This is a genomic window from Micromonospora fluostatini, assembly GCF_050410825.1.
GTDB lineage: Bacteria > Actinomycetota > Actinomycetes > Mycobacteriales > Micromonosporaceae > Micromonospora > Micromonospora rosaria.
The window spans coordinates 6,346,395-6,459,605 of sequence record NZ_CP191251.1; the positions used below are offsets into that span (position 1 = coordinate 6,346,395).

101 protein-coding genes, 1 tRNA gene and 3 pseudogenes (2 of these 105 running past the window's edge) are annotated in these 113,211 nt (G+C 74.5%); 60 read left to right on the forward strand and 45 right to left on the reverse strand.

What is annotated here, in order from left to right; translation table 11 throughout:
• Positions 1 to 2,919 carry the 5' portion of an FtsK/SpoIIIE domain-containing protein gene (locus ACQUFX_RS28260; protein ID WP_428963242.1) on the reverse strand. 27 nt of this gene lie to the left of the window's left edge, so 2,919 of the gene's 2,946 nt are visible here — the first part of the coding sequence; it begins with the start codon at positions 2,917 to 2,919; the stop codon falls past the left edge of the window.
• A 351-nt stretch (positions 2,920 to 3,270) separates the two neighbouring features.
• On the opposite strand from ACQUFX_RS28260, the gene ACQUFX_RS28265 reads away from it, so the two are divergent.
• Positions 3,271 to 3,693, forward strand: a complete 423-nt coding sequence (locus ACQUFX_RS28265) for a hypothetical protein (protein ID WP_428963243.1) — start codon at positions 3,271 to 3,273, stop codon at positions 3,691 to 3,693.
• Positions 3,694 to 3,700: 7 nt separating this feature from the next.
• Here the strand turns inward: ACQUFX_RS28265 and ACQUFX_RS28270 are convergent, their stop codons facing one another.
• The 9 genes from ACQUFX_RS28270 to ACQUFX_RS28310 form a co-directional block, all read right to left on the reverse strand.
• Positions 3,701 to 4,624: an IS630 family transposase gene (locus ACQUFX_RS28270; protein WP_428963244.1), complete on the reverse strand. Its 924-nt coding sequence runs from the start codon at positions 4,622 to 4,624 to the stop codon at positions 3,701 to 3,703.
• A gap of 30 nt (positions 4,625 to 4,654) precedes the next feature.
• The gene (locus ACQUFX_RS28275; RefSeq protein ID WP_428962625.1) at positions 4,655 to 4,792 is read right to left on the reverse strand and encodes a hypothetical protein; all 138 of its coding nucleotides are present in this window, start codon (positions 4,790 to 4,792) and stop codon (positions 4,655 to 4,657) included.
• Between the two features lie 106 nt (positions 4,793 to 4,898).
• Complete coding sequence (locus tag ACQUFX_RS28280; RefSeq protein WP_428963245.1) at positions 4,899 to 5,501, reverse strand: hypothetical protein; 603 nt, start codon at positions 5,499 to 5,501, stop codon at positions 4,899 to 4,901.
• A 13-nt stretch (positions 5,502 to 5,514) separates the two neighbouring features.
• Positions 5,515 to 6,696: a M23 family metallopeptidase gene (locus ACQUFX_RS28285; protein WP_428963246.1), complete on the reverse strand. Its 1,182-nt coding sequence runs from the start codon at positions 6,694 to 6,696 to the stop codon at positions 5,515 to 5,517.
• On the reverse strand, positions 6,693 to 7,241 hold the full coding sequence (locus ACQUFX_RS28290) for a hypothetical protein (protein WP_428963247.1): 549 nt from the start codon (positions 7,239 to 7,241) through the stop codon (positions 6,693 to 6,695). Before ACQUFX_RS28290 ends, ACQUFX_RS28285 begins: the two co-directional genes overlap by 4 nt.
• Positions 7,242 to 7,246: 5 nt before the next feature.
• Complete coding sequence (locus ACQUFX_RS28295) at positions 7,247 to 9,193, reverse strand: MFS transporter (RefSeq protein ID WP_428963248.1); 1,947 nt, start codon at positions 9,191 to 9,193, stop codon at positions 7,247 to 7,249.
• 1 nt (position 9,194) lies between these two features.
• Complete coding sequence (locus tag ACQUFX_RS28300) at positions 9,195 to 12,749, reverse strand: ATP-binding protein (protein WP_428963249.1); 3,555 nt, start codon at positions 12,747 to 12,749, stop codon at positions 9,195 to 9,197.
• A 49-nt stretch (positions 12,750 to 12,798) separates the two neighbouring features.
• Positions 12,799 to 13,161, reverse strand: coding sequence for a hypothetical protein (locus ACQUFX_RS28305; RefSeq protein ID WP_067369692.1), 363 nt, complete (start codon positions 13,159 to 13,161; stop codon positions 12,799 to 12,801).
• Between the two features lie 13 nt (positions 13,162 to 13,174).
• The gene (locus ACQUFX_RS28310; protein WP_428963250.1) at positions 13,175 to 13,495 is read right to left on the reverse strand and encodes a hypothetical protein; all 321 of its coding nucleotides are present in this window, start codon (positions 13,493 to 13,495) and stop codon (positions 13,175 to 13,177) included.
• A gap of 356 nt (positions 13,496 to 13,851) precedes the next feature.
• On the opposite strand from ACQUFX_RS28310, the gene folP reads away from it, so the two are divergent.
• The 7 genes and pseudogenes from folP to ACQUFX_RS28345 all read left to right on the forward strand — a co-directional run bounded on the left by folP (position 13,852) and on the right by ACQUFX_RS28345 (position 18,743).
• On the forward strand, positions 13,852 to 14,763 hold the full coding sequence (gene folP / locus ACQUFX_RS28315; protein WP_428963251.1) for a dihydropteroate synthase: 912 nt from the start codon (positions 13,852 to 13,854) through the stop codon (positions 14,761 to 14,763).
• Positions 14,760 to 15,155: a dihydroneopterin aldolase gene (gene folB, locus ACQUFX_RS28320; protein ID WP_428963252.1), complete on the forward strand. Its 396-nt coding sequence runs from the start codon at positions 14,760 to 14,762 to the stop codon at positions 15,153 to 15,155. The genes folP and folB overlap by 4 nt, the downstream gene beginning before the upstream one ends.
• Positions 15,152 to 15,679 (forward strand): 2-amino-4-hydroxy-6-hydroxymethyldihydropteridine diphosphokinase, encoded by a 528-nt coding sequence (gene folK / locus ACQUFX_RS28325; RefSeq protein WP_428963253.1) that lies wholly within the window; start codon positions 15,152 to 15,154, stop codon positions 15,677 to 15,679. Before folB ends, folK begins: the two co-directional genes overlap by 4 nt.
• Before the next feature lie 64 nt (positions 15,680 to 15,743).
• Positions 15,744 to 16,229: a DUF3180 domain-containing protein gene (locus ACQUFX_RS28330; RefSeq protein WP_428963254.1), complete on the forward strand. Its 486-nt coding sequence runs from the start codon at positions 15,744 to 15,746 to the stop codon at positions 16,227 to 16,229.
• A gap of 125 nt (positions 16,230 to 16,354) precedes the next feature.
• Positions 16,355 to 17,524, forward strand: a pseudogene (locus ACQUFX_RS28335) (ABC transporter permease); the annotation flags it as partial.
• 345 nt (positions 17,525 to 17,869) lie between these two features.
• On the forward strand, positions 17,870 to 18,178 hold the full coding sequence (locus ACQUFX_RS28340) for a hypothetical protein (protein ID WP_428963255.1): 309 nt from the start codon (positions 17,870 to 17,872) through the stop codon (positions 18,176 to 18,178).
• Positions 18,179 to 18,248: 70 nt separating this feature from the next.
• Complete coding sequence (locus ACQUFX_RS28345) at positions 18,249 to 18,743, forward strand: hypothetical protein (protein WP_428963256.1); 495 nt, start codon at positions 18,249 to 18,251, stop codon at positions 18,741 to 18,743.
• 46 nt (positions 18,744 to 18,789) lie between these two features.
• Here the strand turns inward: ACQUFX_RS28345 and ACQUFX_RS28350 are convergent, their stop codons facing one another.
• On the reverse strand, positions 18,790 to 19,794 hold the full coding sequence (locus tag ACQUFX_RS28350; RefSeq protein ID WP_428967108.1) for an ABC transporter ATP-binding protein: 1,005 nt from the start codon (positions 19,792 to 19,794) through the stop codon (positions 18,790 to 18,792).
• Positions 19,795 to 19,808: 14 nt separating this feature from the next.
• Here ACQUFX_RS28350 and ACQUFX_RS28355 point away from each other — a divergent pair, with 14 nt between their 5' ends.
• The 4 genes from ACQUFX_RS28355 to ACQUFX_RS28370 all read left to right on the forward strand — a co-directional run bounded on the left by ACQUFX_RS28355 (position 19,809) and on the right by ACQUFX_RS28370 (position 25,101).
• Positions 19,809 to 20,495 carry an ABC transporter permease gene (locus ACQUFX_RS28355; protein ID WP_428963257.1) on the forward strand — a complete coding sequence of 229 codons (687 nt, stop codon included), beginning with the start codon at positions 19,809 to 19,811 and terminating at the stop codon, positions 20,493 to 20,495.
• Positions 20,496 to 20,592: 97 nt separating this feature from the next.
• Positions 20,593 to 21,315 (forward strand): ABC transporter permease, encoded by a 723-nt coding sequence (locus ACQUFX_RS28360; RefSeq protein ID WP_428963258.1) that lies wholly within the window; start codon positions 20,593 to 20,595, stop codon positions 21,313 to 21,315.
• A 253-nt stretch (positions 21,316 to 21,568) separates the two neighbouring features.
• Positions 21,569 to 22,573, forward strand: coding sequence for a glycine betaine ABC transporter substrate-binding protein (locus tag ACQUFX_RS28365; RefSeq protein WP_428963259.1), 1,005 nt, complete (start codon positions 21,569 to 21,571; stop codon positions 22,571 to 22,573).
• Between the two features lie 206 nt (positions 22,574 to 22,779).
• A complete protein-coding gene (locus ACQUFX_RS28370; RefSeq protein ID WP_428963260.1) occupies positions 22,780 to 25,101 on the forward strand; it encodes a hypothetical protein in 2,322 nt (773 codons plus the stop codon).
• A 45-nt stretch (positions 25,102 to 25,146) separates the two neighbouring features.
• On the opposite strand, the gene ACQUFX_RS28375 is transcribed toward ACQUFX_RS28370, so the two are convergent.
• Entirely contained in the window at positions 25,147 to 26,316 is a 1,170-nt protein-coding gene (locus ACQUFX_RS28375) for an NADH-quinone oxidoreductase subunit D (protein WP_428963261.1), read from the reverse strand.
• A complete protein-coding gene (locus ACQUFX_RS28380) occupies positions 26,313 to 27,500 on the reverse strand; it encodes an SAM-dependent methyltransferase (protein ID WP_428967109.1) in 1,188 nt (395 codons plus the stop codon). Before ACQUFX_RS28380 ends, ACQUFX_RS28375 begins: the two co-directional genes overlap by 4 nt.
• A 266-nt stretch (positions 27,501 to 27,766) precedes the next feature.
• Here ACQUFX_RS28380 and ACQUFX_RS28385 point away from each other — a divergent pair, with 266 nt between their 5' ends.
• The 11 genes and pseudogenes from ACQUFX_RS28385 to ACQUFX_RS28435 all read left to right on the forward strand — a co-directional run bounded on the left by ACQUFX_RS28385 (position 27,767) and on the right by ACQUFX_RS28435 (position 39,925).
• Positions 27,767 to 28,732: a Rossmann-like and DUF2520 domain-containing protein gene (locus tag ACQUFX_RS28385; protein WP_428963262.1), complete on the forward strand. Its 966-nt coding sequence runs from the start codon at positions 27,767 to 27,769 to the stop codon at positions 28,730 to 28,732.
• 56 nt (positions 28,733 to 28,788) lie between these two features.
• Positions 28,789 to 29,637, forward strand: a complete 849-nt coding sequence (panC, locus tag ACQUFX_RS28390; RefSeq protein WP_428967110.1) for a pantoate--beta-alanine ligase — start codon at positions 28,789 to 28,791, stop codon at positions 29,635 to 29,637.
• 28 nt (positions 29,638 to 29,665) lie between these two features.
• The gene (gene panD, locus ACQUFX_RS28395) at positions 29,666 to 30,091 is read left to right on the forward strand and encodes an aspartate 1-decarboxylase (protein WP_067370800.1); all 426 of its coding nucleotides are present in this window, start codon (positions 29,666 to 29,668) and stop codon (positions 30,089 to 30,091) included.
• Between the two features lie 103 nt (positions 30,092 to 30,194).
• Positions 30,195 to 31,091, forward strand: coding sequence for a septum formation family protein (locus ACQUFX_RS28400; RefSeq protein ID WP_428963263.1), 897 nt, complete (start codon positions 30,195 to 30,197; stop codon positions 31,089 to 31,091).
• 129 nt (positions 31,092 to 31,220) lie between these two features.
• On the forward strand, positions 31,221 to 32,915 hold the full coding sequence (locus ACQUFX_RS28405; protein ID WP_428963264.1) for an L-aspartate oxidase: 1,695 nt from the start codon (positions 31,221 to 31,223) through the stop codon (positions 32,913 to 32,915).
• A 43-nt stretch (positions 32,916 to 32,958) separates the two neighbouring features.
• Positions 32,959 to 33,193 (forward strand): annotated as a pseudogene (locus tag ACQUFX_RS28410) (nicotinate-nucleotide diphosphorylase (carboxylating)); the annotation flags it as partial.
• 119 nt (positions 33,194 to 33,312) lie between these two features.
• A pseudogene (gene nadC / locus ACQUFX_RS28415) lies at positions 33,313 to 33,957 on the forward strand (carboxylating nicotinate-nucleotide diphosphorylase); the annotation flags it as partial.
• A gap of 49 nt (positions 33,958 to 34,006) precedes the next feature.
• On the forward strand, positions 34,007 to 34,765 hold the full coding sequence (locus ACQUFX_RS28420) for a type III pantothenate kinase (protein WP_428963265.1): 759 nt from the start codon (positions 34,007 to 34,009) through the stop codon (positions 34,763 to 34,765).
• 217 nt (positions 34,766 to 34,982) lie between these two features.
• The gene (lysS, locus tag ACQUFX_RS28425; RefSeq protein ID WP_067370789.1) at positions 34,983 to 36,491 is read left to right on the forward strand and encodes a lysine--tRNA ligase; all 1,509 of its coding nucleotides are present in this window, start codon (positions 34,983 to 34,985) and stop codon (positions 36,489 to 36,491) included.
• Positions 36,492 to 36,598: 107 nt separating this feature from the next.
• Positions 36,599 to 36,949 (forward strand): histone-like nucleoid-structuring protein Lsr2, encoded by a 351-nt coding sequence (locus ACQUFX_RS28430; protein WP_067370786.1) that lies wholly within the window; start codon positions 36,599 to 36,601, stop codon positions 36,947 to 36,949.
• Between the two features lie 444 nt (positions 36,950 to 37,393).
• Positions 37,394 to 39,925 carry an ATP-dependent Clp protease ATP-binding subunit gene (locus tag ACQUFX_RS28435; RefSeq protein ID WP_428963267.1) on the forward strand — a complete coding sequence of 844 codons (2,532 nt, stop codon included), beginning with the start codon at positions 37,394 to 37,396 and terminating at the stop codon, positions 39,923 to 39,925.
• Between the two features lie 94 nt (positions 39,926 to 40,019).
• Here the strand turns inward: ACQUFX_RS28435 and ACQUFX_RS28440 are convergent, their stop codons facing one another.
• Positions 40,020 to 40,925, reverse strand: a complete 906-nt coding sequence (locus ACQUFX_RS28440) for an HhH-GPD family protein (protein ID WP_428963268.1) — start codon at positions 40,923 to 40,925, stop codon at positions 40,020 to 40,022.
• 96 nt (positions 40,926 to 41,021) lie between these two features.
• Here ACQUFX_RS28440 and ACQUFX_RS28445 point away from each other — a divergent pair, with 96 nt between their 5' ends.
• The 3 genes from ACQUFX_RS28445 to ACQUFX_RS28455 all read left to right on the forward strand — a co-directional run bounded on the left by ACQUFX_RS28445 (position 41,022) and on the right by ACQUFX_RS28455 (position 43,003).
• A complete protein-coding gene (locus tag ACQUFX_RS28445; RefSeq protein ID WP_067370780.1) occupies positions 41,022 to 41,534 on the forward strand; it encodes a glycine cleavage system transcriptional repressor in 513 nt (170 codons plus the stop codon).
• Positions 41,531 to 42,109 carry a peptide deformylase gene (locus ACQUFX_RS28450; RefSeq protein ID WP_428963269.1) on the forward strand — a complete coding sequence of 193 codons (579 nt, stop codon included), beginning with the start codon at positions 41,531 to 41,533 and terminating at the stop codon, positions 42,107 to 42,109. Before ACQUFX_RS28445 ends, ACQUFX_RS28450 begins: the two co-directional genes overlap by 4 nt.
• A gap of 84 nt (positions 42,110 to 42,193) precedes the next feature.
• Positions 42,194 to 43,003 (forward strand): hypothetical protein, encoded by an 810-nt coding sequence (locus tag ACQUFX_RS28455; RefSeq protein ID WP_428963270.1) that lies wholly within the window; start codon positions 42,194 to 42,196, stop codon positions 43,001 to 43,003.
• An 82-nt stretch (positions 43,004 to 43,085) separates the two neighbouring features.
• On the opposite strand, the gene disA is transcribed toward ACQUFX_RS28455, so the two are convergent.
• The 4 genes from disA to ACQUFX_RS28475 form a co-directional block, all read right to left on the reverse strand.
• Entirely contained in the window at positions 43,086 to 44,270 is a 1,185-nt protein-coding gene (disA, locus tag ACQUFX_RS28460) for a DNA integrity scanning diadenylate cyclase DisA (RefSeq protein ID WP_428963271.1), read from the reverse strand.
• A 96-nt stretch (positions 44,271 to 44,366) separates the two neighbouring features.
• Positions 44,367 to 45,836 (reverse strand): DNA repair protein RadA, encoded by a 1,470-nt coding sequence (gene radA / locus ACQUFX_RS28465; RefSeq protein WP_428963272.1) that lies wholly within the window; start codon positions 45,834 to 45,836, stop codon positions 44,367 to 44,369.
• 95 nt (positions 45,837 to 45,931) lie between these two features.
• A complete protein-coding gene (locus ACQUFX_RS28470; protein WP_428963273.1) occupies positions 45,932 to 46,705 on the reverse strand; it encodes a hypothetical protein in 774 nt (257 codons plus the stop codon).
• Between the two features lie 280 nt (positions 46,706 to 46,985).
• A complete protein-coding gene (locus tag ACQUFX_RS28475; RefSeq protein WP_428963274.1) occupies positions 46,986 to 47,825 on the reverse strand; it encodes a UbiA family prenyltransferase in 840 nt (279 codons plus the stop codon).
• 46 nt (positions 47,826 to 47,871) lie between these two features.
• Here ACQUFX_RS28475 and ACQUFX_RS28480 point away from each other — a divergent pair, with 46 nt between their 5' ends.
• From ACQUFX_RS28480 to ACQUFX_RS28495, 4 genes are all read left to right on the forward strand, one after another.
• The gene (locus tag ACQUFX_RS28480; protein ID WP_428963275.1) at positions 47,872 to 48,738 is read left to right on the forward strand and encodes a methyltransferase domain-containing protein; all 867 of its coding nucleotides are present in this window, start codon (positions 47,872 to 47,874) and stop codon (positions 48,736 to 48,738) included.
• 55 nt (positions 48,739 to 48,793) lie between these two features.
• Positions 48,794 to 49,963: an acyl-CoA dehydrogenase family protein gene (locus ACQUFX_RS28485; protein ID WP_428963276.1), complete on the forward strand. Its 1,170-nt coding sequence runs from the start codon at positions 48,794 to 48,796 to the stop codon at positions 49,961 to 49,963.
• 35 nt (positions 49,964 to 49,998) lie between these two features.
• Positions 49,999 to 51,048, forward strand: a complete 1,050-nt coding sequence (locus tag ACQUFX_RS28490) for a type III polyketide synthase (RefSeq protein WP_428963277.1) — start codon at positions 49,999 to 50,001, stop codon at positions 51,046 to 51,048.
• Between the two features lie 77 nt (positions 51,049 to 51,125).
• Entirely contained in the window at positions 51,126 to 51,728 is a 603-nt protein-coding gene (locus tag ACQUFX_RS28495) for a hypothetical protein (protein WP_428963278.1), read from the forward strand.
• Here the strand turns inward: ACQUFX_RS28495 and ACQUFX_RS28500 are convergent.
• Entirely contained in the window at positions 51,695 to 52,432 is a 738-nt protein-coding gene (locus ACQUFX_RS28500) for a hypothetical protein (protein WP_428963279.1), read from the reverse strand. The genes ACQUFX_RS28495 and ACQUFX_RS28500 overlap by 34 nt on opposite strands.
• Positions 52,433 to 52,751: 319 nt before the next feature.
• Between ACQUFX_RS28500 and ACQUFX_RS28505 the strand changes: the two genes are divergently transcribed.
• Genes ACQUFX_RS28505 through ACQUFX_RS28520 form a run of 4 tightly spaced genes read left to right on the forward strand, consistent with a single transcriptional unit; the run spans position 52,752 to position 55,522 of the window.
• Positions 52,752 to 53,237: a CarD family transcriptional regulator gene (locus tag ACQUFX_RS28505; protein ID WP_007073334.1), complete on the forward strand. Its 486-nt coding sequence runs from the start codon at positions 52,752 to 52,754 to the stop codon at positions 53,235 to 53,237.
• 54 nt (positions 53,238 to 53,291) lie between these two features.
• Positions 53,292 to 53,987, forward strand: coding sequence for a 2-C-methyl-D-erythritol 4-phosphate cytidylyltransferase (ispD, locus tag ACQUFX_RS28510; RefSeq protein ID WP_428963280.1), 696 nt, complete (start codon positions 53,292 to 53,294; stop codon positions 53,985 to 53,987).
• Positions 53,988 to 54,003: 16 nt separating this feature from the next.
• Entirely contained in the window at positions 54,004 to 54,486 is a 483-nt protein-coding gene (gene ispF, locus ACQUFX_RS28515; protein WP_428963281.1) for a 2-C-methyl-D-erythritol 2,4-cyclodiphosphate synthase, read from the forward strand.
• A gap of 10 nt (positions 54,487 to 54,496) precedes the next feature.
• Entirely contained in the window at positions 54,497 to 55,522 is a 1,026-nt protein-coding gene (locus ACQUFX_RS28520; RefSeq protein ID WP_428963282.1) for a tetratricopeptide repeat protein, read from the forward strand.
• A gap of 72 nt (positions 55,523 to 55,594) precedes the next feature.
• On the opposite strand, the gene ACQUFX_RS28525 is transcribed toward ACQUFX_RS28520, so the two are convergent.
• Positions 55,595 to 56,758, reverse strand: coding sequence for a homogentisate 1,2-dioxygenase (locus ACQUFX_RS28525; protein WP_428963283.1), 1,164 nt, complete (start codon positions 56,756 to 56,758; stop codon positions 55,595 to 55,597).
• A 90-nt stretch (positions 56,759 to 56,848) separates the two neighbouring features.
• On the opposite strand from ACQUFX_RS28525, the gene ACQUFX_RS28530 reads away from it, so the two are divergent.
• From ACQUFX_RS28530 to ACQUFX_RS28565, 8 genes are all read left to right on the forward strand, one after another.
• Positions 56,849 to 57,706 carry a hypothetical protein gene (locus ACQUFX_RS28530; RefSeq protein ID WP_428963284.1) on the forward strand — a complete coding sequence of 286 codons (858 nt, stop codon included), beginning with the start codon at positions 56,849 to 56,851 and terminating at the stop codon, positions 57,704 to 57,706.
• Positions 57,703 to 58,899 (forward strand): fumarylacetoacetase, encoded by a 1,197-nt coding sequence (gene fahA, locus ACQUFX_RS28535; protein ID WP_428963285.1) that lies wholly within the window; start codon positions 57,703 to 57,705, stop codon positions 58,897 to 58,899. Before ACQUFX_RS28530 ends, fahA begins: the two co-directional genes overlap by 4 nt.
• A gap of 231 nt (positions 58,900 to 59,130) precedes the next feature.
• Positions 59,131 to 59,340: a DUF397 domain-containing protein gene (locus tag ACQUFX_RS28540; RefSeq protein WP_428963286.1), complete on the forward strand. Its 210-nt coding sequence runs from the start codon at positions 59,131 to 59,133 to the stop codon at positions 59,338 to 59,340.
• A gap of 76 nt (positions 59,341 to 59,416) precedes the next feature.
• Complete coding sequence (locus ACQUFX_RS28545) at positions 59,417 to 59,899, forward strand: SRPBCC family protein (RefSeq protein ID WP_428963287.1); 483 nt, start codon at positions 59,417 to 59,419, stop codon at positions 59,897 to 59,899.
• A 97-nt stretch (positions 59,900 to 59,996) separates the two neighbouring features.
• Positions 59,997 to 61,250 (forward strand): outer membrane protein assembly factor BamB family protein, encoded by a 1,254-nt coding sequence (locus ACQUFX_RS28550; RefSeq protein ID WP_428963288.1) that lies wholly within the window; start codon positions 59,997 to 59,999, stop codon positions 61,248 to 61,250.
• A 50-nt stretch (positions 61,251 to 61,300) separates the two neighbouring features.
• Positions 61,301 to 61,834, forward strand: a complete 534-nt coding sequence (locus tag ACQUFX_RS28555) for a hypothetical protein (RefSeq protein WP_428963289.1) — start codon at positions 61,301 to 61,303, stop codon at positions 61,832 to 61,834.
• A 59-nt stretch (positions 61,835 to 61,893) separates the two neighbouring features.
• On the forward strand, positions 61,894 to 62,433 hold the full coding sequence (locus ACQUFX_RS28560; RefSeq protein ID WP_428963291.1) for a hypothetical protein: 540 nt from the start codon (positions 61,894 to 61,896) through the stop codon (positions 62,431 to 62,433).
• A 31-nt stretch (positions 62,434 to 62,464) separates the two neighbouring features.
• Positions 62,465 to 63,577 carry a COG1361 family protein gene (locus tag ACQUFX_RS28565; protein ID WP_428963292.1) on the forward strand — a complete coding sequence of 371 codons (1,113 nt, stop codon included), beginning with the start codon at positions 62,465 to 62,467 and terminating at the stop codon, positions 63,575 to 63,577.
• Between the two features lie 85 nt (positions 63,578 to 63,662).
• Here the strand turns inward: ACQUFX_RS28565 and hisC are convergent, their stop codons facing one another.
• The 3 genes from hisC to hppD all read right to left on the reverse strand — a co-directional run bounded on the left by hisC (position 63,663) and on the right by hppD (position 67,208).
• Positions 63,663 to 64,766 carry a histidinol-phosphate transaminase gene (gene hisC / locus ACQUFX_RS28570; protein WP_428963293.1) on the reverse strand — a complete coding sequence of 368 codons (1,104 nt, stop codon included), beginning with the start codon at positions 64,764 to 64,766 and terminating at the stop codon, positions 63,663 to 63,665.
• Positions 64,763 to 65,851: an RDD family protein gene (locus ACQUFX_RS28575; protein WP_428963294.1), complete on the reverse strand. Its 1,089-nt coding sequence runs from the start codon at positions 65,849 to 65,851 to the stop codon at positions 64,763 to 64,765. Before ACQUFX_RS28575 ends, hisC begins: the two co-directional genes overlap by 4 nt.
• A 151-nt stretch (positions 65,852 to 66,002) precedes the next feature.
• Complete coding sequence (gene hppD / locus ACQUFX_RS28580; protein WP_428963295.1) at positions 66,003 to 67,208, reverse strand: 4-hydroxyphenylpyruvate dioxygenase; 1,206 nt, start codon at positions 67,206 to 67,208, stop codon at positions 66,003 to 66,005.
• A gap of 139 nt (positions 67,209 to 67,347) precedes the next feature.
• On the opposite strand from hppD, the gene ACQUFX_RS28585 reads away from it, so the two are divergent.
• The 3 genes from ACQUFX_RS28585 (at position 67,348) to ACQUFX_RS28595 (ending at position 71,220) form a co-directional block, all read left to right on the forward strand.
• A complete protein-coding gene (locus tag ACQUFX_RS28585; RefSeq protein ID WP_067372234.1) occupies positions 67,348 to 67,848 on the forward strand; it encodes an Lrp/AsnC family transcriptional regulator in 501 nt (166 codons plus the stop codon).
• Between the two features lie 97 nt (positions 67,849 to 67,945).
• Positions 67,946 to 69,406, forward strand: a complete 1,461-nt coding sequence (locus tag ACQUFX_RS28590) for an outer membrane protein assembly factor BamB family protein (RefSeq protein WP_428963296.1) — start codon at positions 67,946 to 67,948, stop codon at positions 69,404 to 69,406.
• 146 nt (positions 69,407 to 69,552) lie between these two features.
• A complete protein-coding gene (locus ACQUFX_RS28595; protein ID WP_428963297.1) occupies positions 69,553 to 71,220 on the forward strand; it encodes a fumarate hydratase in 1,668 nt (555 codons plus the stop codon).
• A 391-nt stretch (positions 71,221 to 71,611) separates the two neighbouring features.
• Here the strand turns inward: ACQUFX_RS28595 and ACQUFX_RS28600 are convergent, their stop codons facing one another.
• A complete protein-coding gene (locus ACQUFX_RS28600) occupies positions 71,612 to 72,628 on the reverse strand; it encodes a hypothetical protein (protein WP_428963298.1) in 1,017 nt (338 codons plus the stop codon).
• 358 nt (positions 72,629 to 72,986) lie between these two features.
• Here ACQUFX_RS28600 and ACQUFX_RS28605 point away from each other — a divergent pair, with 358 nt between their 5' ends.
• From ACQUFX_RS28605 to ACQUFX_RS28615, 3 genes are all read left to right on the forward strand, one after another.
• Positions 72,987 to 75,965, forward strand: coding sequence for an AfsR/SARP family transcriptional regulator (locus tag ACQUFX_RS28605; protein WP_428963299.1), 2,979 nt, complete (start codon positions 72,987 to 72,989; stop codon positions 75,963 to 75,965).
• Between the two features lie 44 nt (positions 75,966 to 76,009).
• Positions 76,010 to 77,410, forward strand: a complete 1,401-nt coding sequence (locus ACQUFX_RS28610; RefSeq protein WP_428963300.1) for a class II fumarate hydratase — start codon at positions 76,010 to 76,012, stop codon at positions 77,408 to 77,410.
• A gap of 61 nt (positions 77,411 to 77,471) precedes the next feature.
• Positions 77,472 to 77,876 carry a pyridoxamine 5'-phosphate oxidase family protein gene (locus ACQUFX_RS28615; RefSeq protein WP_428963301.1) on the forward strand — a complete coding sequence of 135 codons (405 nt, stop codon included), beginning with the start codon at positions 77,472 to 77,474 and terminating at the stop codon, positions 77,874 to 77,876.
• Positions 77,877 to 77,895: 19 nt separating this feature from the next.
• Here the strand turns inward: ACQUFX_RS28615 and ACQUFX_RS28620 are convergent, their stop codons facing one another.
• Complete coding sequence (locus ACQUFX_RS28620; RefSeq protein WP_428963302.1) at positions 77,896 to 78,438, reverse strand: CGNR zinc finger domain-containing protein; 543 nt, start codon at positions 78,436 to 78,438, stop codon at positions 77,896 to 77,898.
• A gap of 83 nt (positions 78,439 to 78,521) precedes the next feature.
• Between ACQUFX_RS28620 and ACQUFX_RS28625 the strand changes: the two genes are divergently transcribed.
• Entirely contained in the window at positions 78,522 to 79,499 is a 978-nt protein-coding gene (locus tag ACQUFX_RS28625; RefSeq protein ID WP_428963303.1) for an EamA family transporter, read from the forward strand.
• Positions 79,500 to 79,539: 40 nt separating this feature from the next.
• Here ACQUFX_RS28625 and ACQUFX_RS28630 read toward each other — a convergent pair whose 3' ends face one another.
• Positions 79,540 to 80,619: an endonuclease domain-containing protein gene (locus ACQUFX_RS28630; protein WP_428963304.1), complete on the reverse strand. Its 1,080-nt coding sequence runs from the start codon at positions 80,617 to 80,619 to the stop codon at positions 79,540 to 79,542.
• 122 nt (positions 80,620 to 80,741) lie between these two features.
• A complete protein-coding gene (locus ACQUFX_RS28635; RefSeq protein WP_428963305.1) occupies positions 80,742 to 81,455 on the reverse strand; it encodes a helix-turn-helix domain-containing protein in 714 nt (237 codons plus the stop codon).
• A 62-nt stretch (positions 81,456 to 81,517) separates the two neighbouring features.
• Between ACQUFX_RS28635 and cysS the strand changes: the two genes are divergently transcribed.
• The gene (gene cysS, locus ACQUFX_RS28640; RefSeq protein WP_428963306.1) at positions 81,518 to 82,933 is read left to right on the forward strand and encodes a cysteine--tRNA ligase; all 1,416 of its coding nucleotides are present in this window, start codon (positions 81,518 to 81,520) and stop codon (positions 82,931 to 82,933) included.
• Entirely contained in the window at positions 82,933 to 84,045 is a 1,113-nt protein-coding gene (rlmB, locus tag ACQUFX_RS28645; RefSeq protein WP_428963307.1) for a 23S rRNA (guanosine(2251)-2'-O)-methyltransferase RlmB, read from the forward strand. Before cysS ends, rlmB begins: the two co-directional genes overlap by 1 nt.
• A 102-nt stretch (positions 84,046 to 84,147) precedes the next feature.
• On the opposite strand, the gene ACQUFX_RS28650 is transcribed toward rlmB, so the two are convergent.
• Positions 84,148 to 85,239, reverse strand: a complete 1,092-nt coding sequence (locus tag ACQUFX_RS28650) for an ABC transporter ATP-binding protein (protein WP_428963308.1) — start codon at positions 85,237 to 85,239, stop codon at positions 84,148 to 84,150.
• A 378-nt stretch (positions 85,240 to 85,617) separates the two neighbouring features.
• Here ACQUFX_RS28650 and ACQUFX_RS28655 point away from each other — a divergent pair.
• A tRNA-Thr gene (locus tag ACQUFX_RS28655) sits at positions 85,618 to 85,694 on the forward strand.
• A gap of 68 nt (positions 85,695 to 85,762) precedes the next feature.
• Here the strand turns inward: ACQUFX_RS28655 and ACQUFX_RS28660 are convergent.
• From ACQUFX_RS28660 to ACQUFX_RS28675, 4 genes are all read right to left on the reverse strand, one after another.
• Positions 85,763 to 86,968, reverse strand: coding sequence for a hypothetical protein (locus ACQUFX_RS28660; RefSeq protein WP_428963309.1), 1,206 nt, complete (start codon positions 86,966 to 86,968; stop codon positions 85,763 to 85,765).
• A 131-nt stretch (positions 86,969 to 87,099) separates the two neighbouring features.
• Positions 87,100 to 88,629 carry an FAD-dependent oxidoreductase gene (locus ACQUFX_RS28665; RefSeq protein ID WP_428963310.1) on the reverse strand — a complete coding sequence of 510 codons (1,530 nt, stop codon included), beginning with the start codon at positions 88,627 to 88,629 and terminating at the stop codon, positions 87,100 to 87,102.
• A 146-nt stretch (positions 88,630 to 88,775) separates the two neighbouring features.
• Positions 88,776 to 91,100 (reverse strand): ATP-binding protein, encoded by a 2,325-nt coding sequence (locus ACQUFX_RS28670; protein ID WP_428963311.1) that lies wholly within the window; start codon positions 91,098 to 91,100, stop codon positions 88,776 to 88,778.
• A 175-nt stretch (positions 91,101 to 91,275) separates the two neighbouring features.
• A complete protein-coding gene (locus ACQUFX_RS28675) occupies positions 91,276 to 91,743 on the reverse strand; it encodes an MSMEG_6728 family protein (protein WP_428963312.1) in 468 nt (155 codons plus the stop codon).
• 108 nt (positions 91,744 to 91,851) lie between these two features.
• Here ACQUFX_RS28675 and ACQUFX_RS28680 point away from each other — a divergent pair, with 108 nt between their 5' ends.
• Entirely contained in the window at positions 91,852 to 93,663 is a 1,812-nt protein-coding gene (locus ACQUFX_RS28680; protein ID WP_428963313.1) for a potassium channel family protein, read from the forward strand.
• Positions 93,664 to 93,708: 45 nt separating this feature from the next.
• Here the strand turns inward: ACQUFX_RS28680 and ACQUFX_RS28685 are convergent, their stop codons facing one another.
• Together ACQUFX_RS28685 and ACQUFX_RS28690 are read right to left on the reverse strand one after the other, a co-directional pair.
• On the reverse strand, positions 93,709 to 94,953 hold the full coding sequence (locus ACQUFX_RS28685; protein WP_428963314.1) for an APC family permease: 1,245 nt from the start codon (positions 94,951 to 94,953) through the stop codon (positions 93,709 to 93,711).
• Positions 94,954 to 94,962: 9 nt separating this feature from the next.
• A complete protein-coding gene (locus ACQUFX_RS28690) occupies positions 94,963 to 95,730 on the reverse strand; it encodes a phosphatase PAP2 family protein (protein WP_428963315.1) in 768 nt (255 codons plus the stop codon).
• Positions 95,731 to 95,830: 100 nt separating this feature from the next.
• Between ACQUFX_RS28690 and ACQUFX_RS28695 the strand changes: the two genes are divergently transcribed.
• Positions 95,831 to 97,042, forward strand: coding sequence for a DUF4032 domain-containing protein (locus tag ACQUFX_RS28695; protein WP_428963316.1), 1,212 nt, complete (start codon positions 95,831 to 95,833; stop codon positions 97,040 to 97,042).
• A gap of 327 nt (positions 97,043 to 97,369) precedes the next feature.
• On the opposite strand, the gene nagA is transcribed toward ACQUFX_RS28695, so the two are convergent.
• The 3 genes from nagA to ACQUFX_RS28710 are packed head-to-tail and all read right to left on the reverse strand — an operon-like array spanning position 97,370 to position 100,460.
• Complete coding sequence (gene nagA, locus ACQUFX_RS28700; RefSeq protein ID WP_428963317.1) at positions 97,370 to 98,479, reverse strand: N-acetylglucosamine-6-phosphate deacetylase; 1,110 nt, start codon at positions 98,477 to 98,479, stop codon at positions 97,370 to 97,372.
• Positions 98,479 to 99,534 carry an ROK family protein gene (locus ACQUFX_RS28705; RefSeq protein WP_428963318.1) on the reverse strand — a complete coding sequence of 352 codons (1,056 nt, stop codon included), beginning with the start codon at positions 99,532 to 99,534 and terminating at the stop codon, positions 98,479 to 98,481. The genes nagA and ACQUFX_RS28705 overlap by 1 nt, the downstream gene beginning before the upstream one ends.
• Complete coding sequence (locus ACQUFX_RS28710; protein ID WP_428963319.1) at positions 99,531 to 100,460, reverse strand: SIS domain-containing protein; 930 nt, start codon at positions 100,458 to 100,460, stop codon at positions 99,531 to 99,533. Before ACQUFX_RS28710 ends, ACQUFX_RS28705 begins: the two co-directional genes overlap by 4 nt.
• 277 nt (positions 100,461 to 100,737) lie before the next feature.
• Between ACQUFX_RS28710 and ACQUFX_RS28715 the strand changes: the two genes are divergently transcribed.
• The 5 genes from ACQUFX_RS28715 (at position 100,738) to ACQUFX_RS28735 (ending at position 105,329) form a co-directional block, all read left to right on the forward strand.
• On the forward strand, positions 100,738 to 101,523 hold the full coding sequence (locus tag ACQUFX_RS28715) for a DeoR/GlpR family DNA-binding transcription regulator (RefSeq protein ID WP_428963320.1): 786 nt from the start codon (positions 100,738 to 100,740) through the stop codon (positions 101,521 to 101,523).
• Positions 101,524 to 101,703: 180 nt separating this feature from the next.
• The gene (locus ACQUFX_RS28720; protein ID WP_428963321.1) at positions 101,704 to 102,714 is read left to right on the forward strand and encodes an ATP-binding cassette domain-containing protein; all 1,011 of its coding nucleotides are present in this window, start codon (positions 101,704 to 101,706) and stop codon (positions 102,712 to 102,714) included.
• Positions 102,711 to 103,727 carry an ABC transporter permease subunit gene (locus tag ACQUFX_RS28725; RefSeq protein WP_428963322.1) on the forward strand — a complete coding sequence of 339 codons (1,017 nt, stop codon included), beginning with the start codon at positions 102,711 to 102,713 and terminating at the stop codon, positions 103,725 to 103,727. Before ACQUFX_RS28720 ends, ACQUFX_RS28725 begins: the two co-directional genes overlap by 4 nt.
• A gap of 169 nt (positions 103,728 to 103,896) precedes the next feature.
• Positions 103,897 to 104,295 (forward strand): DUF3263 domain-containing protein, encoded by a 399-nt coding sequence (locus ACQUFX_RS28730; RefSeq protein ID WP_428963323.1) that lies wholly within the window; start codon positions 103,897 to 103,899, stop codon positions 104,293 to 104,295.
• Positions 104,296 to 104,480: 185 nt separating this feature from the next.
• Positions 104,481 to 105,329 carry a hypothetical protein gene (locus tag ACQUFX_RS28735; protein WP_428963324.1) on the forward strand — a complete coding sequence of 283 codons (849 nt, stop codon included), beginning with the start codon at positions 104,481 to 104,483 and terminating at the stop codon, positions 105,327 to 105,329.
• A 48-nt stretch (positions 105,330 to 105,377) separates the two neighbouring features.
• Here ACQUFX_RS28735 and ACQUFX_RS28740 read toward each other — a convergent pair whose 3' ends face one another.
• From ACQUFX_RS28740 to ACQUFX_RS28750, 3 genes are read right to left on the reverse strand one after another with little or no spacing between them, the layout of a single operon-like run.
• Positions 105,378 to 106,202 (reverse strand): MetQ/NlpA family ABC transporter substrate-binding protein, encoded by an 825-nt coding sequence (locus tag ACQUFX_RS28740; RefSeq protein ID WP_428963325.1) that lies wholly within the window; start codon positions 106,200 to 106,202, stop codon positions 105,378 to 105,380.
• 20 nt (positions 106,203 to 106,222) lie between these two features.
• Entirely contained in the window at positions 106,223 to 106,879 is a 657-nt protein-coding gene (locus tag ACQUFX_RS28745; RefSeq protein WP_067367318.1) for a methionine ABC transporter permease, read from the reverse strand.
• Positions 106,876 to 107,853, reverse strand: coding sequence for a methionine ABC transporter ATP-binding protein (locus ACQUFX_RS28750; RefSeq protein ID WP_428963326.1), 978 nt, complete (start codon positions 107,851 to 107,853; stop codon positions 106,876 to 106,878). Before ACQUFX_RS28750 ends, ACQUFX_RS28745 begins: the two co-directional genes overlap by 4 nt.
• 205 nt (positions 107,854 to 108,058) lie before the next feature.
• Here ACQUFX_RS28750 and ACQUFX_RS28755 point away from each other — a divergent pair, with 205 nt between their 5' ends.
• Positions 108,059 to 108,562 carry a GNAT family N-acetyltransferase gene (locus ACQUFX_RS28755; protein ID WP_428963327.1) on the forward strand — a complete coding sequence of 168 codons (504 nt, stop codon included), beginning with the start codon at positions 108,059 to 108,061 and terminating at the stop codon, positions 108,560 to 108,562.
• A gap of 100 nt (positions 108,563 to 108,662) precedes the next feature.
• On the opposite strand, the gene ACQUFX_RS28760 is transcribed toward ACQUFX_RS28755, so the two are convergent.
• The 5 genes in view from ACQUFX_RS28760 to ACQUFX_RS28780 are tightly spaced (at most 39 nt apart) and all read right to left on the reverse strand, a layout consistent with a single transcriptional unit that may run on beyond the window.
• Positions 108,663 to 109,058 carry a hypothetical protein gene (locus tag ACQUFX_RS28760; protein ID WP_428963328.1) on the reverse strand — a complete coding sequence of 132 codons (396 nt, stop codon included), beginning with the start codon at positions 109,056 to 109,058 and terminating at the stop codon, positions 108,663 to 108,665.
• A gap of 37 nt (positions 109,059 to 109,095) precedes the next feature.
• Entirely contained in the window at positions 109,096 to 111,399 is a 2,304-nt protein-coding gene (locus tag ACQUFX_RS28765; protein WP_428963329.1) for an AAA family ATPase, read from the reverse strand.
• A 37-nt stretch (positions 111,400 to 111,436) separates the two neighbouring features.
• Positions 111,437 to 112,270 (reverse strand): hypothetical protein, encoded by an 834-nt coding sequence (locus tag ACQUFX_RS28770; protein WP_428963330.1) that lies wholly within the window; start codon positions 112,268 to 112,270, stop codon positions 111,437 to 111,439.
• Positions 112,271 to 112,309: 39 nt separating this feature from the next.
• The gene (locus ACQUFX_RS28775) at positions 112,310 to 113,056 is read right to left on the reverse strand and encodes a GTP-binding protein (RefSeq protein ID WP_428963331.1); all 747 of its coding nucleotides are present in this window, start codon (positions 113,054 to 113,056) and stop codon (positions 112,310 to 112,312) included.
• A protein-coding gene (locus tag ACQUFX_RS28780; RefSeq protein ID WP_428963332.1) for a DUF742 domain-containing protein crosses the window boundary here: on the reverse strand, positions 113,034 to 113,211 show its 3' portion. It continues 299 nt past the right edge of the window; the window shows 178 of its 477 coding nt (coding positions 300-477); its start codon lies off the right edge, out of view; the stop codon is at positions 113,034 to 113,036. Before ACQUFX_RS28780 ends, ACQUFX_RS28775 begins: the two co-directional genes overlap by 23 nt.

Genomic DNA, 113,211 nt, shown 5'->3' on the forward strand with positions numbered 1-113,211 from the left:
CTCGACGGCGAACGGCACCAGGACCCGGCCCTGCTCGCCCGGCCCGTCCCAGAGCACCGCCCGGGCCGGTCGGGGCCGCCACTGGACCGGCCGGCCGAAGACCCCGGCAAGCTGTGCGCCCGGCACGTCGACCGCCACCACGGCAGCGAGCTTGTCGACCTCCCCTTCCGGCTCCAGCAGCGCGGCGAACGACGGGGTCGTCCGCCACCAGCCGAGCAGATGGGTACCGGCCGGCGGCCCGTCGAGCAGCAGCGCCCGCACCCGTTCGCGGGGCAGTTCCTCGGCCGGGACGGCGTCCAGCCCGAAGACCACCAGGACGGTGGGTCCCTCGGCCGCCACCGGCCCCGTCCCGTCCCTCGCCGGCGGCCCGGTCGGGGCCGCTCCCGTCCCCGGCCGTCGCGCTGCGGCCGGGGAAAGCTGAACCTGTGCCGGCGTTCCGGCCTGGAGCTGTGTCGGCGTCCCGGCCTGGGCCTGTGCCGGCGTCCCGGACTGGAGTTCCGCAGGCGTTCCGGACTGAAGCTCCGTCGGCGTGTCGGACCGGGTGGAGCGGTCGGGCCGCCCGGGGTGTGTCTCCTCCGGGGTCCCGAGGAAGGGCAGGTGCGCCAGGCCCGAGCGGTCCACCGTGGTCACGGCGTGCTGCCCGGCCAGCTCCGCCGCCAGTCGTCCGGCCACCGGGGCGGCCTCGTCCACCAGGCAGGCGACGACGAACCGGGCGGTACCCGGAGGATGGTGGGCGGCCGTGGCGCGCGCCGCCGTGGCCAGGAGCCGGGCCGCCGGCAGCCCCGGGCCCAGGACGGCGAGGTTACGTCCGGTCGACGGGCCCAGCGGCACCGCGACCGTGGACCGTGCGACGTCCACCGCCCGCCCCAGCAGCGCGGCCGGACCGGATGCCCGCCCCAGCAGGGCAGCCCGGTAACAGGGGTCGTTGCGCAGCAGCGGGCGGGCGTACCCGGCGAAGACCAGCGGCGGCGACGACCCGTCCGGCCGGGCCTCCCAGAGCGTACGGCGCAACTCCTCCACCGTGGTCGGGGCGTCCTCCGGGTCCGGGAAGCGGACCATCCGCTCGTGACCCCGGGTCGCGCCCTGCGGGCCACCCAGCCCACCGGCGGTGTTCACCACGGCGCTGCCCACCGGCAGTCCGGCTGCGGCGTCGTTGCTGGACTCCAGCACCGCGCCGCCCCCGGGCAGGGCCACCCGGACCGGGAACTGCCCGAGCATCGAGTCGCGTGAACCCGACCCGGTGCCCAGCCCCAGGTCGTCCTCCCCGGCCAGCAGCAGGTGGACCCCGTACGCCCGGCCGGCGCGGGCCAGCGCGTCCAGGCTGGCCAGCGCGGTCGCGCCGAGCCCGTCCCGGCTCCGCGTGGCGGTGGTCGGGGTGGCCCGGTCCCGCGACCGCCCCGCCCCGGACCGGTCCGCCGGTGCGCCGGGCAGCAGCGTGCCGCCCGGCGACACCTCCGCCGACCTCGCCCGGCCCGGCTCACCGAAGAGCACCTGAAGGTTGTCGACCACACAGACGATCCGGGGCAGCGCCAGGTGCTCCCGCAGGTCGGCGAAGCGCTGCCCGCCGGTGAGCGCGGCCACCTCCGCGCGACGGCGCACCTCGGTCGCCAGCGCGTCGAACAGGTCCAGGACGTACTCCCGGTCGGCCGCCATCGCGGCAGAGCGGACCTGGGGGATCCAGGTCCGGTCCCGTTCGGTCTGGAGGAACTCCACGAACGCCTCACCCGGACCGAGGTCCGCCAGGTGCAGGGTCAGCTCCTCGGGGCCGTACCGGGCGGCGAGCCCGAGCAGCACGTTGGTCAGGAAGGCCGAGCGCCCGGCGGCCGAGCGGCCACTGACCAGCCAGTGCGGAGTCAACTCGGTGAAACCCACCGGCACCGCCCGCCCCCCGGCGTCGCCCACCGTCGTGCTGAGCCCCGCCGCCGAGTCCGCCGCCCACCGCTGCGCCCCGGGCTCCGGCAACAGGTCCGCCAGGGACAACCGGGTACCCGCCTCGACCTGCTCGGCGAGGTGCCGGCAGACCGTCTCCACCAACTCGGCCGGCGGATCCTCGGCGAGGAAGACGGGCGCGTTCAGGCCCCCCGCCGACCCGTCGCCCACCCCGCCGAACGAGGCCCCGGGCGGGTCACCGACCAGCGCGTACGCGTTGCGTACCGTCACCGGGGTGGCGTGCGGCAGCGGGTCCCGGCCGGTACCGGGCCAGCCGGCCAGTACCAGGTGCAGCCCGGCCGACGGCCCGGAACGGGCCAGCGCCGCCAACCGGGCCAGCTCGGCGTCGCCGGTCCCGGCCGGGAACGCCGACACCACGAGCAGCAGCGTACGGTCCCGCCGCCGGGGTCGGGCGGCGTCGGGCGCCACCCACTGCTCCGCCTCGCCCAGCACCCCCCGCAGCCCCGCGAGGTCGAGCGCGGGCGGCGGCAGCGGCCCGGCGTCGGCCAGCGCGCCGAAGGGTGCGAACACCTCCCCGCCTCCCGTCCCGTCCACGGCCCGGACCAGCAGGCAGCCGGCCGGGGTGGCGGCGAAGAGCCGGAGCAGCACGGCGCGGAGCAGCCCGGCCACCCGGGCGTCCCGGGCATCCGCGTCCACGGTCAGATGACCGGAGCCGAGCAGGGGCACCAGTGCGGGGAAGCGCGCGTCGTCCAGCGGGGCCGCCGTACCGACCACGACGAAGGAGGGCGGGACCTCGTCCGGGGGCGTCTGCGCGGTCAACGTCTCCAGGGGCGCTCCCGCCCAGCCGGGAGCGAGGATCGTGGCCGCCGACCGGAGCCGGTCCGCGAGTTCGTACTGGCGGCGCTGGTCGGCCGGTACCGGCCGGGTCTCGTCCAGGACGTCGGAGGCAGCGGCGGCGGTGGCGGCGGCCCGCCGGTGCAGGGCGGCTGCGCGGCCCGTACGTGCCCTCGGAACGGCCACCGCCTCCACCCCTCTTCCCGAGGTCGGCAAACTCCCTCCCCGACCAGGCACCGTATCCCAGGCAGAGCCGGACATCCGGGATGCGCCCCGGCGCTGCGCCGTCGTTGTCGTGGATCGTGGGAAACTCTCACCAACCGGGTTCGGTGGCTCACGATCCGCAGCATCCGGGGCATTGGGTACGAGGCGTCCAACCGATAGCCTCAGGGGGTGGAATCAGTGCAGCCCCCCGCCGGTTCCCAGGTGTCCCGCGTACCGGCGCAACGGACCCCACCCGACCAGGCCACGCCCCCGCCGCCCGCCCCGCAGTCATCGCCGCCACGGCGTAGGGGTGGCGGTCCGGTCGTCGCTCTGGTGATCGGGATGCTCGCCCTGCTCGCCGTCGGCGGAGCCGCCACCGGCTACCTCCTGTACGACCGGGCCACCGCCCCCGACCGCAGCGCCCCCGACGTGGTCGTGGACAACTACCTACGCGCCTTCCTCGTCGAACGAAACGACACCAAGGCCAACGTCTTCGCCTGCGAGCGTGACGCGGATCTGGCGGCTGTTCGTCTGTTGCGTGAGGAGATGGAAAGCCGGGAGGCGAACTTCAATGTCAGGGTCGCTGTCACCTGGGGGCCGCTAGCCGCAGCCGAGGCAGGTGAAAGACGAAGCGTGGCGACGACTTTGACTGTATCGAGCTCGGCAAACGGTGAATCGCGTAGTAGTCGACGTGAGGACTGGCAGTTTGAGGTTGTAAACGACACGGCGGGATGGCGTGTCTGCGGCGGGCACAAAGTCGGCTAGTGCCTCGTCATGCAGCCTTTAACGGGTAATCCGGGTGGCGGATCTTGGAGCCGGTGGCGAATCCGGTCTTGGGTCGGGCGCGTTGGTTGCGCCAGCGGATGTAGTCGCCGAGGGCGGCGTCCTGCTCGGCGTGGGTGCGATGGTCGGTGCCGTTGAGGGCGAAGTACCGCACGGCGGCGAACTCGGCCTCGATCCAGTTCAGCCACGAGGCATACGTGGGTAGGAACACCAGGTCGACGCGGTTGGCGGCGCACCAGGCGCGGACCTCGGGGTGCTTGTGCGGCGAGAAGTTGTCCAGGATGAGATACAGCTTCTGGTCGGGCCAGCGGGCGCGCAGGGTCTTGAGGAAGGCCAGGAACTCCCGCCAGCGTTTGCGGTCGCGGATGCGGTAGTGCAGCTTGCCGGTAGCCAGGTCCAGGGCGGCGATCATGTGCCGTACGCCCTGGTCGCGGGTGTAGGTGGCCCGTAGTCGCACCGGGTGTGCGACGGGTCGCCAGGCCCGTCCGGGGCGGGGTTGCAGATTCAACGGCCCGAACTCGTCAACGCAGAGCACCCTGCCGTCGGCGGGTGGATGGTCGTAGAGGTCCAGAATCCGGCGCATCTTCGAGGTGAAGTCGGGGTCGGTGCTGGCCTTCCACGTCTTGGTGGCCTGCCACGTCACCCCGCGTTCGTGCAGGACACGGCGCACGGTCTCGACGCTGATCGTCGTGACATAGCCGGCGGCGGTGAGGTAGTCGCGCAGCTTGGCCAACGACCAGCAGGAGAACGGTTGGCCGAGGAAGCGGGGGTCGCACCGGGCGATGACACAGATCCAGTCGCGGGTCTGCTCATCGATCCGTCTCGGTGCGCCCCCGCTCCATTTTGGGGACAGGGCGTCGAACCCCCGCTCGTTGAACGCGTGGATCACATCGCGCACGTAGTCGTCGGTCACCGTCAGCAGGTGGGCGATGTCCGGGGCTGGCTACCCCTGGGCGGACATCAGCACCACGATCGCCCGCCGCAGCTTCACCGGGTCCCTTGCGGTCCTGGTGATCTTCTGCAACCGCTGACCCTCGGCCATCGACACCTGTCGGACGAACACCTCCGGCCGTCTGCCCACCGGCCATCACCTCCCACCACGAGTGCTGGGAGACAGCCTGCCCGATCCATCCTCAGAAACCGACGGATTACCCGTTCGACGTTCCAAGACGAGGCACTAGAAGCTCCTATTCGATCCAGAGGAGGTGTACGGGGACCTCCAGGGTGGTGGGGGGTTGGCCGCGCCAGGCCCAGCGGTACCACTCCAACTCCGGTGTGACCCGCACGCAGATGTCCCCGTCGGTGCCCGAGAAGGTCTCGGTGACCGCGCGGAGGTCCCGCCGCTCGGTACCGTCTTCCATGTGCACCACCCGGCGCCCGACGACCGAGTCGGTCTCGAAGACCGGTGTTGGTGCCCGGTGCGACGGCGCGTCGAGCGAGACGAGGCGCAGGCCCGGCTCGACTTGTGGAACGACGAACTCCGGTGCCGTGGCCACCCGCTCTACCCAGACCCGCTCGACCGGGATGAGCGGAGCGAACACCTCGACCTGCTCGGACTCGGCGCGGTACCACTCATGTTCGGGGATCACCGGGACGTAGGTGCGGCTGCTCTGGACGACCCGTTCGTCCGCCCGCAGGTCGCCGCGCCAGCCCAGGCCGGGCAGCCCGATCGAGACCCGCCGCCCGCGGAGTTCCACCCCGCCGGTCGCCGGCACGATCTCGATCGGCTTCGGCGGCTGCGGAGCCCAGTCCGGCTGGTCGGCGAAGGGGTCGGGCAGGGGACCGGTCATCGCTGCCAGCGTCTCATGCGGCCCCCTTCAACGGGGCACCCCGTTCCCGCATGAAGGGCACCGGGTCGATGGCGCCGGCGCTGGAGCGGTCCGAGCGGACGTGCACCTCGAAGTGCAGGTGGGGACCGGAGGAGTTTCCGCTGCTGCCCACCTTGCCGATCACCTGGCCGGCCTTGACGTACTGGCCGACCCGGACGTCGGGACGTTCGACCAGGTGGCAGTAGCGGGTGATGTGCCCACCGGCGTGCAGGATGTCGACGAACCACCCGCAGCCACCCTTGTTCGGCCAGCCGTCGACGTCACAGGTGAGTCGTCCGGCGTTGTCCGGGTCGCAGCGGGACACGATCACCCGTCCGGCGGACGCGGCCCGGATCAGGACGCCCTTCGGGGCCGCGATGTCCACGCCGTTGTGGCTGGGCCGTTGACTGGTGCGGAATCCGGAGCCGACGCCGCCCGGGATGGGGGCGGTCCAGCCCGAGGCGGCGATCTGCCCCTTCGACGCGGCGTCGCAGACGTTTTTGTCCGCCATGCGAACGGTGCGTGCGGCACCGCCGGCGAGAAGGTCGACGATGCGGCTCGCCGTCTCCTCGTGCTTGGCGTAGGCATCCGGGAAGGCGCTGATCTGCACCATCTGCGCGGCGTTGGTCAGCGACCGCTTCTCCCAGTCCGGCACCTTGACGAGCTTCTCGTAGAACTTCCGGGCCGAGTAGGAGGGGTTCATCCGCTGGGCGACCGTGCCCCAGCCGGGGCGCTGCTGGAACAGGCCCACGGAGTCGTGATCGCTGCCGACGGCCTCGTGCGGGATGGCCAGGGACTCGGGAACGGTGGAGTTGGCGTAGTTCTTCAGGCCGGACTCCTGGATGGCCGTGGCGATGGCGATCACCCAACCGCGTGCCGGCACCTTCATGTCCTGGCCGACCTTGATGATGATGGCCGCGTTGCGCATCTGTCGCTCGCCGTACCCGAACGTCCGCGGCATCGAGCCGGTCACGTCGGGAACCTTGTGGTCGGGGCTACAACCCGACATCGAGTTTGCCAGTGGGTCGTCCGAGTCGCCGCCGAGCTCGGTGAGGAAGAAGGCCCCGGCCCCGCCCGTGCAGCAGAGCAGAGCCAGCGTCGCGGTCAGCGCCGCGGCCAGCGCGCCGAGCCGGAGCGAACGGCGGGGAGTGCCCGCACCCGAGGTCTCGTCACTCATCCCCGCTCCCAGTCCACCGCGTCCACCAACCACCGGCCCTTCGGTGCCACCAGTTCGAGCCGGAGCTGTCCAGCGTCGAGCGGTACCAGCACCTCGACGAAGGTCTCGTTCTGCGGTCGCAGCGTGGGCTGGCCCGTGACCCGGCCGGCCGGTACCGCTTCCGGCTCGACGCCGGCCATCTTCTCGATCAGGGCGGGCGTGGACAGCGGACGCAGCCCGGCGTGCCACTGTTCTGCGGTGATGCCCTGCGTGCCGAGCCAGGCGGTGGTGAACCTGCCGGCGATCTGTTCCGGTGTCGACTCGCCCGGACTGGTCACGGGTGCGGGAGGTGACGGGGTGTAGATGGCACCGTCGTCACCGAACTCCGGATCCACCGTGCTGATCGGCCCGGCCGGTCCACCGGTCAGCCCGGAGTCGGCCCCCGTCACGCCCGCGGTCAGCCGGGCCGCCCCGATCACCCCGATCACGAGGACGGCGATGGCCAACGCGATGCCCGCGCGCGACCTCAACACCCGGGTGAACAGGAACTCCACCGCACGCTTCATCGTTCTCACCGGGCCTCGGAGCGCACCCGGGGTGCCGGAGTGGCGGGCGTACGGTCAGCGGAGCCCGGCCGGTAGATCGCGTACGAGGGCGGCTCCGCCGGCACGTCGGGCTCCGTCCAGGCCGCGGGCTGCCGACGGCGGGGGCGGGGCGCGGTGGTGGGCCGCTTCGACTGCTGCTTCTCGGGCTCGGCGGTCTCCTGCGGCCGTTCCCTGCCGTCAGGGCGTTGCCGCTCCGGCTGGGGGGTGCCGGAGTGGACCGGATCCTCCAGCCGGGCCTCCGGGCGGAGGGTCTTCTGCTCGACCACGACCGTCCGCCGCCGGCCACCGGCCGGTTCGGCCGTGCCGCCGGGCTCGGCCACGTCCAGCCGCGCGGCGGTACGCATGTCCCGGAAGAACCGGCGGTGCCAGGATCCGGCCGAACTGACCGCCTCGCTACTGTCCTTGCCGCCGAGTTGGGTGATCCGACGGTAGGGGCGCAGCAACAGCCATCCGACGACGCCGCAGAGCCAGACCAGCACCACCTGGAGCCAGCCCGGCAGGGTGGGGGTACTCATGATCAGGTCGACCGCGAACAGGTAGATGGCGGCTCCGGTGCCGAAGATGGCGATGTTGAACACGGCCGCGACCACCGCGTTGCCCAGTCGCCGGAGCCCGGCGCTCGCCGGTCGCATCAGGCCGATCGTGCCCAGGATCGGTGCGGCGATCACCGCCCATCGGAAGATCAGGAAACCGAGCAGCACCAGCAGCGAGGCGGTGAGGTCGAACATCGCGAAGAGGAGCGCGGCGAGCACCGCGATGAATCCAGCGCCGACCCGGTCCATGTCCCGCGTGCCCTGCAGGTACTCGAACGCTTCCGGGTCCTCGGTCTTGATCTGCTGGGCGACCGTCATCCACTGTTGCTGCTTGGCCTTGACGGTCGCGTCACGCGTCCGGGGGTTGGCGCGGAGCTTCTCCGCCTCCTCCCAGGACAGGGACTTCGCGTCGTACAGGGCCCGGCCGTACTTCTTCGCGGTCTCACTGTCCGCCGAGCCGAGCATGCCACGCAGCCAGTTCCGGTAGAGCATCGCCTCGGTGGCCGTGTCACTCGCCCGAACCGCAGGTGGCCGATTGTCCCTACATGCCTGTGGGTTGGGGTCGTCGCACTGATCGGGTGGTGTGTCGCGTGCTGCGGGGCCGACTGCGTCGTGCACCACGCCCAGGGTGGTGACCAGGGTGCCGTCGGCGATGTTGGCCGACTTCACCGGCCACGCCGCCAGCGCGGTCACCGCCACCATCACCAACAGGGCCCAACCGGCCGTGGTCATGGCGTTGCTCATGTCCGACTGCCGGGAACGCCACAGCAGGTAGAGGCCGACGACGCAGAGCGTGATGATGCCGAAGACACTGAAGACCTTCTGGTAGACGGCCTTGGTGGCCTGGTCGACCAGCGGATCCGCCCAGCCCCACATCGAGCCCGGGTCCCACGCCCGCTCGCGGAGCGCGTTCGAGGCGCCGATGATGGCCGTCGCCACCATGAACTCGCCGTTGGCGATCGTGTTGGTGAACTTGTAGTCCGGGTGCAGCACGGCGGTGGCGCAGCCGGTGTCGATGTCGTACGTCGTGTAGCTGTAGCCGGCGTAGCCGTAGTCGCTGTAGATGCCCTTCGGGCCGGGCTCCTTCGCCGAGTCGGGTCGGCCGGCGAACCAGCCGGCGAGCCCGGAGTCCGGAGTGGTGGGGGTGGGGGGTTTCCGACAGGTCACCTCCGATTCGGCAACCTGCTGGAGGCGCCCGACGCAGGCGCGGAAGTCGGCCTGCCATTCCTCGGTGGTGCACAGGTCGGCGGCTGCCTGTCGAGCGCTCACCGGGGCGGCGGACGCCGGGGCGGAATTGAGTACGGGCCAGGAGACTGTGGCTCCGGCCAGTACGCCGAACGTGAGGAGGAGCGCCGCGATCCGTGCCCGGGCCCTCGCCATGTCACGCCTCCAGGTCAGACAGGACGGTGGGTAGGTTCCCGCCGGTGGCGACGGCCGTCGGTGTGGTGTCGAGGTGGTCGAGGAGACCCTCGACGTACGAGACGTCCACCCGGACCTTCTGCACCCGGCCGTCGACGTCGCGCATCACGAACTCCCGGAACCCGAGCCGGGCGGCCGAGGTGGCGTCGGCGGTCGACAGCGAGGCGAGGGTGGCCTCGTACCCGTCGTTGACCGGGACCCGCAGCAGGCGCAGCGCCTCGGTGGCGATCTCGGCGTCCTCGGCGATCCGGCCGACGAAGACGGTGGAGACCAGGTTCTGCACGTCGAGGCCGAGGATGTCCCGTGGGTTCTGCGAGGCGACGAGGGCGGCGAGGTTCCACTTGCGGGAGTCACGGGCGAGTCGCACCAGGAAGGACCGACCGGAGCGCCAGCCCTCCATGAAGTGCGCCTCGTCCAGGCCGACCAGCTTGCGGGAGGACATCGAGCCGCCGTAGCAGCGCCGGACGGCCAGCCGGTGTGCGGTGTGCAGCATCGGCAGGGCGAGGGCCTCCTCCGCCGACCAGTACTCACGTTCGATCTTGAGGTCGGGGAGCCGCAGGCCGGCCATGGTGATGACGGTCAGCGCGGCGTCCGGGCCGAGCAGGCCCTCCGGTGGCCGGCCGAAGAAGAGCATCGCCAGGGGCATCTCGGCGGTGTCCAGCAGCAGGTTGGCCAGTTCCCGTCCGGCGTCGTCGTCGAGCTGGCCGAGGCAGCTCACCACGTCGTCGAGGGTGGAGGTCTCCTCGGCCGGCACCTGGCGGGCGGCGTGCCGGAACAGGGTGGCGGTGGAGGCCTCCCGGGCCACCTGCGGCGGCACCAGCATCATGCAGATGTCCTGGACCAGCATCCGGCGTTCGGCCCGGGCGTTGGAGACGGCGATCTCGTACTCCCGGTCGCCGCCCGCGCCGGCGGCGAACTCGCTGCGCAGCGGCGTCGGGATCAGCGAGTACGGCGCGAGGGTGCCGTGCTCGGAGCCGGTCAGGTTCAGCACCCGGGCGTACGGCCGCAGTTCGGGCATCGCGCAGAGGCGGGCCAGCGGGCCGGACGGGTCGAGCAGGGTCACCTGCACCCCGCGTCGGGCGGCGAGGTAGCCGAGCGCGCCGAGCAGGGTCGACTTGCCACCGCCCGGCTCGGCGACGAAGACGGCGAGGCCGGAGCGTTCCCGGACCTCCATCGGGAAGTGCAGGTCGAGGAAGACCGGACGACGGCAGGTACCGGCGGTCCGGCCGATGAGGTCGCCCCGCCGGTCACCGACGGTGGAGGCGGCCTGGGGCAGGGCGGCGGCGAGCAGGTTGACCGGCATCCGGCGGACGTAGCCGGTGTTGGCGATCGGCTCGCCGGGGATGAACTCGCGGGCCAGCCAGTCCTGGTTCTTCGGGTGCTGCAGGGAGACCCGGAGCTCCCGGGAGTAGAGCTGGATCAGCCGGCGGGCCCGCTCCAGGCACTCCTCGCGGGTCCGGCCGCCGACGGCGATCCGGTGCCAGCCGTGCGCGCGGGCCGAGTCCACCGGCAGGCCGGTGGTCATCTCGTCACCGATCACCAGGGCCCGCTTCGCCAGCCGCTCCAGCTCCGGCGGGGCGTCGATGCCGTGCTCGGCGTAGTCGAGCTGCTGGGACCGGATCATCCGGAGCCGGTGTTCGAGGTTCCGGAAGGAGTCGGCGGAGCCGAGGATGTCGACCCGGGTGGAGATCTCCATCGGCCACGGCAGCCGCTCGTGGAAGTGCAGCCACGGCTCGTGCCGCTCGGGGATCTCCAGCGGCTCCATCCGTCCCACCGCCAGCACGGCCACGTGCCGTTCCTCGCCGGTCATCCGGTTGACCAGCTTCACGGTCGAGCCGTACGGGGTGCGGTACCGCTCCACCTGCTCCGTGAGGGCGAGCAGGTCGCCGCGTTCCCACCGGCCGTCGGTGATCGGGGAGAGGGCGCCCGGGGGTGCCATGCAGAGCGCCACCGAACGGTAGAGCAGCCACTCCAGCTCCTGGGTGGTGACCCGCCGGCCACGCATGCCGAACGCGCCCAGCACCTCGTCGAACTGCTCGACGGTACGGCCGAGCCGGCGGCGTTCCCCCTCGGCCACGCCCCGGCCGAAGGCGCTCAGCAGCCGTTCGGTGAGGGAGTCGCCGAGTGACCGGCGGGCGAAGGTGACGCCGAGGTAGGTCTGCCCCTCGGCGTGGTTCACCGAGAGCAGGTGCCGCTGCGCGGCCACCAGGTGGTCGGCCCAGCCGGGGGTGCCCGCCACGTCGGGCAGCGGGGACGCGGTGTGCGTGTCGATGGTGCGGGCCCACTCGTCGGCGGGGAACGGCCGGGTGGTGCGGCGCAGGTGCAGCCGGAAGCCGGCCAGGCCGGCGTACTGCTCGGAGATCGCGGAGAGCAGGGCCTCGCGTTCGGCGTCGGGCCGGAAGGCCCAGCGCACCTCGGGCAGCCAGTACCAGGCGGTGACGGTGTTCGGGGTGAAGGTCAGGTGCCCGGCGATCTCGGTGATCGCCAGTTCGGCGGCCGGGTCGCGGTCGCCGAACTTGAACTTCGGAGGCTTGATCCGGCGGGGCTTGATCGGCCGGTCCCGCCGCTCCGGCGCGCGGGCCTGCTCCTGGGCGGAGCGCTGCCGGGGCGGGGTCACCTCACGGGTGGCGGGCGGTACGGCCTCGACCGGCGGAGCACCCGCGGGGGGCACGGCGGGCACCTCGCGGTACGGGACGGCGGGCGTCTCGCGGAGGCTGGCGGCGGGCGTCTCCCGGTAGGCGGGGCCGGCGCTGGACGCCTCCCGGAGGCCGGGGGCGGGCGCCGGGTGGGCAGGGGGGCCGGGGGGCGCCGCGCGGTCCCGTGCGGTGGGGGTGTCGGTCCGTCGCTCCGGCCCGACGTCGTCGCCGGCCGGTGCGAGGGTGGGCGTGGCCGCCGGTGGGCGCGGGCTGGGCAGCCGGTCGCCGACCTGGTGCGGCACCCGGGGGGCGGCCGGTGGCGTGGCCGGCTCGGCCACCGTGAAGGTCTCGATGGCGGGCGGCGGTGGCAGGTCGGCGACGGGCCGTCCGGTGGCCGGTGGGCTGGTGGGCTCGGCCGGGGCCGCTGCGGCGGTGGGCTGGTGCGGGATGACCGGCGGGTGCTCCCGGTCGACGACGCGGCCCGGCCCGGCCAGGGCGGGTGGCTGTTCGCGCTCGACCACCCGGCCCGGCCCGGCGAGGGCGGGCGGCTGCTCCCGCTCGACCACGCGCCCGGGACCGGCGATGGCCGCCCGGGGCAGCCGGGGCCGGGTGGCGCCGAACAGGTCGAGGAAGGGCGAGTCGATGTCCGCGTCGGCGACCGGCGGGGCCGGCTCGGCCGAGGGGCGCGGGGCGCGCTGGGGCGCGGGGCGGGGGGCCTGGAAGACGCCGACACCGCCCTGCCCGGGGCTGGTCGCCAGGGCCGGGTCGAGGGTCGGCTCGTCCAGTTCCTCGGTGGGCTGGTAGTCGAACGATCGCGCACGGTTACCGGCTGGTGCGGCGCGGTGTCCGGCCGGGTAGCCCGGCGTGGAGGGGCGGTTCATGCTGCTGCCTCACCCGCTTCGTTCAACCGCCGCGACGGCGTACGCCCGGTCATGCCAGCTCCTCCCGGATCCTGATCCGGCTCGCGACCAGGCGAGGATCGCGCTGCTCGGCGGCCGGCTCCCGGGTCCGCCGCCAGTCGGTCAGCGCGGTGCGGATCACCATGCGCGCCGGCCGGTCCGGATCGACGTACCGGAAGATGAACGAGGTGGTCACGATCGCGAGCGCGATCTCCCAGGCCGGGAAGAGCTCGACGGTGAACGTGAACAGCCAGTGGATGAACATGTAGAGGGGAACGAGCAGCATGAAGAGGCCGTACTGGGCGTACGGCAGGTGAACGGGAAGGGTGTATCCGGGCGGCCCGAGGTAGACCAGGCGGGCCCGGTAGATGTCGTCGTCGGTGCGCAGCCGCATGTCCTGCCCGCGCCTATTCGAAGATCAGGTCGATCAGGTAATCACCGACGAAGAAGAGCGTGGCGGCGCCGGCGATGAAGGCCAGCCCGACGATCGCGATGGCGGAGCTGGTCAGCACCTTGGAGATCTCGCCCCGGCTGGCTCGCCCGATGAAGATGACGCCGAGCACGGCCAGCAGGATCGGTGCGATCTTGCTGGCGAAGAAGCCGACGACACCCTCGGTGTCGATGCCCTTGGGCGCCGGCTCGGGTGCGGCGAGTGGAGTCGACGCCAAAGCGTGGAGCGTCTGGGCGACGCCGGAGGACGCCGTCTCCAAGAGCTCGATGGCGATCACTGGAACCTCCCCAAATCGCGGCCGGCGTGCCGCGGCGGTGCGGTGGTTGTGCCGGGCGGGAACGATGGTCGCTGCGCGCAGCGTCGTGGACCCTGCGTGGATCGTTCACCACGGAGAGTGGCGAACTTTGGGCGGTTTGCTCCCGCTTCGGCCCTCCCTCCGGGCTTCGCCGTCTCGCTGCTGGGCAATTCCAAAGCGTACGGCCCGCCCTCCTTTGCGACAAGCCGCGAAGAGTCGACCCGATCGGGCCCGAACGACCCATCGTACACCTGTTCTAAAAGGCCATGTCAGGGCGGGTCGGTGCGGGCCCACCCCGGGCTGCCGGAGCCACCCGGGTCGACCGGTACCGTCGAGTCGTGACCGATCTGGTACAGGCGCAGGACCCGGTGGTGATGGGGGTCCTCAACGTCACGCCCGACTCCTTCTCCGACGGCGGCCGGTACGCCGATGTCGACGCGGCCGTCGCACACGGTGTGCGGCTCCATTCCGACGGGGCCCACCTGGTCGACGTCGGCGGCGAGTCGACCCGTCCGGGCGCGGACCGGGTGGACGCCGAGACCGAGGTGGCCCGGGTGCTCCCGGTCGTCCGGGAGCTGACCGCCGCCGGGGTGCCGGTCAGCATCGACACCACCCGGGCCCGGGTCGCCGAGGCGGTGCTGGCCGCCGGCGCGGACGTGGTCAACGACGTCTCCGGCGGGCTGGCCGATCCGGACATGGCCCGGGTGGTCCGGGACGCCGGCTGCCCCTGGGTGCTGATGCACTGGCGGGGCCACTCGCGGCGGATGCGGGACCTGGCCCGCTACACCGACGTGGTCGCCGACGTGCGGGCCGAACTGGCGCACCGGGTCGACGAGGCGCTGCGCGCCGGGGTGGCCGCCGACCGGATCATCGTTGACCCGGGGCTCGGGTTCGCCAAGACCGCCGAGCACAACTGGGAGCTCAGCGCCCGCCTGCCCGAACTGCTCGACCTCGGCCACCCGCTGTTGTTCGGGGCGAGCCGCAAGTCGTACCTGGGCCAGTTGCTCGCCGATCCGGCGGGGCAGCCGCGCGCCACCGACGGTCGGGCGGCGGCGACCGTCGCCACCAGCGTGCTCGCCGTGGCCGCCGGCGCCTGGGGGGTACGGGTGCACGACGTCCGGGGGACCGTGGACGCGCTGGCGGTCTGGCGGGCCACCGGCCGGCCCCGGCTCGTCCCGACCGCGCCGCCGTACCCGGGCCCGCCGGACGGGCGTGGCCCGGTGGTCGGCGCGGGGAGGGCGGGCCGGTGACCGGCACGATCACGCTCACCGGCCTGCGCGCGCACGGCCGGCACGGGGTGTACGACTTCGAGCGCGCCCAGGGGCAGGACTTCGTCGTCGACGCGGTGCTCCACCTGGACCTCGCCCCGGCGGCGCGGACCGACGACGTGGCCGACACCGTGCACTACGGCGAGCTGGCCGACGGGCTGGTCGCGGTGGTCACCGGCGAGCCGGTGAACCTGATCGAGACCCTCGCCGACCGGCTCCTCGACGTCTGCCTGGCCGACCCCCGGGTGGTCACCGCCACGGTCACCGTGCACAAGCCGCAGGCGCCGGTGCCGCACGCCTTCACCGACGTGGCGGTGACCCTGACCCGGCACCGCGACCCCGGTCACCGGCCGGACGACCGGGCCGCCCGGTGAGCCGGGCGGTGCTGTCGCTCGGCAGCAACCTCGGTGACCGGCTCGCCCACCTGCGGACGGCGGTGGCGACCCTCGGCGACGCCGTACTCCTGGTCTCCGGCGTCTACGAGACTCCACCGTGGGGGGACGAGGACCAGCCGGCGTACCTGAACGCGGTGCTGCTCGCGGCCGATCCCACCGCGACCGCCCGGGACTGGCTGGACCGGGCCCACGCGGCCGAGCGGGCCGCCGGCCGGACCCGGGACCCGGCCCGCCGGTACGGCCCCCGGACCCTCGACGTCGACGTCGTCGCGGTCTGGGGCGACGACGACGAACCGGTGCTCAGCACCGATCCCGAGCTGACGTTGCCGCACCCCCGGGCACACCTGCGGGCGTTCGTGCTGCGGCCGTGGATCGACATCCAGCCGTACGGGCGGCTGCCCGGCCACGGCTGGCTGACCGACCTGCTCAACACCGGGCCGGCGGCCGGGGACGCGCTTGCGGTGCGTCCCCGCCCCGATCTGGCGATAGAGTCGACGACATGACCCAGCGGAGCCGGCCGGCATGACAGCACAGTCCCCACCGCCGGGCGGAGCGGACCGGTCCAGGATGGGTCCCACCAGGATCTCCACCCTGGTCGTGGCCGGGCTCGGCGCCGCAGCGATCGCCTGGCTGCTGATCAGCAGTCTCTACTACCGGACCCTGCCCGAGCTGCCCTGGCTGCCGGTGATCACGCTCGCCGCCCTGGCCGTGCTGGAGGGGTACGCGGCGGTCAACACGCGGGGCCGGATCGAGCGCAAGCCGGGCCGGGAGCCGGTCAACCCGCTGCTGGTGGCCCGGTTCGTGGTGCTGGCGAAGGCGTCCGCGCTGGCCGGCGCGATCTTCGCCGGTGGCTACGCCGGGGTGACGGGCTGGCTGTTCATCGAGCGCACCAACGCCGCGATCGACGACCGGCCGGCCGCCGGCGCGGGGCTGCTCGCCAGCCTGGCCCTGGTGCTGGCGGCGCTCTGGCTGGAGCGGTCCTGCCGGGTGCCGGAGCGGCCGGACGACGACCGTGGGCCCGGCGCGCGGGAGGAGCAACCGGGGCCGCGCTGATCGACGGGGGTTAACAGCCGGGTGGGCAGCCGGGTACCGTCGCCTGGCGACCGCAGGGAGCACCGGCCGCCACCGGTCCGCCGCGTGGGAGTGCGGACCACCGGGCACCGTGGGAGGCGCGCGTCATGGGGTACGACGAACCGACCCGCACGGAACCGGCGGGGGCCCCTGTGGACCTGCCGGCGAACCCTGACGACCCGGAGCCCGGCGCGGCCGGACACGACCGGATCGGCGTGCACCTCGCCTGGGAGGTGGTGCTCCTGGCCGGGGCGGTGGTCCTGGCGTACCTGCTCTGGCGCGCCCAGCCGGCGACGTTGCGCGGCGCCGGGCTGCGGGACCTGCTGGTCGACCTGGTGGCGCTCGGGCTGCTCACCGTCGCCGCCGGGCTGAGCCTGCGCACCGCGGCGGTCAACCTCGCCGTCGGCCCGGTGGCGGTGGCCGCCGCGCTGCACTTCGCCGAGCAGAGCGAGCGCAGCGTGCCGGCGGTGGTCGGCCCGGCCACCCTGGTCGCCGCGCTCGGCGGGCTGGTGCTGGCGCTGGTCGTGGTGGTGCTGCACGTGCCGAGCTGGGCGGCGAGCCTCGCCGGGGCGGCGGGCGTGATCGTGTACATCGAACAGCGGGCGGCCCCGGTCGTCGTGCAGGGCGACCACGATCCCGGGCGGGCCGCGCTCCACCTCTTCGCCGGATTCGCCGCGCTGGCGGTCCTCGGGGGGCTCTTCGGGGCGATCCGGGCGGTCCGTCGGCTCGTCGGTCGCTCCCGACCGGTCGGTGACCCCGCCCTGCGCCAGGGCCCGGTGACGGCGGTGCTGACCGTGTTCGCCCTGGTCAGCTCCACCGTGCTGGCCATGCTGGCGGGTACGCTCCTGGCCGCCGAGGCGACCGCCCCGGTGGCCCCGGGCACCGGCCTGGACGGCACCGTGCTGGCGGTCGGCACGGCGCTGCTCGCCGGGACCAGCGCGTACGGGCGGCGGGGCGGGATCTTCGGCACCCTCTTCGCGGTCAGCCTGGTGGCGCTCTTCCTGGCGTGGGCCCAGGCGCGCGGCTGGGTGGTCAGCCCGTGGGCGGTCGGCGGGGTGGCCCTGGCGATCGGGCTGCTGGTCACCCGGCTGGTCGAGACGTTCGGGCGACCCCGGAACCCGGAGGTGGAGGTAGCCGAGCGGCCGACCTCCGGCGACGGGACGATCAGCTCGGGTTGGTCGGCGCCCCGTTCCCGGCCGGTCGACACCTGGAGCCCGCCGGCGCTGCCGACCGATCCACCGCCGCACCCGGTCGACCCGTGGGCGGGCCCCGGCTGGGACGACCGGCCCCGCCGCCGGGCGGCCGGTGGCGACGACCCTTCCCGCTGGGCGGCCGGCGGTGACCGTACCCCCCGGTGGGACGCCGGTGGCGACGCCTCGCCCCGCTGGCAGGTCGGTGGTGACCGGTCGCCGCGCTGGAGCGCGGGCGACGACGGTTCCCCCGGTTGGAGCGCGGGCGACGAGCGGTCCGGGCGCTGGGAGACCCGGGACGACCCGCCCCGTTGGGAGACCCGGGAGGACCGCTGAGCGCCCGGCCCGGAGCGGGCCCGGCGGTCGGTGCGGGCGGCGGCGGCCGTCGCGTCCACCGGGCGGGCGATGATCTCGCCGGTTAGGCTCGGCAGCATGACCGAGACACCAGCCCCCGGCAGCGGAGGTCGCTCCTTCGACGAGCTCGACGCACTGTCCACTGAGGAGCTGCGCGAGCAGGCGTTCGCGCTGGCCCGGGAACGCCGCGACGTGCGCTTCTTCTGGTCCGTGCTGCGGCGCCTGCCGAACGCCGACGAGGCCGCGGCGCTGGACGGGGCGCCCAACTCGGTCGGGCCGACCATCGACGAGGCGGTCGCCCTCTGGCGGGAGATGACCGGTCACGGGTACGACGAGACGGCGCCGCTGCTGCGCGCGGCGTTCATCGACTACCTGCTGGAGCACTAGCCGTTGGCGCGTCAGGTGACCAGCCCACGCCGGGTTTGCCCGGCGGGGCGGCCCGGGAACTGAGCACGTCATGGCTGTCACCAACAGTGCCGGGACCGGCCGGAGCCACGGGAGCGCGGTGGGTACGGGGGCGTTCGCCGCCGTCGTCCTGGTCGCGGTCTGCGGCAGTCCGGCGTACGTGGACTGGGCCGCGGCGAACACCGACCCGGCCGGGGCCGGCGGCTGGTTCCTGCGCCTGCTCGCCTGGCCGGCGTGGCGGTTCGGGGTCGGTGAGGGCTCCGGGGTGAGCGCGGCCGACGTCACGGCGATCCTGCTGGTCCTGCTGGCCGCCGGCTTCCTCCACCTGCTGCCCGCCGGCCGGCAGGCCCGCTCACCGGGGGTCGGCCAGTTCTTCACCGGCTGGGCGGCGTACGTCCTGGCCAGCGGGTTCGCCGCGTTCCTCGGCTCGTTCCTCGGCTCGGACGCGGCGTTGACGGCCGCCTTCCAGGCCACCGGCACCGGCGTCACGTACGGGTTCTTCGCCGGCTGGATCATCGGTGCCGCCAGCCTCGGCGGTCGCGCCTGAGCCCACCCACCCGCCGGCCGGGACCGGGCGGGCGCGGGGCGGGTGGTCAGGCCGGCGGCTCGGGGGTGAGCAGCCGGTGCCGGGTGAGCGTGCCCACCGGCCGACCGTCCTCGCTGACCAGTACCCGGTCCACGGCGGCGGCGAGCATCACGGCCAGCGCGTCGTACGCGGAACTGCCCAGCGTCACGGTCGGCAGGTCGGCGCCGTCGCCCGGTAGCGGGTCCAGCGTCTCCCGGGCGACCGGGGTGACGGCGAGCCGGCGGATGCCCCGGTCGGCGCCGACGAACTCCCGGACGAACGGGGTGGCGGGCGCGCCGAGCAGCGCCGCCGGGGTGTCGTACTGCTCCAGCCGGCCGCCCTCGGAGAGCACCGCGATCCGGTCGCCGAGCCGGACCGCCTCGTCCAGGTCGTGGGTGACCAGCACGATGGTCTTGCGGACCTCGGCCTGCAACCGGAGGAACTCCTCCTGCAACCGGGTCCGCACGATCGGGTCGACCGCCGAGAACGGCTCGTCCATCAGCAGCACCACCGGGTCGGCGGCGAGCGCGCGGGCCACCCCGACCCGCTGCCGCTGCCCGCCGGAGAGCTCGTGCGGGTACCGGCGGCCGAACTGCGCCGGGTCCAGGCCGACCACGTCGAGCAGCTCGTCGACCCGGCGCCGGGTCCGCTCCCTCGGCCAGCCGAGCAGCCGGGGCACCGTACCGACGTTGGTGGCGACCGTCTGGTGCGGGAAGAGGCCAACGTTCTGGATCACGTACCCGATCCGGCGGCGCAGCTCGACCGGGTCGGCGTGGGTGACGTCGGTGTCGCCGAGCAGGATGCGGCCGCCACTCGGCTCGATCAGCCGGTTGATCATCCGCAGCACGGTCGACTTGCCGCAGCCCGAGGGGCCGATCAGCACCACCAGCTCACCGGCGGCGATCTCCAGGCTCAGCTCGCGGACCGCCTCGGTGCCGTCCGGGTACCGCTTGCGGATGCCCTCCAGCCGGATGCGGGCCGCGCCGGGCCCCTCGGCGGCCGGATCGTGCCCCGCGTCGGCAGGGGCCTTCAAGGTACGGTCCACGTATGTCCCTCCGCCTGAGCTACCGGGCCGACCCGGGCAACCCGTGGTTCTCCTGGCAGTATGTGCGGGACAACTCTGACACGATCCTCTCCGCCCTGGGGGACCACACCTGGCTGACCGTCCGCGCGGTGGTGATCGCCGCCCTGGTCGGGTTGCCGCTGGCGGTGGTGGCGTACTGGGTCCGCCCGCTCGCCGGGCCGATCGTCGCGTTCACCGGGGTCCTCTACACGGTCCCGTCGCTGGCGCTGTTCGCCTTCCTCGCCCCGTACCTGGGCATCGGCGCGCTCACCGTGCTCAGCGTGGTGGTCCTGTACGCGCTGCTGGTGATCGTCCGCAACGCGGTGGCCGGGCTCAACCAGGTGCCGCCGGAGGTCCGCGAGGCGGCCGAGGGGATGGGGTACGGCCGCTGGGGCCGGCTGTTGCGGATCGAGCTGCCGTTGGCGCTGCCCGGCATCGTCACCGGCCTGCGGCTCGCCACCGTCTCGACGGTGGCGCTGGTCACGGTGGGGGTCGTGGTCGGCCGGGGTGGGCTCGGGCAGCTCATCTTCGCCGGCTTCCAGAACAACTTCTACAAGGCGCAGATCATGACCGCCACGCTGCTCTGCGTCCTGCTCGCGCTCCTGGCCGACCTGGTCCTGGCCGGGGTGGGGCGGCTGCTCACCCCGTGGGCGGCGAGGCGGGCCGGGTGAACGACACGGGCCGGACCCGGGGGACGGGCCGACGGCGCGGGACGGCCGCGGTGGCCGGCGCGGGCCGGGTGGGGCGCGACGAGCGGGAGGGCGGCCGGTGAGCGCGATCGAGCAGGCGGTGGTGTGGCTCAACGACCCGTTGAACTGGACCAACCCGGGCGGGATCCTGGACCGGCTCGGTGAGCACCTGGGCATGTCCGCCGCCGCGGTGGCGCTGGGCTGCCTGGTGGCCTGGCCGCTGGGGCTCTGGCTCGGGCACAGCGGTCGGGGCGGCGGGCTGGTCCTGCTGGTCTCCAACGTCACGCTCGCGGTACCGACGCTGGCGCTGCTGACCATCCTCCCGTTGACCTTCCTCGGCTTCGGACGCCCCGCCGTGGTGGTGGCGCTGGCCGTCTTCGCGGTGCCGCCGCTGCTCGCCAACGCGTACACCGGGGTGCGGCAGGTCGACCCGGAGACCCGGGACGCGGCCCGGGGGATGGGGCTCTCCGGCGGGCAGGTGCTCCGCCGGGTGGAGTTGCCGCTCGCGGTGCCGTTCCTGGCCGCCGGGTTCCGCACCGCGACGGTGCAGGTGATCGCCACCGCGGCGCTCGCCACCTTCGTCAACGGCGGTGGGCTGGGGGAGATCATCCGGTCCGGGTTCGGGCTGAGCATCGCCGCCGGTGGCGGTCAGATCCTGGCCGGTGGGCTCCTGGTCGCCGGGCTCGCCCTGCTGGCCGAGGTGCTCCTGGCCGGCGCCGAGCGGCTGGTGACCCCCCGACCGCTGCGCCCGGCCCGCCGCCGCGCCGCCCGCCCGGCCGGGAACGCGGTCGCCGGCGGCTGACCTGCGCGGCGGTTCGTCCACCCGTCCCGGGGCGCTGGCGAGCCACCGGCGCGGGCGTGGTCGGGCGCCCGCCGGGGCCGGACGGCGGGCCCGGGTCGGCTCGGTGACGATCCGGTGACAAACCCGGCCACCGGTTTGTCGTACCCCTGTCCGACGATGTTGGCTGGGGACACGGGCGGGGGTGACAGGGTTCGCCCGTCGGACACGCGGCCGGCCCGACAGGGTCGCGCCGGGACACGGAAGGCGGGCACTCATGCGTGCGCGTACACGACTGGCCATCGGGGCGGTGGGCGCCCTGGCGGCGGCCGGTCTCCTCACCGGGTGCGGTGACGCCGGTTCCTCCGGCACCGAGGCCCCGCAGCAGCAGGCGTCGGGGGAGGGCTGCGCTCCGGTCGCCGGTGAGCAGTTGATCGCGCTGGAGGACGACAAGAAGCTCCAAAACGCCGACAACATCCTCCCCGCGATCAACACCAAGGCGGCGGCGCCGCAGGTGGTGGCCGCGCTGGACAAGGTCTCCGCGGCGCTCGACACGGAGAAGCTGATCCAGCTCAACAAGGCCGTCGACGTGGACCGGAAGTCCTCCAAGGTGGCCGCCGAGGAGTTCGCCGCCGGCAACGGCCTGACCGCCGGCATCGACAAGGGGCCGGGCGGCAAGCTCGTGGTCGGGGCCGGCAACTTCGCCGAGAGCCAGACCATCGGCGAGCTGTACCGGATCGTGCTCACCGCCGCCGGGTACGACGTCACGGTGCAGACCATCGGCAACCGGGAGCTCTACGAGCCGGCCCTGGAGAAGGGCGAGATCCAGGTGGTGCCCGAGTACGCCGCGACCATGGCCGAGTTCCTCAACGCCAAGGTCAACGGCAAGGACGCCGCGCCGGTCTCCTCGCCGGACGTGGCGGCGACCACGCAGGCGCTCACCGGCCTCGGTGAGAAGGCCGGCCTCACCTTCGGCGCAGCCTCCACCGCACAGAACCAGAACGCCTTCGCGGTGACCCAGGCCTTCGCCGACAAGTACGGCGTCCGCACCCTCTCCGAGCTGGCCGAGAAGTGCTCGGGTACGGCGACGGTGCTGGGCGGCCCGCCGGAGTGCCAGGAGCGCCCCTTCTGCAAGCCGGGGCTGGAGAAGACCTACGGGCTCTCCGTCGGCTCGTTCTCCTCGCTGGACCAGGGCGGCCCGCTGACCAAGACCGGCCTGCGTACCGCCACCATCAGCGTCGGCCTGATCTTCTCCTCCGACAGCGCGTACGCGGCGGGCTGACCGCCGGCACCACCGCACCGCTCCCGTGACGGGGGTGTCTCCGACCTGGGGACACCCCCGTCGGCGTCTCCACCGGTGGTCGCCCGGGTGGCCGTGACGCTCGTCACGAGCCGACAGCCCTGGCTGGTTGGGGCCTCTTCGCGAGTTTCGACGGAGTTGTCCGCCGCCGTTCCATTACCCGCTGTCATCTCGTAGGCTCCACAGCCATGCCCGCTCCGGTTTCCGCCACCGATCGGCGTACCCCCTCCCTGCTGACCGCCCTCTTCTGGGGCGGGGTGGGGTTGGCGCCGATCGCCGCGCTGATCCTGCTGGTCGCCGACTCCAACGGCCCGCTGCGCTTCGCGGCGGTGCTCGCCATCGGGTCGGTGGTGCTGATCGGGCTCTCGGTCGCGTTACGCACCGACCGTGGCTCCGGCTCGGCCGATCCCGACGAGGTGCACGAGGAGATCGAGGAACTGCGCCGGGAACTGCGTAGCGAGATCGTCGCCGCGGCCCAGCGCGGCAACCAGGCGCTGGACCAGTCGCAGCGGGCCCAGGAGGCGGTGGCCGCGTTGCGGCACCGGCTCGACACGACCACCACCCCGCCCGCCGAGGAGGACCAGCCGGCCGGTGCCGGCCGTGCCCGGGTACCGGTTCCCGGGCCGGCCGAGGAGGCCCCGGCCGGCAAGGCCAGCGTGCCGGTGCCGCCGGTCCGCGCCACGCCCGACCGGGAGCCCGACGAGGCGGCCGGGTGGGCGCGGGCGTCGGTGCCGGCCGAGGCCGAGGAGCCGGCCGGATGGGCGCGGACGCCCGAGGCGCCGGAGGCGCCCGAGCCCGACGAGCCCGTCGGCTGGGGACGGGCCCGGCGCGACCCGGAGGAACCGGCCGGCCGGGGTCGGGCGGTGGTGGACCGCGACGGCGCGGGCGGTGCGGGCCGGGCCGCCGCGCCCGAGGCCGAGCCGGCCGGCCGGTACGCGGCCACGGCGCACGCCGCGCCGCCCGCCGACCCGGCCGGCGGACCCGGCGGCCACGGCTCCCGGGCCTGGGGGTCGGCCGCCCCGCCCCAGTCCGGGCCGGAGCTGGGGCCCCGGCCGGGCGGAGTGGTACGCCACACCGAGACCGTGCACGTGACCCGGCACACCATCGTGGACGGAGGTGGCGTCGACCCGCGCGGCGGTGACCGGTACGCCGACCGGTGGTCGTCGGCGGCCCCCGACGAACCGCACCGGGGCGGGCCCGGCCCCGCGCCCGAGGAGCGCTCCCGGACCCGGTACGGCGGGGAGCCCGACGGGCGGGGCCGGTCGGTGCCCGGCGAGCACCGGGACTGGCCCGAGGCCGGCCACCGGGGGCGCGCCGAGCCGGCGGACCGGGCCTGGCCCGAGGCGGACGGCCCGGAGCCGCCGGGCCCCGGCCCCCGGTACGCCGACCGGGACGGCCCGGTGGCCGGCTCCCGGTACGCCGACCGGGGGTGGGAGCAGCGGGCCGAGCGGGACCGGCCCGGCGCGGGACGGCGGGCCGACCGGGACGCGCCCGGCTGGGCACCGGACCGGCGGGACGAGTCCGAGCCGGCCTGGCCGCAGCAGCGCGGCGGACCCGAGGCCACCCGGACGGCCCACCGGGGCGAGTCCGGGCCGGCGTGGCCGGACCAGCCGGGCGAGCGACACTCCGGCTGGGACGACCCGGACGAGCCGGCCCGGCCCACCGGGCCCGGCGGCGGTCCCCGCTCGGAGCACCGCAGCGGACGGGACCACCGGGGCGGGCCCCACCACCCGGGCGGGCCGGACCGCCGGGGCGGCCCCGAGCACCGGTCCGCACCCGACCACCGGGACGGGCCCGGACAGTGGGGTGAGCCCGGACAGTGGACCGGGTCGGAGCAGTGGGCCGGGTCGGAGCGGTGGAGCGGGGCGGCTCGGCCCGGCCGGCGGGAGGACGCCGGCTGGCCCGGCGGGCCGGAGCCCGGGGACGGGGGCCGACCGGGCGCGGACCACGGCCGGTCCGGCTGGCGCGACGAGCCCGGCTGGCGAGCGGAGGCCGGGCGGAGCGCCCCGGCCGGACAGTCGTGGCGGGAGGTGGACCACCCCGGGCGGGACGCGGCGTACCCGGATGGCGCGGCCGGTGGCCCCTGGTCCGAGGCGCGGGCCGGGGACCGGTGGGCCGAGGTGCGTGACGACGAGCGGGGCCGCGAGGTCCGGGTCGGGGAGCGGCGCGCGAGTGTGCACGCCGACCCGCAGGGCGGCGCGTTCCGGATGGAGGACCGCTGGGCCGAGGTACGCCACGGCGAAGCGCGTCCCCGGCCCGACCGACCCGGCGCGGGCGGCTGGAACGGCGACGGCTGGGACGGTGAGGGCGGCTGGGACGGCGGCCGGGCCGCGCCGGGGGGCCGGCCGGCGTTGCCCGCCGGTGGGGTGCCGGTGCCCGACGAGTGGCGCCCGGCGCCCCGGGGCGGTCACCCGCCGGCCGGTGGGGAGCCGGAACCGGGCCGGCGCAGCCGGCACCAGCGGGCCGACGAGGGGTACGGGCCGGACGAGGCACCGCCGCGCCGCTGGTGAGCCGCGGCGGGCTCCCGGATCACGTGAGCCGGGCCGGCTCCCGGGTCACTTGTCGATGTCGCCGACCACGAAGAACATCGAGCCGAGGATGGCGATCAGGTCGGGCACCAGGCAGCCCGGCAGGAGCGTGGCCAGGGCCTGCACGTTGGCGTACGACGCGGTGCGCAGCTTGAGCCGCCACGGCGTCTTCTCCCCGCGCGAGACCAGGTAGTACCCGTTGATGCCGAGCGGATTCTCGGTCCAGGCGTAGGTGTGCCCCTCGGGCGCCTTGAGCACCTTGGGCAGCCGGGTGTTGATCGGCCCGGTGAGCCGGTCGACCCGGTCCAGGCACTGCTCGGCGAGGTCGAGCGAGGCGTACACCTGGTCGAGGAGCACCTCGAAGCGGGCGTGGCAGTCCCCGGCCGTGCGGGTCACCACCGGCACGTCCAGCTCACCGTAGGCCAGGTACGGCTCGTCGCGGCGCAGGTCCAGGTCGAGGCCGGAGGCGCGGGCCACCGGCCCGGACGCGCCGAAGGCGGCGGCCTCGGCGGCCGACAGCACCCCCACCCCGACGGTACGGGCCAGGAAGATGTCGTTGCGCCGGATCAGGTTGTCCAGGTCGGGCATCCGGCGGCGTACCTCGCCGACGGCGGCGCGGGCCCGCCCGGTCCACCCGGCCGGCACCTCCTCCTTCAGCCCGCCGACCCGGTTGAACATGTAGTGGATCCGGCCGCCGGAGACCTCCTCCATGACCGCCTGGATGGTCTCCCGCTCGCGGAACGCGTAGAACATCGGGGTGATCGCCCCGATCTCCAGCGGGTACGAGCCGAGGAACATCAGGTGGTTGAGCACCCGGTTCAGCTCGGCGAGGGCCATCCGCAGCCAGGTGGCCCGCTCGGGCACCTCCATGCCCATCAGCCGTTCCACCGCGAGCACCACGCCCAGCTCGTTGGAGAACGCCGACAGCCAGTCGTGCCGGTTGGCCAGCACGATGATCTGCCGGTAGTCGCGGACCTCGAAGAGCTTCTCCGCGCCCCGGTGCATGTACCCGACGACCGGCTCGGCGGAGACCACCCGTTCGCCGTCGAGGACCAGCCGGAGCCGGAGCACGCCGTGCGTGGAGGGGTGCTGCGGGCCGATGTTGAGCACCATGTCGGTGCCGAGCTGCTCCCCGCCCGCCCCGGTTCCGACGGTCAGCTCGCGGAGGTCGGCGGCGTCCGTGGTCATGTCCGTCATCGTGCCATGAACGGGTCCGGGTCGACGCCGACCGGTTGCCGGAGCCACCAGTGCCCGCCGAGTCCGGCCGGGTCGGTCAGTTCGGCCACCGCGCCGGCGGCGGCGAGCGCCCGGACGTACCCGGCCGGGTCGGTCGAGGCCAGGGCCAGCGGCGGCCGGCCGCCGTCGGCCCCGAGCGCGCGCAGCGCGGCCCGCTGGTCGACCAGCGTGTACGCCGTTCCGGCGACCGCCGCACCGGCCGCGCCGACGGAGTCCACCGCGACGTGCGCGGTGACGTCGCACGACCCGTCCGGCACCGGGTGCACCTGCCGCCCGCCCCGGTACCCGGTCAGCGTCCCGTCGTGGGGCCGGCCGGCCCGGACGTGCCCGTAGTCCACGGCCAGCGCCAGCCCCCGGTCGATCCGCCGGACCGCTGCGGCCCACGCCTCGTCCCGGGTACGGCCGATCTCCGCCCGCGCGGTCACCCCGTACCCCGATCCGGGTCCCTCCGGCGCCGGGCCGGGCGGCGGCCACCAGGCCGCGAGCCAGTCCGCGTCCGCCGGGTTCACCGGGCCGCCCACCGTCTCCGTGCCGGTCGCCGGGTCGACCAGCAGGTACCGCCACCCGGTCGGGGTCCAGCCGGCCACGTCCAGGGGTACGTTGTCCAGCCACTCCGTGGCGAGCAGCAGCCCGGTGATCCCCGTCGGGACCCGTTCCGCCCAGCCCACCGCCGCCGGCAGGCCCGCCGGCCGGGGGGCGAGTTCCACCGCGGTGAGCCGGAGCCGGCGGGCGAGCGGTACCGGTCCCGCACCGCCGGTCGGCGCGGGGTCCGGGCGGGGCCGCCCGGGACGGTCCGGCACCCCGCCGACGCTCGCCGGCCGGTTGGCACCCGCGGCGGTGCCGGGCGCCCCGGGGCGTGCGGCGGCGTCGGGCGTCCCGGGGCCGGCCGGCGTCGGCCGGGCGGCCAGCCCGGCGAGGGCGACCAGCAGTTCCCCGCGACCGGCGCCGACGTCGACCACGTCGAGCCGGTCGGGGTGGCCGAGGGCCGTGTCGACCCGTTCGACCAGGCGGAACAGCGCGGTGGCGAACGCCGGCGCGGCGTGCACGCTGGTGCGGAAGTGGTCGGCCGGCCCGGGACCGGAGACGAAGAAGCCGCCGGGGCCGTAGAGCGCCCGCGCCATCGCCGCCCCCCAGGACATCGGCACCGCTTCGTCACCCGCTCGGCGTTCCGTCACCGGTCGACCCTACGGTCAGCCGGGCCGGGACGCCCGCCGATCCCCGGCCCGGCCGACGGCGGCCCGGCCCCGGGTGATTGGAAGGGCCCCTTCCTATACCGAAAGCGTTAACAAGGGGCCCTTCCTTGCACCCGGGGCGGGGTGGTGAAGGTTTTCACAACCCCTTGGTCCGGGTCCGTGACGGCGGCGCATACTTGCCATCGACCGGTACCCCCATCGAGGACTGGATCACTGCCATGAGCGCACCGTCGCGCCCGCGTACCGCCGCCCTGCCCGGGGCCGGCGTACCAGCGGGCGGCCAATCCCGCGATTCCCGTCTCACCGTCGGCGTCATCGGCGCCGGTCGGGTCGGTGCCGTGCTGGGTGCCGCGCTCGCCGCCGCCGGGCACCGGGTGACCGCCGTCTCCGAGGGTTCCGGGGCGACCCGGGCCCGGATCGCGCTGCTGCTGCCCGACACCCCGCTCCAGGCGGCACCGGCGGTCGCCCGCGCCGCCGCCGACCTGCTGCTGCTCGCGGTGCCGGACGACGCCCTGGCCGGGGTGGTCGCCGGGCTGGCCGGTGCCGGCGCGCTGCACCCGGGCCAGGTGGTCGCGCACACCTCCGGCGCGCACGGGCTGGACGTGCTCGCCTCGGCCGCCGCCGTCGGCGCCCACCCGCTGGCCCTGCACCCGGCGATGACCTTCACCGGTACGCCGGACGACCTGTCCCGCCTGGCCGGCATCTCGTACGGGGTGACCGCCCCGGCGCGGCTGCGGCCGCTGGCCGCCCGGCTGGTCGCCGACCTCGGCGGGGTGCCCGAGTGGATCGGGGAGGCGGACCGCCCGCTGTACCACGCCGCGCTCGCGCACGGGGCGAACCACCTGGTCACCCTGGTCAACGAGGCGGCCGACCGGCTGCGTGACGCCGGGGTGGCCCAGCCGGAGAAGGTGCTCGCCCCGCTGCTGGAGGCGGCCCTCGGCAACGCGCTGCGCCTCGGCGACGACGCGCTGACCGGGCCGGTCTCCCGGGGCGACGCGGGTACGGTCCGTCGGCACCTGGAGCGGCTGGCGGCCACCGCCCCGGACTCCGTGCCGGCGTACCTGGCGCTGGCCCGGCGGACCGCCGGCCGCGCCGTCGCCGCCGGTCGGCTCCGCCCGGCCGACGCCGGGCCCCTGCTCGACGTGCTGGGCCGGACCCAGCACCAGCGTGAGGTGGCGGCGTGAGCGCCCGGAGTGGACTGCTGGCGCGGGCGTCGCAGTCGGGTAGCGAGGGGAACGGCATGACCGAGGTAGTGCACACCCGGGCCGAACTGGCGGCGGCCCGGGGCGGGCTGACCGGCACCGTGGCCGTGGTGATGACCATGGGTGCCCTGCACGGCGGGCACGAGGCGCTGGTACGGGCGGCCCGGGAGCGGGCCGACCACGTGCTGGTGACGATCTTCGTGAACCCGTTGCAGTTCGGCCCGAACGAGGACTTCGACCGGTACCCGCGCACCCTGGACGCGGACCTGGCGGTCTGCCGGCGGGCCGGCGCCGACCTGGTCTTCGCCCCGTCGGTGACGGACATGTACCCGCACGGGGAGCCGACGGTCCGGGTCCTGCCGGGGCAGGTCGGTGAGGACCTGGAGGGGCTGAGCCGCCCCGGCTTCTTCCACGGGGTGCTCACCGTGGTGCTGAAGCTGCTCCAGCTCACCCGCCCCGACCTGGCGTTCTTCGGGGAGAAGGACTACCAGCAGCTCACCCTGGTCCGGCGGATGGTGCGGGACCTGGACGTACCGGTGGAGATCGTCGGTGTGCCGACGGTCCGCGAGTCGGACGGCCTGGCGCTGTCCAGCCGCAACCGGTACCTCTCCCCGAGCCAGCGGCAGGCGGCGCTGAGCCTCTCGGCGGCGCTGCGGGCCGGTGTGGTGGCCGCCGGGGCGGGTCACGACGCCGGGGCGGTGCTCGCCGCCGCGCACCGGGCCTTCGGGGCCGGCGAGCCCGGGGCCGAGCTGGACTACCTGGTGCTCACCGATCCCGACCTGGAGCCGGGGCCGGTCGCCGGCCCGGCCCGGCTGCTGGTGGCGGCCTGGGTGGGCGGCGTCCGTCTGATCGACAACACCGGGCTCCGGCTCGCGCCGCGCGCCTGAGAACAGACCTCTCGTGAAAGGCACTCCGATGCTGCGCACCATGCTGAAGTCGAAGATCCACCGGGCCACCGTGACCCAGGCGGACCTGCACTACGTCGGCTCGGTGACCGTGGACCAGGACCTGCTCGACGCCGCCGACCTGCTGCCCGGCGAGCAGGTCGCGATCGTGGACATCACCAACGGCGCCCGGCTGGAGACGTACGTGATCCCCGGTGAGCGGGGCAGCGGGGTGATCGGCATCAACGGTGCCGCCGCCCACCTGGTGCACCCCGGCGACCTGGTGATCCTGATCTCGTACGGGCAGTTCGAGGACGCCGAGGCACGGACGTACCGGCCCCGGGTGGTGCACGTCGACGCGGCGAACCGGGTCATCGAGCTGGGCGCGGACCCGACAGCTGCGGTCGCCGGCATGGTCGGCGACCCGGTCCGCGCGGCGCACGCCCTGCCCGTCTGACCGGTTCCGGCCCCGCCGATCGGGAAGATCCGGTCTGTCACCGGACGCTCATGTCCGGTTACCCTTGACCCGCCCTCGTGGGCGGTGGCTGGGGGAGGCCGCGATGCGCAGTTCGAGGACGATGCTGGTCGGGGCGTTGGTCGCGGTGCTGGTGGCGGCCGGTTGTGCGACCGTGGACGGGCTGGACGCCGACCTGACCGACGACTGGGCGGCGCTGGCCCCGGCCGGGCCGTTCACCCCGGCCGCCGGCGTCTGTCAGGAGGCCGACTTCACCGACGTGGTGACGCTGGTGGCGTACCAGCCGGTCGACTGTGCCGGGCCGCACCGGGTGGAGACCACGCACGTCGGGATCTTCCCCGCGAAGCAGACCGCCCGCCCGGCCACCGGCTCCGCCGAGTTACGGGGCGCCTTCGCCGACTGCGACGGCAGGACCAGCGGGTACGTGGGTGACGAGTGGCGCGGGGCCCGGCTCCGGCTCGGGGTCGCCATACCGTCGGAGACCGGCTGGGCGTCCGGAGCCCGGTGGTACCGGTGCGACCTGACCGAGGTGACCACCGTGGAGGCGGGCGCCGGGACGGTCACCCGTACCGGCAGCCTGCGGGGTGCGCTGCGCGGCCCGTCCCCGCTGCGGCTGGGCTGCCAGCAGGCCCGTACGGGTCGGGGCGGAGGCGTCAGCACGCTCACCCCGGTAGCCTGCGACACCCGGCACAACGCCGAGTACGTGGGGGTGTGGCAGGCGCCGGACAAGCCCTTCCCGGACGTGCCCGCCGGGTGGTCCCGGTTCTACACCGGCTGCTACGAGGTGCTGGCGAAGTACGCCGGCGTGCCGAACGACGTCCAGATCAGGATCCGCAGCGGGGTGGTGGTCCGCCCGCCGGCCGAGGGCCGGTGGCGCGCCGGTGACCGGGGCGTGCGCTGCTACCTCTGGCTGAGCCACCGGACGGTGACCGGCTCGCTGAAGGGGGCCGGCCCGGCCGGCCTGCCGATCCGCACCCGGTGACCGGCCCGGCCCACCGGTCGGTCCGGCGGTCGCGACGCTGCGTGTCGTACCGGTCCGGACAACGTAGCCGGAACCACACACCTCGGACCCGAGGGCCCGGCCGGGCCTGCGGCGCGGTTGACTGTGCTCATGGACTCCTCGACCGGTGACCTGCCGACCCTGCCCGGACTGCTGGCGGCGCCCGCGCCCGGCTGGGTGGAGACCACCGACGTGATCGTGGTCGGCTCCGGGGTGGCCGGGCTCACCGCCGCCCTGCACCTGAGGGAGGCCGGGCTGCACGTCACCGTGGTCACCAAGGTCAACATCGACGACGGGTCGACCCGGTGGGCGCAGGGTGGGATCGCCGCCGTCCTCGACCCGCACGACAGCCCGGCGGCGCACGCCTCGGACACCGAGGTCGCCGGGGTGGGGCTCTGCGACCCGGCGGCGGTCCGGGTGCTGGTCGAGGAGGGGCCGACCCGGCTGCGGGAGCTGATGCGGATCGGCGCGGAGTTCGACCGCCACCCGGACGGCTCGCTGATGCTCACCCGGGAGGGCGGGCACCGGGCCGACCGGATCGTGCACGCGGGCGGGGACGCCACCGGGGCCGAGGTGCAGCGGGCGTTGCACGCGGCGGTCCGTCGGGACCCGTGGATCCGGCTGGTCGAGCACGCCCTGGTGCTGGACCTGCTGCGCGCTCCCGGCGACGGCCCGGACGGTCTCGGCCCGGCCTGCGGGCTCACCCTGCACGTCCTCGGCGAGGGCAGCGAGGACGGGGTGGGCGCCATCCTGTCCCGCGCGGTCGTGCTGGCCACCGGCGGAATGGGGCAGGTCTTCGCGGCCACCACCAACCCGGCGGTGTCGACCGGGGACGGCGTGGCGCTGGCGATGCGGGCCGGCGCGGCCGTCACCGACGTGGAGTTCGTGCAGTTCCACCCGACCGCGTTGATCGTCCCGGAGCGGGCCCGGGTGCCCGGTGCCGGGCTGGCCCAGCAGCCGCTGGTCTCCGAGGCGCTGCGGGGTGAGGGCGCGCACCTGGTCGACGCCGACGGCAAGCGGTTCATGGTCGGCCAGCACGACCTGGCCGAGCTGGCCCCCCGGGACGTGGTGGCCAAGGGCATCCACCGGGTGCTGCTGGCCACCGGCGCGGACCACGTCTTCCTCGACGCCCGGCACCTGGGCGGCGACTTCCTCGCCCGGCGGTTCCCCACCATCGTCGCCTCCTGCCTGGCCATCGGGGTCGACCCGGCGACCGACCTGATCCCGGTCGCCCCGGCCGCCCACTACGCCTCCGGCGGCGTCCGTACCGACCTGCGCGGCCGGACCTCCATCCCCGGCCTGTACGCCTGCGGCGAGGTCGCCTGCACGGGGGTGCACGGCGCGAACCGGCTGGCCAGCAACTCGCTGCTGGAGGGGCTGGTCTTCTCCCGGCGGATCGCCGAGGAGATCGCCACCGGCCTGCCCGAGCAGGCACAGCCGGCGTCCACCGGGGCCTGGACCGGCGGGGACGGCTGGGTGGTGCCGGCGGAGGTGACGGCACCCCTGCAACGGGCGATGACCCGGGGTGCCGGGGTGCTCCGCTCGGCGGCGACGCTGACCGACACCGCCGCCGTGCTGACCGAGCTGGGCGCGGGCCGGGGCCGACCCCGGACCGCCGAGTGGGAGGCGACGAACCTGATCACGGTGGCGTCGACCCTGGTCGCCGCCGCGTCCGCGCGCCGGGAGACCCGGGGCTGTCACTGGCGGGAGGACTTCCCGACGGCCGACGACCGGTGGCTGGGCCACCTGGTCGGCTCGATCGGGGCGCAGGGCCGGTTGACCCAGCGGTGGGAGCCGTCGGCGTGAGCGCCGACGTCCGCTGCGGTCGTGAGCTGACGAAGGAGCAACGGTGAGGCAGTCGACGGAGCAGGTGTTGCGGGCCGGCGGGCTGGACCCGGCGTGGGTGCGGCGGGTGGTCGGGGACGCGCTGACCGAGGATCTCGGCCCGGAGCTGCTCGACGTGACCAGTGTCGCCACCATCCCGGCCGGGCAGGTGGACACCGCCGACCTGGTGGCCCGCGCCGACGGGGTGGTCGCCGGCCTGGCCGTGGCGGCGGCGGTGTTCGAGCTGGTCGCCGAGGTGGCCGCCGCCTCGGCGGGCACGCCGGACGCCGCCCCGGCCGGCGGGGCCGGTGGTGCTTCGGCCGGTGGCGCCGTGGCCGGCGGGGCCGGTGGTGCCTCCGGTGGCGCGGGTGTGCCGCGTACCGTCGAGGTGTCGGTGCTCGCCGCCGACGGCGAGCGGGTGGCCCGGGGGGACGTGCTGGCCACGGTGACCGGCCCGACCCGGCTGCTGCTCACCGCCGAGCGGACCGCGCTGAACCTGCTCTGCCGGATGTCCGGGGTGGCCACCCACACCCGGGCCTGGGCCGACGCGCTGGCCGGGACGAAGGCGATGGTGCTGGACACCCGCAAGACCACCCCGGGCCTGCGGGCCCTGGAGAAGTACGCGGTGCGGGCCGGCGGCGGCACCAACAAGCGGATGGGCCTGCACGACGTCGCCATGATCAAGGACAACCACAAGCTCGCGGCCGACGGGCTGACCGCCGCCTACCGGCGGGTCCGGGAAACCTTCCCGCAGGTGCCGGTGCAGGTCGAGGTGACCACGGTGGCCGAGGCGGTGGAGGCCGTCGAGGCCGGTGCCGACTTCCTGCTCTGCGACAACATGACCCCGGCGACGCTGACCGAGGTGGTCGCCGCCGTCGGGGACCGGGCCGAGCTGGAGGCCACCGGCGGGCTGACCCTGGAGGTGGCGGCCGAGTACGCGGCGACCGGGGTGGACTACCTGTCGGTCGGCGCGCTGACCCACTCCTCGCCGATCCTGGACATCGCCATGGACCTGCGACGCTAGCGGGACCTGCGGCGGTGGCGTCGGCGTCGGCGTTGTCTAGGCTTCGGACGTGCTGCTCTGCATCGACATCGGAAACACCAACACCGTGCTGGCGACCTTCGCCGGTGACAAGCTGGTGCACTCCTGGCGGGTCAAGACCGACGCCCGGTCCACCGCCGACGAGCTGGGCCTGATGTTCCGGGGCCTGCTCGCCGGGGACGCCGTCGAGATCACCGGGGTGGCCGCCTGCTCCACGGTGCCGGCCGCGCTGCGCTCGCTGCGGACCATGCTGGACCGCTACTACGGCGAGCTGCCCAGCGTGGTCGTCGAGCCGGGGGTCCGGACCGGGGTGCAGTTGGCGATCGACAACCCCAAGGAGGTCGGTGCCGACCGGGTGGTGAACACCCTCGCCGCGCACACCCTCTACGGCGGGCCCTCGATCGTGGTCGACTTCGGCACCACCACGAACTTCGACGTGGTCAGCGCGCGGGGCGAGTTCCTCGGCGGGGCCTTCGCACCGGGGATCGAGATCTCCTTCGACGCCCTGGCCGCCCGCGCGGCCCAGTTGCGCAAGGTCGAGGCGACCCGCCCCCGGTCGGTGATCGGCAAGAACACCGTCGAGTGCCTCCAGGCCGGCCTGTACTTCGGCTTCGCCGGTCAGGTGGACCGGATCGTCGAACGGATGGCCGAGGAGCTGGGCGGGGTGAAGGCGGTCATCGCCACCGGTGGGCTGGCCTCGCTGGTGATGGGGGAGTGTCGCACCATCACCCACCACGAGCCGATGATCACGTTGATCGGCCTGCGGATGGTCTACGACCGCAACGTCTGAGGGGTAAGGAAGGGCCCCTTGTTAACGCCTACGGTAGAGAAGGGCTCCCTTCTCACCCAGTGGGGCGGAGACGGCACCCTGCGGTCCCGGCCAGCGGTGGACGACCGGTCGGAGTGGGGTCGGTCATGGCGGGCAGGTTATCCCGTAACGGCCGCCACGGCCCTTGAGTACGCTCGGGGGCTGACCCCGCCGAATTTCCGATCCGAGGAAGCGTGCCGTGACCGAGCAGAAGCCCGTCCCTGTCGACCCCGCCGACGACCTTCCCGAGCAGATGAAGGTCCGCCGGGAGAAGCGGGACCGGCTGCTCGCCGAGGGCGTCGAGCCGTACCCGGTCGGCTATCCCCGCAGCAGCACCCTGGCGACGGTCCGGGCGACCTACGCCGAGCTGCCCACCGACACCGCCACCGGGGACCGGGTCGCGGTCACCGGCCGGGTGATCTTCGTACGGAACACCGGCAAGCTCTGCTTCGCCACCCTCCGGGACGGTGACGGCACCGAACTCCAGGCGATGCTCTCGCTGGACCGGGTCGGCGCGGAGCGGCTGGAGGACTGGAAGCGCCTGATCGACCTGGGCGACCACGTCGGGGTCACCGGCGAGGTGATCACCAGCCGCCGGGGCGAGCTCTCCGTGCTGGTCGAGCAGTGGGCGATCACCGCGAAGGCGCTGCGACCGCTGCCGGTGGCGCACAAGCCGCTGAGCGAGGAGGCCCGCGTCCGGCAGCGGTACGTGGACCTGATCGTCCGGCCGCAGGCCCGGGAGATGGTCCGTACCCGCGCCGCCGCCGTCCGCAGTCTCCGGGACTCCCTGCACGCGCAGGACTACATTGAGGTGGAGACGCCGATGCTGCAACTGCTGCACGGCGGCGCGGCGGCCCGCCCATTCGTGACCCACAGCAATGCATTGCACACCGATCTGTATCTGCGAATCGCCCCGGAACTGTTTCTGAAGCGGGCCGTCGTCGGTGGGGTCGATCGGGTGTTCGAGATCAACCGCAACTTCCGTAATGAGGGTGTCGACTCTTCGCATTCGCCCGAGTTCGCGATGCTGGAGGCGTACCAGGCGTACGGCGACTACGACACCATGGCGGACCTCACCCGCAATCTGGTGCAGCGCGCGGCGGTCGCGGTGGCCGGCTCCACGGTGGTGACGCACGCCGATGGCCGGCAGTTCGACCTGGGCGGCGAGTGGCGCTCGGTCTCCCTGTTCGGGGTGCTCTCCGAGGCGCTCGGCGAGGAGGTCACCGTCCGCACCGAGCGCGCCCGCCTGGTCGAGTACGCCGACAAGGTCGGGCTGGCCGTGGACCCGAAGTGGGGGCCGGGCAAGCTGGCCGAGGAGCTGTTCGAGGAGCTGGTGGTGCCGGGGCTGCAGGCACCGACCTTCGTCCGGGACTACCCGGAGGAGACCAGCCCGCTGACCCGGGCGCACCGCAGCGAGCCGGGGCTGGCCGAAAAATGGGACCTCTATGTGCTCGGTTTCGAGCTGGGTACCGCGTACTCCGAGCTGGTGGACCCGGTGGTGCAGCGCGAGCGGCTGGTGGCCCAGGCCCAGCTCGCGGCCCGTGGCGACGCCGAGGCCATGCGCCTGGACGAGGACTTTCTCCGGGCGATGGAGTACGGAATGCCCCCGGCCGGGGGTATGGGAATGGGAATCGACCGGCTGTTGATGGCGCTCACCGGCCTGGGAATTCGGGAAACCATCCTCTTCCCGTTGGTCCGGCCCGAGTAGTTCCCCGGTGTCGGCGCCGACTTTTCTGGCCGTACTATTGACGCGGCGAGCATCGAGCGGGCTATTGTGCTCCTGGCAGGAGACCCTGCTCGAAAGGATTGTGCGACGTGGCCAAGCAGATCATTCACAAGCTGGTCGATGACCTGGACGGCGGGGACGCCGACGAGACCGTGAAGTTCGCCCTCGACGGCGTTCAGTACGAGATCGACCTGTCGGACTCCAACGCGGAGAAATTGCGCGAGGCATTCGCGCAGTACGTTGCCGCCGGGACCAAGGTCGGTCGGGGCGGCGTGGTGGTCGGGGGACGGGCCGCGCGGGGGCGCGGCGGAGCGACCGCCGACCGCGAGCAGAACAAGGCGATCCGGGCCTGGGCGAAGAAGGAGGGGCGGGAGATCTCCGACCGGGGGCGGATCCCGCAGGAGATCGTCGAGGAGTACCACTCCCGCGCTGGCCGCTGAGCGACCGCGACAGGCGACACCGACGCCGGGCCGGAGACATCTCCGGGCCGGCGTCGCCGTCCGTACCGGCCCGCCCTCCGGTCGGGACGGGCGCCACCGGCGCAGCGGGCGCCGGGAAGAGAACCGGCCCGGACGGCGTTGTCCACAGCCGGTGGAGAGTCTTTCCACAGCCTGTGGACAACCGCTGCGGGGGCCTGGGGAGCCATCGCCCGGTCCTGCGGAATTTCGCTCTGCGCGTACAGCCAGAGGCCCCGGAACACCGTCTGAGCGTGGACGGTTGGGTAGAACGACGCGTACCTGGGCGCTGGCGGCGACACACGACCTCAGCGGAGCCGGTCCGCGGCGATAGAGTAATGAGGCAAGGACGCCCGTCCCGGACGTCCGCGCACCGGCCCCGCCGAGATCTGACCATCAAGGCGCACGGCACGTGAGGAGCACGAGGGCATGTTCGAGCGGTTCACCGACCGAGCGCGACGGGTTGTCGTCCTGGCCCAGGAAGAGGCCCGGATGCTCAACCACAACTACATCGGTACGGAACACATCCTGCTGGGCCTGATCCACGAGGGTGAGGGCGTCGCGGCGAAGGCCCTGGAGAGCCTCGGCATCTCCCTGGAGGGCGTCCGCCAGCAGGTGGAGGAGATCATCGGCCAGGGCCAGCAGGCGCCGAGCGGGCACATCCCGTTCACGCCGCGGGCCAAGAAGGTGCTGGAGCTGTCGCTGCGTGAGGCGCTGCAGCTCGGCCACAACTACATCGGCACGGAGCACATCCTGCTCGGGCTGATCCGGGAGGGCGAGGGCGTCGCCGCCCAGGTGCTGGTCAAGCTCGGCGCCGACCTCAACCGGGTCCGCCAGCAGGTGATCCAGCTCCTCTCCGGGTACCAGGGCAAGGAGCCGGCCGCGGCGGGCGCCGCCACCGGCGAGGCCGCGCCGTCGACCAGCCTGGTGCTGGACCAGTTCGGCCGCAACCTGACCCAGGCCGCCCGCGAGGGCAAGCTCGACCCGGTCATCGGGCGCGAGAAGGAAATCGAGCGGGTCATGCAGGTGCTCTCCCGCCGTACCAAGAACAACCCGGTCCTGATCGGTGAGCCCGGCGTCGGCAAGACCGCCGTGGTGGAGGGGCTGTCCCAGAAGATCATCAAGGGCGAGGTGCCCGAGACGCTCAAGGACAAGCAGCTCTACACCCTCGACCTGGGTGCCCTGGTCGCCGGCTCCCGGTACCGCGGTGACTTCGAGGAGCGCCTGAAGAAGGTGCTCAAGGAGATCCGCACCCGGGGCGACATCATCCTCTTCATCGACGAGATCCACACCCTGGTGGGCGCGGGTGCCGCCGAGGGCGCGATCGACGCGGCGAGCATCCTCAAGCCGATGCTGGCCCGGGGTGAGCTGCAGACCATCGGCGCGACCACCCTCGACGAGTACCGCAAGCACCTGGAGAAGGACGCCGCGCTGGAGCGCCGGTTCCAGCCGATCCAGGTGGGTGAGCCGTCGCTGGCGCACACCATCGAGATCCTCAAGGGCCTGCGCGACCGCTACGAGGCGCACCACCGGGTGAGCATCACCGACGCCGCTCTCGTGGCGGCGGCGACGCTGGCCGACCGGTACATCTCCGACCGGTTCCTGCCGGACAAGGCGATCGACCTGATCGACGAGGCCGGGGCCCGGATGCGGATCCGCCGGATGACCGCGCCGCCGGACCTGCGCGACTTCGACGAGCGGATCGCCCAGGTCCGCCGGGACAAGGAGTCCGCGATCGACGCGCAGGACTTCGAGCGTGCCGCCCAGCTCCGGGACAAGGAGAAGCAGCTCCTCGGCCAGAAGGCCCAGCGGGAGAAGGAGTGGAAGGCCGGTGACCTGGACGTCGTCAGCGAGGTCGACGACGAGCAGATCGCCGAGGTCCTCGGCAACTGGACCGGCATCCCGGTCTACAAGCTGACCGAGGAGGAGACCTCCCGCCTGCTGCGCATGGAGGACGAGCTGCACAAGCGCGTCATCGGCCAGGAGGACGCGGTCAAGGCGGTCTCGAAGGCGATCCGGCGGACCCGGGCCGGCCTGAAGGACCCGAAGCGGCCGTCCGGCTCGTTCATCTTCGCCGGCCCGTCCGGCGTCGGTAAGACCGAGCTCTCCAAGGCGCTCGCCGAGTTCCTCTTCGGCAGCGAGGACGCGCTGATCCAGCTCGACATGTCCGAGTTCCACGACCGGTACACGGTCTCCCGCCTGGTCGGTGCCCCGCCCGGATACGTCGGGTACGACGAGGGTGGCCAGCTCACCGAGAAGGTGCGCCGTCGGCCGTTCTCGGTGGTCCTCTTCGACGAGATCGAGAAGGCCCACCCGGACGTGTTCAACACCCTGCTCCAGATCCTGGAGGACGGTCGGCTCACCGACGGTCAGGGGCGGATCGTGGACTTCAAGAACACGGTCATCATCCTGACCACCAACCTGGGCACCCGGGACGTGGCCAAGGCGGTCTCGCTCGGTTTCCAGGCGTCGGAGGACTCCGACTCCAACTACGACCGGATGAAGCAGAAGGTCAACGACGAGCTGAAGCAGCACTTCCGGCCGGAGTTCCTGAACCGGATCGACGACACCATCGTCTTCCACCAGCTCCGCCAGCTGGAGATCCTCTCGATCGTGGACATCATGATCCAGCGGATCGAGACCCAGCTCCGCAACAAGGACATGGGCCTGGAGCTGACCGACAACGCCAAGAAGTACCTGGCGAAGAAGGGCTTCGACCCGGTGCTCGGGGCGCGTCCGCTGCGTCGCACGATCCAGCGCGACATCGAGGACAACCTCTCCGAGCGGATCCTGTTCAACGAGCTGACCCCGGGTCAGATCGTGGTGGTGGACTGCGAGGGCGACCCGGAGGACATCGACAAGTCCAAGCTGGTCTTCAAGGGCGCGGACAAGCCGGTGGAGGTGCCGGACGCCGTCCCCGCCGACCTGGGTGGCACCGCCGCCGCCGGGGCGGACGAGTGACCACCTGAGGTAGGCGCACGACGAACGGGCTCGGCCCGGCGGTACTCCACCGCCGGGCCGAGCCTTTCGCCGCCGTGGGGAGGTGCTGCCGGCCTCAGACGAGGGCGGGGGCGGCCGGTCCGCCGTCGCCGACCAGCCGGAACGACGCCTCGCCGACCGGCTCGACCAGGCCGTCGGTGACCAGCCCGGCCAACGCCCGGGAGCGCTGCACGTCGTCGGCCCAGACCTGGTCCAGGCGTTGCCGGGGCACCGGCCCGGTGGTCTCGCGCAGCACGCCGAGCAGCAGTCCACGGACCTGCCGGTCGGTGCCGGCGTACTGCTGGGGGCGGCGGGTGGGGCCGGTCGGTGGAGGGCTGCCGGCGGCCCGCCAGGCGCACACCGACGCCACCGGGCACCGGTCGCACCGGGGCGAACGGGCCACGCAGAGCACCGCGCCCAGCTCCATGAAGGCCGCGCTGGCCAGGGCGGCGGCGGCCGGCTCGACGGGCAGCAGCTCCTCGGTGGCCACCAGGTCGGCGGGGCGGGTGGCGGGGCCGGCGTCCGGCTCCCCGGCGATCGCCCGGCAGACCACCCGACGGACGTTCGTGTCGACCACCGGGTGCCGCTGCCCGTACGCGAACGCGGCCACCGCCCGCGCGGTGTACGTCCCCACCCCGGGCAGCGCCAGGAGCTGGTCCAGCCGGTCCGGGACCGCACCGGCGTGCCGCTCGACGATCGCCACCGCGCAGTCGCGCAGCCGTACCGCCCGGCGAGGGTAGCCGAGCCGTCCCCACATCCGGATCGCCTCGGCGGGGGTGTCGTCGGCCAGCGCGGCCGGGGTCGGCCAGCGGGCCAACCAGGCCTCCCAGGCGGGCACCACCCGCACGACCGGGGTCTGCTGGAGCATGACCTCGCTGACCAGGATGGCCCAGGGTGTCACCCCGGGACGGCGCCACGGCAGGTCCCGGGCGTGCTCGGAGTACCACCGACTGACCAGGGTGGCGAACGTTGGCTCAGACATCGCGCGCTGATGATGTCACGGGTCGCCGTCCCGCGGGTTGGGCGGTCCCGGCGGGGCCGTCGTCGCAGCACCGGACGGTTCGGGGAGAATGCCCGGATGAACCAGCTCGCGATCACCGTCATCGGCCGGGACCGGCCCGGCATCGTGGCCGACGTCGCCGAGGGGCTCGCCCGGCTCGGCGCGAACCTCACCGACTCCACCATGACCCGGCTGCGCGGGCACTTCGCGATGACCCTGATCTGCGTCGGACCGACCGCCGCCGAGGCCGAGGCCGCGCTGGCCCCGCTCGCCGCCGACGGTCAGCTCCTGGCGACGGTACGCGCGGTCACCCCGGACGGGGAGGCGGTACCGGCCGGCGAGCCGTACGTGCTGGCCGTGCACGGTGCCGACCGGATGGGCATCGTGGCCGCGCTGACCCGGCTGCTCGCCGACGTCGGGGGCAACGTCACCGACCTCAGCACCCGACTGGCCGGCTCGCTCTACGTGGTGGTGGCCGAGGTGGACCTGCCCCCGGGTACCGCCGACGAACTGGCCGGGCGACTGACCCGGACCGCCGCCGACCTGGGTGTGGAGGCCACCCTCCGGCCGGTCGAGACGGATCTGCTGTGACCGGGCTCGGCGGCTGGACACCCGAGGCGCTGGCGGTGCCGGGCGAGGTCCGGCCGGTGCTGTCGGCGCCCGACCCGGTGCTCAGCCGGGCGGGCGCGGCGGTCGACCCGACCTCGGCGGAGACGGTCCGGCTCGCCGCCGACCTGGTCGCGACCATGCGGGTCTCCCCGGGCTGCGTCGGGCTGGCCGCCCCGCAGGTCGGGGTCGGCGCGCAGGTCTTCGCGGTGGACGTCACCGGGCATCCGAAGGCGGTCACCGTGCACGGCACGTTCGTGCTGTGCAACGCGCGGGTGGTCGAGGCGACCCGGTGGAAGGCGGGTCGGGAGGGCTGCATGTCGGTGCCCGACCTGACCGGTGACGTGAAGCGGGCCAGCCGGCTGGTGGTGGAGGGCGAACTGCCGGGGACCGGGGAGACGGTCCGGCTGGTCACCGACGGCTTCGAGGCCCGCGCCCTGCAACACGAGATCGACCACTGCGCCGGTCAGCTCTTCCTCGACCGGGTCGCCGGGGCGCACGCCATCCACCAGCGCAAGGTGTACCTGTCCGGGCCGGACCGACCAGGGCAGCCGTCGTGAGTGGAAGGTCGGTGCGGTGAGCCGTCGCCGGTCCGGCGCGTCGTGCCGGGCAGGGGCGCGCCGCGCCGCTACCGTGGGGGCATCATGCGTCTGACGGTCGGTCCCCTGCCATCCGCCGTTTACTGGCGGCGTCGCGCCGTCGTGCTCGGCGCGGTGGTCCTGCTCCTGATAGTCCTGTTGTACTCCTGTAACCGGTCGGAGAACACCGGGGGGACACGGGGCGGCGCGCCGTCCCCCTCGGGGGTGCCGGCGCCGGACGAGTCCGTGCTGACCCCGCAGACCGGGACGCCGTCGGAGGGGCCGGGCGGTTCGGCCGCGCCGGGCGGCCCGGGGGGCGAGGGTGACAGCAGCGGCTCCGGCGATTCGGGTGGCCAGGTCGGGCCGGACGCGGGTCCGGGCAACCCGGGCGGCGGTCCGGGCAATCCGGGCTCGGGCGACTCCGGTGGCCAGGGCACGTCCTTCGGCGGCTCCGGGGTGCCGGCCGTGCCGGCGGCTGCGGACCTGTGCACGGACGAGGAGATCCTGGTGACCCCGGTGGCCAACCCCGCGCGGGCCACCAGCGGGACGGTGGTCAACCTGCATATCAAGATCAAGAATCGGTCGGAGCGGACCTGCAGCCGGGACGTCGGCGCGGACCCGCAGGAGCTGTTCATCAAGTCCGGCGCGGAGAAGGTCTGGTCCTCCGACACCTGCGGCGTGGCCAAGGGCTCCGACATGCAGTCGTTCACCGCCGGCTTCGAGCGGTCGTACCAGGTGGCCTGGAACGGGCGGGACAGCAGCCGCTGCGGCGAGGGAGCCGCCACCGGCGAGCCGGTGAAGCCCGGGACGTACCAGCTCTACGGGCGGCTCGGGACGAAGCTCAGCGAGCCGGTGGAGATCACCATCGTCGGCTGACCCCGGCGTGTGCCGCCCGCCCGGACGGGCCGGGGCACCGGGTGGCACGCCGCGCGGCCGGCGCAGGCGTGCCCGGCGCGGGTCAGACGTACCGCTCCAGGATGGACGCCTCGGCCAGCCGGGACAGCCCCTCCCGGACGCCCCGGGCCCGCGCGTCGCCGACCCCCTCGACGGCCTGCAGGTCCTCCACGGTCGCCCCGAGCAGCCGTTGCAGGCTGCCGAAGTGCACCACCAGCCGGTCGACGATCGCCACCGGCAGCCGGGGCACCTTGGCCAGCAGCCGGAAGCCGCGCGGACTGACCGCCGCGTCCAGCGCGTCCGACGCGGACGGGTACCCGATGGCCTTGGCGACGGCGACCAGGTCGATCAGCTCGGTGGCGCCGAGCAGGTCCAGCTCGACCAGCGCCTCGTCGAGGGTGCGGGACTTGCGGCCGGTGGGCAGGTAGTCCCGGATGACCAGGGTGCGGTCCGCGTCCACGCCCGCCATCAGCTCGTCGAGCTGGAGGGCGAGCAGCCGGCCGTCGGTGCCCAGCTCGACCACGTACCCGGCGATCTCGTCGGCGATCCGGCGGACCATCTCCAGCCGCTGCACCACGGCGACCGCGTCCCGGACGGTGACCAGGTCCTCGATCTCCAGGGCGGAGAGGGTGCCGGAGACCTCGTCCAGGCGGAGCTTGTACCGCTCCAGGGTGGCCAGCGCCTGGTTGGCCCGGGACAGGATCGCCGCCGAGTCGTCCAGCACGTGGCGCTGGCCGTTGACGTACAGGCTGATGATCCGCATGGACTGGCTGACCGAGATGACCGGGTACCCGGTCTGCCGGGCGACCCGCTCGGCGGTGCGGTGTCGGGTACCGGACTCCTCGGTCGGGATCGACGGGTCGGGCATCAGGTGCACGGCGGCGCGGACGATCCGGGTGCCGTCGCTGGAGAGCACCACCGCACCGTCCATCTTGCACAGCTCACGGACCCGGGTGGCGGAGAACTCCACGTCCAGCGGGAAACCGCCGGTGCAGAGCCCCTCGACGACCTTGTCGTAGCCGAGGACGATCAGCGCGCCCGTCCGGCCGCGCAGGATCCGTTCCAGTCCGTCACGCAGCGCGGTGCCCGGGGCCATCAGGGCGAGATTGGCGCGGAGCGGGTCACCGCTCGCGCCGCCGGGGCCCCCGGTCACGCTGACGCTGATCGGACGGGCGGGCGAACCCACGGCACCCGTGCGGACGTGGGTTGTCGCGCCGGCAGGCTTGGTGGCATCGCGGTCGATCGGCACGGGCACAGTCTACGGACTGCCCTGCGTTGGGTGCTGTCGCGGTTACTGTGATGTGTCACGTGACCGGCCCTTTTCCGTTCCGTCGTACACGCAGCGTCACCCGGCCGACGCGCGGGCTGCGGCCTGGAGCGCGGACCGGACGTCGGTCGCCTCGACCACGCGCATGTTCTCCGGGCCGGCGCCGGTCGACTCCGGGCCGCAGCCGGGCGGCACGATCGCGTACCGGAACCCGAGCCGGGCCGCCTCGGCCAGCCGGCGGGGGACCGCGCCGACCCGGCGTACCTCACCGGTCAGCCCGACCTCGCCGATCGCCAGCAGGTGCGGGTCGATGGCCAGGTTGAGCCCGCCGGAGGCGACGGCGAGCGCGACCGCCAGGTCGGCCGCCGGCTCCACCACCCGGATGCCGCCCACGGTGGCGGCGAAGACCTCCCGGTCGTGCAGGGTGAGCCGTTCGGTGCGCCGTTGCAGCACGGCCAGCACCATCGCCAGCCGGGCGCCGTCCAGCCCGGAGACGGTCCGCCGGGGCGAGCCGGCGACGGTCGCGCCGATCAGCGCCTGCACCTCGGTGACCAGTGCCCGGCGACCCTCCATCGCCACCGTGACGCAGGTGCCCGGCACCGGCTCGGAGTACCGGGTCAGGAAGAGCCCGGACGGGTCGGCCAGGCTGCTGATGCCGCCCTCGTGCATCTCGAAGCAGCCCACCTCGTCGGCGGCGCCGAACCGGTTCTTCACGCCGCGCACCATCCGCAGCGAGGAGTGCTTGTCGCCCTCGAAGTGCAGCACCACGTCGACCAGGTGCTCCAGCACCCGGGGGCCGGCCACCTGGCCGTCCTTCGTCACGTGCCCGACCAGCACGGTGGCGATGCCCCGCTCCTTGGCCACCGCGACCAGCGCGGCGGTGACCGCCCGGACCTGGGTCACCCCGCCCGGCACGCCCTCGGTGCCGGTGGTGGAGATGGTCTGCACCGAGTCGAGCACCAGCAGCCCCGGCCCGACCGCGTCCAGGTGGCCCAGGACGGCGCCCAGGTCGCTCTCGGCGGCCAGGTAGAGCCGCTCGTGCAGGGCGCCCATCCGCTCGGCGCGCAACCGCACCTGGCTGACCGACTCCTCGCCGCTGACCACGAGCGACGGGCTGCCCGCCCCGGCGGCCCACTGCTGGGCCACGTCGAGCAGCAGGGTCGACTTGCCCACCCCGGGCTCGCCGGCGAGCAGCACCACGGCACCGGGGACCAGGCCACCGCCGAGCACCCGGTCCAGCTCGCTGACGCCGGTGGGCCGGGCGCGGGCCGGGGCGGCGCTGATCTCGGCGATCGGGCGGGCCGGCTCGGCGGGCATCCGGGAGCTGACCACCCGGCCGGCGACCGTCGGGCCGGTGAGGGTCGACTCGACCACGGAACCCCACTCGCCGCACTCCGGGCAGCGACCCACCCACTTCGGCGGCTGGTGTCCGCAGGCGTCGCACTCGTACGCCGGGCGGGGCTCACGGGCGGCGCCGCGGGCCCGGCCGGCGGTGCCGGCACGCCCCCGGCCGGCGCCGGCCGGCAGGTTCGATCGGGAGGTCGTCACACCAGGGACGCTAGCCGGCCGCTGTGACGAGAACACCGCCGGCATGGGTCTCCACGCCGGCGGTGTCGGGCTCGATCAGGTGTCGACTCCGGGGGTCAGTGCCCCTCGCCCTCGATGCCGAACTCACGCTCGATGATCGGCGACGGCGGGGCGGCCGGGGTGAGCGGCACGGCGACCGGCGCCGGGGTCTGCAGGGTCTGGCCGTTGCCGAGGTCGAAGACCAGGTTCACCTGCTGGCCGGCGAGCAGCGCCTCGTTCAGGCCGATGAGCTGGAGCTGACCGGTGGCGCCCCCGGTGAGCTGCACGTAACTGAGCGCCGGCACCTCGATCCGGGCCGGCTGGCCGGCCGGGGCGGAGGGGCCGGGGGAGGCGGACTCGTCGTCGGACGGGCTCGGCGAGGCCGACCCGTCGGGGGAGGGCGAACCCTCCGGGGAGGGGGAGGCCTCGGGGGAGGCCGAGCCGGTCCCGGACGGCGTGGGCCCACCGGGGCCACCGGGCGAGGGCGGGCTGCCCGGCGACTCGGACGGGGTCGGGCTGGCCGTGCCGGCGGTGCCGGTGAGCAGCACCTCCCGGGCGCTGTCGGTGCCGACGGTGACGGTGATCGCACGGTCGGTGTCGTTGTAGAGGATCACGCTGAGCGGGGCGTTGTCGCCGGCCTCGTAGCCCTCCGTGCCCGGGTAGTCGACCTGGAGTCCGCGGATCTTGAAGCCGTTGTCCGGAGTCTGGATGTTGACGCCCTGGACCGACGGCACCTTGTTGGCCGTCTCCGACACCTGGCCGGTGCCGCAGCCGGCGGCCAGGCTGGTCACCGCCACCATTCCGGCCAGCAGCACGGCCGCCCGTCGGGATGCCCTGATCGAGCGCGTCACGTCGGTCCTCCTCGTTGCGATCCCCGCCCGGTCGCACGCCGGGCGCGGTGGCCATACCCGCGCAGACCGCGCTCCAGGGTAGTTGGGCCGCGACGGCCGCCGCACGGCGACCCGGGAACACCACCACCAGGGCCGGACCGGGCGCCCGGGAACGCCGCCGCCCAGCCCTTCCGGACGGCCGGGGGCCACGGCCGGCCGGCCCGCTCCCGGGAACCGGGGGCAGCGACCGGCCGGCCCGTTCCGGGGCGACCGGGGACGACGGCCGGCCGGCCCGTTCCGGTCAGACCAGCCGGCCGCTCGCCACGAGCAGGACGACGTCGATCAGCGCCACCAGCAGCACCGCCCGGAAGGCGGCCACCGGGCGGACCGACGACCGGCCGACGAGCCGGCCGCCGTACCAGCTCAGGGGCGGTACCACGGCGGCGGTCAGCACCGCCGCGAGGCCGAGCGCGGACGGCGGGCCGGGCGGCCCGAGGACGAGGACCCCGGTGGCCACGAGGAGCAGCCCGGCGGCGGCCAGCCGGCTGCCGGTCGGGCCGAGCCGGTGCGGCAGGCCCCGTACCCCGGTCCGCGCGTCGTCGGCCAGGTCGGGCAGCACGTTGGCGAAGTGCGCCCCGGCGCCCAGGCAGGCCGCCGCCGCGACCAGCCAGAGCGGTGGGGCCGGCGCGCCGGGCAGGGCCAGCACGACGAACGCGGGCAGCGTGCCGAAGGAGAACGCGTACGGCAGCACCGAGACCGGCGTCGACTTCAGCGGCCAGTCGTAGAGCAGGGCCGAGACCAGGCCGGCGGTCGCCCAGAACGCCGCCGTCGGGTTGGTGGTCAGCGCGAGCAGCGGGGTGGCCACGGCGGCGAGCAGCGCGGCCAGGGCGACCGTCCGGCGGCCGACCGTCCCCGCCGCCACCGGTTTGTCGGTCCGCCCGACCGCGCCGTCCCGCCCGGCGTCGAGCGCGTCGTTGGCCCAGCCGGTCGCGAGCTGGCTCGCCCCCACGGTGGCGGCCACCGCCACGATCCCGGCCGGCCGGTGCCCGACGCCCCAGGCGAGCAGGCCGGCGACCAGGGTGACCGCGGCGGTCGGCTCCGGATGACTGGCTTTGACCAGCCCTAACACCAAACGCGACATAAGAGAAGTCTGGTCGTTACCGGGGAGTCGTGCCACGCTCGGTGCCATGCGAGACGTGGGTGCGACTCCGCCGTCCGGCCGGCTGTCCCCGCCGCCCGACGCTTCCCGGCCACCGGACGAGGGCCCCGCCGGCTCGCCGCCGGGGGCCGGGGCTGAACCGCCCGGGGCTGAGCAGCCCGGCGCGCGGCCCCGCTCGTTGCCGCGCAACGACCCCCGGCAGTACGACGACCTCGCCGGTGAGTGGTGGCGGCCGGACGGCGCGTTCGCCATGCTGCACTGGCTGGCGCGGGCCCGCGCGGCGCTGGTGCCCCCGGCGTCCCGGCCCGACGCGCTCCTGGTCGACCTGGGCTGCGGGGCCGGGCTGCTCGCCCCGCACGTGGCCGGCAAGGGGTACCGGCACGTCGGGGTGGACCTCACCCGGTCCGCGCTGGAACAGGCCGCCACGCACGGGGTGTCCGTGGTCAACGCCGACGTCACCGCCGTCCCGCTGGCCGACGGGTGCGCCGACGTGGTCGCCGCCGGGGAACTGCTGGAGCACGTACCCGACTGGCGGCGGGCGGTGGCCGAGGCGTGCCGGCTGCTGCGGCCGGGTGGCCTGCTGGTGCTGGACACCCTGAACGACACCGCGCTGAGCCGGCTGGTCGCGGTCGGGGTGGCCGAGCGGCTGCCCACCGTGCCCCGGGGCATCCACGATCCACGGTTGTTCGTGGACCACCGGGCGCTGATCGCCGAGTGCGCCCGGCACGGCGTCGACCTGCGGGTGCGCGGGGTCCGGCCGGAGGTCTCGGGGCTGGTCGGCTGGCTGGCCCGGCGGATGCTGGCCACCGCCGCTGCGGGCGGCCGGCCGCCCCGGATCGTGCCCACCTGGTCGACCGCGGTGTTGTACCAGGGACGGGGCGTCCGGCGTGGGTAGTGGGTAGCGGTGGCGCTGCCAGGGTAGAGGTGGGGGACGCCCGAGAGGAGCGAGGATGACGGTGCACGCGCTGGAGACGGCCCGCCGGTTGGCGCCGAGGTTCGCCGCCCGGGCGGCCGAGCACGACCGGGACGGCTCGTTCCCCGTCGACGACTTCGCGGACCTGCGCGAGGCCGGACTCTTCGGCCTGATGGTGCCGCGTGAGCTGGGTGGCCTGGGGGCCACCTTCGCCGAGTACGCGGCGGTCGCCGGTGAGCTGGCCCGGGGCAACGGCGCGACCGCGCTGGTGTTCAACATGCACGCCTCGGTCACCGGCGCGCTCGGCGCGGTCACCGAGGACCTGGCCGAGGCGTTGGGCGTACCGGACGAGGCGCTGGCCGCCCGGGACGCGCTGCTGCGGGCGGCGGCCGAGGGCTCCTGGTACGCGGTGGCGATGAGCGAACGCGGGGCGGGTGCCCGGCTGTCCCAGCTCAGCACGGTCTACGAGCCGGTCGACGGGGGCTGGCACCTCAAGGGCAGCAAGACGTTCTGCTCCGGCGCCGGGCACGCCGACGGGTACCTGGTGGCCGCCCGCAGCGCCACCGACCCGTCGGTGGTCTCCCAGTTCCTGGTCCCGGCCGGGCCGGCCGGGCTGGACGTCGAGCCGACCTGGGACTCGCTCGGGATGCGCGCCACCGCCTCGCACGACCTGCACCTGAACGTGACCGTGCCGGCGGACCGGCTGCTCGGCGGGGTCGAGGGGCTGGCCCTGGTGGTCGCCCAGTTGATGCCGCACTGGCTGGTGGCCAGCTACGCCGCCGTCTACGCCGGGGTGGCACGGGCCGCGATCGACGCGGCGGCCGAGCACCTCGTCGCCCGGAACCTGGCCGGCCTGCCGGCGGTCCGGGCCCGGCTCGGGCGGGCCGACGCGGCGGCTGCCGCCGCCGGGCTGGCCGTGGCCGAGGCGGCCCGCCGGGTGGACGAGGCCCCGGGCGACGAGGAGACCAACCGCTGGGTGTGGCGGGCGAAGCTGTTGGCCGGCACCACCGCCGCCGAGGTGGCGGCCTCCATGGTGGAGGCGGCCGGCACCTCCGCGACCCGGCGTGGGCACCCGCTGGAACGGCTCTACCGGGACGCCCGGTGCGGCTCGCTGCACCCGGCCACCTCCGACGTGTGCGCCGACTGGCTCGGCGTCGCGGCGCTGGGCGGCGACCCGGACCGCGACGGATCGACACCTCGGTGGTGACCGCCGGTCGGGCGGCTGGAGGAGAGGCGGCAAGGGTGGCCGTACCGGTGATCGCGGGGCTGGGGACGGCGCATCCGCCGTCGGCCGGGCAGGACGAGTTGTGGGCGGGTTTCTTCTCCCGGCACTTCTCCGGCAGCACCCGGGCGATGGCCCAGCGGATCTTCGCCAACTCCGGGGTGACCCGGCGGCAGGCGGCGGTGAGCCCGTTGCTGGAGAACGTCTCGGAGTGGCCGACCGAGCGCCGGATGCGCCGGTACCAGGTGGAGGCGGTGCCGTTGGGGCGGCAGGCCGTCGAGCGGGCGCTGGCCGAGGCCGGCCTGGCCGCCGCCGACGTGGGCCTCTTCGTGGTCTGCTCCTGCACCGGGTACGCCACCCCGGGGCTGGACATCGTGCTGGCCCGGGACGTCGGCATGGCCCCGGACACCCAGCGGATGTTCGTCGGGCACATGGGCTGTTACGCCGCCCTGCCCGGCCTGGGCGCGGTGAGCGACTTCGTCACCGCCCGGGGGCGGCCGGCGGTGCTGCTCTGCGCCGAGCTGACCAGTCTGCACCTGCAACCCGCCCGGACCCGGATGGACACCCAGCAGATCGTCTCCCACGCGCTCTTCTCGGACGCCGCGGTCGCCGCCGTGGTCGTCCCTAACGGCCGGGGGTACGCGGTCCGCGAGGTCGCCTCGGTCACCGACACCTCCACCGCCGACCACATGACCTGGGACGTCACCGACACCGGGTTCCGGATGGGGCTGTCGCCGCAGGTGCCGCAGGTGCTCTCGGTGCACGTCCGGGGGCTGGTCGAGGAGCTGCTGACCCGGCACGGCCGCAAGCTGTCCGAGGTGGACGGCTGGGCGGTGCACCCCGGTGGCCCGCGCATCCTGACCGTGGTGGAGCGGGAGCTGGCGCTGCCGGCGGACGGGCTGGCCGCCTCCCGGGCGACCCTGGCCGAGCACGGCAACTGCTCCTCGCCGACGGTGCTGCTGATCCTGGACCGGTTGGGGCGGACGGCCCGACCGCCGGAGCGGGTCGTCCTGCTCGCCTTCGGCCCGGGGCTGACCCTGTACGCGGCCCTGCTCGACCGGCAGGACTGAGCGTCCGATCAGACTTCCGGCCGATTGGCCTGTTCCGCACGGGTGCGGGGCCGGGAGTGGCTGGTTACCCTCGACGGGTGAGCGTCGAGGCGGGTGGCTGGGGCCGCAGTGCCCTGCTGTTCGGGGCGGTCCTGGTGACGCTGGTCGGTGGCGGCGTGTGGTGGCGGGCGAACGCCCCGGGCCCGGCCCCCGTACCGGCGGTCGCGTCCCCTCCCGAACTGATCCGCGTCGAACCGGGCGGGAGCGCTCAGATCGTCCTCGACCCCCGTACGGGTCAGGTGACCGGGTCGACCCGCGCGCTGACCAGGGGAGGCCGCTTGGGCACCGGGTACCCCGGCTTCGGCCCGGCGGCCGCAGACCGGGTGACCATCGCCGGGGGCGAGAGCGTGAGCTGGGCGTTCGATCCCGGTGTCCGGGGCCGGTACGTGGTGCAGTACCGCTGCACCGGGTCCCGGCTCTGGGTGTGGACCGGCCGGGACCGGGTCACCGAGGCGGACCGGTCGGCGTGCGACGGCGACCTGGCCCGGATCGGGATCCCCGCCGGCGCCGGGCCGGTCTCGATCCGGATGGGCACGTACCGCCGGGGCACGGCCGAGGTGCAGATCCAGGTGGTCGCCGTGCCCGGTGGTCACGCCGTGCCCGACGGTCAGCGCACCAGCGCGACCAGGTCGGCGCGGTAGTCCTCGACCGTCCGCGCCTGCGACACCACCCGGTGCAGGGCGCCGGAGCGGGTCACCAGCAGCACGGTGGCGCTGTCCGGCCGGGCCGGCACCTGGAGGAAGGCCCGCAGGCTGCCGGAGGGGTCGGTGAGGACGCGGGCCGGTGGGTCGCCGGGTGGCGGGCCGGTGCCCGTGGCCCCGTCGCCGGGCGTGGCGGCGGACGGGCCGACCAGCACGACGTGGACGCCGGGCGGGGTGGCGGCGGTGGCGGCGGCCACCTGGGCGGCGCACTCGCAGGCGTCGACCAGGATGATCACGGCGGGTAGCAGGCCGCGCAGCGGCACCGGGGACTGGTCCGCGTCGAGCAGGTCCACCGCGGGCAGCGGCCGGCCGGCCAGCCCGCTCGGTGGCGGGTACGGCACGACGGTGGGCCGGTCCCCGCCACGGGGCGGGCGGGGCCAGGCGACGGCGAGCAGGGCGGCGGTGGTGGTCAACGCGACCACCAGCAGGACCAGCAGCGGCAGCCCCAGCATTCGGTGACCGGTGCCGCCCAGGCGGCGCTGCCACCGCCGCCGGGTCGCCTCCCGGCGCAGCTCCCGCCGGACCAGGGCCGCCTCGTCGGCGAGCGCGGCGGCGTCGTCCGGCACGATCACCCGGCCCCACTCCGGGGGCAGGCCGGGGAGGCCGTCGGCGGACCCGGGTCCCCCTGCGTCCGGTATGCCCATCGGACCCCCTGAAACCGTGTGGGTCGGCGGTGTGCCTCAAGCGTCCCGCACCGGGGCGGCTGACGCCACACCTGGGCGCGGAGCGAATCCGGGAGATAACATGAAGTGTGCGTATCGCCTCGCCAGGGCGGTTCCGACGGCCTTCACCGGGAGGGCACCTGGCGATTACGGAGCGTGGTGAAACCATCGGTCTGGCCCTGTGTCAAGCCGAAGAAATACCTCTCACATGGCCCCTGAGCTGCGCCAACGGTCAGGACAGCGGTGAGACATCGGTGCCTGAGCGTGTTACCCTAGACACAGCGAAAGGGGTTTCGAACCTATGGTTTTCAGTGTCGGCGAGACCGTTGTTTACCCCCACCACGGGGCCGCACTCATCGAGGCAATCGAGACTCGGGTCATCAAGGGCGAGCCCAAGCAGTACCTCGTCCTGAGGGTCGCACAGGGTGACCTGACTGTCCGGGTGCCCGCTGAGAACGCCGAGATCGTGGGCGTGCGTGAGGTGGTGGGCGAAGAGGGCCTCGGTAAGGTCTTCGACGTTCTCCGGGCTCCGCACACCGAGGAGCCGACCAACTGGTCGCGGCGTTACAAGGCAAATCTGGAGAAGCTGGCCTCCGGTAACCCGCTGAAGGTCGCCGAGGTGGTTCGCGACCTGTGGCGTCGGGAGCGGGAGCGGGGCCTGTCGGCCGGCGAGAAGCGCATGCTCGCCAAGGCCCGGGACATCCTCGTCGGTGAGGTCGCGCTGGCGGAGAAGAGCACCAAGGACGAGGCGGAGACGCTTCTCGACAAGGTGCTGACCGAGGCCTAGTCTCCGCAGCATTCTCGTACCCACCCCGCAGCACAAGAATTCGAGGACCGCGACGTGACCGCGCAGCTCAACCCGCGCGGTGACGTCGCGGTCCTCGTGCCTGCGGCCGGTGCCGGGGTACGTCTCGGCCCCGGCCGCCCGAAGGCACTGCGGCTGCTCGCCGGGGAGCCGCTGCTGGTGCACGCGGTCCGTCGGCTCGCCGCCGCACCGTCGGTGCACACCATCGTGGTCGCCGCCCCGGCCGCCGAGGTGGCCGCCGTCCGGGACCTGCTCGCCCCGGTCGCCCCGGTCACCGTGGTCCCCGGTGGGGCGGAACGTCAGGCGTCCGTCGCCGCCGCCCTCGCCGCGGTGCCCGCCGGCCTGGAGATCGTCCTGGTGCACGACGCGGCGCGGGCGCTGACCCCGCCGGAGGTGGTCGAGTCGGTGGCCGCCACGGTCCGGGCCGGTCACGACGCGGTGATCCCGGTGCTCCCGGTCGTCGACACGATCAAGGAGGTCGACGCCGGCGAGGTGGTCCTCGGCACGGTCGACCGGGCCACCCTGCGGGCGGTGCAGACCCCGCAGGGCTTCCGCCGGGCCGTGCTGTCGGCCGCGCACGCCGCCGCCGTCGACGCCCTGACCGACGACGCCGGCCTGGTCGAGAAGCAGGGTGTCGCGGTGCGCTGCGTCCCCGGCTCGGAGTACGCCCTGAAGATCACTCGCCCGTTCGACCTGGCCCTCGCCGAGCATCTGCTGACGAGCGAGTCGTGAGGCGTACCCTCGTCCCATGATCGTTCCCCGGGTGGCCATCGGCACCGACGTGCACGCCTTCGAGCCCGGCCGGCCGTGCTGGGTGGCCGGCCTGCACTGGCCCGACCAGGACGGCCTGGCCGGCCACTCGGACGCCGACGTCGCCGCCCACGCGGCCTGCAACGCGCTGCTCTCCGCCGCCGGCCTGGGCGACCTCGGGGCCACCTTCGGGGTGGGCGAGCCGGAGTGGGCCGGCGCCTCCGGGGTGGCCCTGCTCACCGAGACCGCCCGCCGGGTGCGGACGGCCGGGTTCGAGATCGGCAACGTCTCGGTCCAGGTCGTCGGGGTACGCCCCAAGATCGGGCCGCGCCGGGAGGAGGCGCAGCGGGTGCTCTCCGCCGCCGTCGGCGCCCCGGTGACCGTCTCCGCCGCCACCACCGACGGCCTCGGCTTCACCGGCCGCGCCGAGGGGCTCGCCGGGATCGCGGTGGCCCTGGTGTACCCGGCCGGGTCGGCCTAGGCTCGCCGCGATGTCGAACGACGCCGCACCCGACCAGTCCTCGGCCGACGGCTACCTCCAGCGCGCCCAGCTCCTGGCCGAACTCGGCCGCTACGACGAGGCGGCGGCGGAACTGGGGTACGCCGTCGCCCTCGACCCGGGCAACCCCCTGGCCTTGACGATGCTCGCCCAGGTGCACCTGGCCGCCGGTCGGCCCGCCGAGGCGCGTACCGCGGCCGAGTCGGCGGTGGCCGCCGTCCCGCACTTCGTCCCGGCGCTGGTCACCCGGGCGCTGGCCCTGGTCGACCTGGGGGAGTACGCCGAGGCGGCCCGGACCGCCGACGAGATCCTGACGCTCGGCCCGAACGACGCGTACGCCCAGCGCAGCGCGGCGGCGATCCTGGCCGGCGCGCGCAACGGCCAGCCGGCGCTGAACGCGGCCTGGCGCGGGGTGGAGTTGGCGCCCGAGGAGCCGCAGGCGCACCTGGTGCTCGGCCTGGTCGCGGCCCGGCTGGAGCTGTTCGACCTGGCCGAGCGGGCCTACCGGGAGGCGCTGCGCCTCGACCCGCAGCTCGCCGAGGCCCGGCACGACATGGGCGTGCTCCGGCTGGAGCAGCGGCGCTACGCCGAGGCGCTGGAGCACCTGGCCGAGGCGGCGGCGATGAGCCCCGGGCGGGTGGACTCCCGACGCACCATCTCCGACGGGCTGCGCCGGCTGGTGCTCTACGGCGCCGGCTGGTCGCTGGTCGCCACGGTCCTGGTGGCCTGCCTGGCGGCCGGGAACGGGGCGATGTCCCGGTTCTTCGCGGCGGCGGCGGCGCTCGGCGGTGGCCTGCTGGTGTGGCGGTACGCCGCCAAGCTGCCCGGCCTGACCAGCACGATTTTGCCCGGCCTGCTCCGCTCCGACCGGCCGCTGGCGGTGGCCGTGTACGCGGTGGCCGCCGCGCCCGCCCTGATCCTGCTCTACGCCCTGTTCGGCACGCCCTGGCCGCTGGTGCTGGCGATCGCCGTCACCGCCGTGGCGCAACTGGCCGTCTACCGCCGTCCGGTCGCCTGACCCCTGCGCCCTGCGGCGGGGGTGTGAGAGGGGTTCCCTTCTCTGCCGTATGCGTTAAGAGGGGGCCCTTCCTTACCGGCGGGCCCAGGTCCAGGCGTAGGCGTCGTCCTCGCAGGTGGTGGCCGCGCCGCAGAGGTCCAGCGGGCGGAACGTGTCGACCATGACGGCCAACTCGTCGAAGTAGTCGACGCCGATGGCGCGCTCGGCGGCGCCCGGCTGCGGGCCGTGCGTGAAGCCGGACGGGTGCAGCGAGATCGAGCCCTGCTCGATGCCGGAGCCGCGCCGCGCCTCGTAGTTGCCGCCGGTGTAGAAGAGCATCTCGTCGGAGTCCACGTTGTGGTGGTTGTACGGCACCGGGATCGCGTCCGGGTGGTAGTCCACCTTGCGCGGCACGAACGAGCAGATCACGAAGTTCGGGCCCTGGAAGGTCTGGTGCACCGGCGGGGGCTGGTGGATCCGCCCGGTGATCGGCTCGAAGTCGTGGATGCTGAACGCCCACGGGTACAGGTGCCCGTCCCAGCCGACCACGTCGAACGGGTGGTTGGCGTAGACGTACCGGGTCCAGCCCCGGCGGTGCCGGACCAGCACCTCCACGTCGGTCGCGTCGACCTGCCAGGGCGCCTCCGGCCCCCGCACGTCCCGCTCGCAGTACGGCGAGTGCTCCAGGAACTGGCCGCGTACGGAGAGGTAGCGCTTGGGCGGGCCGATGTGGCCGGTCGCCTCGATGGCCAGCAGCCGGGTCGGGTCGGCGCCGGTGGGCACCAGCCGGTGGATGGTGGAGGTGGGGACGATGACGTAGTCCCCGGCCACCGCCTCCAGCACGCCGAACGGGGACTCCACCCGCAGCCCGCCGGACTCGACGTACAGGCACTCGTCGCCGGTGGCGTTGCGGTAGAGCGGGCCGGGTCGGTCGGCGAGCACGTACCCGATCCGGACGTCGTCGTTGGCGAGCAGGTACTGCCGGTCGAGGACCGGGTCGGCGCCGGTGCCGTCGAGCTTGTGGGTCCGCAGGTGCCGGGGCTTGAGCGGCAGGTTGGGCGTCCGGGTGACGGCGGGTGGGCGGAACTCCTCGGCGGCGACGATCGCGGTCGGCGCGTACCGGTGGTAGAGCAGGGACGAGTCCGAGGAGAAGCCCTCCTGGCCGACCAGTTCCTCGGCGTAGAGGCTGCCGTCGGGCTGACGGAACTGGGTGTGCCGCTTGCGGGGCACGTCACCGACGCGGCGGTAGTACGGCATGTCCCCTCCCGGAACCGGTTCGCCTATTCCTGCGTCCGATAATCGGACGCTGTTGTCCGTTCCTTGTAGCGTCCCGTAGATTCTTGTCTCGTGTCAACGCAGGTGCCCCGCCTCCTGGCCGGACTCGTCGACGACGCCGCCGTCTTCCCGCCCGGCAGCGCGAGCCTGCCGGACGCCGTCACCGCGCACCGCCGCCACCGCGCCGCCTGGTACGCCGACCTGGTCGGCCCGCTGCTGCTGCCCGCCACCGCCCTGCCCGACCTGGCCGGGCTGCTCGGGCCGGAAGAGCGGATCACCGTCGGGGTGGTCGCCGACGTGCCGGTCGACCAGCTCGGCGCGGTCCTCGCCGGGGCCGACCCGCGCGTCACCGTCCGCCAGGTCGAGGCGCCGGTCGCCAAGCGGGGCGAGGACCCGCAGCCCGGCCTCACCGAGCTGCTGGAGTTCGCCGGGCGGCTGGACGGGGTCACCGGGTACGCCGAGGTCCCGCTGACCTTCGGGCTGATGCGGGCGCTGGACACCCTGGCCGGGGCGCGGGCCGGCGGGCTGCCGGTCGCGGCGAAGTTCCGCACCGGTGGGCTGGCCGCCGAGCTCTTCCCCACCCCGGCCGAGCTGGCCGCGGTGATCTGCGCCTGCCGGGACCGTGAGCTGCCGTTCAAGCTGACCGCCGGCCTGCACCACGCGGTGCGCCACCTCGACCCGGCGACCGGCTTCACCCACCACGGCTTCGGCAACGTGCTGACCGCCGTGCTCGCCGCCGACGCGGGCGCCGGCGTGGAGGCGGTGGCCGCCCTGCTCGCCACCACCGATCCGGTACGGCTGGCCGAGCCGGCCCACGCCGGGCGGCACCGGGACCGTCCGCTCTGGGTCGGGTACGGCTCGTGCAGCATCCTGGAACCACTGACCGATCTGAGCCGGCTGGGGCTGGTGAACGGGGGCTTCGAGGCATGACCTGGGTGACGGGCGCGAACGGTTCGCCGTACGGGGTGACCAACCTGCCGTACGGGGTCTTCCGGCACGCCGGGCGGGAGCCCCGCATCGGCGTCCGGATCGGCGACGCCGTGCTCGACCTGGCCGGGGCGGAGGCCGCCGGCCTGGTGCTGGCCGGCGGCGCGTTCGGCCGCCCCACGCTCAACGAGTTCATGGCGCTGGGCCGCCCGCAGTGGACGGCCGTCCGGCAGCGGGTCACCGAACTGCTCACCGAGGCCACCCACCGGCCCGTGGTGGAGCCGCTGCTGGTCCCGCTCGCCGAGGTCGAGCTGCTGCTGCCGTTCGAGGTCGCCGACTACGTCGACTTCTACTCCTCCGAGCACCACGCGTCGAACGTCGGGCAGATCTTCCGCCCCGGCCAGCCGCCGCTGCTGCCCAACTGGAGGCACCTGCCCGTCGGGTACCACGGTCGGGCCGGCACGGTGGTGGTCTCCGGTACCCCGGTGGTCCGCCCCCGGGGGCAGCGCGGCACCCCCGACGGCCCGGTCACCGGCCCCTCGGTCCGGCTGGACATCGAGGCCGAGGTCGGGTTCGTGGTCGGGGTGCCCAGCCCGCTCGGGGAGCCGGTCGCCGTGGCCGACTTCGCCGACCACGTCTTCGGCGTGGTGCTGGTCAACGACTGGTCCGCCCGGGACATCCAGGCCTGGGAGTACCAGCCGCTCGGGCCCTTCCTGGGCAAGTCCTTCGCCACCTCCGTCTCGGCCTGGGTCACCCCGCTCGACGCGCTCGGCGCGGCGTTCGTCCCCGCGCCCGTGCAGGACCCGCCGGTCGTCGACTACCTGCGCGACGAGCCGCACCTCGGGCTGGACCTGCGGCTGGCGGTCGACTGGAACGGCCAGCGGGTCGCCGAGCCGCCGTTCGCCGCCATGTACTGGACCCCCGCGCAGCAGTTGGCGCACCTGACCGTCAACGGCGCGTCGCTGCGCACCGGGGACCTGTACGCCTCCGGCACCGTCTCCGGCCCGCAGCGCGGGCAGGTCGGCTCGTTCCTGGAGCTGACCTGGGGCGGCGCGGAGCCGGTCACGGTCGCGGGCGAGAGCCGTACCTTCCTCGCCGACGGGGACACGGTGACCCTCACCGCCACCGCGCCCGGCCCGGACGGCGGCACCATCGCCCTCGGCGAGGTGACCGGAACCATCCGTCCGCCCCGCTGACCGGGGCCGTCCTCCCTCCTGTCCCGCCGCCTCGCGCCGGCCTCCCGGGCCCACCGGTCCGGTCGCCGGCCGAGGTCCCGGCCGTGGTCGGACCGAATGTGCGACCGCGAGTCGTCGGTCCCGTCGTTGTTCGACCGTGATCCACCACCGACGAGCCGGCCCGGGTCGCGTCCGACCCGGGCCGGCCGCCTCGTCGGGGCGGCATCCGGACCGGAACAGGAAGGAATGACGATGAACGAGCTCACCGGTGCCATCTGGCGCACCAGCAGCCGCTCCAACGACCAGGGACTCTGCGTCGAGGTGGCGGACAACCTGGTCGACGTCCTCGGCGTGGTCGGGGTACGCGACTCGAAGGACCCGACCGGCCCGACCCTGTCGGTCGGCCCGTCGGAGTGGACGGCCTTCGTCGGTGGCCTCCGCTCCGGAGGGTTCCGCCACTGACCCGATCCATGGAAATGCCGCCACGGGCCCCCGTGTCGCCCGCACCGGTCGTACGGTGGTCGACACGGGAGGTGCCATGCCGACGGTTTCGGTCACCGCATTCATCGAGGCGCCGGCCGTCGACGTGTGGCGGCTCCTGACGGACCTGCGCGCCCGCGCCGACTGGCTCACCGCCGTCGGCGCGGTCGAGGTGCTCACCCCGGGGCCGCTCGGGCCGGGCACCGCCTGGCGGGAGGTCCGTTCCCGCCCCGGCGGGGGCGGCCTGGCTGAGGAGTTCGTGGTGCTGGAGGCGGTCGCGCCCGGTCGGCTGGTCCTCGGGTCGCCCGGCGCCGGGGTCGACTACCGGGTCACCTGGACCCTCCGCCAGCGTCGGCGTCGCCGCCGTAGCTGCACGGCGGTCACCGTCGCGCAGCAGGCCGAGCCGACCGCCGGCTACGGCCGGGTGGTGGCGCTGATCTTCGGCGGCCTGGCCGCCCGCGCGGTCGAGCGGGCCCTGCGCCACGACCTCGCCGACCTGGCGGCGGCGGTGGAGCGGGCCGCCACCACCGAGGCCGCCTGAGCACCGGCCGCCGCGCCGACCGGGGGCGGCCCGGCCGGCGTGGGGTTGGCCGGGATGCGGGCGGCTCCGCTGGGTAGGGTGCCGGGCGGAGGTGCGCATGGGGTTCCCGAAGGGCCGGCGCCGGATCGTCGTCGCGGTCGCGGCGCTGCTGGTCACCACGGCGGTGGCGGCCACGGTGTACCGGGTCCTCGCGCCCGCCGAGGTCAGCACGCCGGCCCGGGCCGCCTACCCGGCGCCCGCCGAGCCCTCCGCCGGGGTCGTCGGCCGGCTGCCCGTCGCCCCGCTGATCGTGGACGGCCGCCTCCGGGTGTACGCCGCCCCCCGCCAGGTCTACGCCGACCAGCCGGTGGACAACCGGAACCGGCGCACCCCGTACTGGTCGTACCGGCGCTGGCCGGCCCAGGTGAGCGGGGTGGTGGCGGAGGGCACGACGGCGCTGAGCCGCTGGTCGGACGGGCGGCTGGTGGCGCTGGACGCGCGTACCGGTGCGGTCGCCTGGCAGGTGGACGGGCCGGAGCCGGCCGAGGGCTGGACCGCCCGCCGGACCGGTGCCGACGCGGTCTGGGACCCGCCGGGACTCTTCCCGGCCCGGGACGCCGAGGGGCGTGCCCTGTTCGTGGTCACCGGCCCCGACCGCGTGGTGGCGGTGGCCGCCGCCGACGGCCGGCGGCTCTGGTCGGTGGCCGTGGACGGCGGATGCCGTTCCGACGTGGGCTCCACGGCCGCCGGGCAGTTCGTCGTGGTGGACCGGTGCGCCGAGCCGGCCGTGGTCGAGTTCCGTGACCTCGCCACCGGGCGCAGCACCAGCCGGTGGCAGCCGCCGGGCGCCACCGCCGAGCTGACGGTCACCCCGGTCGGCTGTGCGGAGCACCGCGCCCGCTGCCGGGGCCTGCGCACGGTCGGCCGGCCCGCCGGCCCGGCGCAGGGGTGGCTGGTGGGGGAGGGCTCCCCGGTGTCGGCACCTGCGCTGGACCCGGTCGGGGCCGAGCTGGACGGGGAGCGGGTCGTGGTGGTGACCGACGGCGCGGTGACCGGGCGCTCGCTGCGTACGGGTGAGGAGTCGTGGCGTCGGGCCGACCTCCCGCCGGGCCGGCTCGTCGCGGTCCAGCCCGGCCTGGTGCACCTGCTCACCGACGAGAACGACCTGATCACCCTGAACCCGAGCACCGGGGCGGTGCGGTCCCGGTTCCCGCTGATGGCCGGCCGGGACGGCGTCGGCTGGGCAGCCGGCCGGGCGTACGCGCAGGCGGGGTACGTGGCGGTGGAGCGCCTGAAGGAACCGGTGGCCCCGGAGGCCGACGACTCGCGGTACTTCCTGACGCCGGAGGCGGTCATCCTGGCGGCGACATGAGCAGCCCTCCAAAAGTGGACAAATAGCAGCATAATCCCTAGAGTTCACCCGTGCGAGTTCTGTCCGCCATGCTCGGGCCCGTGCTGGCCCTGGGTGGCCTCGGCCTGCCGGCGCGGGAGGCCGCCACCGACCCCGTGGCGCTGGCCCGGGTCGTCGGTCTCGACATCGCCGTGCCGGCCGCCGTCAACCTGGGCGTCGGCTTCGTCGGCGGCACCCTGACGGGTCGCCTCGGGTCGGTCGAGGTGCGGGACCAGCGTGGCCCGGTCAACCCGAACCTCTGGGTCGTCACCGTCTCCGCGACCGCGTTCGTCACCGGGGCCGGCGGGGCGGGTCGGACCATCGCCAACGGGCAGGTGTCGTACTGGTCGGGGCCGGCGGTCCGGGAGACCGGTGGCGGGACGCTGGTCCCGGGGCAGGTGACCCAGGCCCAGGCGGTGACGCTCGGCGTCCCCCGCGAGGCGTTCCGCAAGACCGCCGGCAACGGCAACAACATGGTGTCCTGGAGCCCGACGCTGCGGATCGCCATCCCGTCCGGCGTCGTCGCGGGGAGCTACACCGGCACGATCACGCATTCGGTCGCCTGATCTCGCCTGCTGCCCGATTTGACACCTAAAAGCCTATTTGTCGGCTTACCATGACCGTCATGAGGAAGCCACTTCTTGCCCTGGCCGCCGGGGCTGCGGTGCTCGCCGTCGCCGCACCGGCCACCGCCGCGCCCTCGGGCGACACCACCGTCACCTTCACCGTCTCGACGGCGAACCTGGATATCGCGGTGCCTCCGTCGGTCAACCTCGGGGCCACGTTCGCCGGCTCGACCCTCACCGGTCAACTCGGCAACGTCACGGTCACCGACAGCCGTGCCGCCCTGTCGGCCACCTGGACGGCCACCGTGACCAGCAGCGCCTTCACCACCGGGGGCGGCACCGGCCCGGAGACCATCCTGCCCAACCTCATCGAGTACTGGTCCGGCCCGGCCATCGCCACCAGCGGCACCGGCACCTTCGTCCCGGGCCAGCCCACCTCCGCCGACGCGGTCGCGCTGAACACGTCCCGGGTCGCCTTCTCCAAGACCTCGGGCAGCGGCAACAACTCGGCCTCCTGGAACCCGAGCCTGCGCATCACCATCCCGGCGAGCGCGGTCGGCGGCACCTACTCGGGGGTGATCACCCATTCGGTGGCCTGACCGGACCCACGTCCGTACCCTCGCCCTGGCGGTGACCCTGCTGGTCGCCGCCGGGGCGCCGGTGCCTGCCGCGCCCGCCGCTCCGGCGGTGACCACGGTCCCGGCGGCAGCGCCCGACCCCGGTCGGTCCGGGGCCGATCCCGAGCGGCCCGGGACCGGGCAGGCCGGGATCGAGCCGGTCGGTCGGAACCGCTCACCGGGCGCGGGCGCCGACCCGAGCCGGCAACCGGCCGGGCCCGTGACCGAGGTGGGCATCCGCCTGCTCGACGCGCCGGTGAGCCGCCGGGACGACAGCCGGGCGCACAAGTACGTCGTCGACCATGTCCGTCCGGGTACCATCATCACCCGGCGGATCGTGGTGAAGAACCCGTCGCCGATCACCCGCGACATCGCGCTGTACGCCGCCGCGGCCGACGTCACCGGGAGCGGCTTCTACCTGGCTCCCGACCGGACCGAGAACGAGCTGAGTAGTTGGATCGAGGTGCGGCCCACCACGGTGACCCTGAAGCCCGACGCGGAGCGGGTGGCCCAGGTGACCATCAGGGTCCCCCCACGGGCCTCGGCGGGCGAGCGGTACGCGGTCGTCTGGGCCGAGGTCGCCGGGGTGGACGGGCGGAACGTCCGCAACATCGGGCGGGTCGGTATCCGCGTCTACCTGTCGGTCGGGCCGGGCGGTGAGCCGCCGTCGAGCTTCCAGATCGGGGCGCTGCGCGGGGAGCGCGAGCCGGACGGCAGCCCGGTCGTCACCGCCGACGTCCGCAACACCGGACGCCGCGCGCTGGACCTGGCCGGCCAGTTGTGGCTCTCCGACGGCCCGGGCGGGCTCTCCGCCGGGCCGGTCCGGGCCGAGGCGAAGACCCTCGCCCCGGGCACCGGCACCACCCTGCGGGTCGTGCTCGACCGCCGGCTGCCCGACGGGCGGTGGTCGGCCCGGCTCGAACTGGCCAGTGGCTGGACGAAGGGGGAGAGCGACGGCACCGTCACCTTCGGCACCGTACCGCCGGCCGCCAGCGACGAGGACGACCTGGCCGTCCCGGTACTGATCGGTGGGCTGGTCGCCTCGGGCCTGGTGCTGACCCTCCTGGCCGGGTACGCCTACCGCCGCCGGGGCAACCGGCTCAGCGCCGCGCTTCCCGCCCGGTAGCGCGTACGCGAAAGCCCCGTGTCGACGCGGAGCATCGACACGGGGCCTGCGAATCCCGCGCGCCCAGCCGAGACCGGGGACGCGCTCAGCCGAGGGCGGCCTCGGCGGCGGCGAGGAAGGCGTCGTTCTCCGCCGGGGTACCGATGGTGACCCGGACCCCGTCGCCGGCGAACGGGCGGACGATCACCCCGCGCGCCTCGCACGCCCGGCCGAACTCCACCGCCCGGTCGCCGAGCGGCAGCCAGACGAAGTTCGCCTGGCTGGCCGGCACCTCCGGGACCAGCTTGCGCAGCGCCTCGGTGACCCGCTCCCGCTCGGCCACGACCAGCGCGCAGCGCCGCCGCACCTCGTCGGCCTCGGCGAGCGCGGCGAGCGCGCCGGCCTGGGCGGCCGTGCTGGTCGAGAAGGGGGTGACCACCTTGCGGACCGCCGCCGCCACGGCCGGCGCGGCGACCAGGAAGCCGATCCGCAGCCCGGCCAGCCCCCACGCCTTGGACAGGGTGCGCAGCACCACCACGTTCGGCCGGTCCAGGTAGGTCAGGCCGTCGGGGACCTCCGGGTCGGTGACGAACTCCCGGTACGCCTCGTCGATGACGACCAGCACGTCCTCGCCGACCGCGTCGAGGAACCGGTCCAGCTCCGCCCGGCGCACGGCCGTGCCGGTGGGGTTGTTCGGGTTGCAGACCAGCACCATCCGGGTCCGGTCGGTCACCGCCGCCGCCATCGCGGTCAGGTCGTGCCCGTGGCCGGCGTCGTTGGGCACCCGAACGCTGGTCGCGCCGCTGGTCGCCGCGATGATCGGGTACGCCTCGAAGGAGCGCCACGAGTAGATCAGTTCGTCGCCGGGCAGGCAGGTGGCCCGGACCAGGTGCTCGGCCAGCGCCACCGAGCCGCAGCCGGTGGCGATCCGGTCGGCGTCCACCCCGTACCGCTGTGCGAGGGTCTCGCGCAGCGCCACCACACCCATGTCCGGGTACCGGTGCGACCCGGCGACCGCCTCGGCGACCGCCTCCACCACGCCCGGCAGCGGCCCGTACGGCACCTCGTTGCTGGCCAGCTTGATCGCCTCGGGCAGGCCCAGCTCGCGGGCCAGGTCGGCCGGGCTGCGGCCGGGTACGTAGCTGGGCAGCGCGTCGAGGTCGGCGCGGGTCAGCCGCAGCGCCGAGGAGTGCCGTGGGGTGTCCGTCATGGGGTTTCTCCCGGGGGGTGGGCGCGGTCGCGCGGTTCGTCGGTGGGGGTGGACGTGGACCGGGGCACCTGGACCACCACGGTCTGCGCGCGCTTGTCGTGCAGCGCCTGGCGCAGCGGGTGGTCGAAGAGCGGGGACAGCGCGTCGATGAGCTGGAGCACCAGACCGAGACCGCAGCAGTACCAGAGCAGGGTCGGCAGGCCGAGGGTGTTCCACCGGCGCAGCGCCCGGCCGAAGCCGAGCGGTTTGTCCTCGGTCATCGACACGGCCCGGATCCGCATCACCCGCTTGCCGAAGGTCTGCCCGCTCGCCGCCATCGCGGGCACCTCGTAGGCGAACCAGAGCGCGGTGGCGATCAGCAGGATGGCGATCTGGAGCCCGCCGGCCTGGTCACCGGGGGGTGGGAGCCCGGCGGTGGAGGAGTCACCGGCCATCGCCCGGCGGAATACCTCCTGCCAGTACGGAGTGATCTCGTCGATGTAGCGCCAGACGAACCAGCCGTTGACCACCGCGTTGAGCAGGAACACGATGCCGAAGTCGATCAGCCGGGCGACCAGGCGGGCACCGAACCCGGCCAGCGCGAAGCCGTGCGGCCGGGGCTCGGGCGGCCGGACCGCCCAGTGCTGCTGCGGCCACCCGGGCGCCGGTGGCCCGTACCCGGGCCAGGGCGGCTGGCCGGGGCCCGGCGCACCGGGGCCCGGCGCACCAGGGGCGGGCGCACCGGGGGCGGGCCAGCCCGCGCCGGGTGGGCCGACCGGGCCGGGGTACGGGCCGCCCGGCGTACCGGGGTACGGGCCGCCGCCGGGCGTACCGGGGGCGGGGGGCCAGCCCGGCGCGGCGCCGGTCGGCTCGACCCCGGTCGGGGCGCCGGCCGGCGGGTTGCCGGGGGTAATGGCCCCGGCCGCCGCGTCGCCGGTGGCCGGGGTCGCCGGGCCGGCGGGTGGGGTGGTCGGCTCGGGCGGGGGCGGGCCGTCCGGCACCGGGGCGTCGACCGGGATGGGTGCGCCGAGCCAGCCCTCGCCGTCCCAGTACCGTCGGGTGTCCGGGTCGGCGGGGTCGACGTACCAGCCGGGCGACACGCTCACGGCGCCGCTCCGGGGCGCTCGGCGGGACCACCCGAGGGTGGCGTCACGTGGGGCCGGACGGTCCGTTGGCTGTGCTCGCTCACCTGGACACCTTAACGACGACGTCGCCGACGCAGCCCGGCACCGGTACGCCGGCCCCCGCCCGCCGGGGTCACAGGTTGCCGCGCCGTTCCTGCTCCCGCTCGATCGCCTCGAACAGCGCCTTGAAGTTGCCCTTGCCGAAGCCGAGCGAGCCGTGCCGCTCGATCAGCTCGATGAAGACCGTCGGCCGGTCCTGCACCGGCCGGGTGAAGATCTGGAGCAGGTAGCCGTCCTCGTCCCGGTCGACCAGGATCTTGCGGGCCTTCAACTCCTCGATCGGCACCCGGACCTCGCCGATGCGGGCGCGCAGCTCCGGGTCGTCGTAGTACGAGTCCGGGGTGTCGAGGAACTCGACGCCCGCCGCCCGCATGGCGTCCACGCTGGCCAGGATGTCGTTGGTGGCGACGGCGATGTGCTGGGCGCCGGGGCCCTGGTAGAACTCCAGGTACTCGTCGATCTGCGACTTCTTGCGGGCGACCGCCGGCTCGTTCAGCGGGAACTTGACCTTGCGGGTGCCGTTCGCCACCACCTTGCTCATCAGCGCCGAGTAGTCGGTGGCGATGTCGTCACCGACGAACTCCGCCATGTTGGTGAAGCCCATGACCCGCTGGTAGAACTGCACCCACTCGTCCATCCGGCCCAGCTCCACGTTGCCGACCACGTGGTCGACGGCCTGGAAGAAGCGCTTCGGCTGGAGGCCGGCGGCGATCATCGGCTGCCGGTCCACGATCGGCGCCCGGGCCACGAAGCCGGGCAGGAACGGGCCGGTGTACCGGGACCGGTCGACCAGGGTGTGCCGGGTGTCGCCGTAGGTGGCGATGGCGGCCAGCCGGACGGTGCCGTGGGAGTCGGTGACGTCGTGCGGCTCCAGCAGGCCGGTCGCGCCCTGCCCGGTGGCGTGCGCGTACGCGGCGTCGACGTCGGGGACCTCCAGCGCGATGTCCGACACGCCGTCGCTGTGCCGCGCGACGAAGTCGACCTCGGCGACGTCCGGGCGGACCGCCCCGCGCAGCACGAACCGGGCCGACCCGCTGGTCAGCACGTACTCGGCGTGGTCGCGGTAACCCTGCTCCGGCCCCCGGTACGCCACGCAGGTCATGCCGAACGCGGTGGAGTAGTAGTGCGCGGCCTGCTTGGCGTTGCCCACCACGAAGGTCACGTGGTCGAGCCCCCGGACCGGGAACGGGTCACGGCTGATGTCGTGGTCGACGGCCCCGACCAGGACGTCGACGTCGACCTCTCCGGTCGACTGGGGTCGGTCGATCGCCTGCGTCATCGCGGACTCCCTCCTGCGCCGGCCACCTCGTGGGCGACCACGGTGGTACCTGATGTGGCGAGGATCGCGGCCCACGGGCGACTGGGCAACCGTCTCGTTCCTGCCTGGTCAGGTTGTGCATTCGGTACGGTGTTCAGTCATGACCGCTGCACAATCTGTCCAGCTCGACGCGGTGGACGCCAGGCTGATCGAGTTGCTGGCCGAGGAGCCCCGGATCGGGGTGCTGGAGTGCTCCCGCCGGCTCGGGGTGGCCCGGGGCACCGTCCAGGCCCGGTTGGACAAGCTGGTCCAGCGGGGCGTGATCGGCGGCTTCGGGCCGGACGTCTCCCCGGCGGCGATCGGGTTCGGGGTGACCAGCTTCGTCACCCTGGAGATCAGCCAGCGGCACGGCCACGACCCGGTCACCGCCCACCTCGCGGCCATCCCCGAGGTGCTGGAGGCGCACACCATCACCGGCTCCAGCGACCTGCTCTGCCGGATCGTCGCCCGGTCGAACGCCGACCTCCAGCGGGTGATCGACCAGATCGTCTCCTCGGTGGGCATCAGCCGGGCCTCCACGGTCATCGCCCTCGCCGAGGCCATCCCCTACCGCACCCTCCCCCTCGTCCGCTCCGCCACGCAAGGAAGGGCCCCCTGTTAACGCTTTCTGTAGAGGAAGGGCCCCTTCCTAACCTCGGGGTGCGACACGGACATCTGACCGTTTCGGCACGGGGGTGATCGTGGCTACCGTGTCCGGTGTGGCGAACCAGCGGGGCTTCGGGGTCAAGAGCTTCCTCGCGCTCGCCCTCGTCGCCGTCGTCGCCCTCGCTGTCACCGGGGTCTGGAACCCGTTCCCCGGCGTGTGGGACTGGGTCAAGCGCAGCGAGCCGATCTCCGAGCCGGACGTGGTCTGGCAGGAACGCATCGGCGGTACCCCCCGCAGCGTGACCATCGCCGGGGACGCCGTCGTGGTCGAGCAGCGGACCCGGGTCGAGGCGCGCAGCCTCGCCACCGGCGTGCAGCTCTGGGAGCGCAAGGCGGACTGGGCGGCGGTCGCCGGCGCCGACGGTACCTCCGTCGTCGCCGTGGGCAAGCTCCTGGTCAAGGGGTACGAGCTGCTCGACCCGGTCACCGGCGCGGTGCTGCGCGAGGTCGACGACGCGGTGGCCGTCTGGACGTACCGGAACCTGCTGCTCGACGCCCGCTGTGCCGGCGCCACCGACTGCACCCTCTCCGCCTGGGACCCGCGCGGCACCCGGCCGATCTGGACGGCGTTCCTGCCCGGCGTCAGCACCTCGTGGCTGGCCGACAACCCCGACCTGCTGAACACCCGACGGCTCACCGCGCTGCGAATCGACGAGGGGCTGGCCGGGCCGGAGTCGGTGCCGCCGCTGCTCGGCTTCCCGGTAGACGGCCGCGTGCACGTGGTGGACACCGCCACCGGCCGGGTCCTCCAGGACCTGCAACCCGGCCGGGACGAACGCCTCTCCGTCGTCGGCGGCCGGCTGTTGCGGATCACCGCCCGGTCCGTCGACGGTGCCTGCCTGTTCGGCCTCGCCGCCACCGACCCGGCGACCGGGCAGCAGGTCTGGCAGCGGGCCGGCATCAACCTGCGCAACGCCGACAACGCCGGCTGCGCGCAGCGGGAGGACCCGCAGGGGTCCCGGAACGTGCTGATCGGGCTCTCCCCGGACGGGCGGGAGGCGGTGGTGGACGGCTACACCGGCCGGTTGTTGCAGGTCAACCAGCCGGAGGAGCGGCTGCTCGCGGTGGACGACCGGTACTCGGTGGTGCGCGGCGCCGACCAGCGGACGATCGTCGGGCGGGAACTCGCCGCCGGGCGGGACCGGTGGAGCCGCCCCGGTGGCGGGAAGACCGGGGTGGTGCTCACCCCGTACGCGGCGGTGATCTCGGACGAGAAGCCGACCCGGCTGGTGGCGGTGCACCCGCGTACCGGGCAGGAACTGCTGCACCTGCGCACCGCCGCGAACGCGCTGGCGATCGGGCCGGGCGGCATGGTCATCGGCGAGGGGCGGGAGATCGGGTACGTCCGCTTCGGCACCGGCGTGGGACCGGGCGCGGCGCCGGCCGGCGGCGTACCCGGGGACGGAGCCGTGCCCGGCTCGGGCGAGGACCGTCCCGGCACCTCCGGGAACCCGGAGGACTGCGGCCCGAAGCGGGAGGCCTGCCCGGACCCCGGCGCCGGCAAGGACGGCTGAACCCGGGTGTCGGGGCCGGTGGGCGTAACTGGCGCCGGGTCGGAGGGCCTGGTGGGCGTGCCCGACACGCCGTGGATGTAAGCGGTGTCCCAGGACCCGACCGGCGGGTGGGACGGATCGATTCGACTGGCCTAGGCTTTCGCCTCATGAGCAGTGCCGCCGCGTTCTCGTACGCTCCCTTGCTGCCGACCGGCCCGGACCAGACCGAGTACCGCCTGGTCACCGACGAGGGCGTCGACGTCGTCAACGGTCCCGGCGGTCGCCGGTTCCTGACCGTGGATCCGGCGGCGCTGACCGCCCTGACCGCCGAGGCGATGCACGACATCGCCCACTTCCTGCGCCCGGCCCACCTGGCGCAGCTCCGCGCGATCATCGACGACCCGGCGGCCTCGCCGAACGACCGGTTCGTGGCGCTGGACCTGCTGCGCAACGCGAACATCGCGGCCGGCGGGGTGCTGCCGATGTGCCAGGACACCGGTACCGCGATCGTGATGGGCAAGCGGGGGCGGCACGTGCTCACCGACGGCACCGACGCCGAGGCCATCTCGCGGGGCGTCTACCAGGCGTACACGAAGCTGAACCTGCGGTACTCACAGCTCGCCCCGCTGACCATGTGGGAGGAGCGCAACACCGGCAGCAACCTGCCCGCCCAGGTGGAGGTCTACGCCGAGGACCCGGACGGGCACCCGGACGCGTACAAGTTCCTCTTCATGGCCAAGGGGGGCGGCTCGGCCAACAAGTCGTACCTCTACCAGGAGACGAAGGCGCTGCTGAACCCGACCCGGATGATGCAGTTCCTGGAGGAGAAGCTGCGGCTGATCGGCACCGCCGCCTGCCCGCCGTACCACCTGGCGATCGTCATCGGCGGCACCTCCGCCGAGTACGCCCTCAAGACCGCCAAGTACGCCTCCGCGAAGTACCTGGACGCGCTTCCCACCGAAGGCTCGATGACCGCGCACGGTTTCCGGGACCTGGACCTGGAGGCGGAGGTGCTGGAGCTGACCCGCAACTTCGGCATCGGCGCACAGTTCGGCGGCCGGTACTTCTGCCACGACGTCCGGGTGGTCCGGCTGCCCCGGCACGGTGCCTCCTGCCCGGTGGCGATCGCGGTCTCCTGCTCCGCCGACCGGCAGGCGGTCGCCAAGATCACCCCGTCCGGGGTCTGGCTGGAGCGGCTGGAGACCGACCCGGCCCGGTTCCTGCCCGAGGTCACCGACGAGACCCTGGAGACCGAGGAGGTCGTCCGGGTCGACCTGAACCGGCCGATGGACGAGATCCGCGCCGAGCTGTCGAAGTACCCGGTGAAGACCCGGCTCTCGCTGACCGGGCCGCTGGTGGTGGCCCGGGACATCGCGCACGCGAAGATCGCCGAGCGGCTGGACGCGGGCGAGCCGATGCCGCAGTACCTGCGCGACCACGCGGTCTACTACGCCGGCCCCGCCAAGACCCCCGAGGGGTACGCCTCCGGCTCGTTCGGCCCGACCACCGCCGGCCGGATGGACGCGTACGTGGAGAAGTTCCAGGCCGCCGGGGGCTCGTTGGTGATGCTGGCCAAGGGGAACCGCTCCGCCCAGGTGACCCGCTCCTGCGACCGGTACGGCGGCTTCTACCTCGGCTCGATCGGCGGCCCCGCCGCCCGGCTGGCCCAGGACTGCATCAAGCACGTCGAGGTCCTGGAGTACCAGGAGCTGGGCATGGAGGCGGTCTGGAAGATCGAGGTGGAGGACTTCCCCGCGTTCATCGTGGTCGACGACAAGGGCAACGACTTCTTCGCCGAGGTGACCAAGCCGGTCCTCACCGTCGGCCGCCGCTGAGCAGCCGTCGCGGGATCGGCAGCCGTCGCGGCCGGTGTGCTTCCGGCCTCCCGGTGTGGCGCCTTGCCCGCCTTTCGAGCTGCCCCCAGGAACGGGGCAGGCCTCGCCACGCCGCGCGGTGAGACCAACTCGGCAGGGCAGGGGGCACGGCTCGGCACGCTGGTGAGCTGGACCGGCGGGGTGGCGCGCGACGCGGCGCGCCGGTGGGGAACGGTTCGGCACGGCGATGAGCATGCGGTGTGCCATCCGGGCGTGCACGTGGTCCCACGGGTGGGGCAGTTCGAAAGGCTTCCAGAGAGTGACCCGACCGCGCCCCTGACCTGGTTACGGACCGGTGTTGCCAGCTACGCGTCGGGCCGGCCCGCTGGCGGGCGGGCCGGCCCGACGCGGGTCAGCTCGCCCGGCTGGCCTGGACGTGGCCGGTGACGCTCTCCGAGGCGATTCCGTCCGCGGTCCGGGTGAAGACGGTGACCTGCTGCGGCAGGAAGTTCGGCGGCGTGAACGTGACCGACGCCGACCCGTCGGGACCGGCCGGGACCGTCCGCAGCGGGCCGAGGAGACCGAACCGGTAGACGTACTCGGTCACGCCGGGCATCCCCGGCTGGAAGACGAACGTGCCGGGCGTGCCGACCGGGGCGCCCACCTGACCGAGCGGATACTCGACCGAGCTGATCGTCGGCCGGGTCTCCAGGTGGAACCGGTGCCACCGCTCACCGGAGGGCAGGTCGTCGGCGGTCCGGCTGCGGACGTACAGGTTGTTCCAGCCGGGCGTGGTCGGGGCGAGGGTGATCGTGGCCGTGCCGTCCGGCGCCGCGACCACCGTCTGCTCCGCCCCGGCGTCGAGCCGGTACGTGTACGCGACCACGCCGGGCATTCCCGGCGTGAGGGTCAGGGTGCGCGGCTGGCCGTACCCGGCGGTGGAGTTGCCGTCGGTGATCGTCGGGCTGGTGTCGCGGACCCGGAACGTGTGGCTGGTGGCCGGCGAGCGGTTGCCCGCCGCGTCCACGGCCTGGACGCTCAGCACGGCCGGCCCCTCCTCGCCCGGCGTGACGGTGACCGTCGCCGAGCCGCCCGGCTGGTCGGCGGCGACCTGGGTGGCCGCCCCGCCGTCGAGCCAGTACCGGAAGCCGAGGACGTCGGTGTCGCCGCCGGCGTCGAAGGTGAAGCTGCCCGGGACGCCCGGACCGCCGTACCATCCCTCGTCGGCCGGGTAGTCCGGGGAGGTCACCGTCGGCGCGGTGGGGCCGGCGGTGACCGTGGCGCCGGCGGCGCTGGCGGTGCCGGCCGGTGCGGCGGCGTGCGCGGGGCCGGCGGCGGCCAGCGCGACCGTGCCGGCGAGCAGAGTGGACAGTCCGACGGCGGTGCTCCGGCTCACCAGGCGCCCGGTGGTACCCACGGTGACGTGCACGATCATGTCCTCCGGCGGCGAGTAGTATGTCTCGATGATCGTAAGTGTCTGACGGCGTCGGCTTTCCGGATGCGAGCTTCGGGGGTGCGGTGCGCGCAGTGCCGTGGCTCGACCGGGCCGCTGAGCGTGGCGGGGCAGGTGGCGGGAGTTTCGCGCGCAGGCGACATCGGTGCGCCCGTCCATCATGGGTGGACGGGCGCACCGCCCCCGTCGGCATGCCATGGCTGACAGCCCGGACAGAGTGTGCGGGGCGACGCTGCCGAACCACTCTCATTTCGCTATCAGCCCCCGGTGGCGCCCCGTCACCGTCGGGTTACGCTGCTGCAAGTTCCACGAAGCCAGCGGGGGGCATCGAACAATGCGGTTTCGGATCCTGGGGCCCCTGCGGATAGCCGGGGGGGCCACGGTGACCGCGACCCGGGACCGGACGGTGCTCGCCCTGCTGCTGCTGCGGTTCGGCCGGGTGGTGCCGGTGGAGGACCTGATCGACGCGGTCTGGGAGGACCGGCCCCCGGCGACCGCGCGGGCCCAGCTCCAGACCTGCGTCTCCCGGCTCCGGCGCCGCTTCACCGAGCTGGGCGTACCCGCCGACCTGATCCACACCGACCCGGCCGGGTACAGCATCCGGGGTGACTCGACCGACCTCGACGTCGAACTCTTCGCCGACCGACTCGACGCCGCGCGGGCCGCCGTCACGGCCGGTCGGCTGCCGCAGGCACAGGCGTACTTCCGGGCCGCGCTCGGCCTGTGGCGGGGCGCCGCGCTCAGCGGCGTCCTCAGCCGCAGCGTCCGGCGTCGGGCGCAGGCCCTCGACGAGCAGCGGCTCGCCGCGCTGGAGGAGTGCGTCGACGTCGAGCTGCGGCTCGGCCGCGCCGCCGACCTGGTCGACGAACTGGCCGAGGCGGTCGACCGGCACCCGCTGCGGGAACGGCTGCGCGGGCAGGCGATGCTGGCGCTCTCCGCCGTCGGCCGGCAGGCCGACGCGCTCGCGCTGTACCGGGAGGGCCGGCGGATCTACGCCGAGGAACTCGGCATCGAGCCGGGCGCCGCGCTCCAGGCGCTGCACCAGCGGGTGCTCGCCGGCGACCTGGCCTTCGCCGACCCGCCCCGCCACGCCGACCCGCCGGTCCGGGCGCTGCCCCGGGCGATCAGCGACTTCACCGGCCGGCAGGAGACGCTGACCCGGCTGGTCAAGGAGATCGACGAGGACCGGGCCCGGGTGCACCTCATCGACGGGATGGCGGGCAGCGGCAAGACCACCCTGGCGGTGCACCTGGCCGTCCGGCTGGCCGACCGGTTCCCCGACGCCCAGCTCTTCATCGACCTGCACGGGCACAGCGAGCGCCGGCCGTTGAGCCCGGCCGCCGCACTGGCCACCCTGCTGCGCCAGCTCGGGGTGCCGGCCGCGCGGATCCCGCTCGACCTGGACGACCGGCTGTCGTTGTGGCGGACCGAACTGGCCGCCCGGCGCGCGCTGGTGGTGCTGGACAACGCCGCCAGCGCCACCCAGGTCGCCCCGCTGCTGCCGGCCGGCGCGGACTGCCTGGTGCTGGTCACCAGCCGGCGTCGGCTGGTCGGCCTGGACGAGGGGCGGCCCTCGTCGCTGCCGGTGCTCGACACCGACGAGGCGGTCGAGTTGCTGGGCCGGGTCGCCGGCGCGGACCGGGTGGCGGCGGAGCCGGCGGCGGCGGGCGAGGTGGTACGCCGCTGTGGTCACCTGCCGCTGGCCATCCGGCTGGCCGGCGCCCGGTTGGTGCACCGACCCCGGTGGCGGGTGGCGGACCTGGCCGAGCGCCTGGTGACCGCGGCGGACCCGCTGGCCGAACTGGCCGCCGGGCAACGCTCCGTCGGCCACGCCTTCGCCCTGTCGTACGCCCAGGTGTCGCCCCCGGCGCAGCGGGTGTTCCGGCTGCTCGGCCTGCACCCGGGGGTGCGCTTCGACAACCGGGTCGCCGCCGCGCTCGCCGACCTCTCCCTGCGCGAGACACAGGACCTGCTGGACGAACTGGTCGACGCGCACCTGGCGGAGGAGACGGAGCCGGGCCGGTACCGGCTGCACGACCTGATCCGGGAGTACGCCCGCACGTTGCTCGCCGAGCCGGGGCGGGCCGCCGAGCGCAGCGCCGTCATCGAACGCCTGCTCGACCACCACCTGCACGTCGCCGCCGCCATCGCCAAGACGATCGAGCCGGCGGGCACCGCCGGTGCGCTGCGGTTGCCCACCCCGCTCCGCCCGGACCTGGTCGCGGACACCGCCTCGGACGGGCGGGCCTGGTTCGACGAGAACCGGGGGGTGCTCACCGCGCTGGTCCGGCTGGCCGAGGCCGAGGGCTTCCGGCAGCACTGCTGGCAGTTGGCCCGTGCCTGCTGGCGGTCCCACCTGCTCGGCGGTCACCTGGACGAGCTGATCGAGACCCACGGGGTCGGGCTGCGCGCGGCGCGGCAGTTGAGGGACGACCACGCCACCCTGGTGATGCTCAACTACCTCGCCTCCGGGTACTACCGCCGGGCCGGGTTCGGCGAGGCGATCCGCCTGCTGGAGACGGCGCTGGACCTGCCGCGCCGGCCCGACCTGCGCTTCGAGGTCAGCAACCTGCTCTCCAACCTGGGGATCTCCTACGCCGCCACCGGGGACGTCCGGCGCAGCCTGGACCTCCTCGCCGAGTCGGCGACGCTGGCCCGCGCCGGGGACGGCCTGGGCGCGGTGACGAACAACCTCAACAACCGCTCCTACGTGCTGATCGTCGGCGGCCGGTACGCGGAGGCGCTGCGGACCAGCCGGCACCACCTCCTGCTGGCCCGGCAGGTGGCCGATCCGGTCCAGCTCGCGAACGCGGTCGTCCACGTGGGCGTGATCCGGGCCCGGCTGGGGCACGTCGGGCCGGCCCGCCGCCTGCTGCGGGCCGCGCTGTACCTCAAGCGGCAGGGCGGGAACCGGCTGGGGGAGGGCGAGGTGCTCAACGAGCTGGGCGCCGTGGAGCGCGCCGAGGGCCGCCCGGACTCGGCCGCCACCCTGCACCGGGAGGCGCTGGTCGCGATCACCGAGGCGGGTGACCGGGTCGGGCAGTGCGCCTCGCGTAACCTGCTGGCCCGCGCGATCCTCGACCAGGGGGACGTCTCCAGCGCGCTGGACCTGCACCGCCGGGTGCTCGCCGACGCCACCCGACTGGGCGTGCGGTACGAGCAGGCCCGCGCGCTCGACGGGATGGCCCGCTGCCGACGGGCCGCCGACCCGGCCGAGGCCCGCGCGTACTGGGCGCGGGCGCTGGCGCTGTTCCGTCAGGTCGACGCCCCCGAGCGGCACGAGGTGGCCCGGCTGCTGGCCGCATTGGACTGAGCGATCATCTGCGCGTCGGTGCGGGGCGCGGCAGGATGGAACGCGTGACGACTCCAGAGGCAGTGGGCTACCGGATCGAACGCGACTCGATGGGCGAGGTGGAGGTGCCCGCCGACGCCCTGTGGCGGGCGCAGACCCAGCGGGCGGTGCAGAACTTCCCGATCTCGGGCCGGGGCATCGAGTCGGCCCAGATCCGCGCGCTGGCCCAGATCAAGGGGGCGGCGGCCGAGGTCAACGGCGAGCTGGGGGTGATCGACGCGAACGTCGCCGCCGCGATCGCCGCCGCCGCCGCGCACGTGGCCGACGGCGGGTACGACGACCAGTTCCCGGTGGACGTCTTCCAGACCGGCTCGGGCACCTCCTCGAACATGAACACCAACGAGGTGCTCGCCACCCTGGCCAGCCGGGAACTGGGCCGGGACGTGCACCCGAACGACGACGTGAACGCCTCCCAGTCCAGCAACGACGTCTTCCCCTCCTCCATCCACCTGGCCGCCACCCAGGCGGTCGTCGAGGACCTGCTGCCGGCGCTGGCCCACCTGGCCGGGGCGCTGGAGGCCAAGGCCGGCGAGTTCGAGACCGTGGTGAAGGCCGGGCGTACCCACCTGATGGACGCCACCCCGGTCACCCTCGGCCAGGAGTTCGGCGGGTACGCCGCCCAGGTCCGGTACGGCGTCGAGCGGCTGGAGTCGGCCCTGCCCCGGCTCGCCGAACTGCCGCTCGGCGGCACCGCCGTCGGCACCGGCATCAACACGCCGTTCGGCTTCGCCGCCGCCGTGATCGAGAAGCTGCGGGCCTCGACCGGGCTGCCGGTCACCGAGGCGCGCAACCACTTCGAGGCGCAGGGGGCGCGCGACGCCCTGGTGGAGACCTCCGGCCAACTGCGGACCGTCGCGGTCGGCCTCTACAAGGTCGCCAACGACATCCGCTGGATGGGCTCCGGCCCCCGCGCCGGCCTGCGCGAGCTGCGCATCCCCGACCTCCAGCCCGGCTCGTCGATCATGCCCGGCAAGGTGAACCCGGTGGTCTGCGAGGCGGTCCGGCAGGTCAGCGCCCAGGTGGTCGGCAACGACGCCACGGTCGCCTTCGCCGGCTCGCAGGGCGACTTCGAGCTGAACGTGATGCTGCCGGTGATGGCCCGCAACATCCTGGAGTCGATCCGGCTGCTGGCCGCCGCCAGCCGCCTGCTCGCCGACCGCTGCGTGGTCGGCCTGGTCGCGGACGCCGAGGTCTGCCTGGCGTACGCCGAGGGGTCGCCGTCGATCGTCACCCCGCTCAACCGCCACCTCGGGTACGACGAGGCGGCCTCGATCGCCAAGGAGGCGCTGGAGCGACAGGTCTCCATCCGGGAGGTGGTGCTCTCCCGGGGGCACGTGGACAGTGGTCGGCTCTCCGAGGACCAGTTGGACGAGGCACTCGACCTGCTCCGGATGACCCATCCCTGAGCTGTGGGACAGTGGGCGGCATGCTGCTGCACGCCTGCCGGCTCCGGCGCGGAGCGCGCCGGTGAGGGCGCCGCCCACTCCCGACGCCGCCGTGCTGGACCGGCTCGACCGGGAACGGGTGGTCTGGTGCTGCACGCTGCGGCCGGACGGCTCCCCGCACCTGACCCCGGTCTGGTACCGGTACCGGGACGACGAGTGGTGGATCGCCACGGCGGCGCGGTCGGTCAAGGCCCGTAACGTCGCCCGTGACCCCCGGGTCTCGTTGGCCCTGCCGGACGGCCTCGCGCCGGTGGTCGCCGAGGGTGCCGCCGAGGTCGTCCACCCGCCCTTCCCGCCCGAGGTCGTCGCCGCCCTCGCCGAGCGGTACGACGGCTGGGACGTCACCGTGCCGGACGGCCCGGACGGCCCGTACGTGCTGCTCCGGGTCGTCGTCACCCGGTGGCTGATGGCCGGCTCGGCGCAGTGACGAGCGGCCGGGGCGGTGTTCAGGTCCCCTCGGCGGCCCGGCGGGCCCGGTAGGCGCTGACCGCCGCGCGGTTGCCGCAGCCGGCGGCGCAGAACCGCCGGGACCGGTTTCTCGACAGGTCGACCAGCACGTTGTCGCAGTCCGGGTGGGCGCACCTGCGTAGCCGGCTCACCTCCCGACTGCGGACCAGGTCGGCCAGGGCCATCGCCGCCTCGACCGCCATCCGCCGGTCCAGCGGCGCGTCCCGGGGCACCGCGTGCAGGTGGTACGGCTCGTCGTCGTGGCGGATCAGTTGCGGCAGCGCGTGCGCCTCGCGGAGCAGGCCGTTGACGATCTCGACGATCTCGTCCTCGTCGGCGTGCCAGATCCGGCGCAGGCGGGGCCGCAGCGCGCGGACCGCCCGTAGCTCCGCGTCGGTCCGGTCGTGCCGGCCGCTGTACTTCTGGGTGACCACGAACTCCGTGAGGGCGGGCACGTCCGGCAGGCCCTCGTCGGGGCCGGCGGTGTTGACCAGCGCGGCGACGGTGAGCAGGGCGGGTTCGGTGTCATGGGCAAAAAGCAACTTGACTCCTTTCGTATACCCCGCTTAGCGTCATCACCAAATCTTAGTTTGCTCATGACATCTCGCCGAGTCGAGGAGATTCGATGCGTCCCCGTCCCGCCGCCGGCGTCGGCCTCGGCCTGCTGCTGATCTCCGGGCTCACCTTCGCCACCTCCGGTACCTTCGCCCGTTCCCTGATCGACGCCGGCTGGTCCGCCGAGGCGGCGGTCATCGCCCGGGTCGGCATCGCCGCCCTGGTCCTCGCCGTGCCGGCGTTGCTCTCCCTGCGCGGCAAGGTGGCGGTGCTGCGGCGCAACCTCGTCTCCGTCGGGGTCTTCGGCATCCTCGGGGTGGCGACGGCGCAGGCCTGCTTCTTCAACGCGGTGCGGTACCTGCCGGTGGGTGTGGCGCTGCTGCTGGAGTACCTCGGCGTGATCCTGGTGGTGGCCTGGATGTGGTTGGCGCACGGGCAACGCCCCCGCCGACTGACCGTGGCCGGCTCGGTGGTGGCCGTGCTCGGCCTGGTGTTCGTCCTCGACCTGACCGGGGCGACCCGCCTCGACCCGGTCGGCGTGCTCTGGGGCCTGGGCGCGGCGGTCGGCCTGGCCGGGTACTTCGTGCTCGCCGGCCGGATCGACGACGATCTGCCCTCGGTCGCCATGGCCAGCGGCGGCATGGCCGTCGGGGCGGTCGTCCTCGGGCTGCTCGGGGTGACCGGTGTGCTGTCGCTGGACGCCACCTTCGGCGAGGTCACCTTCGCCGGGCGGCAGACCAGCTGGCTGGTGCCGATCGCCGGGCTGTCGCTGATCGCGGCGGTCGTCGCGTACCTCGCCGGCATCGCCGGCACCCGGATCCTGGGCGCCCGGCTGTCGTCCTTCGTCGGACTGACCGAGGTGATGTTCGCGGTGCTGATCGCCTGGCTCGTGCTTGACGAGTTGCCCACCGTCGTCCAGTTGCTCGGCGGCACCCTGATCGTCGGCGGGGTCGCCCTCGTGCGCCTCGACGAGCTGCGCGGGGCCCGGCCCGTCGTCGCGGCCGGCGGACCGCCGGCCGAGCCGGTGCTGGCACGCGGCGACGCCTGACGCGGACCCCCCCGCCCCGGCGCCCGGCCGGGCCGTCGGCTCACCGGCTGCGGGGGCGCTGCCAGCCCCCGGCGGTCAGCGCCGCGTGGACCTCGCGGAGCACCCCGGAGAGATCCCGGTGCAGGCGGCGTGCGGTGACGTGCAGGACGAGCCAGCCCACGGCGGCCAACTGGCGGCGGCGTTCCCGGTCCCGGTGAAGCTGCTCGTGGTCGACGGGCCCCGGCCCGGCGCACTCGACCGCCACCCGGAACCCGGGCCAGGCCAGGTCGACGTGGAGCAGCCGGCCGGAGGGCAGCCGGATCGGGTGCTGGGCGACCGGGCGGGGCAGCCCGGACAGCACCAGCCGGACCCGCAGGTGGGACTCGGGTGGCGACTGCGCGGCCGGGTCGGCCAGGCCGAACGCCAGCCCGGCCCGGCGGCTGCCGGGCTGGCCCGCCCGCTCGGTGAGGACCGCGTCGAGGGCGGCGTGGTCGGTCAGCCCCCGGCGGAGCAGGGTGTCGATGATGCCCACCGCGTGGGCCGGCTCCAGCCAGGCCGCCGTCTCCCAGGCGGCCTCGGCCGGGCCCGACCGGGCCGGCGGCCCGACCTGGATCAGCCCGGCCGGTGGCCCGTCCCCGCCCAGCCCGGCCGGTGACCCGTCCAGGATCAGCCCGGCCGGTGGCCCGTCCCCGGTCGGCCCGGCCGGTGACCCGGCCAGGATCAGTCCGGCCGGCACCGGACCGGCCCGGTCGGTGGTGGGCGACCGGAACGCCACCGCCGGCGCGGGGACCGCGTCGGACTGGCTGGTGTGCACCCGCACGCCGTGCTGGGCGGCGACCCGGACCGAGCCCGTGGTCAGCACGTGCACGTCGTCGGCGAAGGAGGCGGCGTGCTCCACCCCGTGCAGGTAGGCCGCCGACGGCCCGGCGAGCAGCACCGTGGCGGGCAGCCGCAGCGCCACGGCCCGGCAGGCCAGGGTGTGGTCACGGTCGAGCCGCGCGTCGGCGTAGACGTCGTGCCGGACCCGCAGCCACGCGGAGCTGCGTAGCTGGTGCTTGGTGAGCAGGCCGCACCGGACCGCTTCGGAGCCACGGAAGACCTGGAACGCGAGGGAGCGGGGCCGCTGGGCGCGTGGAGGCATACCGATCAGGGTGGTCGCCCGGTGACCCCCGCGACACCCCTGTGGACAACGTCCGCCGTCGCCCCCTCCGTCCCTTGTGGATAACCCGGACCGCGACCGTCGACTGTGGTATAGGAGCTGCCTCAGGCGAGGGCGGCGGCGATCGCGGCGGCGGCGGCGCGGACCTGGCCACCCACCTCGCCGACGTCCAGCGGGGCCAGGGCCACCACCCCGACGCTCGCCTCCAGGCCGGGCACCCCGAGCACCGGCGCGGCGACGCCGTACGCCCCGGCCTGGAGTTCCCCGGCGGTGCTGACCGGCCCCGGGGAGCCGGCCCGGCCGGCGAGGATGGCCTGCCCGGCGGCGCCGCGCTCCAGCGGGTGCCGGGCCCCGGTCCGGTACGCCACGTGGAACGACGTCCAGCTCGGCTCCACGACGGCCAGGGCGACCCCCTCGCCGCCCTCCACCACGGTCAGGTGTGCGGTGGCACCGGTCTGTTCGGCGAGCCGGCGCAGCGCGGGCAGCGCCCCCTCGGCCAGCAGCGGCTGGGCCCGCCGGGCCAGGTGCAGCAGGCCGGCCCCGAGCCGCAGCCGCCCGCGCCCGTCACGGCGCAGCATGCCGTGCCCGGTCAACGCACCGACCAGCCGGTACACCGCCGCCCGGCCGATTCCCAGGCGGTGCGCCGCCTCGGTGACGGTGAGTCCGTCCGGGGCGTCGGCGACCAGGTGCAGCAGGCGCAGCCCCCGGTCCAGGGTCTGCGCCGTCTCGCCCGGCCGGGCCGCCGGGCCGACGCCGCTCCGGTTCGTTGGGGTGCCCGGACGCGAGGTCGTCCGTTCGGGCTGTGCCGCCGTGTCCACGTCAGGAGCGTACGACCGGTTCCGGGGCTACCCGTCAGGTGACCGACAGCTACCCTTGTACGGTGACGCTACGCCTGTATGACACCGCCACCAGAACGGTCCGGGACTTCGTCCCCCGGGAAGCCGGCAAGGTGGGGGTCTACCTGTGTGGTCTCACCCTCCAGGCGCCACCGCACATCGGTCACCTTAGATCGGGTGTCAACTACGACGTGCTCCGTCGCTGGTTGCTGGCGAAGGGCTTCGCGGTCACCTTCATCCGGAACGTGACCGACATCGATGACAAGATCCTGGTCAAGGCGCAGGAGCGGGGGCTGCCGTTCTGGTCGATCGCGTACGCCAACGAGCAGATCCTGGCCGGAGCCTACCGGTCACTCAACGTGTTGCCGCCGACGTACGAGCCCCGGGCCACCGGGCACGTCCCGGAGATGCACGAGCTGATCACCCGGCTGATCGCCGACGGGCACGCCTACCCGGCCACCGACGACTCCGGTGACGTCTACTTCGACGTCGCCTCCTGGCCGGCGTACGGCGCCCTGTCCGGGCAGTCCCCGGACGACATGCAGTCGGCCGGCGACGCCCCGGAACGGGGCAAGCGGGACCCCCGGGACTTCGCCCTGTGGAAGGGCGCCAAGCCCGACGAGCCGGCCGACGCGTACTGGCCGTCGCCGTGGGGGCGGGGCCGGCCCGGCTGGCACATCGAGTGCTCGGCGATGTGCTGGCGCTACCTCGGGCCCGAGTTCGACATCCACGGTGGCGGGCTGGACCTCACCTTCCCGCACCACGAGAACGAGATCGCCCAGTCCCAGGCGGCCGGCCTGCCCTTCGCCCGGTACTGGGTGCACCACGGGCTGCTCAGCCTCGGCGGCGCCAAGATGGGCAAGTCCGCCGGCAACGCCCTCGACCTGGCGTACGTCGACTCGCTCGGGGTGCGCGCGGTGGAGCTGCGCTACTACTTCGCCGCCGTGCACTACCGGTCCCGGATCGACTACACCGAGGACAACCTGCGGGACTGGGCGACCGGCTACCGGCGTATCGAGGGGTTCGTGCAGCGGGCGGCGGAACGGGTCGGCCCCGGCCAGCTCGGTGAGCTGCCCCCCGGCTTCGTCGCCGCGATGGACGACGACCTCAACACCTCCGCCGCGCTCGCCGTGCTCCAGGACGTGGTCCGGGACGGCAACACCGCGCTGGGCGGCGACGACGTTGTGACCGTACGCACGGCACTGGCCGCCGTCCGCGCGATGCTGGATATCCTCGGGGTCGACCCCCTCGATCCGGCCTGGTCCGGTGATGGCCGGCCGGACGACCTGCGCGGCGTGGTGGACTCCCTGGTCGCGTTGGCGCTGGAACAGCGTGCGCAGGCGCGTGGCCGCAAGGACTGGGCCGCCGCCGACGCGGTACGGGACCAGCTCAAGCAGGCCGGTGTGGTGGTCGAGGACACCCCGCAGGGGCCGCGTTGGACTATTGGAGAGCAGGACTGATGGCCGGTAACTCGCAGCGCCGTGGACGGCGGCTGGCCCCGAAGAAGGGCGCCGTCAAGGGCTCGGGCGGCAAGAACCGGGACGCGCTCGCCGGGCGGGGCCGGACCCTGCCCGCCGATGAGCGACCGTGGCACAAGGCGTACTCGGGCACCGAGAAGCTGCCCGAGCGCACCGCCTGGAAGCAGGAGAAGGAGCGCCGGGCGGCGGCCGAGGAGGGCCGCGCCCCCAAGATCGGCCAGCCCGGCACGAAGGACACCACCTGGGGCAAGGGCAGCCGGGCCGGTGTCCCGCTGCGCCCCAGCCGGGGCAAGGCGCCGACCCGCAGCGGCCCCCGGGTCGCCCCGGGCCGCAAGTCCAACCCGAGCAAGGACGGCCCGGAGCTGCTGCTCGGCCGGAACCCGGTGCTGGAGGCGCTGCGCGCCCAGGTGCCGGCGACCGCGCTGTACACCGCCCAGGGCATCGAGATCGACGACCGGGTCAACGAGATCGTGCGGACCGCCGCCGACCGGGGCATCGCCATCCTGGAGATCAGCCGCGCCGAGCTGGACCGGATGACCGGTGGCGTGCTGCACCAGGGCATCGGGCTCCAGGTGCCCACCTTCGCGTACGAGCTGTTCGAGGACCTGCTGGCGGCGGCGCTGGAGCAACCGGCCCCGCTGCTGGTGGCGCTGGACGGGGTCACCGACCCGCGCAACCTCGGCGCGGTGATCCGGTCGGCTGCCGCGTTCGGCGCGCAGGGGGTGTTCGTCCCCGAGCGGCGGGCCGCCGGGATCACCGCGACCGCCTGGCGTACCAGCGCCGGCGCGGCGGCCCGGGTCCCCGTCGCCCAGGTGACCAACCTGACCCGCTCGTTGAAGGCCTGCCAGAACGCCGGCTTCATGGTGGTCGGGTTGGACGCCGACGGCGACACCGACCTGTACGACCTGGAGGCGGCGGTCGGCCCGCTGGTCGTGGTGGTCGGTTCGGAGGGGCGCGGGCTGTCCCGCCTGGTCGGCGAGACCTGCGACCTCACCGTGAGCATCCCGATGGTCTCCGAGATGGAGTCGCTCAACGCCAGCGTCGCCGCCGCCGTCACCCTCGCCGAGGTGGCCCGCCGCCGCGCCACCGCCTGACCGGCCGGTCGGCGACCAGGCCGGAGGGGCCCGGCGGCGACCCGGACCCGTACCGAAAAGGGGCGGCCCGCACGAAGCGGACCGCCCCTTTCGGGTGGTGGTTCAGATCCGGAGGCCGGACGCGGCGTTGAAGACGTGGCTGCGGCCGGTGCGCGGCTTGACGAACACGGTGTCACCCATGTTCGGCATGTGCCGGCGGTCGGTGCGCACCACGAAGCGCTCGTTCGAGCCCTCCAGCGCGGCGTGGCCGTAGACGTTGGCGTCCGAGCCGAGGTCCTCGACCAGCTCGACCACGACCGGCATGCCGCCCTCGGTCGGGCTGACCAGGTCGCAGTCCTCGGGCCGGAAGCCCACGGTCACCTTGTTGTTGCCGCCCTCGGCGCGGGCCGCCTCGACCTGCTCCCGGGTGAGCGGCACGAGCAGCTCGGCGAAGGCCGCGCCCTGGTCGCTCAGCGGGACGGTCTTGATGTTCATGGCGGGGGAGCCCATGAAGCCGGCGACGAAGACGTTGGCCGGGGTGTCGTACAGCGCCCGCGGGGTGTCCACCTGCTGGAGGACGCCGTCGAGCATGACCGCCACCCGGTGGCCCATGGTCATGGCCTCGACCTGGTCGTGGGTGACGTACACGGTGGTGACACCGAGCTTGGCCTGGAGCGAGGCGATCTGGGTACGGGTCTGGACACGCAGCTTGGCGTCGAGGTTCGACAGCGGCTCGTCCATGAGGAAGACCTGGGGCTCGCGGACGATCGCCCGGCCCATCGCGACCCGCTGGCGCTGACCACCGGAGAGCGCCTTCGGCTTGCGGCTGAGGTACTCCTCCAGCTGGAGCAGCGCGGCGGCTTCCTTCACCCGGCGGTCGATCTCCGACTTGGGGGTCTTGCGCAGCTTGAGCGCGAACGCCATGTTCTCGTACACCGACATGTGCGGGTAGAGGGCGTAGTTCTGGAAGACCATCGCGATGTCGCGGGCCTTCGGCGGCAGGTGGGTGACGTCGCGGTCGTCGATGTAGATCGCGCCGTCGTCGACGTCCTCCAGCCCGGCGAGCATCCGCAGGCTGGTGGACTTGCCGCATCCGGAGGGGCCGACCAGGACGAGGAACTCCCCGTCGCCGATCTGGAGGTCGAGCTGGTTCACTGCGGGACGCTCGGTGCCCGGGTAGATCCGGGACGCCTTGGCGTAGGTGACCGTAGCCATGAGGGGTTGACGCTTCCTTTCACCGGCAGGAACGTGCCGGACGATCCGAGTGAAGGAGCGACCGGCACGGGAGCCGTGCCGGCCCACGGGCGCACCGGGGTGTCGTCCGTGTCACTGCACGGTAAACGGCTTTCGCCGAGCTGCCAAGAAGAGAGTTCATGATTGGGACGGTTCCGCGTGGGCATTTCGGTCACTCGGGCACGGCGAGGTATCAATCGGCACCGGCGAGTGCAGCGTCCCCCGTCCGGATTCCGTTACGTCGGGTCAGGAAATCGACGTTTCCAGTGGTGAGAAGCCCAGCGGCGCGGGATAACGCGACGTCAGTCGCTATGCTGACGGTCGAACGATCGGCACGGGGGCGTTTCCTGCTCCGATCGCGCCCCTGTAGCTCAGCTGGCCAGAGCACTCGCCTTGTAAGCGAGATGTCGCCGGTTCGATCCCGGCCGGGGGCTCCAACTTCACACATGGTGCCCGCGCTCCACCTACCGGGCATCCGTGCGCGCCGAACCCGGTGGGGTCGAGCCTACGCCCACGGGCGCGGGCCCGCCCGAGCAACCGCCCCCGGTTCCCGCTCGGGTGGGGGTCTGCGCTGGTGCCGGGCCGCCGCGACGGAGCGGGCCCGGTGCAGCGGCCGGCTCAGCCGGTCGGCCATCCGGACCGTCAACTCGGTGTCGACCAGCGGACGGTTGACCTCGCCGGCGACGGCCAGCGCCCCCCGCGAGACCGAACGCCAGATCGCGGCGAGTCCGGCACCCAGCCCGAGCAGGGCCACCGCGCCCCGGGTGGCCGGCGACCCGCTGGCCGCGACGGCGCTCACCGCGACCACCGCGAGCAGGGCGCCGAGCAGCGGTACGAGCACCGGGACGAAGATGCCCCGGGTCGCCTCGACCACCAGCCGCCGGTCCCGGATGATCAGGTTACGGGCCACCCGGGCGTAGTCGTCCTCGTCGAGCAGGTCCCGGGGGTGCAGGCCGCCGGTGAGCACACTGCGCCACCGTTCCCCCTGCTCCCGGATCTCGGCACCCAGGGCCGCCAGGTCCGGCGCGCCGTCGGGGACCACCCCGGCGCCCGCCGTCCGCACGGCCCCGGTCCAGTCGGCGAGGGACCGGCGGACCGCCTCCGCCGAGTACGGGGGCAGCACGCCGGCCAGCTCCGCCAGCCAGCGGGAGATCTCGGCCTGCCGGTGCGTGAAGCGGGACAGCAGCGGGTCCCGGTCGCAGCCCCGGGCCGTGTCGGCCAGGGACCGGCCCAACCGGTACGCCCGGCCGATCCGGGGGTCGGTGGCCATCGTCCATCGCAGCACGGTCAGGTTCAGGTCGTCGAGCAGGACCAGCAGGTCCCCGGCCCACGCCGGGGTCTCCGCGTCGGGGGCCGCCACCCGGGCGTGGGCGGCCCGGGTGGCCCGGAGCAGCCGGTCGCCACGGGTCAACCGGGCCAGGTCGGCGAGGGCCACGTCGACGCCGTCCAGGTACATCCGCATCCGGTGCCGGACCGGCATCTCGGTGAAGTTGGACAGCTTGTCGGGCCGGTCGCCGGACACCCGGCCACCCGACTCCGCAGGAGCGCACCGGACCTGGTGGAAGGCGTCGGCGAGCCACCAGCCGAGGCGGAGCGCGGTCACCACGGCGGCCCGGTCGTCGCCCGTGCCGGCGGCCGGCTGCCGCTCGTCGACCGGGCGATGGTCGACCCCGGCGACGGGACCCGACCGAAGGTGGCTGGTCGGGTTCATGCTCCCCCCTCACCGGGCCGGACCGGGGCGGCGGCAATGCCGAACCGCTTTCGGGGCAATTGTAATTAAATCGGTGCATAAAGGTGCGGCATTGCCGGTAGGCCGGACGGCGACGGCGGGCGGGGGCGGGGTCAGTGCCGGCCGGCGAGCAGCCCACGCGGCCGGATGGACCGGACCGGTTCGGTCGCGGCCCCCTCGGCGCGCAGGATGTGGTTCGCCGCGACGATCCCGGTCGCCGCCGACCGCTCCATCAGCGCGCTGGGGAACTCCGTGCCGATCCCGTCCCCGGCCAGGTAGAGCCCCTCCGCGTCGGTCCGTACGCCGGGCCGGGTGGCGTGGCTGCCCGGGGCGAACGCCGGGGCCTGCGCCTCCACCCGGGCGCGCAGCTCGCGGACCCGCAGGCCGGCGAACTCCGGCCAGAGGGTGCCCAGCTCGACCCGCATCCGTTCGGCCAGTTCCCCGGCCGGCACCCCCGGCTCGCAGGCGTACGCGTGCAGTTCGACCACCGAACCGCCGGTGCGCCCGGCCCAGATCCGGGGCTCGTTCTCCAGCCGGTGGTACAGGGTCACCGAGTCCAGCGTGGGCTGCCGGGACACCCCGCTGAACACCGCCCGCCGCCGGGAGACGTCCCCGTCCAGCCAGTACCGGGCGACCGCGTACGGCGGACCGGGAACGCCGAACGCGGGCATCCGGGCCACCAGCTCCGGTGCCGCCGTCGCCAGCCCGGGGGAGGCCCGGACCAGCGCGGCCAGGGCCGGCGGGTCGACCGCGAGCACCACGTGCCCGGCCGGGTACCCGGTGCCGTCGGCGGTCTCCACCCGCCACCGGTCGCCGTCGCGGCGCAGCGCCGTGGCGGCCGTGGCGGTCAGCACCCGCCCGCCGTGCCGCTGCACGTGCCGGGTCAGCGGCGTCCAGATCGCCGTGGCGTAGTCCTCGTCCGGGCAGTCGAAGGCCAGCCCCTCCCCGTTGCCGAGCAGGTAGAAGTGGAACTGGGCGACCATCTCGGCGGCCGACATCTCCGCCTCGTGGTTGAAGAACGAGTGTGAGAAGACCTCGAAGAGCATCGCCCGCGCCCGGTCCGGCAGCCGCAGCGAGTCGAGCAGCTCCTCGGCGGTGGTGGCGTCCAGGTCGGCGTAGGTGTCGACCGGGTCGTAGGTGAGCAGCGGCAGCGCGGCGTCCCGGTCCATCCGCCGCAGGTCGTCGAGGCGCAGGCTGGGGCTGCGGGCCAGCAGGGTGAGCAGGTTCAGCGGCGGCGCGGGCGGCAGCCGGCCGAACTCCTCGGTCGGCCACTGCGCGGACAGCACCGGGTAACCCGGGACCGGCTTCAGGAAGCCCAGGCCGGGGTCGATCCGGCGCAGGATCGCCCGCCAGTTGTAGTACTGCCGGAAGAAGGCGTGGAAGCCGTGCTCGACCATCTGCGTCCCGTCGGCCAGCCGCTCCGGCCAGGCCCCGAGCCGGCCGCCGAGGGTCGGCGCGGCCTCCAGCACGCTCACCCGTACGCCCCGCTCGGCGAGCACCACCGCCGCCGACATGCCGGCGATCCCGCCCCCGACCACCACCGCGTCGACGGGGCGCGGCACCCGTCGCGGGCCACCGCCGCCCGGGTCGACCCGGTGTTCCCGTACCCCGATGAGCCGCCCGACCCGCTGCGACAGCGCCATGTGCACCTCTCCGGCCGTGGGCCCCCAGTCTGCCGCAGGTCACCACGTCCCGCCGGCTGCCGCGCGCCGCTACGGCCGGCCCGGTCCGGGGTCGCCGACCCGGTCCGGCCTGGCGGGCTGGTCCGGGCTCGCGCCGGGCGGCCCGGTCACCGTCCGGGGCCGGGCGGGCGGGCCGCCCGGTCCGGCTGGGCCGCGTCGGCCGCGTCACGGTCGTCCGCCGCCGGCCGGTGATCCGGTACGAGCCGGGCGCGGACCCGGTCCGCCTGGGTGTGCCGCCGCTGGGCGCGGTACAGGTCGTGCGCGCGTTGCCAGGCGGTACGGGCCTCGTGTGGCTGGCCGGCGGCGGCGTACGCCTCGGCGAGGTGCGCCAGCGTGTCCGCCTCCTTGTAGGCGTTGCCGAGGCGCCGGAAGATCTCCGCGGCCTGCCGGTGGTGGCGCACCGCCGCCGCGTGCCGTCCGGCGATCCGGTCGAGGTACCCGAGGCTGTCCAGGGCGAGCGCCTCGCCGTCGGCGTACCCGTGCTCGCGGTGCAGCGCGAGCGCCTCGGCGCAGTGCCGGCGGGCCTGCTCGTACCGGTGGAGCTGGGCCAGGTACCACCCGACGGTGTTCAGGGCCCGCGCCCGGGAGACGGGGTCGAGGCGCCGGTAGAGCCGCAGGGCGTGCTGGGCGTGTGCGAGCGCCCGGTGGTCGTCCCCGCGCCGGGCCCAGGCGCGGGCGAGGCTCCGCCGGGTCGCCGCCTCGCAGGCCAGGTCGGCCGCCTGCCCGGCGAGGGTGAGCGCCCGTCGCAGGTGCTCGTCCGCCCGGTCGTGCTGCTCGGCCCGGGAGTACGCCTGGCCGAGCTGCCGGTGGGCCCACGCCTGGGCGCTCGGATCGTCGAGCGCCTCGGCGGCGGCCAGCCCCTGCCGCCAGGTGTCGATGTAGTCGCTGCCGTGGCCCTGCTGCCGCTGGTGGGTGACGAGCGTCCCGGCGAGTTGCCAGACGAGCCGGTGCCAGTCCCGGTCCCGGGCCGCCCGGGAGGTCGCCAGCAGGTTCTCGTACTCGGCGTCGAACCAGCTCCGCGCCGCGTCGGCGGTGGTGAGGACGAACGGTCCGGCCCCCGCCACCGGGGCCGCGACGTCGACCCTGCGCCAGTGCGGATCGAGCAGGTCCGCGCCGTGGAGCGCGGTGTGCAGGTAGAAGTCGACCAGCCGGCGGAACGCCGCCGGGCGCTCCGGGTCGGGCTGCTCGACGGCGAAGAGCCGGATCAGGTCGTGCATCCGGTACCGGCCGGGCAGGTGCTCCTGCGCGAGGTGGGCGTTGGCCAGGGCGGCCAGCAGCGTCCGGGCCCGCGCGACCGGTACGGCGGCGAGGGCGGCTGCGGCGGCCGGACCGACGTCCGGACCGGCCGCCGTGCCCAGCAGCCGGAACAGCCGGGCCTGCGCGGCGTCCAGGGCCCGGTAGGACCAGGAGATCACCGCACGGACGTTCACCGAGAGGTCGTCGGTGCCGAGGCCGTCGAGGCGGGCGGACTCGTCGCGCAGCTCCGCGCAGATCTCCCGCAGCGGCAGGCCGGGCCGGGTCACCGCGCGGACGGCGACGATGCTGATCGCCAGCGGCAGCCCGGCGCAGAATCCCAGCAGCTCCGAGACGGCGTCGGGTTCGGCGTCGACCCGCCGGGCGCCGAGGTGACCGCTGATCAGCTCCCGGCTGCCCGCCGGGTCGAGCACGTCGAGGCGTACCGCCGTCGCGCCGCGCAGGTACAGGTCGGGCAGCTCGTGCCGGCTGGTCACCAGGATCGCGCAGGTGGGGGTGCCGGGCAGCAGTGGCTCGACCTGGCCGGCGTACCGGGCGTTGTCCGCCACGACGAGCATCCGCCGCTGCGCCAGGGTGCTCCGCAGGAGCGCGGCCTGGGCGTCCGGATCGACGGGTACGACCTTCGGGTCGACGCGCAGGGCGGTGAGCAGGGAGCGCAGCGCGGTCGCGGCGGGCATCGGCGGCTGGGTCGGGTCGAACCCGCGCAGGTTCACGTAGAGCTGGCCGTCCGGGAAGTCCGCGCGGCGCAGGTGGGCCCAGTGCACCGCCGTGCTGGTCTTGCCCACGCCACCGGTACCGATGATCACCGCCGTCCGCCCCGCGGCCGGCACCCCGGTCGGCTGCTCCACCGGCCGGTCCAGGGCCCGGTCGAGCTCGGCGAGGGCGGCGTCCCGACCGGTGAAGACCGGCGGCGGAGCGGGCAGTTGCCGGGGCACCTCGGCGGCCGCGGCCGAGCCGTCGGCAGCCGGGTCCGCCTCCCCGGGCTTCCGGCTGCTCCGGCCTCTGCGCCCCGTGACCATCGCGGCCCCGCCGGTCAGGACGACCGCCCCGCCGACGGCGAGCCACGCCGCCGCGCCGCCCGTCGGCAGCAGCGTGCTCCCGGCATTCGTCAGCATCGGGACCAGCACCACCGTGGACACGGTCGCCGCTCCGCCCAGCAGGGACCAACGAGCGCGCATACTCCGCCCTCCGCGACGACACCCGGTGATCGATCCATCATGATGCGTCGCGGCAACCCGCCCCACGCCGCCCCGCCGCCACCCGCCCGCATCGGCAGCGTGTGCCCGCGCGCCGGTGGCAGTGTTAGGAGGGGCCCCTTATACAACAGAATGCGTTAACAGGGGGCCCTTCCTTTCACCGGGGGCGGTCGGAGGTGGGCCAGACGTACTCCAGGTCGGGCGGGACGTCGCCGAAGAACTGGCGGTAGTGCTCGGGATCCTTGCGCAGCAGGGACGACTGGTGGCTGCGGTGCAGGTCGTCGCGGCCCAGCCAGGGCGGCAGCTCACCGGCCTCGGCCAGCTCGGCCTGGCCGCGTACCCGGGTCGGGCCACCGGCGGCGGCGAGGTCGGCGGTCAGGGTGGCCGCGCAGGTGTCCGCCCGGCCGGGCGCGCACCACACCGCGCAGACGTCCAGGCCGTACCGGACCAGCGCCTCCTCGTAGCCGGCCCACATCTTCACCGCCGGGTGGTGGCGCCAGCCGTACCCGGGGCGGGTGAGCCCGCGCAGCACCTGGATGGCCTCCACCCGCTGCTTGCCCAGCCGCTTCTGGTCCAGCACCCGGGCGCTGGCCAGGAAGTCCGGGTAGGGCAGGAAGGTCTGCACGGCGGGTGCTCTACCCGTCGGCAACCGGGACATGCGGGCCGGCGGCGGGAAGAACGTTCATGATCACGGGGCTGCGCCGAGTGCGACCGGCTGACTACGATTCGGCACATGTCGGAGCCCTGGATGGACATCGCCCGCCGTGCGGTCGAGTCCGGGTTGCGGCGGCGCGGCAACGGCGACCCCCGGCCGCACTACGTGGTCTGTGGCCAGGACGCGCTGGTGTACCACGTGGTCAAGGGGCTGCTCGCCACCGAGCAGCGGGCGGGCACCGTGCGGATCACCGTGGTCGTGCCGCCCCGGCGTCGCCCCGACAATCCCGACGTCCGGTCGATCCGGGGCGTCCGGGTGGTCAAGGCGGAGCGGTTGGACGAAGAGGCGTTCCGGCGGGCCGGGCTGGCCGGCGCGGACGGGCTGGCCCTGCTGCACCAGGACGACGTCGGCAACATCCACGCCGCGTACTGCGCGCAGGCCGTCGAGCCGAACGTCCGGCTGGTGCTGCGGATGTTCAACACCCGGCTGGCCGGGGGCGTCCGGCAGCTCTTCCCCGACTCGGCGGTGCTCTCCGACGCGTCGATGGCCGCCCCGGCGTTCGTCGCCGCCGCGCTCGGCGAGGTCGCCCCGACGTACTTCCGGCACCAGGGCCGTACGCTGCACGTCGCCCGCCGCGTCGACGTACGCCCGGAGGACGTGGTGTGCGGGGTGGCCGACACCCGCGACCCGCAGCGGATCCGGCTGCTGCCCGCCGACGAGTCCACGGCGGACCTGGTCCTCGCCGAGGCGACCGGCCAGCCGGCCGGTACCGAGCTGGCCGCCCGTCGCCTGGTGCGGGCCCGCCGCCCCCGGCCGATGCTGATGACCCTGCGCGCGGTACGCAGCTTCGCCAGCCGCAAGCTCGGCATCGCCACCATCGCGGTGCTCGGGGTCATCGCCCTGCTCGGGTACCTGATCTCCCGCGCCGAGGAGGTCTCCCCCGGCGAGGCGCTGTACCTGACCCTGGTCACCACGCTCAGCGGCGCCGACCCGGACACCGAGAAGGACGCCGCCGCGCAGATCATGCAGGTGGTGCTGAACCTGGCCGGCCTGGCGCTGATCCCGCTGATCACCGCCGTGGTGGTGGACGGGATCGTCAACGCCCGGCTCGCCCTGCACGCCGGCCGGATCCAGGCCGAACGCGCCGGTCACGTGGTGGTGGTCGGGCTCGGCAACGTCGGTACCCGGGTGATGGCCCAGCTCAACGACTTCGGCATCGAGGTGGTGGCGATCGACAAGGACCCGGAGGCCCGGGGCGCGTCGCTGGCCCGCCGCCTCGGGGTGCCGCTGATCGAGGGGGACGCGGCGCGGGAGGAGACGCTGCGCGCCGCCTCGGTGGAGAACTGCCAGGCGCTGGTCGTGGTCTCCACCGACGACGTGGCGAACCTCCAGGCCGCGCTCAACGGCCGGGCGGTCAACGAGAACCTGCGGGTGGTGCTGCGGCTCTTCGACGACGACTTCGCCGAACGGATCTCCAGCGCCTTCGACATCGGCATCTCCCGCAGCGTCTCCTACCTGGCCGCCCCCTCCTTCACCGGGGCCCTGCTGAATCGGGCGGTCATCGCCACCATCCCGCTCGACCGGCACGTCCTGGTGGTGGCCGAGGTGCCGGTCGCCCCGGGTTCCGCGTTCGACGGCGCGCCCCTGTCCGTCGTGGGCCGACCCGACGGGGTACGCCTCATCGCGCACACCCCCGTCGGCCAGACCGCGCATTCCGGCGTGGACTGGTCACCCGACCCGCGCATGGTGATCAACGCGGGGGACCGGCTCATCGTGCTCGCCCGCCGGGCCGGGCTGAGCTGGCTGCTGCGGCAGACCTCCCCGCCGCCGCCGGCCCTCCCGCCGCAGCCCGCCGGCCTCCCCACGCCCCGTCCCGCCGACCCGGACTGACCCGGCCCGGCGGGCGCCGGTCATCCGCGGGAGACCGACTGACGGTCAGGGTCGGACGTGGCGACGGAGGGCGTACCAGGTGGCGCCGAGGGCGAGCACCCCGAAGCCGGCGAGCACGCTGGTCAGCGGCAGGTTGACGGCCAGCACCAGGCAGCCGACCAGCCCCAGCGCGGCGAGAAGCTGGACCGGGAGCCGTCGGGCCCGGTCGCGGCCCAGGGTCAGCGCGGCGGCGTTCGTGATCGCGTAGTAGACCAGCACCGTGCAGGCGGAGAAACCGATCGCGTCCCGGACGTCGCCGAGCGCCACCACCACGACCACCACCCCGGCCACCGCCGACTCCGCTCGGTGCGGCACGTGGTACCGGGGGTGTACGGCGGCCAGCACGCCGGGCAGGTCGCGGCGGCGGGCCATCGCCAGCAGGGTCCGGGAGACCCCGGCGAGCAGGGAGAGCAGGACCCCGGTCACCGCGACGGTGGCCCCGGCCCGCACGACCCAGGCCAGGCCGGGCAGCCCGGCGGCGGTGACCACCTCGGCCAGCGGCGCGCCGGCGGCGGCGAGCCGGTCGGCGCCGAGCACCCCGAGCGCCACCACCGCCAGGGTCAGGTAGATCAGCAGGACGATCCCCAGGGCCAGGGGCACCGCGCGGGGGATGGTCCGCTCCGGGTCGCGGACCTCCTCGCCGAGGGTGGCGATCCGGGCGTACCCGGCGAAGGCGAAGAAGAGCAGCCCGGCGGCGGTGAGCACGCCCCTGATGCCGGTGTCGCCGGGGTCGCCGAGGCGGTCGACGGAGAGGCCACCGCCGGTCGCCCCGGTCACCGCCACCGTGGCGAGCACGGCGAGGGTGAGGGCGACCAGGATCCGGGTCGCCGCCGCCGTCCTGCCGATGCCGCGCAGGTTCACCCCGGTCACCGTGAGCACCGCGCCGACCGCGACCAGCCGGGCCTGCCCCGGCCAGAGGTACGCGCCGATGGTCAGCGCCATCGCCGCGCAGCTCGCCGTCTTGCCGACCACGAAGCCCCAGCCGGCGAGGAAACCGGCGAACGGGTTCAGCCGTTCCCGCCCGTAGACGTAGGTGCCGCCGGACTCGGGGTACCGGGCGGCCAGCCGGGCCGAGCTGGTCGCGTTGCAGAACGCCACGAAGCCGGCCAGCGCCAGCGCGAGCAGCAGCCCGGCCGCGCCGGCCGACGCGGCGGCCGGGGCGAAGACCACGAAGACGCCCGCGCCGAGCATCGACCCCAGTCCGACGACCACCGCGTCGGGTACGCCCAACCGCCGTGCCAGGTGTGCCACGAGCGCAGGCTACGGGGCGGTCGTGAACGGACGGTCGAGTTCGCGTAACCGGCCGGGCAGCGGCAGGTCGTCCCAGGGCACCCGGTGCAGGACCCGGTCCAGCAGCAGCCCGAGCAGCAGCCCGGCCACCGAGTCGGTCAGCCAGTGCCAGCCCAGGTAGGTGGTGGTGCACAGGACCACCACCGGCGGGACGATCCGGAGCGCGAGGACCAGCCGGGGCGGGACGCTGCGGCCGTAGGTCCGCAGCAGCGGGGCGAGCAGCAACGCCAGTACGCCGTACCAGACGATCGCGTTCGCCACGTGCCCGGACGGGTACGACTGGGCGAAGCGGAGCGGCAGGTCGTCCTGGAACAGCGGCAGCGTCTGCTCCGGCGGCAGGAACGGCTCCTTGACGCTGGCGCTCGGCGCCGGCCGGGCGGTCCAGACCTTCAGCGGGCCGACGGTCAGGGTCGTCAGGGCGAAGCCGGCGACCGGCACCAGCACCGGGCGCAGCGAGCGGAGCCGGACCGCCAGCAGCACCGCCAGCCCCGTCGCGAGCAGCGTCAGCGGGGTGCCCTGACCCAGGTAGTTGAAGACCACAGCGGTCCCGAACGCCACCGTCGGCCGGTGCGCGGCGGCCCCGTCGGCGACCGCCCGGTCCAGGCCGAAGAGGTGCCCGGCGGCGAGCGCCACGGTGATCGCGACGAAGGCGGTGAGCAGGAACACGTCGAACCACCACCCGGCCGGGCGCACCGGGCGCAGCCAGGCGTGGGGCCGTACCGTCGGGGTCCCGCGCACCCGCCCACGCTACCGGTCCGGCGGCGTGCGGGGTCGGGGTGGCTGTGGGCCCAACCACGAAAAGCGGCGATGTCTGCGGAGAGCCGTCAGACTTGGTCGCGTGCGGATCACCTCAGCCCTCGTGGACCCGGCGCTACTCGACCTCCCGTGGTCGACGCCGTTGGAGCAGTGGCCTGCGCACCACCTGGTCGCGCTGCCGCAGGGCATCTCCCGGCACATCGTCCGCTTCGTCCGCCTCGGCGAGTTCGTCTACGCGGTCAAGGAGACCGGCGAGCGGGTCGCCGAGCGGGAGTACGACCTGCTGCGGGCGCTGGAGCGGATCGACTTCCCCTCGGTCGAGGCGATCGCCATCGTGGCCGACCGGTGCACCGACGACGGTGAGCCGCTGGACCCGGTGCTGATCACCCGGCACCTCCAGTTCTCCCTGCCCTACCGGGCGCTCTTCTCGCACACGCTGCGCCCGGAGACGATGGGCCGGCTGCTCGACGCGCTGGCCGCGCTGATCGTCCGGATGCACCTCACCGGCTTCTTCTGGGGCGACTGCTCGCTGTCGAACACGCTGTTCCGCCGGGACGCCGGGGCGTTCGCCGCGTACCTGGTGGACGCCGAGACCGGCGCCCTGCACCGGTCGCTCTCCAACGGCCAGCGCGGCGAGGACCTGGAGATCGCCCGGGTGAACATCTTCGGCGAGGCGCTGGACCTCCAGGCCGCCGGGCTGCTGCACGACGCGATCGACCCGGAGGTGGTCTGCGAGGAGGTCGTGCAGCGGTACGAGCGCCTCTGGCACGAGATCACCTACGAGCAGCAGATCGAGCGGGACGCCCGGCACGACATCGAGGGGCGGATCCGCCGCCTCAACGAGTTGGGCTTCGACGTCGCCGAGGTGGCGATGTCCACCATCGACGACGGGCGGTACCTGATCCGGCCGAAGGTGGTCGATGCCGGGTACCACACCCGTCGGCTGCTCCGGCTGACCGGCCTGGACGCCGAGGAGAACCAGGCCCGCAAGCTCCTCAACGACCTGGACGCGTACCGCGCGGAGAGCGACCTCGTCGACGAGCAGCAGGCCGCCCACCGCTGGCTGACCGAGGTGTTCGAGCCGGTGGTCCGGGCGGTGCCGGCGCACCTGCGGCGCAAGCTGGAGCCGCAGGAGCTGTTCACGCAGATCATCGAGCACAAGTGGCTGCTCTCCGAGCAGGCCGGCCGGGACCTGGGGCTGGCCCCGGCCGTGCAGTCGTTCCTGACCGAGGTGCTGGTGCACCGCCCCGACGAGCAGGCCGTCCTCGGCGTCGAGCTGACCCCCACCGGCTGACCCGCCGGGGCCGTGCCGTGCCGTGCCGTGCCGGGCCGTGCTGCGCCGGGCTCCGCCGGCGGGAGGCCGGGGTCCCCGAGGTGGAACCCTTTCGAGCTGCCCCTGTGGACGGGGCAGCGCCAGGGGCAGACCCAACGCCGCCCGGCGAGCTCGTCGTTCCGGCGGGAGTGCGGGGCGGACGGGGGCGTTTGCCCCGGTCCCGTCCGCGGGGCAGCTCGAAAGGACGTCAGACAACGGGTGCCCGGGGCCAGCGCCGGAGCCGACGGCGACCGGCTGGGCCGTCCGCCGGGCCTCCCGCCGCCGGCTCGCGCCCGCCCTGCCGGCCGGTCACTCCACCCAGGAACCGGCCCGCATCACCTGGAGCACGTTCAGGTCGTCGTCGAGCACCACCAGGTCGGCGCGGAGCCCGGCCTGGAGCGCGCCGACCCGGTCGCCGAGACCGATCGCGCGGGCCGGGGTGGTGGCCAGCATCCGGCAGACGTCGGCGATCGGCAGCCCGGCGCCGACCGCGTGCCGCAGGGCACCGGCCATGGTCAGGGTGCTGCCGGCGATCGCCCCGTCCCGGGCGAGTCGGGCGGTGCCCCCGGCGACGGTGACCGCCTGGCCGCCGAGTTCGTACTCGCCGTCGGGCATCCCGGCGGCGGCCATCGCGTCGGTGACCAGCGCGGTCCGTTCCGGCCCGGCGGCCGAGACGGCGAAGGTCAGCATCCCGTCGTGCAGGTGCACCCCGTCGGCGACCAGTTCGCAGACCACCTGTGGTGCCTCCAGCAGCGCCACCACGGGGCCCGGCTCGCGGTGGTGGACCGGGCGCATCCCGTTGAACAGGTGGGTGCCGACGCTCGCCCCGGCCGCCACGGCGGCCCGGGTCTGCTCGTACGTGGCGTCGGTGTGGCCGATCGCGGCGACCACCCGGTGCCCGGTGAGCAGCGTGACCGCCGCCAGGGCACCCTCACGTTCCGGGGCGAGGGTGACCATCCGGACCGCCCCGCCGCCGAGTTCGATCAGCTCGGCCAGCTCCTCGGTCGACGGGTCGCGGAGGTGCTCGGGGTTCTGCGCCCCGCACCGCTGCGCCGACAGGTACGGCCCCTCGAAGTGGATGCCGGCGAGCACCCCCTCGGCGACCAGCGGCGCGTACGCGGCCGTGGCGGCGCGCATCAGCTCGAACGGCGAGCTGACCAGGCTGGCCAGCAGGGTGGTGGTGCCGTGGCCCAGGTGGAACGCCGCCGCCGCGCGGGCCGCGTCGGGGTCGCCGGTGGTGAAGGTGTGCCCGCCGCCGCCGTGGGTGTGCATGTCGACGAAGCCGGGGACGATCCAGTGCCCGTCGCGCACCGACGGGTACTCGGCGACCGCGGTGATCCGGTCGCCGTCGACCTCCACGCAGCCCTGCCGCACCACCCCGGCCGGGGTCACCACCTTGCCGTTCACCCGCAGGGCCATCAGCTCTCCTGTCTCTCGTCGCTGGGCGGGACCGTGCTCCCGGCGGCCCCGGCGCTGTCCTGGGCACCCGGTTTCTCGTCGGCGGGGACGGTGTCGAGCGCGAGCAGCGCCGCGCCGAGGCAGCCCGCCTGGTCCCCGAGGGCCGCCGGCACCAGGCGCGGCTCGCGGTGGAAGGTCAGCCGGTCGCGCAGCGCCGCCCGCAGCGGGTCGAGGAGCTGGTCACCGGCGCGGGCGAGGCCGCCGCCGAGCACGATGGTGCGCACGTCGAACAACGCCTGGCCGGTGGCGAGCCCGTCGGCGAGCGCGTCGACCGCCTCCCGCCACACCCGTCCGGCGACCGGGTCCCCGGCGGCGGCCCGGCACGCCACCCCGGCGGCGTCGACGGCGGGGGCGGTCCCGGCGGGGGCTTCGGGGCCGGCGAGTTCGGCGTACCGGCGGGCGACGGCGGAGGCCGAGGCGAGTGACTCCAGGCAGCCGTACCGGCCGCAGCCGCAGCGCGGCCCGTCGGGACGTACCAGGATGTGGCCGATCTCCCCGGCGGCGCCGTGCGCGCCGGCGGCGGCCGACCCGTCGACCACGTGCGCGCCCGCGATGCCGGTGCCGATCGCGACGAAGAGCACGTGCCCGGCGTCGCGCCCGGCCCCGAGCCGGGCCTCGGCCAGTGCGCCGACCCGCACGTCGTGGCCGAGCGCGGTGGGCAGCCCGAGCCGCGCCACCGCCAGGTCCCGCAGCGGTACGTCCCGGAAGCCGACGTTGGCCGACCAGACCGCGACCCCGCGCGTCGAGTCGACCACCCCGGGGACCGCGATGCCGACCGCCACCGGGGCGAACCCGGTGGCGTGGGCCCGCGCGGCCAGCCCCTCGGCGACGTCCAGGATGGTGGCGACCACCGCCTCCGGGCCGCGTCCGGCATCGGTGGGGTGCCGCTCGGCGTGCACGACGGTGCCGTCCGGGCGGACCAGGGCGCACTTCATCCCGGTGCCGCCCACGTCGAGCGCGACGGCGACGGCGGGCCGTCCCCCGTCACCGCCCGGGGAGTGGCCGCGGCCCGTCACGCAAGCACCACGGAGCGGCGCAGGTGGCGGGGGGCGTCCGGGTCGAGCCCGCGACTGGTGGCGAGGGCGACCGCGAAGCGCTGGGCGAGGATCAGGTCGGCCATCGGGTCGACCGGGGTACGCCCGGCCGACCAGCGGCCGAGCACGGTGCGGTACCCGTGGGTGCGGCTGTGCACGAAGGCGGCCCCGGTCGCCGCGACGTCCTCCGGCAGGCCGGCCGGGAGGTCACCGAACGCCCAGACCAGCCGGCCCGGCGTGGCGATCGAGATCGGCCCGTGCCGGTAGTCCATCGCCGGGTACGACTCGGCCCAGAAGCTGGCCGCCTCGCGGCACTTCAGCGCGGCCTCGTGGGCGAGCCCGACCGTCCAGCCCCGGCCCAGGAAGGTGACCTGCTCGATCAGCGCCGGGTCGATCGGCAGCGGGGCCCGGACGGCCACCTCGGCGTCGGCGACCAGCGCGGTGACGGTGTCGCCGAGGTGCGCCCGCAGCAGCGCCAGGGCGGTGGTGGCGAACCGGGTCTGCACCACCGACCGCTCGTCGGCGAAGGGCATCGGCACCGCCGCGTCGGCCAGGTCGGCGGCGGTCGAGGTGGGGTCGCCGACGAGGACGGTGCTCGGCACCCGTCCACGCAGCGCGCCGAGCAGATCCAGGACCTCGGTGGTGGTGCCGGAGCGGGTGATCGCGATCAGCCGGTCGTAGCGGCGGCCGGTGGGGAACTCGGAGGCCTGGAAGGCGTCGGTCTCGCCCTGGCCGGCCTGCTCGCGACGGGCGGCGTACGCCATGGCGACGAACCAGGACGTGCCGCAGCCGACGACGGCGACCCGCTCGCCGGGGCGGGGCAGTCGGTCGGCGACGCTGTCGGCGAGCCGGGCCGCCTCCCGCCAGCACTCGGGCTGGCTGGCGATCTCCGTGTGGACGTGGGACATCGGTGACTCCTCCCCGGGGAGGTCGGTGCGTGGTACCTCGATGGTGCCCCGATACCACTGGCGTTACGCGCCACGACGCTGTCGCGCGGGATGACTGCGCGGTGCTGCGCGATACGGCTCGTAACCGCCTTCTTTCGCGCGCTATTCTGCTCGAAGCCGGGTGACCGTGGCAACCGGCGGGTAGATCGCGCAGGTCAGGGTTTTGCGCGGTCCCAGTTTTGCGCACTACTGTGCACGCATTCAATCACCGACCGTGCAGGCACCTGGAGGACCCGGGGTGGACCGTTACGCCAGATGGAACGCCCTGCTGGAGATGCTGACCGACACCGGACGGGTCAGTGTCGAGGAGGCCGCCGAGCGGCTCGACGTCTCCCAGGCCACCATCCGGCGCGACTTCGACCAGCTCGCCCAGCAACAGATGATCACCCGTACCCGGGGTGGGGCGGTCGCCAACGGGGTCTCGTACGACCTGCCGTTGCGGTACAAGACGGCGAAGCACTCGGCCGAGAAGCAGCGGATCGGGGCCGCCGCCGCCGCGCTGGTCTCGCCCGGCACCGTGGTCGGGCTCAACGGCGGCACCACCAGCACCGAGGTGGCCCGTGCGCTGGCCGTCCGGCCGGACCTGAACACCAGCGCCGAGGGCGCCCAGCTCACCGTGGTCACCAACGCGCTGAACATCGCCAACGAGCTGCTGGTCCGGTCCCGGATGAAGGTCGTGGTGGCCGGCGGGGTGGTCCGGCCCAAGTCGTTCGAGCTGGTCGGCCCGCTGGGCGGGGCGCTGCTGCGCGAGGTCACCCTGGACGTCGCCCTGCTCGGGGTGGACGCGATCGACCCGCAGCTCGGTGCCGCCGCCCACCACGAGGGCGAGGCGGCGATGAACAACCTCATGGTGGCCCGCGCCAAGCGCGTCGTGATCATCGCGGACTCGTCCAAGCTGGGCGGTCACGCGTTCGCCCGGATCTGCCCGGTGGACCGGGTGGAGACACTGGTCACCGACTCCGGGGCCGCCCCGGAGATGGTCGAGGCCTTCCGGGCCGCCGGCGTCACCGTGATCTGCGCCTGACCGCAGGTAAGGAAGGGCCCCCTCTTAACGCCTGCGGTAGAGAGGGGTACCCCTCTCACCGGCGCTGTGCTGCCTCCGACCAGCACCGACACGCCGAGATGCATACCGGGTATTGCGGTGGGGTGTATACCGCGTATGGTGTCCGTCGTCACCATGCATTCCATCGGGGGAGGTGCAGCCTTGACGGCTGTCCTGGAGATAGCGGGTCTCCGCAAGACGTACCGGAGTCGTCGGCGCGGTACCCGCAACGCGCTCGACGGGTTCGACATGCGGGTCGAGGCCGGTCAGGTACACGGCTTCCTGGGGCCCAACGGCTCGGGCAAGACGACCACCCTGCGGACGCTGCTCGGCCTGATCCGGTCCGACGGCGGGCGGATGGCCATCCTCGGGCACGAGGTGCCGGCCGCCCTGCCCACGGTGGCCCCCCAGGTCGGGGCGATCGTGGAGAGCCCGCAGTTCTTCCCGCACTTCACCGCCCGGGACACGCTGTCCCTGCTGGCCAGCGCCGGGGAGGTGCCCCGGCAGCGGGTCGACGAGGTGCTCGAACTGGTCGGGCTCCGCGACCGCGCGGGCGAGCGGGTCAAGACGTACTCGCTGGGCATGAAGCAGCGGCTCGCGGTCGCGTCGGCCCTGCTGAAGAACCCGAAGCTGCTCATCCTGGACGAGCCCGCCAACGGGCTGGACCCTGGCGGCATCCGGGAGATGCGCACCCTCACCCGCACCCTCGCCGAGTCCGGGATGACCGTGCTGCTCTCCAGCCACATCCTCGGCGAGATCCAGCTCATCTGCGACTCCGTCACCATCATCTCGCTGGGCCGCCGGGTCGCCTTCGGCCCCGTCGAGCAGGTGCTGGCGCAGCACGCCAGCAGCGCCGTCCGGGTCCGGCTGGAGGCGGCCACCGACCTGCCGGCCGCCGCCGACGCCCTCACCCGGGCCGGGCTCCAGGTGACCCCGTACCCCGACCACCTGATGCTCGCCGACGTCGACAAGCCGGCCGTGGTCAGTCGGCTGCTCGCCGAGCACGGCCTGTACGTCAGCGAACTTGCCCCGGTCGCCGTGGACCTGGAGAGCGTCTTCCTCGAACTCACCGCCACCGCACCCGTACCGGGCCAGCACCGCCAGGTCGACGAGTCCGCCCGGGTGGGCGGGGCGGCCCGGCCCGAGACCACCGGAGGAGGGTGGGGCGCGTGAGCCTCTACCGTACGGAGCTGCGCCGGCTCGTCAAGCGGCGCTTCACCCGCTACATGACCCTGCTGGGCCTGCTGGTCCTCGCGCTGGTGGTGGCCGGCCTCTTCGCCACCAACGAGAAGATCGGCCCGGAGCAGTGGGCGGCGGCCGAGCGGCAGGCCGACCAGCAGCACCAGGAGCAGGTGCGCTGGGCCGAGCGGGAACGGGCCAGTTGCGAGCGGGACCGGGCCGCCGGGGTGACGGACGACGGCCGGTACCCGACGGACTGTGCGGAGATCGTGCCGCCGCCGCGCGACCAGATCGAGGCGGAGTGGTTCCTCCCCGCCACCTTCGACTTCCGGAACGGCTTCGAGGAGATGCTGGTCGCGTTCACCGCGGTGCTGGCCCTGATCGCGTTCGTCGTCGGCGCCAGCTTCGTCGGGGCGGAGTGGAGCACCGGCGGCATGATGAACCTGCTGCTCTGGCGGCCCCGACGGGTGAGGGTGCTGCTGACCAAGCTGGCGGCGCTGGTCACCGGACTGGTCGCGGTGACCGTCTCCGCCGGGTTGCTCTGGACCGGGGGGCTGTGGCTCACCGCCGTCCTGCGGGGCAGCACCGAGCGGATGACCCCCGGGGTCTGGGAGTCGTTCGCCCTGACCGGGCTGCGCGGGCTGGCGTTGGTGCTGACCGTGGCGGTGGTCGGGTTCGGGCTGGCCTCGCTGGGCCGGCACACCGCCATGGCGCTCGGTGGCGCGATCGCGCTGGCGGTGGTGGGCCAGTTCGGCGTCGGCATCCTGCTCTCCATGGCCAACGTGGCCTTCGTCGAGCGCTGGCTGATGCCGACGTACGCCCTGGCCTGGATGCAGCAGAAGGTCACCCTCCAGGAGTGGCGGAGCTGTGTCAGCGACTTCAGCGGGCAGTGCCAGCCGGCCACCTACGACGTGACGTGGGGGCAGTCGGCGGTGCTCTTCGGCGCCGGCGTGGTGCTGGTGCTCGGCGCGGCGGTCTGGGCGATGCGGCGACGGGACATCTCCTGACGCGCCCCGGCACCGGCCACCGACGGGCCCCGGTACCGACCGGGGCCCGTCGCCGTACCCGGCGGTGACGTCAGCCACCACGGCGACGGATGCGTCCCGCGTCGGGCCTGGTTACGCTGGTCATCCCCGGTCGGCCCCGCCGTGCCGCCGCGTCCGAGCGAGGAGCGCCATGCAGCAGCCCGACGCCGCTCCCACCACCGGAATCAGCGTCCCGCCGCCGCGTACCGCACCCGAGACGGAACAGGTCGCGCCACCGCGTACCGCACCCGCAGCCGGGACCGAGCCGGCCGAAAGCGAGCCGGCCGGGGACGGAACCGCCGGGGCGTCCGCGCCGGGGGCGGGGCTGACCGAGCGGGAGCGCGGCATCCTCGCCTTCGAGCAGCAGTGGTGGCGGCACGCCGGGGCCAAGGAACAGGCGATCCGGGACACCTTCGGGCTCTCCGCGACCCGCTACTACCAGTTGCTGAACGCCCTGTTGGACAATCCGGCCGCGCTCGCCGCCGAGCCGCTGCTGATCGGCCGGCTCCGCCGGCTGCGCTCCTCGCGCGCCCGCAACCGCCGGCGCTGACCGCCGGCGGTCCCGCACCGGAGTTGGCGGTGCGGGCATGGGGTCGGACGGACCGGGTAGGCGGGTCCGGTCCGGCGGCGGTGACGGGTGCGAGCGTGGGGAGGCGACGGGGGATGGCGGCTGCGGGCGACCGGGGACGCCCGGCGACGGGTGCGGCGGGGGCCGCGCGTCCGGTGCGGGCCGTCGTGGACACCCCCGTGATGCGGGTACGCTCCGCCTCCGCGCCGGCCCCGGGCCGGCCGGTCAACGAGGACCTGGTGTTCCAGTTCGGCCCGCTGGTCGGGGTCCTCGACGGGGCGACCGTACCGGAGGGTTTCGAGACCGGGTGCGTCCACGGCCCGCAGTGGTACGTCCGGCACCTCGCGGCCCGGATCGGGCTGGCCGCGGCGGCCCGGCCGGCGGCGACGCTGATGAGCAACCTGGCCGCGGCGATCCTCGCGGTCCGGGCCGACCACGGCGGGCAGTGCGACCTCGACCATCCGGGCACCCCGTCCGCGACGGTCTGCCTGCTCCGTTGCGGCCCCGGCCAGGTGGACCACCTGGTGCTCTGCGACAGCCCGCTGGTGCTGGAGGCGGGCGGGCAGGTCCGGGTGGTGACCGACGACCGGCTGGCCGACGCGCTCGCCGACCTGCGCCGGATCGCCGAGACCGTGCCGGCCGGCGTGGGGGACGAGGCCACCCGGTTCCGGCGGGCGGTGGGTGTCCAGCGGGAGCGGATGAACCGGACACACGGGTACTGGGTGGCCGCCGCCGACCCGGACGCCGCGTACCACGCGGTGACCGGCACCCTTCCGCTGCACGGCCCCGGCGCGGTACGGCGGGCCGTGCTGCTCAGCGACGGCGCCTCCAGCGCGGTGGAGCAGTTCGGGCTCGTCGACTGGGCCGGGTTGCTGGACCTGGTCACCCGGGACGGGCCGGGCGCGCTCATCGACCGGGTCCGGGCCGCCGAGCGGGACCATCCGGAGCGGCTCCGCCGGCACAAGCGCTCCGACGACGCGTCGGCGGTGCTCTGCGAGTTCCCACCGACCGGGTGACGGCGTCCCCCGAGCCGGCCCGGGTGGACCGGGCCGGCTCGGTCGGGATCAGAACGCGGGCAGGACCGAGCCCTGGTACTTCTCCTCGATGAACCTCTTGACCTCGGCGGAGTGCAGCAGCTCCTCCAGCTTCACCACGCGCGGGTCGTTCTGCTCGCCGTCGCGGACCACCACCAGGTTGGCGTTCGGGTTGTTCTCGGCCTTCTCCAGCGCGAGCGCGTCGGTGGCCGGCTTCAGGCCGGACTCGATGGCGTAGTTGCCGTTGATCACCGAGGCGTCGGTGTCGTCGAGGCTGCGCGGAAGCTGGGCCGCCTCCAGCTCCCGGAACTGGAGCTGCTTCGGGTTGTCGGCGACGTCCCGCTGGGTGGCGGAGGTTCCCGCCCCCTCCTTCAGCGTGATGACGCCGTGCTGGGCGAGCAGGTTCAGCGCCCGGCCGGAGTTGGTCGGGTCGTTCGGGATCGCCACCACGGCCTTCTCCGGCAGCGCCTCCAGGGAGGTGACCTTCTTCGAGTACAGGCCGAGCGGCTCGATGTGCACCGGGGAGAGCGCGGTGAACCTGTACCCCTTGGCCTGCTTCTCGGTCTCCAGGTACGGCACGGTCTGGAAGTAGTTGGCGTCGAGCTGCTTCTCCTCCAGCGCCCGGTTCGGCTGGACGTAGTCGGTGAACTCGACGATCTCCAGCTTCAGCCCGGCCTGCTCGGCCAGGTTGTCCTTGATGTAGGTGAGGATCTCGCCGTGCGGCACCGGGCTGACCCCGACCTTGAGCGTGGCGTCGGGCGAGGCGGCGGCGCCGCTCTCGTCGGTGTCGGACCCGCAGGCGGCGAGGCCCAGGACGAGCGCGGTCGCGGCGAGTACTGCGGTGATGCGTCGCACGATGGATGCCTTCCTTCTGGTTATCGGTGCGCCAGCCGGCGGGTGATCACGTCACCCACCATCTGGACGAGTTGGACGAACGCCACCAGGAGCACCACCGTGGCGATCATGATGTCGTTCTCGAAACGCTGGTAGCCGTAGCGCAGGGCGAGGTCGCCGAGGCCGCCCCCGCCGATCACCCCGGCCATCGCCGAGTAGCCGATCAGCGCGACCACGGTGAGGGTGAGCCCGGCGACCAGGCCGGGCCGGGCCTCGCGGAGCAGCACCTTCCCGACGATCTGCCGCCGGTTGGCGCCCATCGCGTGGGCGGCGGCGATGACGTCCCGGTCGACCTCGCGCAGCGCGGTCTCCACGATCCGGGCGTAGAACGGGATCGCGCTGACCGTCAGCGGCACGATGGCCGCCGTGGTGCCGATGGTGGTGCCGACCACCGCCCGGGTGAACGGGATGATCGCGACCAGCAGGATGATGAACGGCAGTGAACGGCCGATGTTGACCACCAGGCCGAGCAGGGCGTTCACCGGCCGCGCCGGCAGCAGGCCGCCCGGCCCGGTGAGCACCAGGGCGACGCCGACCAGCAGCCCGCCGACCGCCGCGAGCAGGGACGCCACCCCCACCATGTACGCGGTCTCGCGCAGCCCCTGCCAGAGCAGCTCGACCAGGTCGTCGGCGATCATGCCGGCACCTCCACGGTGAGTCCGGCCGCGCGCAGGTGGGCGACGGCCGGTGCGGTCCGCTCGGCGTCTCCGGGCAGGGCCAGGCGCAGCCGCCCGGCGCGTCCACCGGCGAGCTGCTCCACGGTGCCGTTGACGATCTGCACGTCCAGGTCGAAGCGGCGGGCGAGGTCGGCGACGAAGGAACTGCCCGACCCGGTGACCGTCACGTCGACGACGGTGGTGTCCGGCAGCGCCGGCGGCGGACCGAGCGGGAACAGCTCGGCGGCCAGCTCCGAGCCGGGGCGGGCGATCAGCTCGGTGACCGGCCCGGACTCGGTGATCCGGCCGTCGCGCATCACCGCCACCGAGTCGCAGAGCCGCTTCACCACGTCCATCTCGTGGGTGATCAGCAGGATGGTCAGCCCGAGACGCTGGTTGAGGTCGCGGAGCAGGCCGAGGATCGACCGGGTGGTCTCCGGGTCGAGCGCCGAGGTGGCCTCGTCGGAGAGGAGCACCTTGGGCCGTCCGGCCAGCGCGCGGGCGATGCCCACCCGCTGCTTCTGCCCGCCGGAGAGCTGCGCCGGGTACGCGTCGGCCCGGTCGGTCAGCCCGACCAGGTCGAGCAGCTCGGCGACCCGCCGGCCGCGCTCGGCGCGGGGTACCCCCATCACCTCCAGCGCGAAGGCGACGTTCCCGGCGGCGGTACGGGAGCTGAGCAGCGCGAAGTGCTGGTGCACCATGCCGGTGCGCTGCCGGGCGGCGCGCAGCCGGGCCCCGCCCAGCGCGGTCAGCTCGACCCCGTCGACCGTGACGCTGCCCTCATCCGGCCGTTCGAGCAGGTTGACGCAGCGCAGGAGGGTACTCTTGCCAGCTCCGCTGCGGCCCACCACGCCGAAGACCTCACCGGCGCGGACGGAGAGGCTGACGCCGTCGACAGCGACGACCGAGCGCCCCTTGGCGCGGTACGTCCGGCGTAGTCCGTCCAGTTCGATCACGTTGGGTCCCTGTCGGCTTGTTTCCGGGGAGGGCATGACTCCCGATATTGTCTAGCGGGTAAGTAGGTTAATCGGTGTTTCGGCTTTTGACAGCCCTTGGTGAGGTGGAACACGGCTGGGCCGACCGGCCGTAACGCCCGACCGGACCGGCAGACGCCCGGCATTGGGGTGGACGGTGGCCGGCCCGGCGGGCAGACTGCGGCACGTGGCGGGTGCGGTCCGGCTGGAGCCGGTGGACGAGCGGAACCTGGAGCCCCTGCTCTCGGTGGCGGTCGCCGAAGCGGAGCCGGACGACGTCATGCCCCCGGTCGACGCGCCCGCCGGGTGGTCGCACGCCCGGCGGGAGGCGTTCCGGGCGTTCCACCGGGACAGCTTCGGCGGGCTGCCCGGCCCCACCGGGACCCAGATGTACGCGATCCTCGTCGGTGACGAGGTCGTCGGGATGGTCCGGATGGCGCGGCGGGACGAGCCCGGCACGGTGGAGGCCGGCATGTGGCTGGGCCGGTCCGCGCGTGGTCAGGGGCTCGGCGCGGCGGCGTTGCGGGAACTGCTGAACGCCGCCGCCGCGGTGGGGATGCACACCGTCGTGGCGCAGACCACCGCGCGGAACGCCGGTGCGCTGTCGGTCCTGCGCAAGCTCGGCGCGAAGATCCGTGAGGACGGCGACCGGGTGGTCGCCGAGATCTCCCTGGACACCCCGCAGGCCTGACACCGGTCCCGCTGCCCTGCGGACGGGCGGCCGGCGGGCGGCCGGCGAAACTGCCGACGGACCCGGAGGTGTCTCCTCGGGGCCCGGTGGGCGGGACCGCCTACCAGTCCCGCCACTGGTCGGTCAGCTCCGACCGGTCGAGGTCGCGCCGTGCGGTGAGCGCCGCCACGTCGACCCCGGCCTCGTGCAGGGCGGCGTCGATGTACTCGGCGAACGCCTCCCGCTCGCTGGTCTCGATCCGCCCGTGCTCGTCGTTGACGTCGTTGAGGGCGGTCACCACCCGCTCGACGGCCGCCCAGGCCTGCTCGTCGGAGGCCGGGTCGAGCGTCCGCAGGTCGGCGTCGAACCGGGTCAGCGTGGCGTCGGCGGCGGCCACGAACTCCGCCGGCCAGAGCCGCCCGGCGTACGCCTTCTCGGGGGTGAGCAGGCCGGCGGAGACCGCGACGGCCTGCTCCTCGGCGGCGCGTCGCCACCGCAGCGTGGGTCGTTCCATCATGGCGGGGACGGTAACCGCCGGGTACGACATGCCCAGGTCAGGGAGCGTGCTTCTCCGCGTACGCGGCCAGCCAGGCGACCTGGTCCGGGTCCAGGGACGGGCGGACCCGGCGACGGGCCGTGGCGACGTGCTCGGCGGTGACCGTGGCGGCGGTCAGCGACTCCCGCATCGCGGCCAGTGCCGACTCCCGGACCAGCGCCGCGCAGTCCGCCGCCGAGAAGCCGTCCAGCTCCTCGGCGAGCGCGGGCAGCTCGACGTCGTCGGCCAGCGGGACGTTGCGCGACGCGGCCTTGAGGATCTCCGTGCGGGCCTCGGCGTCCGGCGGTGGCACGTAGACCAGCCGCTCCAGCCGGCCGGGGCGCAGCAGGGCCGGGTCGATCAGGTCCGGGCGGTTGGTCGCCCCGATCACCACCACGTTGCGCAGCGACTCCACCCCGTCCAGCTCGGTGAGCAGGGCGGCGACCACCCGGTCGGTGGTGCCCCCGTCGGTGGCCTGACCCCGGGTCGGGGCGAGGGCGTCCACCTCGTCCAGGAAGACCAGGGTGGGGGCGGCCTCCCGGGCCCGGCGGAACAGTTCCCGGACCGCCCGCTCGCTCTCGCCGACCCACTTCGACAGCAGCTCCGCGCCCTTCACCGAGAGCACGTTCGCCCGACCCGTGCCGGCCAGCGCGGTGACCAGGAACGTCTTGCCGCAGCCGGGCGGGCCGTAGAGCAGCACCCCCCGGGGCGGCTGCACGCCGAGCCGGGCGAAGGTGTCCGGGTAGGTCAGCGGCCAGAGCACCGACTCGGTCAGCGTCTGCTTCACCTCCACCAGGTCACCGACGTCGTCCAGGGTGACCTTGGCGACCTCCAGCGTCGAGGAGGCCATCGTGGTGGGGCGGACCACCTCCAGCGCGGCGGTGAAGTCGGCCATCGCCACCGTCGGGGTGGCCTCGGTCTTCTGCCGCAGCGCCGCCCGCACCCCGGCCTCACGGACCAGCGCGGCCAGGTCGGCGGCGACGAAGCCCGGGGTACGCCCGGCGACCTCGTCCAGCCGGACGTCGTCGGCGAGCGGCACCTGCCGGGTCAGCACGGCCAACTGCTCGCGGCGCAGCGCGGCGTCCGGCAGCGGCACGGTGATCCGCAGCGAGAGCAGGTCCGGGGCGCGCAGCGCCGGGTCGACGGCCTCCGGCCGCCCGGTGGTGCAGACCACCGCCACGCCGGAGCGGAGCAGGTCGGTGAGCATCTGCCGGAACACGGTGGCCACCGGTCCCGGCTCGTCCGCCGGGGCCAGCGCCTCCACGTCGGTGACCAGCAGCACCGCCGGCCCGTCGGCGGTGACCTCGGCGACGACCGCGCGCAGCCGTTCCGCCGCGGCCTGGTTGCTCAGCGCGGCGACCTCGGGGGCCCAGACCGGGCGGACCCGGGCCCGGACCCCGGCGGCGACCGCCCGCACCAGCGCGGACTTGCCGGACCCGGCCGGCCCGCTGAGCAGCACGCCGAGCGAGACCGTGGTGCCCAGCCGGCCGAGCACCTCCCGGTGGTGGAACCCGAGGTCCAGCAGTTCGGTGAGCTGCTCGGCCTGGGCCCGCAGCCCGGGGAGGTCGTCGACGGAGGGCGTCCACTCCGCCGCCGCGTCCGGCCCGCCGTCCGGCTCCGTCGGGGCGTACCGGCCCGGCCCGGCCGTGGCCCCGGCAACCGGTCCGCCGGGGCGGCCACCGGTCGGCCCGCCCCGCCCACCGATCCGCGCCGAAGCGCCCGGTGCCGGGCCGGTGGGCCCGTGGGTGACCTGGCCGTGTTCCCAGCCGACCACGGTGTCCATGGTGACCAGCGAACCGGTCTCCGGCTCGGCGGCGACCACGGTGAGCAGGGTGCTGGTCCAGGCGTACCCGACGGTGTTGGACAGGCTGCGCCGGGCGGCCTCGACCAGCGTGCGGGCCGAGGCGTCCGGCAGCACGTCCTGCGGCAGCAGCGAGACGTCGTCGCCGGCGGTGACCACCTTGCCGAGCAGGGCCAGCCGGAGCATCTCCGGGGAGACCACCGCGACGATCTCGGCCGGGCCGGTGACCGTCACCCGCCGGGCGGCGGTCACCGGCAGCGGGCTCACGGTCACCTGCCCGCCGTCCCGGACCCCGAGGTTGCCCAGGATCAGGTCGTCGGCGTAGAGCAGGGCCGGGCTGGCGGTCGGTTCGGCTCGCGCCGCGATGCCGGCGGTCGTGCGCCGGCCGGCCAGCCGGACCGGGTCGCCGGGCCGCAGCGCCAGCGCGGTCAGGACCTCGGGGTGCAGTCGGACGATGCCCCGGCGGGCGTCCAGCGCCGCCGGTCGCAGGCTCGCGGTCAGGGTCAGGTCGGGTTGCGCCACCGCCCGACAGTAGCCGCCGGAAGCACGTCCTGCCTCGTCACGGGGTCGGGTCACCGTGCAGCAGGGACGGGTCGCGCCGGATCATCTCGGCCAGCCGGGCCGCCGGGTCCGGGTTCGTCCCGTCCGGTCCGGTCGGCCACTCCGGCACGGTCCGCACCGACATCGGCCGGACCGGCGGGGGGACCGCCTCGGCCTCCGCGCGGACCGTCACCGTCCCGGCGGACCAGCCCACCCGCAGCGGGTACGCCTGCCCGTCGTGCTCCACCCGCAGCGTCACCGCGACGCCGGGATGCTCGGCGACCACCCGGCGGACCGCCTCGGCGACCGCGCGCACCGGGTCCGTGCCCGCCGGGCCGACGGCGCGGGTGATCCCGGCGGCGACGCCGGCCGACGCGCCCGGGCGGCGGTCGGTGGCGCTCGCGGTGCCCCGGACGGTCTCCGGGCCGCTCTCCCGGATCCGCCGTGGGAGACCGCCGCCGCCCGTGCCGGGCCGGTCCGGGTCGACGCGCGGTCGCGGCGCGCCCCCGGCGGGGGCCGGCCGCTGCGGGCCGGCGTCGGCCGGGCGCGGCCGGTCCGCAGCACCGGTCCCGGCCGGGTCGCGCCGGTCCGGCGCAACGTCGTCGGGGCGGGCGTCGGGGCCGGTGGCGTCCGCCCCGGACGGGCCGGCCCGGTCGGTGCCGTCGACACCGGCGGGGGCCGGCCGCTGCCCGGCCCCGGCGCCCGCCAGGCCGCTGCGGTTCGCACCGCCGGGACCACCCGTACCCGCCTCCGGGCGCGGGCCGGCGTTGCGGCTGCCCGGATCGGCGGCCCGCCGCAACGCCTCCTCCCGTCGGGCCATCCGGGCCAGTGTCTCGTCCAGATCGCCTCGCATACCGTCGCCTCCTTCACGACGGGCCCGGCCGGTTCCGGCCTAGGCCCTCCCGTCCCGGGTGGCCCGGTCCAGCGCGCGGTCCAGGACGACCAGCAGGGCGTCCCGCACCGAGAGCCGTTCCCGGGCGTCGAACTCCACCAGGGGTACCTGTTCACCGATGGCCAGCGCCCAGCGGATCGAGTCGAGGTCGTGGGCCAGCCGGCCGTTGAAGGCGTTCACCCCGACGACGAACGGCAACCCGGCCCGCTCGAAGTAGTCGATCGCCGGGTAGCAGTCGTCGAGCCGGGCGCTGTCGACGACCACCAGCGCGCCCAGCGCACCCCGGGACAGGTCGTCCCACATGAAGCCGAACCGGGCCTGACCGGGCGTGCCGAACAGGTACAGCTTCAGGCTCTGGTCGATGGTGACGCAGCCGAAGTCCATCGCCACCGTGGTGGTGGTCTTCTCCGAGTCGGCGCCGGGCTCGTCGATGCCGATGCCGGCGCTGGTCATCACCGCCTCGGTGGTGAGCGGGACGATCTCGGAGATGGCACCGACCGTGGTGGTCTTGCCCACCCCGAACCCGCCGGCCACCACGATCTTGACCGGGATCGGTGCCCTGCCGTTCCGCCGGCCGGCCAGTGCGCCCGTCGTGCCCGGCGGCCGGTGCGGCTGGGTGTCCGGGACGGGGGCGACGGCCCGGCCGGTGACCGGAGCGGCCGCGAGGGCGTACCGGCCGGGGGCGCTGTTGGCGGCGAGTCCGCCCTGCGGCGGGACCGGCCATTCAGGAGATCGCACGGAGTCCATCAATCACTCGCAGGATGAGGTCGGGGTCGTGGGCGTCCACGACGTCACTGACGTGCACATCAAGGTGGCCGGAGGCGCGCAGGTCACCGACCAGGACCCGGGTGACGCCGAGGTGCATCCGGGTCCGGGCGGAGATCTCCGCGACCGAGAGCGGT

What these genes read in the sequence shown, in the direction of transcription:
- nagA (WP_428963317.1), bottom strand. Translation starts at nt 98,479, where the DNA reads ATGGCCCTGCGGGTGAACGGCAAGGTGGTGACCCCGGCCGGGGTGGTG.
- ACQUFX_RS28770 (WP_428963330.1), bottom strand. Translation starts at nt 112,270, where the DNA reads ATGCGAGGCGATCTGGACGAGACACTGGCCCGGATGGCCCGACGGGAG.
- ACQUFX_RS28405 (WP_428963264.1), top strand. Translation starts at nt 31,221, where the DNA reads ATGGACTCCTCGACCGGTGACCTGCCGACCCTGCCCGGACTGCTGGCG.
- ACQUFX_RS28730 (WP_428963323.1), top strand. Translation starts at nt 103,897, where the DNA reads ATGCAGCAGCCCGACGCCGCTCCCACCACCGGAATCAGCGTCCCGCCG.
- ACQUFX_RS28445 (WP_067370780.1), top strand. Translation starts at nt 41,022, where the DNA reads ATGAACCAGCTCGCGATCACCGTCATCGGCCGGGACCGGCCCGGCATC.
- ACQUFX_RS28365 (WP_428963259.1), top strand. Translation starts at nt 21,569, where the DNA reads ATGCGTGCGCGTACACGACTGGCCATCGGGGCGGTGGGCGCCCTGGCG.
- panD (WP_067370800.1), top strand. Translation starts at nt 29,666, where the DNA reads ATGCTGCGCACCATGCTGAAGTCGAAGATCCACCGGGCCACCGTGACC.
- ACQUFX_RS28625 (WP_428963303.1), top strand. Translation starts at nt 78,522, where the DNA reads ATGCGTCCCCGTCCCGCCGCCGGCGTCGGCCTCGGCCTGCTGCTGATC.
- hppD (WP_428963295.1), bottom strand. Translation starts at nt 67,208, where the DNA reads ATGACGCAGGCGATCGACCGACCCCAGTCGACCGGAGAGGTCGACGTC.
- ACQUFX_RS28630 (WP_428963304.1), bottom strand. Translation starts at nt 80,619, where the DNA reads ATGCCTCCACGCGCCCAGCGGCCCCGCTCCCTCGCGTTCCAGGTCTTC.
- ACQUFX_RS28680 (WP_428963313.1), top strand. Translation starts at nt 91,852, where the DNA reads ATGTCGGAGCCCTGGATGGACATCGCCCGCCGTGCGGTCGAGTCCGGG.
- ACQUFX_RS28475 (WP_428963274.1), bottom strand. Translation starts at nt 47,825, where the DNA reads ATGTCGCGTTTGGTGTTAGGGCTGGTCAAAGCCAGTCATCCGGAGCCG.
- ACQUFX_RS28545 (WP_428963287.1), top strand. Translation starts at nt 59,417, where the DNA reads ATGCCGACGGTTTCGGTCACCGCATTCATCGAGGCGCCGGCCGTCGAC.
- ACQUFX_RS28775 (WP_428963331.1), bottom strand. Translation starts at nt 113,056, where the DNA reads ATGGACTCCGTGCGATCTCCTGAATGGCCGGTCCCGCCGCAGGGCGGA.
- ACQUFX_RS28280 (WP_428963245.1), bottom strand. Translation starts at nt 5,501, where the DNA reads ATGACCGGTCCCCTGCCCGACCCCTTCGCCGACCAGCCGGACTGGGCT.
- panC (WP_428967110.1), top strand. Translation starts at nt 28,789, where the DNA reads ATGACCGAGGTAGTGCACACCCGGGCCGAACTGGCGGCGGCCCGGGGC.
- ACQUFX_RS28300 (WP_428963249.1), bottom strand. Translation starts at nt 12,749, where the DNA reads ATGAACCGCCCCTCCACGCCGGGCTACCCGGCCGGACACCGCGCCGCA.
- ACQUFX_RS28265 (WP_428963243.1), top strand. Translation starts at nt 3,271, where the DNA reads ATGCTCGCCCTGCTCGCCGTCGGCGGAGCCGCCACCGGCTACCTCCTG.
- ACQUFX_RS28710 (WP_428963319.1), bottom strand. Translation starts at nt 100,460, where the DNA reads ATGTCCCACGTCCACACGGAGATCGCCAGCCAGCCCGAGTGCTGGCGG.
- ACQUFX_RS28505 (WP_007073334.1), top strand. Translation starts at nt 52,752, where the DNA reads ATGGTTTTCAGTGTCGGCGAGACCGTTGTTTACCCCCACCACGGGGCC.
- ACQUFX_RS28385 (WP_428963262.1), top strand. Translation starts at nt 27,767, where the DNA reads ATGAGCGCACCGTCGCGCCCGCGTACCGCCGCCCTGCCCGGGGCCGGC.
- ACQUFX_RS28585 (WP_067372234.1), top strand. Translation starts at nt 67,348, where the DNA reads ATGACCGCTGCACAATCTGTCCAGCTCGACGCGGTGGACGCCAGGCTG.
- ACQUFX_RS28605 (WP_428963299.1), top strand. Translation starts at nt 72,987, where the DNA reads ATGCGGTTTCGGATCCTGGGGCCCCTGCGGATAGCCGGGGGGGCCACG.
- ACQUFX_RS28330 (WP_428963254.1), top strand. Translation starts at nt 15,744, where the DNA reads ATGGGTCCCACCAGGATCTCCACCCTGGTCGTGGCCGGGCTCGGCGCC.
- ACQUFX_RS28455 (WP_428963270.1), top strand. Translation starts at nt 42,194, where the DNA reads ATGCGTCTGACGGTCGGTCCCCTGCCATCCGCCGTTTACTGGCGGCGT.
- ACQUFX_RS28540 (WP_428963286.1), top strand. Translation starts at nt 59,131, where the DNA reads ATGAACGAGCTCACCGGTGCCATCTGGCGCACCAGCAGCCGCTCCAAC.
- ACQUFX_RS28560 (WP_428963291.1), top strand. Translation starts at nt 61,894, where the DNA reads ATGAGGAAGCCACTTCTTGCCCTGGCCGCCGGGGCTGCGGTGCTCGCC.
- ACQUFX_RS28435 (WP_428963267.1), top strand. Translation starts at nt 37,394, where the DNA reads ATGTTCGAGCGGTTCACCGACCGAGCGCGACGGGTTGTCGTCCTGGCC.
- ACQUFX_RS28290 (WP_428963247.1), bottom strand. Translation starts at nt 7,241, where the DNA reads ATGAAGCGTGCGGTGGAGTTCCTGTTCACCCGGGTGTTGAGGTCGCGC.
- ispF (WP_428963281.1), top strand. Translation starts at nt 54,004, where the DNA reads ATGATCGTTCCCCGGGTGGCCATCGGCACCGACGTGCACGCCTTCGAG.
- ACQUFX_RS28745 (WP_067367318.1), bottom strand. Translation starts at nt 106,879, where the DNA reads ATGATCGCCGACGACCTGGTCGAGCTGCTCTGGCAGGGGCTGCGCGAG.
- ACQUFX_RS28500 (WP_428963279.1), bottom strand. Translation starts at nt 52,432, where the DNA reads ATGGGCATACCGGACGCAGGGGGACCCGGGTCCGCCGACGGCCTCCCC.
- ACQUFX_RS28375 (WP_428963261.1), bottom strand. Translation starts at nt 26,316, where the DNA reads ATGACGGACATGACCACGGACGCCGCCGACCTCCGCGAGCTGACCGTC.
- ACQUFX_RS28440 (WP_428963268.1), bottom strand. Translation starts at nt 40,925, where the DNA reads ATGTCTGAGCCAACGTTCGCCACCCTGGTCAGTCGGTGGTACTCCGAG.
- ACQUFX_RS28305 (WP_067369692.1), bottom strand. Translation starts at nt 13,161, where the DNA reads ATGCGGCTGCGCACCGACGACGACATCTACCGGGCCCGCCTGGTCTAC.
- ACQUFX_RS28285 (WP_428963246.1), bottom strand. Translation starts at nt 6,696, where the DNA reads ATGAGTGACGAGACCTCGGGTGCGGGCACTCCCCGCCGTTCGCTCCGG.
- ACQUFX_RS28400 (WP_428963263.1), top strand. Translation starts at nt 30,195, where the DNA reads ATGCGCAGTTCGAGGACGATGCTGGTCGGGGCGTTGGTCGCGGTGCTG.
- ACQUFX_RS28670 (WP_428963311.1), bottom strand. Translation starts at nt 91,100, where the DNA reads ATGCGCGCTCGTTGGTCCCTGCTGGGCGGAGCGGCGACCGTGTCCACG.
- ACQUFX_RS28485 (WP_428963276.1), top strand. Translation starts at nt 48,794, where the DNA reads ATGACGGTGCACGCGCTGGAGACGGCCCGCCGGTTGGCGCCGAGGTTC.
- ACQUFX_RS28665 (WP_428963310.1), bottom strand. Translation starts at nt 88,629, where the DNA reads ATGGCGCTGTCGCAGCGGGTCGGGCGGCTCATCGGGGTACGGGAACAC.
- ACQUFX_RS28480 (WP_428963275.1), top strand. Translation starts at nt 47,872, where the DNA reads ATGCGAGACGTGGGTGCGACTCCGCCGTCCGGCCGGCTGTCCCCGCCG.
- ACQUFX_RS28295 (WP_428963248.1), bottom strand. Translation starts at nt 9,193, where the DNA reads ATGGCGAGGGCCCGGGCACGGATCGCGGCGCTCCTCCTCACGTTCGGC.
- ACQUFX_RS28595 (WP_428963297.1), top strand. Translation starts at nt 69,553, where the DNA reads ATGAGCAGTGCCGCCGCGTTCTCGTACGCTCCCTTGCTGCCGACCGGC.
- ACQUFX_RS28525 (WP_428963283.1), bottom strand. Translation starts at nt 56,758, where the DNA reads ATGCCGTACTACCGCCGCGTCGGTGACGTGCCCCGCAAGCGGCACACC.
- fahA (WP_428963285.1), top strand. Translation starts at nt 57,703, where the DNA reads ATGACCTGGGTGACGGGCGCGAACGGTTCGCCGTACGGGGTGACCAAC.
- ACQUFX_RS28355 (WP_428963257.1), top strand. Translation starts at nt 19,809, where the DNA reads ATGTCCCTCCGCCTGAGCTACCGGGCCGACCCGGGCAACCCGTGGTTC.
- hisC (WP_428963293.1), bottom strand. Translation starts at nt 64,766, where the DNA reads ATGACGGACACCCCACGGCACTCCTCGGCGCTGCGGCTGACCCGCGCC.
- rlmB (WP_428963307.1), top strand. Translation starts at nt 82,933, where the DNA reads ATGGCCGGTAACTCGCAGCGCCGTGGACGGCGGCTGGCCCCGAAGAAG.
- ACQUFX_RS28650 (WP_428963308.1), bottom strand. Translation starts at nt 85,239, where the DNA reads ATGGCTACGGTCACCTACGCCAAGGCGTCCCGGATCTACCCGGGCACC.
- ACQUFX_RS28760 (WP_428963328.1), bottom strand. Translation starts at nt 109,058, where the DNA reads ATGATGGAACGACCCACGCTGCGGTGGCGACGCGCCGCCGAGGAGCAG.
- ACQUFX_RS28370 (WP_428963260.1), top strand. Translation starts at nt 22,780, where the DNA reads ATGCCCGCTCCGGTTTCCGCCACCGATCGGCGTACCCCCTCCCTGCTG.
- ACQUFX_RS28660 (WP_428963309.1), bottom strand. Translation starts at nt 86,968, where the DNA reads ATGAACCCGACCAGCCACCTTCGGTCGGGTCCCGTCGCCGGGGTCGAC.
- ACQUFX_RS28550 (WP_428963288.1), top strand. Translation starts at nt 59,997, where the DNA reads ATGGGGTTCCCGAAGGGCCGGCGCCGGATCGTCGTCGCGGTCGCGGCG.
- ACQUFX_RS28340 (WP_428963255.1), top strand. Translation starts at nt 17,870, where the DNA reads ATGACCGAGACACCAGCCCCCGGCAGCGGAGGTCGCTCCTTCGACGAG.
- ACQUFX_RS28345 (WP_428963256.1), top strand. Translation starts at nt 18,249, where the DNA reads ATGGCTGTCACCAACAGTGCCGGGACCGGCCGGAGCCACGGGAGCGCG.
- ACQUFX_RS28520 (WP_428963282.1), top strand. Translation starts at nt 54,497, where the DNA reads ATGTCGAACGACGCCGCACCCGACCAGTCCTCGGCCGACGGCTACCTC.